We start from the raw sequence: 115,343 nt of genomic DNA, 5'->3' as shown, positions 1-115,343 counted from the left end.
AGCTTATTGCTGGCATCAAATCCTCTGAGCCGCAGCCAACGCGCTCCGGGTGTGGAGAATCCTCGCGGCATCGAGACCTGCCAGGTTCCATTGTTGAGCTTCACATCTAGGTTCACTTTATCTTCAGCCATCAATGTGATCCGCCTGATACGAGCAGCATCATAGCTGCCCTTGAGAACCACTGGCTTATTCACCAATACTTCTAAAGGCCCAGCATAGGTTGGAGGCGCACTCCCGCCTCCTGAAGTTAGCGAATTGGCTGCGATCGTCGTGTCTGTCATACTCTTTTCGCTGAAAAACGGTGTGCAAAAACCAAAGACGAAACATGGCGCGATCGGATGCGCCCCTGTTCTGACAACTATACTTCTGCTGCACGATTTGCAAAAAAGAATCTCCCGATCGCAGGAGATCAGGAGATTGAGCTTCGATCGAAAATAACGGGCTACAGGGCTAATTGCTGCAAGATATCCGTTGCGTGAGTATCCGTCTGAATCGTCGTATGCACTTGAACGATCTTGCCATCTGCACCCACCACATAAGTCACGCGCTTGGAATAGCCGCCGCCATCGACATCATAGGCTTGGGTGATGGCTCCATTGGTATCTGCAAGGAGTGGAAACGGCAGACTGTATTTTTCGGTGAAGCGCTGGTGTGAGGCTTCATCGTCCATACTTACGCCAAACACAGGAATTCCTTTACTGGTGTACTGGGTGTAATTGTCACGAAAACTGCACGCTTCTTTGGTGCAACCGGGCGTGTCGTCCTTGGGATAGAAATACAATACGACCGCTCGACCTGCATAGTCTGAGAGCTTAACGGTGTTGCCGTTCGTGTCTTTTACGGTGAAATCGGGGGCAGTATCGCCCACATTGAGCGGCATAGAGATGGCTCCTTTAGAAGATATTCCGTCATAAATTGTAATCTTCTACTTCTACGTTTTAATTACAAAGAATTCGGGTGGTTTACGTCGATCGATTTATGGGTTCCTGACTCAAATTTGCTTCATATAGCGAAGAAAATATGATCCTTACGTATAATCTGAACAGGAATCTTTATAAAAGTTTGAGCCTCTACTCCTGATCGATCACCCTCCTTTAGTAAGAAGAGATTAATTATGCCTAGAATCTTAATTATTGATGACGACCCAACGATCGCGGAACTCGTCGCAGTCAACCTAGAGATGGCAGGCTACGATGTCAGTCAAGCCTCAGATGGCAATCGCGGACAAGCCCTCGCACTCCAGCTCCAACCCGATCTGATTTTGTTGGATCTGATGCTGCCGCAAGTCGATGGCTTTACGATCTGTCAGCGCATTCGCCGCGATGAGCGCACCGCCGATATTCCCGTCTTGATGCTGACCGCGCTCAGTCAAACTCAAAACATTGTGGAGGGCTTCAATGCAGGCGCAGACGACTATCTGAAGAAGCCGTTTGAAGTCGATGAAATGCTGGCGCGAGTCCGAGCATTGTTGCGTCGTACCGATCGCATTCCCCAAGCCGCAAAACACTCTGAAATTCTCAGCTATGGCCCTTTGATCCTAGTGCCCGAACGCTTTGAGGCGATCTGGTTTGGCAAAACCGTAAAGCTGACGCATCTAGAGTTTGAACTGCTGCACTGCTTGCTTCAGCGCCACGGTCAGACTGTTTCTCCGAGCGAAATCCTCAAGGAAGTTTGGGGATATGATCCCGATGATGATATCGAAACCATTCGGGTGCATGTGCGCCATTTGAGAACCAAGCTTGAACCTGATCCCCGGCATCCGAAATACATCAAAACGGTGTATGGTGCGGGTTACTGTCTAGAACTGCCCAGCGAAAGCATCGAAGAAGTTCAGATGGCAGGTTAATTACTTTTCGAGCCGAATCGCATACCACTGCAAATACTCGCCGGAAGCCATACCTAGCTCACAAGTGGTATCGATCAGATAGCGGATCTGATCGTCGATCCCACCCGCTTGTTTGATATCTGTGGGCAATTCGTCTTGCCGAGCTGCGAGAATTGATCGTAGCTTTTCGCTCAATTCAGTCGCGGTTAGGATCGCTTCAGGCTGGTTCGTTTCGAGCACGACAAAATGCTCCTCATCATACATAGTTGCCGCAGACATAAGATTTGTTAGGGAATCAAGAGCATTCCCATTTTTGCACTTCTGCCCTCCTCTAGAGCGAAGAATCTCCCACAAGTCAGACCCCGATCGCTCTCAGTGCGTGATATTCAGGAGATATATTATTCTTGAATCGCTATGCAGAAAGCACATTTAATTTTTAATCCGGTGGCGGGTCAGGGAAACGCAGAACAGGAATTAGAGCTAATCCAGTGGTTATTAAGCGAAAAGTTCGACTTAGAAACGAAATTAACTTCTCCCGATCGCGATGCGGATGAACTTGCAGCAGAATCAGTCAGCGAAGGTGTAGACGCGCTGTTTGTGTCAGGCGGAGACGGTACAGTTTCTGCTGCGGCGAATGCTGTGATCCGCACGGAGATTCCTTTAGGTGTGATCGCACGCGGGACTGCAAATGCGTTTGCAAATGCGCTCTCGATCCCCACGACGATCGAAGCTGCCTGCGAAACGATTCTGAATCAGCAAACGAAAGTAATTGACGTAGCATTCTGCAACAAGCACCCGATGATTCTGCTCGCCGGGATTGGATTTGAAGCAGAAACAATTCAGCTTGCCAGCCGCGAAGCCAAGAATCGGCTGGGAATTCTGGCCTATGTTCTTGCAGGTATCCGCAAGCTGCGGGATCTAGATCGCTTTGAAGCCGAAGTCGAAACCGACGAGAAGATTATTTCGTTTACCGCTTCGGCGCTCACCGTGGCGAATGCCGCTCCTGCCACTTCGGTACTCGCTCAAGGCCCAGCAGGGTTGATTGTCGATGATGGAATGCTGGATTTGACGATCGTTGCCCCTGCAAATCGCACTAGCGCGATCGCTGCGACTTATCATCTGCTGCAATCTGCTCTTAGCGGCAATCCAGCGGAACGCGATGATATTGGCTATTTGCGATCGAAGCGCTTTAAAATCACGACCAATCCACCGCAAAAAGTAGTGCTGGATGGCGAAATGAGCGGCACAACCCCGATCGAGGTGGAATGTGTTCCGGCGGGACTCACCGTTTTTATGAACGATCCGGAGGCAGAAATTCCGACTGAAAAAATCGACGGTTTACCCGATCTTGTGATTGAGCCAAAAGATGCTCCAGTCTGACGAGATTGCGGCAGTCTTGAAACCCGCACAACTGCTAATTCTTCTCAGTATAGGAATCTCGAATTTGCTTGAGTTCGGTTAACTGCTGCTCCACGATCTGCATCACCTGGTCAATCTCAGGAACGACATTACGCGGTTCAGCGAGGGGTGTTGCTGTGTGATGGAGTTCGTTGATCTTTTGCTGGAGCCGAGTCGCGATTGTCAGTGCATCGCGGCTTAAGCTTGTGAGCTGTTGGCGCTGATAAAACTTTAGGGCTGCACCCCGGAGAACTTGTAGCGTTGCTTGCTCTCCAGCTTCCGTCGGTGTAATTCGCAGGCGCAGTAGTACCCGATCGCGCTGATACGATCGCTCAATTTCGACCTGCTGAATTTCAGTGACCGGAAACAGCGGCAGACGAGTGAGATGTTTGAGTTCGTCGATCAGGGCTTGGAACTTGTTGAGCGCGATAGTTTCGATCACAGACTGAATGGTTCCATTTTGGCTCCATAGAATTCGACCGTATCTTTCCCGTCGTTCAAAGAACAATCGCCCAATCCCGTTGCCTAAGACTCGTCCTAGAAGTTCCTTGAGCAAGCGTGATGGAGGAAGTTGAGCAAGCAGCGCGATCGGTTCTTCAGCGTATCGGGTGCTGACGGGTAAGTCGGGAAGGATCATGTAGGGATTCTGAACGGTTGCTTGAGCTTCGGGTGCATCCGTTTCTAATGCGGTTTGTTCGTCAGGAACTTCAAGTACCAGTGTGTCTTTATCGTGGAAGCCTGCTTCTAGGGATGCTGTGGGCTGTGGTTTGGATGGGGCTGGACGGTTTTGGCTGTAGTTTAGGTAGGCGGTCAGAACGGAGTGATGTGTTTCTGAAGAGAGGCTTTGAGGAATGAGTGAGTAGTTTTGGTAGCCCGCCATCCGTCGAGCATAATCGATCGCGGCAACATCATTGAGCATCACCATACCCAAGTGCAGTTTGCCATGTTGGATGGAGAGCGGCAGAATCTGGTGAAACAGACACGCTTCAAACGGCAAGACGCGATCGATAAGTTGAAAGACTTCTTCTGAGTTCATGGAGGCGATTATCTGGGGAAAGTCCTACGACCTTGATTCCCACTTCCAAAAAGCGAGACATTGATAGTGTTCCCCCTTGCAGTTAAGCTCTGTGCATGGAAACCAAATTGTCGTTCCGATTGACTTCTAACCCAAGTAGGCAGAGCGATTCGTCGATCGTGGTCTTTCTGCATGGATTTCTGGGCAGTGGTATGGAGTTTGATGCGATCACGGCGCAATTAGGCGATCGAAGTCTCACAATCGATCTTCCGGGTCATGGTGAAACTCGATTTTCAGATCAGTACACGATGGAAAATACAGCAACTGCGATCGTCAACTTACTAGATGAGTTAGCAATCGATCGAGCGAGTTTGGTCGGCTATTCAATGGGAGGACGATTGGCGCTGTACTTGGCGTTAAATTATCCAGAGCGATTTGAGAAAGCAATCATCGAGTCAGGGTCTCCGGGATTGAAAACAGAACGAGAAAGAGCGGAGCGCATCAAGCGCGATTGTGAGTTAGCCGATCGGATTCGGACGGATTTTGATCAGTTTTTGATCGATTGGTACAATCAGCCGTTATTTCAATCGATCAAAGTGCATCCACAATTTGAGCAGATGCTGAAAGAACGATCGCGTAACAATCCGGTTGAACTTGCGCGATCACTTCTTGAAATGGGAACGGGAATGCAGCCGAACTTATGGGGGAAATTACAATCGCATCGGCAGCCGTTATTGTTGATGGCAGGAGAGCGCGATCGTAAGTTTGTCGCTCTGAATCAAGAAATGGCATCGCTCTGTGAAACGGCAGAATTAGCGATCGCGTCCAACACTGGACACAATATTCATTTTGAGAGTCCAGAGTGGTACATCCAGCAAATCAAAGACTTCTTGATTGAACCCGTAAAAAAGCAGCCCTATCGCTAAGGCTGCACCAGACCACACAGTAAACTTTTCGCGCTTCTAGCTCCACGCTCCCTCTAGCGCATTCAAATCTGTTTCCGGCAGCAGAATCATCGTCTCAAAGCCAATTCTGCCCATCTCCGGTTCTTCGCCCATTTCCATTTCTACCAAATACGACCAGTTTCCAGAATCTGCACGAAACTCTCGCACTTTTCCCTGCCCACCAATGAAGCGTACAAATTGGTCAGGACTAAACTTTGGCATCGTCATTACAGCGGTCATAATTCCCAATTCCTTTTGTCTACGCTTGCATTCACTCTCTAGGCTTCAATGAATCGCTAATCCAATTGCAGACAGAATAACGAGAATCAGGATAAAGATGACTCCCCCGTTTGGGTAAAACTCAACTTGAAATCATTCCACCCTAAGAATTAGCGCAGTTTGATATGATGCGATCGAAATGAGTACATCGCACGATCGATACAGAGATTGCACGCACAATTTACATCAGAGGAAACGCTACCGCTAATGCTGATCACTTCAATTTGGGAAATCCATCTTGCATCGCTGAGCCTATGGGACAAGACCAGCGGCACTTGGATCAATGTCGCAACGGTTTTAGTCGGTAGTGCAATAGGACTGATGCTGCAAGGGAGTTTGCCTGCTCGAATGCAGCGCATTATTACTCAAGGGCTGGGGCTATTAACGCTGTTTTTGGGTGTCACAATGGCATCGAGCTTGCTAAAAGTCAAACTCGGCGCGATCGATGGCGTGATTATTGGGCTGTTTGCGATCGTTTTGGGTGGCTTGCTGGGCGAATGGTGGCAACTCGAAGCAAGGCTGCATATGATCGGCGATCAGATTAAACGCAGGGTGAAAGGGGGCGGCAGTTTTACTGAGGGATGGGTAGCGGCAAGTTTGCTGTTTTGCGTTGGGCCAATGACGATCGTTGGCAGCTTAAATAACGGCTTAACCGGAAACAATACGCTGTTATCGATTAAAGCCGCAATGGACGGACTCGCCTCGATCGCGCTTAGTAGTAGTTATGGAATTGGGGTCGTGTTTTCGATTTTGTCGATCGCCGTTTATCAAGGTGGACTGTCGATCGCAGCCGGGATACTCGCTCAATCGCTTAGCGATCCAACCACGGCTCCAGCCGTGTTGTTAACTTCGGGAGTAGGTGGATTAATGGTGATTGGGCTGGGTTTGAACTTATTAGAAATTGCGCGGTTGAGCGTTGCTGCATTTTTGCCAGGATTGCTGCTTGCACCGTTGTTCTCTGCAATCATCGAACGGTTGGCGTAATCAGAAGCGGTAATATGTCCGCCTATATAAAAGATCCATCACCGATGACTTGACGATTAATATGTTTGAGTTTGATCCAAATTTTTTAAGATTTGCTACCAAATTCAAAAATGTCTCTATAATTAACGACGATAGTGATAACAGCATCACCATCACTATCGTTGATCGAGATGAGCAATAGAGCGATCATTGTCTGGATTGCTCAACTGGCTGAAAGATTTTGTTTCAGATTCCAAGAATGGGAATACATAAACAAAGCAAACTGCCTGTCTATTTAGTAGGAGAAACACAATGGTTGTAACGAAAAGAAGATCACCCACATCAACGCTAGTCTCAAAAGATTCGATCAGCAGCGCATCCACCGCGCTCCAAGAATTACCGGAAAAGCCGAAGGAAATCTGGTCGCTGAGAGAAGCAATTCACCTACTCAAAGATCAAATTACGATCGCGCTCGATCGTGGCTACAACTACAGCGAAGTTTCGCAGATGCTCTCCTCGAAGGGTGTAGAAATTAGCCCCTCGACGCTGAAATACTATCTATCGTCTGCCCGCAAAGAAGAAGGCGGTGCAAAAACTCGTCGCCGTCGTCGCACGATTAGCATGAGTGCTGAAGCGTTGCAAGACGGTTCGGATGCCCTAGAGAATGCGTCTTCAGAACAAGAATCAGACGAAAAGCCTAAGCGCACCCGATCGACCGCTAAAGCCGATAAAACGACCGAAAAAGCATCGACCAAAACGGCTGCCAAGTCCAAGGCAAGCACCGCTAAAACGACCAAGACTGGAACCAGCCGGAAAAAGTCCGACAGCTAGTGAGGTACACTCGCTTTACCGATCGGCATTCGCGCTAGTCTTGATTTGAGTGTCGATCGCATCGATCACTGCGATAAGCGATTGCTGTTCGCGAAAGTTTTGTTACGCCCATTCACAATTCTAACTTTGCAATGGTCTTAGATATTTCCTTACCAGAAAGCTTAGATGCGTTCTGGATGCCTTTTACTGCAAATCGACAGTTCAAAGCCAAGCCCCGTCTGATGGCATCTGCCAAAGATATGCACTACACGACGGTAGACGGTCGATCGGTGTTGGATGGAACCGCAGGTTTATGGTGTGTGAATGCGGGACATTGTCGCGATCGCATTGTGCAAGCAATTTATCAGCAAGCCGCGACATTAGATTTTTCGCCAACGTTTCAAATGGGACATCCGGCTCCGTTTGCGTTAGCCGATCGCTTAGCAAAGATGCTGCCAGGGGATTTAGATCACATCTTCTTTGCGAATTCTGGATCAGAGGCAGTCGATACGGCGTTAAAAATTGCGCTGGCGTATCATCGGGTGCGGGGTGAGGCGAGCCGAACCCGATTGATCGGACGAGAGCGCGGGTACCACGGCGTTGGATTTGGCGGCGTTTCAGTAGGAGGAATCGCACCGAATCGCAAGTTCTTCGGGAGTTTGTTGCCGGGAGTGGATCATTTACCGCATACGCACAATTTGGAGCAGAACGCTTTTAGTCGAGGACAGCCCACCTGGGGGGCGCATTTAGCCGATGAGCTAGAACGCATCGTCACTTTGCATGATCCTTCGACGATCGCGGCTGTGATTGTTGAGCCTGTGGCGGGATCAACGGGTGTGTTAATTCCACCCGTGGGATATTTGGAGAAACTGCGATCGATCTGCGATAAGTACGGCATTTTGTTGATTTTTGACGAAGTGATCACGGGCTTTGGTCGCTTAGGTCGGGGATTTGCAGCCGAATATTTTGGGGTAATGCCAGATCTCATGTGTGTCGCGAAAGGAATTACCAATGCGGCAGTTCCAATGGGTGCGGTGTTTGCGCGATCGTATCTCTATGATGCGTTTATGCACGGACAGGAGAACGCGATCGAGCTTTTCCACGGATACACCTATTCAGGGCATCCCTTAGCTTGTGCCGCAGCAATGGCAACGCTGGATATTTACGAAGAGGAAGGCTTGTTCGATCGTGCCCGTGATTTATCGCCTTATTGGGAAGAGGCGATGCACTCGCTGAAAGGATTGCCGCATGTGATTGATGTGCGGAATTTGGGCTTAGTGGCAGGCATTGAGCTTGCATCGATTCCGGGACAGTCAGGAGTCCGGGCTTACAATGCAATGGTTGATTGTTTTGAGCAAGGATTACTGATTAGAACGACCGGAGATATTATTGCGTTATCGCCACCGTTAATTTTGGAAAAACATCACATTGATGAAATGGTTGAGCGTTTAGCGAGTGTGCTAAAGGGGCTAGCATGAATTTTGAATTGAGCTTGATTAAGAAGTAGACTGAGCGCAAGTCTAGAGTTCTGAGTCCATTTCCAATGGACTTGCGCCGATTAGCCCGAACTTTCAGTTCAGGGCGGGATGTGGCAACGACGAAGACTGCTCAAGCATCCTCCTAGTAGCAAGCGCATGAGCTAGTAATCATCGAGTTGTACTGAATCAAGTCGTACTTAATTCAGTCTCCCCCTTTTTATAGGGGATCGCTCTGTGTGAGGGAGATAACCTTAAAACGATTCGTAAGACAACGAATTTTTTGGAAACTTTATTCCTCACAACACTTTGGAGACTCCTTTTATGACTTCGATTAATACAAACAATACCGATCGAGCCGTCTCAGAATTTCAAAAGCTGCCGATCGAGGAGCAACTTGTCGCACTCGGAACGCTATTCAAAGAAGTCTCTGGATCAGTCCCGTCCTCAGCTTTGAGTACCTCGTCTAGCAACGAAATTTCGACGCTGATCAGCGAACTTAAGTCCCAGCGCCAAGACGAACAACTCCAAACGCTCGGAGATTTCTTGACGAATAAGGTTGATCATTTTGATGGCGTTGCGCTCGATCCACATCCGAGCAAAGCTCTGTTAGAACTGCTTCCCGGTAGCACTCAACCGCCGCTCGCACGCTACGAAGCGTTAGATGCAAACTCTCGGATTGCATTCTGGTATCAACTCGGTCAAGAATTTAGCAGCAGCATTCCGACCAATGCTCAAGTGTCGCCGAAAGCAACTGAATTGCTGTCTTCGGTACGATCGCTCAGTGCGGAAGAAAAAGCCGCTTTCCTGGGTCAACTCGTATAGATGAATGAAGCGCGATCGTAACCCACGCGATCGCGCTTTCTTGCAGGTCTTATTCGATTTGGTTAGTCTATGGAAGTGCGTATCTTCCTGGAACAATGCTGCAAATTTCTAAAACGATCGCCATCCCCGACTCGGAGATTGAACTGAGTGCGATTCGTTCTCAAGGTGCAGGCGGACAAAATGTGAATAAAGTGGCAACTGCAATTCATCTCCGGTTTGATATTGCGGCTTCTTCGCTGCCAGAACGGATCAAAACTCGCCTTCTGGAGCGAAATGACAATCGGATCACCAAAGATGGCATTGTGGTGATTAAAGCGCAATCACAGCGTACACAAGAGCAAAATCGCGAAGAAGCTTTGAATCGGTTAAAAGACCTGATTAAGAGCGCGATCGTCGTACCAAAAAAACGGAAGCCTACAATTCCAAGCCGCAGTGCTCAGGAAAAGCGGCTCGACAGCAAAACTAAGCGAGGACACATCAAAGCGCTCAGAGGCAAAGTGACCAACAGCGATTAGAACACTCGATAGTAAGACAGCACTTCAAACAACAACGCAGCGACAATCGGAACAACGATCGGAATGATCACCACATATCCCCATTTGTCAAACTGGATCGGTTGATCCTTTGGCTTCAGAATATAAGCCCCTGCGGCGATCCCCGCGATCGTGCAAAAGATGCCAAACACCAGAAAAATAATGAATCCTGACTGCGGTACTCCCATGTTGTCTCGGTAAGGAACAAGTAAGTAATAACGCTTCAGCATAGTGTGATCGGATCTTTAAGCTTCTCTAGCTATTGATAGGTTTTACCAGGTTGAATGGGAAGTTGAACCGTGAATCTTGTCCAACCCTGATCGCTACTGACTCCGATCGTGCCTTGTAGCGATTCAACTAATTTTTGTACCAGCGCAAGCCCTAGTCCTGAACCCCCTTGTTTCCAGGGATCAGCGTTAGGAACCCGATAGAAGCGCTCAAAAATTCTCGATCGCGCTTCTGGGGGAATTTCAACTCCCGAATTTTTGATGCTAAGTTCCACATGAGGCGCAATCCAGTCTGCAAACACGATAATGTGCTCCGTCGGTGGAGTGTATTTGCAAGCATTGTTGATGAGTTCTATCAGAATTCGCTCTAGTGCTGCATGATCGCTATGCAAAACGGGAAGCGCTGGACTGATCTCAAGTTCAAGCGTTTGTTGTCGCGATTCTGTGCGACGAAAAAATGGTTCTAGCAGTTCGGGCAGCCAAGTTTCGAGATCGATCGGGGTCACGTCAATCAATTGTCGTCCGGACTCTAGACGTTGCAGATCGAGTAACGTATTCACTAATTCGGATTCGCGATCGCATTCGGCATTCAGTATTTTAATGTATTTCTCTCTCTGTGATTCCGTCTTTGCAATCCTAAAAAGCTGTAATGCCATTTTCATGTTGGTCAACGGCGCTCTCAATTCATGAGAAACGGTACTTAGATATTCATCTTTCAGTTCGCTAAGCTGCTGTAACTCTTCAACCTGGTCGTCTAAATTAAGTTCGATCGTTTTGTAAATAGTGATATCTTCTAGCGTCATCAAAATACCATCAGCGCGAATTTCTAGCGGTTCGATCTGAAGCCGAAACCAGCGCTCTTGTCGCAATTGCTCTGTTGCAATTCGATGGGGATGTTGCAGAACTTCTTGCCATTGTTCAGGATTAATCCAATTCGGAACTAAAATCGGTTCAAGGCAACGACCCGCTTGAATGTTTAACATCGAAGCAGCGATCGCATTACAAAACCAAACTCGCCCCTCTAAATCACACGCCACTAAAGCAATCGGTAAACAATGTACAATCGTAGCTTGCGTGGCTTGTGATCGTCCTAACTGATCCACTAGCGTTGTTAATCGCGTTAACTCTTGCATTGATGCAAACTGAGCCAGGTTTTCCGCATCCTGGGGTTCCGATTCGATATGATAGCGTTGCTGAATCTGTTTGATCTGCTGTTCTAAATTCCTGTGAATTCTTGATCGCTCAATCAGTACCGTCGCGATCGTACTTATCGTAATCAACCCAATTGGCGGAAGAATTGAAGGCAAATAGTTTGCGTTTAGCAATGCAAGACTTGTTCCAACCCAACCTGCTACCGCAACTGTCGCGATCGCAAGTTGAATTTCTGTGCGCCAATAGCTAAGTAATAAACTAAAACTAAGACTCCCGATCGCAGAGATCAAGAGTAACAGCACGAACGGGGGCTGTATCGGAGTTAAAAGATTGCTCTGTAATAGGTTATTGATCAGCGTCGCTTGAACATGCACACCGCTTGCAGCAGGATTGCGGTCAAACGGAGTTGGATGTGCATCGATCGCCGTCGCCGTCACTCCCACAAGTACAAGTTTGTCTCGAAACGCCGAATCGGGAATTTCTCCGCGAATCACCCGCGCAAATGAATACTGTGGCGCTGCATCAGCCTGTCCTACCCAGTTCAGCCAAATGCGCTGACTAAAATCAGGGAGCGCGATCGCCTCTCGCAGCATTGAATAAGTCAGCGTCGCTGCGATGCCAAATGCCCAAACCTGACGGAACTGCGGCTCAATCGATCGTGCAATTCCATCTTCGTCTGACTGTATCCGAATATGTCCACTTGCCACGGTTGCTGCCTCAAGCTGCGGAACCGGAAGCAACGGTAAACCACCTTTACCCTCTGCTTGCGTCAAAACGACTCGATTTGATCGTGCGATCGCCGCTGCAAATGCAGCATCCTCCGGAGTTAATTCAGAAAACAAAACGTCGATCGCAATCACACCTGCATCTGCTTCGGTCAACCGATCAATTAATTTGACATATTGCGTTCTCTTCCAAGGAAATCGCCCGAGTTGCTTAATGCTGTCATCATCGATCGTCACCAGCACTAGGCGATCGTCCCATTGCCGCTCCCCCCGTAACCGAAACAAGGCAGAATACGCCACTTGCTCAAGCGGCTTGATCCACCCGAAATTGATCGAACCCATCACCAGACCAAGAGCGATCGCACCTGGAAGCAAGCGCCATCCAGCTCTACTCAAGCGCCAGTTCATAAGTTTGAGACTTGCCTAATGGAGTGATTACTTCCACCTTAACCCGTAAAAACGAGACAACTAAAAACCCTGAACTGCGAAACGCACCATTGCGATCGAGAATTTGGGGAACTTCGTTGATTCTGACGATATTGACTGGATCGACACGACCGACAATTTGAACCTTGCGGACTCCACGATCGATCCTCCTGACCAATTGCGCTCTTAACGTCGTGTCATTCCGCAACGGCACCGCAGGCGAGGGACGCTCTCCCGGAATGGTTAGATTCTGAAATCCACGCGGCACCCAAACTCGTCCCCCTCGCGCCGCTGTCACCACCGCACCCGTTAGGGTTGCAATTCCTGTCTTACCGTCCGGTTGTACTGCAACCCCAAAATCTGTACCCCGTACTCCACTGAGTCCAGCAGGCGTTTGAATCTCTAGCTGAGATCCACGATTGGTAAATCGCCGAAGTTTCAAGCGCACTTGTCCGCGTGTGACATTGAGGTGAGTGATTCTACCGTTATTACCTGCGACCTCTAATCGCCGTACCCTTAATCGAGTTGATTCTAGAACGTTAATGACTCCGACCCCTGTGTCTAGCAGCAAATCAGCCCTCGAATTCACTCCGGTTGTGATGCCCTCACCGATCGCTTGAAGTCGATCGCCTACTCGCGCAGGTCTTGATCCAGAGGGACGATCGTAATTTACACTGCCAACCATTCGCTGAACGAGTAGCCAGCGATCAACCCGAACTCGCAAATCTCTCGTTTGTGCGAGGGCAAAAGTTGGAATACAGCAGGCTAGAAAAATGCAAGATAGGATAGACGCTCTCATGAGAAATTTTTTGCATACTTCTAAATTAATGCATCTTTTATTCCATCAAAATGTTTAGCTCTGTAACATTTAAAGCCGCTCTATTCTGTTAAGCGAATTGCTCAGGCGTAATTAAATAAATTGATACAAAAGTAATGCAAGGACGGCGCACTGATGAAGTTCTTTCTAAGAGTTGGGATTGGCTTTAGTCTATTTTTTCCACTTTCGGCTCGGCTTGTTGAGGCGGCCACACCTCGATCAATTGATCAACAAGTCAACTGTGAAATTCTCGTCGTGGGCGCTGGAACCGCAGGAGTCGCGGCAACTTACGAAGCATTAAAGGCAGGGCGTACCGTTTGCCTGACAGAGATTACTGACTGGATGGGTGGGCAAGTTTCGGCTCAAGGAACCTCCGCACTCGATGAGCGAGCAACGCAGCGATCGCGGCTATTTTTTCCACGCGGCTACACCGAATTTCGACAGCAAATTTTAGCGCAAAATGGGAGCAGAAATCCGGGAGCTTGTTGGGTGAGTCTCGTGTGTTTTATGCCGAAAGAGGGACACGAAATTCTACAAATGATGTTAGGAGAAGCAGCAAAAGAAGGCAAAGGCAAGCTTTATTTCTTTCCAAATACAGTCGCAAAATCGATCGAAACTACTGGGTCGCAAATTCAATCGATTCGTGCGATTCAGCACCGACCCGCGCCCAACGCCGCACCCCTCAATACTTATCCTTTATCACAAACGATCGTCGATAGCTATACCGAGCAAGATTCGCCGTTATTGCAAAAGAAAATCATTCAGTTCGTTCCCCCGGCTTCAGGAAAATGGTATGTGATCGAGGCGACCGAAACCGGCGAACTCGTTGCTTTAACCGATGTGCCTTACCGTTTAGGGTTAGATGCACGATCGTATGTTAATCCCTCGTCGTCGAGCGAAACGGATTATCCTTACTGTCCGCAAGGCTACACCTACACCTTTGCGATGGAGGCAACCGCAACTCCACAACCTGCGACACCTCCCGATTTTTACCCCCGCTACTCACAGTCCTACAGCTTTAATGACCAGCGTTATGCAGAGACACCTGAACTGGTGTTCACCTACCGCCGCATTCAAAGTCAGGTTCCGGGCGCAGGAAGTCGATCGGTGAATCCCGGTGATATTTCAATGCAAAACTGGAATTGGGGCAACGATTACGCACCTGGAACAAGCCTGGATAACTACATTTTGTCGCGTGAACAACTGCGGGCTTCTGGGCAACTGAATTCGGGGAATTGGCTCGGTGGGTTGCGCGTGGACGGATTGCGCGGCGGTGAAGAGCAAGCGATCGGCTTTTTCCACTGGTTTCATTCGGGCACAACGGATGCGAAACTCTCGACCAAGAAGCCTTTTCCAAATTTGCGCTATCTGACTGGATTCGATTCCCCAATGGGCACAGCGCATGGGTTATCCAAATATCCCTATATGCGTGAATCTCGCCGGATTATTGGGCGACCGGCTTACGGATATGCAGAAGGCTTTGCGATCGATGAAGTCACGGCATCTCGAAAAGACTTTAGCGAAGAGTATTATCAGAATTTGGGCGATCGCACATTTCGCAATCTGGCAACGGCGATCGCGGGACTCCGAACGATCGACGTGATTCGGGGTCGCATTGACCCGAAAACTGTGAAAACCTTGGGTCGATCGCACATTTATCCAGATAGTGTCGGCATCGGACATTATCCGCTTGATTTTCACCCTTGTATGGTGACTTCTCCGCCTGAAAAACCAGGCAATCAAGAGCGTCCGGGAGAGCGGCAGGGTGCAGATGAAACCTATCCATTTCAGATTCCACTGCGATCGATGATTCCGCAAAAGCTAGACAATCTGCTGGTTACGGGGAAAAGCATTGCGATGAGCCATATTGCGGCGGCAGCGTATCGGGTGCATTCGATCGAATGGTCTGCGGGTGCGGCGGCGGGAACCACGGCTACTTTTTCGCTGGAAACTGGCATTGCACCGTTTCAACTGGTGGAGAATTTACCGAATCCCAGCCCGAATTTAGAGAAATTGCAACAGCGCTTAAATGCAAACAATAATCCGACTGCGTTTCCAGGGACTTCGATTTTGAACACAAATTGGCAGAACTGGAAATAATAGTCTTTATACGGAATAGCTTTTTCAACCAAAGTTGAGGATTTAATGGCAACGTCGCTGCTACCGTCTCATCCGAGAGCCGCAAAAGTCATTCACGATTTAAGTTGGGAGCAATTTGAGGAACTCGATCTCTCTTTAGTTCGATGAGTTTTTCGCTTCGATTTGAGTCCGTTCGCCCCCTAAATCCCCCAGAATGGGGGACTTAGATAAAGAGCAATTCCCCAAGTTTTGGAGGTTTCCTACCTTTCAAAGTCCCCCACGAGTGGGGGATTTAGGGGGCTGCCCACTGCTCCAAACGCAGCCAAGAACTTATGTCGAACTCACGCGAACTTAATATCCGGCTGCAACGCCTTCTCCACGCGGATCAGCCGCACCCTCGATCGACCCATCCGGCTGAACCACGATCGCGTTTGCATTTCCCCATTTTCCGCGTTGTTGAATTTGATGTCCTCGACGTTGCAATTCTGCGATCGTGAGTGGATCAAGTCCCCATTGCTCAACCATTAATCGATCCGGTTGCCATTGATGATGAATGCGTGGGGTTGCGATCGCTCGACGCACATCCATGTCATACACCAGAACATTGAGAATGGTTTGCAGAACGGTTGTGATAATCGTACTGCCACCTGGCGCACCGACCGCCATTTTGAGTTTTCCATTTTCGGTGACGATTGTGGGAGTCATGCTCGAAAGCGGGGTTTTCCGGGGTGCGATCGCGTTCGCTTGACCTCCAACCAAGCCAAACGCATTCGGGGTATTCGGTGCGATCGCAAAATCATCCATTTCATTGTTTAAAACAATTCCGGTTCCTTTCGCGACAATCCCCGCACCAAATCCGAGATTGATTGTAAAAGTGAGGCTAACGGCATTGCGATCGCGATCCACGATTGTTAAATGACTCGTTTCCGTTGATTCTCGCGATAGCTTTTGTAAAACTGCTGGATCGCCTGGTTTAATTTGAGTTGCAGCCTTTTTCGGATCGATTTCTCGGCGGCGAATTTTGGCATATTCAGGACTAATCAGCGCAGAAACCGGAACTTTGACAAAATCCGGATCACCGAGATAAGTCGCACGATCGGCGTAAGCAATTCGCATTGATTCGATCAGTAAATGCAACGCATCAGGATTACGCCAACCCATCGATTTAAGATCAGTATCGCTAATCAGATTGAGAATCTGAAGCAAATGCACTCCACCCGAAGAAGGCGGCGGCATCGAGCAGACTCGCGCTTGTCGGAAATTGCCGCAAACGGGATCACGCCAAATGGGGCGATACTGCTTGAGATCTTCCAGCGTCATCAATCCCCTATTGGCTCTCATATCCCGCACGATCGCACTCGCAATCTTGCCCTGATAAAAACTATTCGGATCTTGAGCGATCGCCCTCAAAGTCGCGGCTAACTCCGTCTGTCTGAGAATTTCCCCCGGTTGATACGGCTTGCCATTGCGCGTAAAAATCTTGCGGGCTTCCGCGTTCTGAAGTTTGCGCGATTCGGTTGCTTGGGTGAATCGATAACTCACCGCAAATCCAGATTCCGCCAGAACGATCGCAGGCGCAACCACCGTCTTCCAAGGCAATTTTCCATACTTCTGGTGCGCTTGATAAAGACCCGCGATCGTTCCCGGTGTCGCCACAGCTAGGTATCCATCCGTACTCGCGTTCGGACGCACTTTCCCCTGAGCATCTAAATACAAATTCTGGGTTGCTTTAATCGGGGCACGTTCGCGAAAATCAAGCGCTTTCATCTCATTGTTCCGCGCCTGATAAAACAGCAGAAATCCACCGCCCCCAATCCCCGCACTAAACGGCTCTACCACTGAAATTGCTAACGTTGTCGCGACTGCTGCATCGATCGCATTCCCTCCCCGTTTGAGAATATCCAGCCCAACTTGAGAAGCCAAAGGATGAGCGGATGCGACCATGCCTTGACGAGTACGATCGAGCGGAACCGACTGCGATCGGGCGATCGGCACTGGAATCACAACACTGATAGCAATCAAACCAGAAAGAAAAAAGCGCTTCATCATGCAAGTTGTAAAAAGATGCGGTATCGGCAAAATTCAGTAGTGCTTTAGCATACTGTGAAGTAGACCGCAAGATTTCAAGGCACTGCCAGAAAGTCTACTTAAGCAGTAGTAAATATACGAGTATTAAGCCTGTATGTACGCAAATTCAATCCAATGTTTCCAAGAATTTGCGTAGGACAGAATTAGCCAGTATGGAAATAATTAGGACGCGGTATAGTCCAAAGTCAAACGTTTTTCCTTGGAAAAGCTGCGTTATTTCGGCTATGTCGCCTTGTGTTCGTCGAATTGAGAATCATATGTTGAAAACAAAAGTCTCGATGGATCTGAAGCCTCGCAGATCCCTTCTACTGCAATTGGGCTTAGCATCATTTGGTGCGATCGCCGTATGGTCTTTCTTGTCCGAGCAAGCCCTTGCTTTAGTAGGGATTAATTTTGGAGGGAGTGTAAATCCCTCTCCAACCAACTGGACTAAAGTAACTACAACGGGAACCTTTAGCAATCTTATAGACGACTCAGGAACGCCAACTGGAGTCAGTCTTACCGTCTCTGGTTCCCCCACGCCATTTTCCGTCAATACTGCGTCGAGTTCGATTCCTAGCGATGCTCCCTCGCTGAGTAATTTAAGGTCTAACTTTTATGCTTTCAGCAATGGCGCAACACCCGCAACACTACAGCTAACCTTCTCAAATTTGCTGCCGAATACCTCCTATGGTCTTTACACCTTTGGTCTGCGGGGGGGTGGAGTTTCACAGCAAACTGTCACCATTACTGGCGCTAGCACTCAAAGCTTTCTCCAGACTGCGCCAGCAGACACGCTTGCTATTAACAACCAAGTTGGCAACAGCACCAGAACCTTGCAGAGCTATGTTCTACCTGTGATATCAAGTTCATCTGGTACCATTGCTCTCAATTACGCTGGTGCACCTTCCGGATTATATACTGTCGCCGGGGTGGCGATCGATCCCCCTCCCCCCGTCCCTGTTCCTTTTGCCTTTTCACCATTGCCTGGATTGCTTGCAGCTTGGGGTCTGCGAAACGGCAAACGCACATTGAAGCAGTTTGCAACTCGGAAAGCATAAGTTCCAGTTCGGTTCGCTTTACGTTCAAAACAGTAGAGCGAACCTTTGCAAAGCTTTAAATCCACCGAAGCACAGAAAGCAAAATGAGCCGCGCGATCATACCAAGTTCACGATCGCGCAACTGATACAATCTTTTAACGCAGGAAGTCACCAGAATATTTTTGCAACGATCGCAACACTCTCGATTACACTGAAATCTCAGATTTTCAAAATCTTGCTTCATCGAACGAAGAATCACGGCTTTCAATCGAGGAATCTACCTTATGCGTCACGGTCGATCCGCAACTCCCCTAAACCCCAAGCTGCAACAAGCACTAAGCTGTCTAGATTTGCGCCTAGAAGATGAACTCACGCGCTATCGTCGGCAACGTGCGGGATTAAGCGTTGCCCCGATCGTTCTGCGTCCAAAGCAACCGCAGAAAAAACCGCTCGAACTCGCAGCAGCAAACGAGGCGGAAGCGCCTGCTATCCCTCAAGCCCCTCCAAAAGCGATTTCGTTCGATCTCGGTGCCTCTTCTATGTCGGAGCAATCGATCTCCACAGCAGACACCGACGAGAGCGCAATGATTCCCTACGAGCCAGAAATCGCAGGTGCCGCCCTCTTTGAGATTGCCAACCCCGGTGAGCAAGCGCCTGCTGAAGATTACCTCGAATCGTCTGAGCAATTGCTAAAAAGCCTCAAGCGCGAAGAAGCCAAAGTTGAGGTCGAGCGCGGATTTCTGCAAAGCTTATCGACTCCGCTTGGAATTGGCTCGATGCTGACGCTGCTTCTCTCTAGCGCCATGTTGGGCTATGGGATTATGAATCCCTCAGCTCTGAGTGGCATTGCTCAAAAAACAACCCAGCCCGAAACCACAGAAACATCAGCCCCCCAAGAAACCGCATCCAACAGCCTTCCGACTTCTCCGCGCCTCGATCGTGATGAGTTTTCCGACTTGGGACTCGACACGCTAACAGCACTCAGAACAAAGCCTTCACCTGCTGCGATCGCGCCTTCTCCCAGCCCGTCTCCGACCGTATCGCCTGCTGCACCGAGCGCGATCGTTGCTCCTGCTGCGTCTCCGTCTCCTGCTCCGGTGACAAGCTCTTCGATGCTGCTACCTTCGGTTACTGTTCCAAAGACCCCGAATCCCTCTCCCCCTACCGCAGCCGAAAGCTTGCAGTACAAAGTTGAAATTCCATTTACCGGAGATCAATCTTTAGCAACCGCCCGTCAAGTGGTACCCGATGCCTTTGTTCGCTCTGACGGTAAGATTCAGCTTGCAGCAACCTTGAGTGAAGAAGCTGCCCAAAAGAAAGTCCAAGAATTAAAAAATCGCGGACTGACGGCAGAAATTCGCAAGCCGCAATGAACGATCGTTAGATTGCGAATATTTTGTGAAAGGCAGCCTAAGAAACCAACCCCCGAAGCCAATTCAGCTAGAGAGATGCTGTTACGAAACTGCTAAACGTCCTTATCTGGCCAGCAGTGCTTCTGTTCATCCTGATCCGATTTGGTTGAGACTTACGTGATTTCTTCTCAAGTTTGGGTGAGTTATCCCTGAAAGGAGCTGGATTTGAGGCTTCTTTAAAGAGAAAACAGGCTGAAGTTTCTGCTACTTTGGCAGCGGCAGCCGCGTCTCGTTCTGATGGAGATACAAATCGTGAGAGTGCTGCGAAAGCAGCAAAAATAGCCGCAGATATTGTTTCTGAAGTCGTTACACCTCGCGTTATCAGACGTGCAAGTAGGTCAAATGAGTTGTTTGAAATGGTGCTGTCTACCCTAGGTCGCGCAGTATAACAACTGCGGTGCAACGGGTTGACCGAAGCCGCTTGGGTGAGATGAGAGGTATTGGCAACCGCTGACCCGAACCGTTAGGCTGATTTGCGGTATGAATTAAGCATCCCCAAATTGCTGAGTTAGAACCAAGAAGGGTTCAAGCATTTCTGCTTGAACCCTTCTTGGTTAGGTCTAACCTCTACAGGCAGACTACTAACTCAGCTTCGATATTTAGTAGCTACGAGAGAAGTTATTGCCGCTTCTGCGATCGCCACGATCTTCACGGGGCTTGGCTTTATTGACCTTCAAATCGCGACCCATCCACTCCGCACCGTCTAGTGCTTCAATGGCAACCGCTTCTTCAGAATCTGCACCCATTTCTACAAAGCCAAAGCCGCGCATACGACCAGTTTCACGATCTACGGGAAGCTGAACTCGCTTTACGGATCCATATTCTGCAAATACAGAAGTCAGATCGGCATCAGTAACGTCATAGGACAGATTGCCTACATAAATTGACATAGCTTGTCTCCAAAGATTAAAGGATGTGTAGAGTAAATTTTCGGAGAGAAGTCTGTCAATGGAAAAACTTGAAAACTCGTTAATACTAGAAACAAATGTTGCTAACCGATATCTATGCTCTGAAATCAGTCTAGCACGTTTAAAAAGCTTCTGGGTGTTTTGAGGTTATGAGATCAACGAAATTTATTTAGTGAGTATTTTTACTTATAGTTGATGGGTAGCCTAACAAGTCGCTGCACCGGAACGCCGCAAAGCGGTGGTTGAGATGCAATAGTTATAGCTATTCACGTCCGGTGAGCTGGGTCGTTATGCGGCTTAATTTACAGGTGTGGAAGTTCCTAAAAGTTTTCTGTTTTACAAGACAGAAGGTTGATAAGCCAATCGCAAAAAATATTACTGAGGTAATGCCGGTCTGGATGTTTGAACACAGTTTCTCCAATCCTTGCCCTGGAACAGCAGGTACATCTCGGAGCAAGTCGGGTTCGTTGTGTACAAAGGTAATTTGCAATGTCCCGACTAGCTCTTGCTCTTTCAGCATCGAGTCATGAACAGGCATGAGCTGCTTCAGGCTCTCTTGGCTCAACTCTAACCCTGTCTCCTTCAGCTTTGCAGAGAGTTTGTCCAAATTAGCGATCGGAACCTGGAAGTTAATACAGATTAGAATATTTGAGTACAGGTGGAAATCGGTAATCCAGGCTCCTGCTTGATTAATCGCCTCACTTACACGATCAGTGATTCCAAGCCGTTCTGCTCTAGTAAATTCATCCAAGCGTAAGAACTGTTGCCTAAACATAAGCTAATCTCCACTGCGAATCAGCGACAATATAGCCACTTATTTTGACTATATTGTTTTTGACTATATTGTCGCCGCATAACAACTCGCTTTGTACACCAACTGTATTAGCATTTATCAGCATTATTGGTTAAGTTCGAGAGATTACTAGCGATGGGTGAAGCAGAACATTAGATTGATATTTCAGAAGAGGTGCGCGTGCGCCTTTATATTGAAGCTAGAAAAATTCAGTATTAAAACTTCTTTGCAAACTGCCAAGTTTTGGATTGAGTTTTACTGATTTATGTACAGAAAGGTAAGAAATGGTTGAAAAGCTTTGTTTCATAGCTAATAATTTAGCAATAATTCAAAACTTCTAACTAACTGTAAACTCTGCATCTGGCAAAGCATTTTAGCCAGAACTGCTTAGCTAGAATTGCAACTTTTAAGCTATTCCGCCACAACTGAATTATGAGTAGGAACTTCTTTGTAAAAGAAATTCTACACCGCCTCGTACTAACGCTGCATTTCCGGCTGCCGTAATTACACATTTGCATTTCACAGTTGCATTTAAAGGGATTTAATTACAATGAGCAAGCGAGAGAGTAGCCCCCTGCAAGACGTGCGGATGTTCCAGGACTCGCTCTATCGAGTCGCGCCACCCCCAATCCGAGACGTGCCGAACGCCTTCAACAAGTTGTTCCCGAAGTTACGTCCCTTCGCGCCGTGTGAAGAGCCGTACATCTCGCGGGTCGTTGAACTTGGCTCAAAGGGGAAGCGGACGAAGGAGGGGCTGATGGAGGGGGGGCTGATGAACGCCCACGACCCTCGTGTCACCGTCACCAACCCGCTCGCCGCGAACGACGAAAAGACGCCGCACCCGGATCCGACTTTGGCGGAACGCAACGTCGACAATGAGAACCCGGATATGACCGTCGGGTTCACCTTCCTTGGACAGTTCATTGACCATGACCTGACGTTCGATCCGAAGCCGATCAAGTGTGGGGAGACGGCCAGCCCAAACTTGCGATCGCGGTTCTTCGACTTGGATAGCGTGTATGGCCGCGGGCCACGGGAAGACCGGCTACTTTATGATCGTGCGTCCGAACTTGACCGGGGGGCTCCGATCAAATTCTTCGTCGACTTCGATGCCCCCCGCGACCTGCCACGGACGAGCCAGGAACGGGCTATCATCGCCGACCCGCGCAATGACGAAAACGTCATCATCTCCCAGCTCCACCTGGCGTTCCTCAAGTTTCACAACGAGGTCACCGACTACCTGGTTCCATCGCACCGATCGAAGACACCAGAAGATTTGTTTGAGTTAGTCCGCCTGGAGGTCTGCCGACACTACCAGTGGATCGTCGTCAACCAGTTCCTCGCCGTGACCCTCGACCCGGCCGTGTTCGCCGATGTCCGAAACAACGGACCGAAGTTCTACACAGGGTCTCTGCGACAGAAGATTCCCCGTGAGTTCCAAGTTGCTGCCTATCGGTTCGGACACAGCCAGATTCGCCCTGGGTACAAGGTGAATATCGGGTTTGGAGCCCCCATCTTCGATGCCCGGGTTGATCCTCGAGAGGGAGATCCGAACGACCTCCGGGGGGGTCGCCGGGCTGCCCGCCGCTTCGTTGAGTGGGACACGTTCTTTCAATTCGGGACGAAGGAGATCGATCCGGCTACAGGGACTGTCCGGGACAAGGTTAAGAAGAACAAGCGGATTGACCCGTTTATCTCCTCGCCGATGTTCGACCTGCCAGTTGGTCCGGGACTGGTTGATCCGGGTGACCGCCGCGTGTCGCTTGCGGGGCGGAACCTGGAGCGGCACCTCCAGCATGGACTCGCGTCCGGACAAGACATCGCCAAGGCGTTCGGTTATACCCCGCTGACGGCGATCGAGTTGCAGGAACTGAAGGAGTTTGAGTTCGACACCAGCACACCGCTCTGGTACTACGTGTTGAAGGAAGCCTTGCTCCAGCAGGATGGGCAACGGCTGGGGCAGGTCGGAAGCCGGATCATCGCCGAGGTTTTTTTCGGACTGCTAGAAGACACACCGGGGTCATACCTCAAGGCACCGAGCTGGAAGCCGACGCTGCCGCGACGGGACGGAACCACGGGCGATTTCACGATGACCGATCTACTGACCTTCGCTGGGGTAGCGTAACTTCTTGCCTGGAAGTGACATCGCAGCCTAACGATTCAAATGCAGTGGATGATTGAACTCCCGCGATCGCCAATCCCATCATCGACGATCGCGGGAATTTCTGTTTATGCGCCAACCGCTTCTTTTGCGGCGTAAAGCACTTCAGCGGTGATTTGGGTAATGTTACGATCGCGGGCAAACTTCTCAGTATTGCGCTTCACCTTACCCCGCACAAATCCCGGAATCCGATTCAATTCCGCGAGTCCATCCTTGCTCCAACTGAGATCTGATTCTGCCGAAACCGATTTAGTAATCACTTCTTTCGTATCGTGACCGCCAAAGATTTCGAGCAAGTGATCTTCCATTCCCAGGGTGAACGAGTTGTAGATCAAATCCACAATCTGATTGCTGCCTTCATAACCCACAAATGGTTTGTATCCAACCGGAAAGTTTTGAATGTGAATCGGAGCCGCAATCACACCGCAGGGAATATCCAGCCGTTTGCCGACGTGGCGCTCCATCTGGGTTCCAAAGATTGCAGCAGGTTCAAGACGGGCGATCGCATCAGCAATCTGCGCGTGATCTTCACTAACTAAAACATCATCACAGTATTCACCGACTTGATCTCTAAACCATTCCGCATCATACTTGCAATAGGTTCCCGCTAGCAATACATGAATTCCCATCTCACGCGCAAGAATTTTGGTGATTGCAGCAGCGTGTGTGCTATCTCCAAAGACAACCGCTTTTTTACCTGTGAGGTTTTGACAATCAATCGATCGAGAAAACCAAGCTGCCTGTGACACATACCGCGTTTGCTGATCAATGAACGGCTCATAATTGACATTTGCACCTTGCTCATTGATCACTTGCTGAATTTTGCGAATACAACGCGCCGTTTCAACAATTCCCATCGGGGTAATGTCGATGTAGGGCGTCCCAAATTCCTGCTTGAGATATTCAGCAGTAAGCAAGCCTGTCTCGCGATACGGAACCAGGTTAAACCAAGCACGGGGAAGCGTTTTGAGTTCGTGAACGCTTGCACCTTGAGGTACGATCGCATTCACTTCAATTCCCAAGTCCGCCATCAATTTCCTTAGTTCCGTTGCATCGTGATTGTGATGAAAACCAAGCGTGGTGAGTCCGAAGATATTCACCGAAGGCTTTTCGGTTTTCTCAGTCACCAAGTCGCCTTTCTTACGAGCTTTTGCAATATAGAACTGCACAATCTGTTGCAGAGTGCGATCGGCGGCTTGCAGTTCATTCACCCGATAGTGATTCACATCGGCCAACATCACATCGCCCTTGGCTTCAAGTTGTGCCCGCTCCACAAAGTTCTGCAAATCTTCCTGCAAAATACTTGATGTGCAAGTGGGAGTTAGGACAATCAGATCGGGATGTTCTTCGGCATCTTTGCGCGTAATGTTATCCACAACTTTTTCTTGCGATCCACGGGCGAGAACATTGCGATCGACCACGCTAGTTGTGACTGGAGTATAATCGCGTTCGCGTTCTAACATCGATCGCATGACATTAAAATAGTCATCGCCGATCGGCGCGTGCATGATGGCATGAACGTTTTTAAAGGAACTGGCGATGCGGAGTGTGCCAATATGGGCGGGGCCTGCATACATCCAGTAAGCTAATTTCATAACGGGTGTCTCCCTTATCGTGCAGTGAAGGGTATAAGAACTGCTTTAGCATTGTCGCAAAGGAACTGGATGCGTTGGCACTTGCTTTGTGATGTGTTACGCGATCGAATTTCGCTTAAAACAGCCTTAACCTCCCGTCAAGCGAGGCTTACAGCAAAATCAGACTCAGGATATTCTTAACACTGCTTAGACTATCGACACATTTCTCTACTGAGTATCTTGTAGAAAAACCGATCAGGCTTTGGCTTGAGTTCGGTGATTGTACAGCATGATTACCGAACTCAAGGTGGTTAAAATAGCATCAGTCTCCAAGGAAAACGTACCAGGATGAAGGCTGGCTCATTTCATGCTCTAAACAGTCTTTAGAACATCATCAGTTTTTCTGCTACAGCATAAACTTCTTGCGTAAACGGATGGTTTGGGTACTGTAAACAAAACACGCCACTACTAGCAAGCTGTAGTATTTCCTCGTTTTCTTGAAATAGTCCTGCTACCATTGCTTCGTAGTTTGCTTCTACTTGTTGTCGAATGGTCTCGCGATCGAAGGCTTTGGGCATCTTATTCACAAGCAGCATGAGATTGGGAACATCTAGCTTGCGAGCAACTTCTAGCGTCACTGCTGTTCCTAGATAATCCTGGCGATCAGGACGGAGGATCACAACCATTGCATCAGAAATTGCGATCGACAGAAGCGTTTCTTCGTTCAGACCAGGATGTGTGTCGATGAATAGAAAATCCAGGTTTAACCGATCCAAAAGCTCCTGAAACCCATCATTCAAAAGCCCAACATCAAATCCTTCGCGCAGAACCTTAGCAATTTCGCCTGCCTTTAAGCTGGAAGGAACTAGAAAGATTTTGCCAGCGATCGTAGCCGATTCTCCGCTTGCATCTTTCAGGTGATTAGTTACATCATAAGCAGTCTGCTCAAGGGTGCAATTTCCCCAGAGGTAATCGTTTAGCGAGTATGTCATCTTCTCTTCGTCTAAGCCGAAAATGACGTGAATCCCCGGTGATTGAATATCGGTATCAACAATGCAAACCCGCTTCCCTTGGCTGGCAACAGCAGTGGCAATGTTCGCGGTGAGGTTAGATTTGCCCGTGCCGCCCCGAAACGAATGAATGGAGATGATCTGAGACATGACTTTGTATGCCTTGTATGCCTAAGTGAGTTGCTATTAGTATGGGAAAACTCGCGATGAAACTATCAGGAGAACTTGGCTCATCAAGTTTCAACTATAGCGATCCTGTTTGAGCCGTGAACGCTAAAAGGAGTAGGGAGTAGGGGACTGAAAAGGGAATGACACCCCACTTGTCACTGTGTAACTGACTTAGAATCGCTATAGATTACATTCCGAAAGTTTACCGACGGTTTCTTCGTAGCTGTCCTGCACGTTGCTGTAGCTGTTGGAAATACTCAGTTTCAGTAATTTCTGTGACCTGTCGCGATCGCTTTGCAGCATCGACCTCAGAACGCAGTTCCTGTAATTGCTGTTTCAGTTTTTCTTCGCGGGCTTTTGCTTGTTGCACTTGCTGTTGATGGAATTGAGCATTTGCGATCGCTTGCACTGCCTGAGACGATACAGTAGAAAGCAATTTAAGGTGTTGAGCCGTGTAATGGATTGCTTGGTGATGGATTACATTCATTGCACCAATTACGCCTTGCTCGGTTTTGAGCGGAACGGTGATGAGCGCTTGAATCAGTTGCGATTCAGTAGAAGAGGGATTGAACCTTGCATCGATCGCAACTTCGTTGACAATTTCGCCTTTTGCCGTTGTAAGAACAGTTGCGGTGAAGCGTTCGATCGTAGACTGTTCGACGTGATCAAAGCTAAAAGTGCGATTGATTGCTTTATTCGCTGAATCCGTGAGCAAAATTGAAGCAGCCGTGGCAGGAATTAATTTACGGACTTCGGTGAGAACGGTTTGACAGACGATCGTTAGGTCTAAGCTTGTTGTGAGCTTTTCAGACAGGTTATACAGCAAGTTAATTTCACGGTACTGGTCTAACACTTCATCGGCTAACGTTTTGAGTTCTAATTCTCGATTACAAAAGTCGGTCAAAATAGTCGCGATGATTTGTGTATCTTGAGCGCCAATAACCCAACCAAGCAGTCTTTCGCCTGCAAATATAGGATATTTCTCAGTTTGAGCCGGATCTGGCTTTCCCTGCAACAGTTTTCCAGAGTCATCCTGAATTTGTACAGGCAGATTCAGCGTACTGATTAATGCCGCGATCGTTGCTTCTGATTGTTTGAGAACACGCTTTAAATTAACTCGTACCATTTGCTGAGCTACATTGTGGGGCTGAGTTAGGTTAGTATGCCCATTTCTCACAGAAGTAGAATTCTCTGTTCGTAATCTTTTGAAAGTTTGGGTCTTCTCGGATTGCAATGGGCATTCTGAAAGTGAACTGCTCAAAACATCGATCGTGCAAACAGCCCGTGTCACACTTAGTTATTCACAAAGCGATCTCACTTCTTCTTCTGATTATGGTGGGTTATTTGCTCAAACCCAAATTCAGCAGTGAGACTTCTGTTGGAGCAATTCGAGCTTTTATTCTGAGTGCGGCACTCCCTGCAACGATCTTTTTATCAACGATCGAGATTGATACTCGTCTTGATTTAGTACTTTTGCCTTCGTTTGCTTTAGCCGTCAATCTCTATCTGATGCTAATTGGCTTTGGTTTAACCTATCTTCTCATTCCCAAAACTGAGAAGTCAAAAAGACGCGCTCTTGTTTTATTGTTTCCTTCGCTTGCACCTGGATTAACGGTGTACCCATTTGTTGAGCAATTCTTAGGAACTCAAGGTTTGGCTTGGGCAGCTTTAGCAGATATGGGAAATAAATTTTTTGTTCTAATTGGTTTATATGCGTTAGCAATAATTTGGTATCAGAAAAAAGCAGAATGTTCTAATTCTGAAATAAAACCTCATTGGCAACAGATTGGACTGTTTTTGCTGAGTGAGCCTGTCAATCTTGCGATCGTTCTCGGTGTGATTCTCGCCACTTCTGGGATCAAATCTGTTTCGCTTCCGGTTGCTGTATTGGATACAATCCAGAAGCTTGCGCTTTGTGCAACACCGCTCATTTTAGTTTATGTAGGGGTTTCGCTCAACTTGAAGTCTTTGCGATTGGGCACAATTTTGATGGTGTTGCTTGCGAGGGCGGGTGCTGGATTTTTGTTAAGTGCGGCTGCGATCGCGCTAATTCGTCCTACCTCAGAAATCACGATGCTCATGATTGCTTTGCCACAAGCATCCTGTAGCTTATGGTCACTACTTCATGGAACTCGAATTAATCAACAAAGTTCGGAAAAGAATCAACAATTATTCTTTGATACTGAATTCGCTACAGCTTTACTGGCGATGTCTTTTCCCTTTTCGATCGCGGTTCTTCTAATCGTCTTTTCTAGTGGCAGCTTCTTTAGCTCAACAGTTCATCTCGGACTGATAGGCATCACCTTTTTAGGCATCTTCAGTTTATTTCTATTATTGAGGCAGATGTCGATCGAGTGGCAAAATTCGATTGTAGTTAGCTTAAAAAGCTCGTTTAAACCGAAGCCAAAAAATCAAGAATATCCGAAAGAAAAAGCACTTCCAATTGAGACAAAACAGGTACAAGGTTCACAATTGCATCTTCATAGACTGAAAGACATTAACCAAATTGTTACTCGATACCTGCATTCCGAGATTAAAGATCCCAATGTTGCTCTAAAAATTCAATATCTAATCAAAGGGCGAGTACTGGTTATATTAGGTCAACATAAAGATGGTCATTTCATTAGCTTAGATATTGTTTTTCAACATTTAGAGAAAGAAATTAAATTGCTGGAATTGGAATTTTTAGACCAAATTCGGTTTTGTTTCAAATATATCGACCAGAAAGAGCTATATACCTGCTATTCACTGACTCTAGACTCTCCTGCAAACAACCCCTGTAGCTAAATTCAACATGATTCATTTACCCTGGCTTCAACGCAAAAAGTTTTCACTCAATAGCGCAAAATTCAATCCTAATAGAATTATTTCTACGCTTTTAGTAGGCGGATCGATCGTCACGATCGGAGCCACCGCGTTCGGAAGCTATTGGGTTGTGCGCAGCTTAATCCTCAATACCCTAAAGAACAATGCACTTTTAAAGGTGGAAAAAGCAGGCAGTGATATCGATACTTGGTTAGCTCAACAACTGGGTAGTGTTGAAGCACTGGCAAATAGTTACGAAATCCGATCGATGAATTGGGACATTGCAGAGCCTTATTTGCAGTTAGAAAAGGATCGATTGGCTAACTTCTGGATGTTTATTCTTGTGAATCCAGACGGAACATATTACACCACTCGTTTGGGATTTGCGAAAGGAAAAAATCTCAACGATCGAGAATATTTTCAACGAGCAATGAAGGGTGAATCGAATGTCTCAGATATGATCATTTCTCGTACCACGGGCAAACGTCAGATCAACATTTCAGCGCCTGTATGGTCATTTCCTCGTGCAAACTACGCTCAGCTTCCTAAAGATAGAATTGATGTCCGCTCTGGTAGTTTGGCGTTCTACAATCTTCCCAGCAATCCATCCGAACAACCAACAGTAATTGGCAATTTAGCCGGAAACATTGCGATCGCTCAAGTCTCGGAAGTAGTCGCCAACACTCAACTGGGAAAAGGGAGCTATGCTTTTGCATTAGACTCGAAAGGTGTTCCGATCGCACATCCCGATCCCAATTTGACCGAGGGCACTCAAAGCTTTCTAGATAGCAATAATCCAGCATTAGCGAACATTGCGCGTTCAATGGTCAATCAACAGCACAAGGTTAATTTGATGCAGCTTGATAATCAATGGGTCTATGTTGCTTATGCACCGATTCAAAAAGCAAAATGGTCAGTGGCACTAGTGATTCCGCGAGAGAATCTAGAGCAGCAACTTAATGCCCTCAACTTGCTTGCCTCAGTTGTTGGAACATTGTTAGGACTGGCAACTCTGGTTGCGCTACAACGAGTGCGCCAACTAAGGGAAACCCGCGATCGAGCGATTCAGGAAGCTTTGTTAAACAAACAAATCGCTCAAACTAGCACTCAACTCCAAGATGCTCTCGCTTATCTCAGTGCCATCATTGATAATCTAGTCGATGGATTATTGGTCACCGATATCACTGGCAAAATCACGCACTGTAATCCTGCTTTGTCCAAGATGTTTGACATCGATTCAACAAACTTAGCTCAGCCGAACTGTACAGCCGTGTTTAGTCAAGAAATTACGGATTTAATTGCTCAAGCTCAGAGGCATCCAGGTCAGGTTTTTACGGCTGAGCTTGCCCTCAGTCCTGGTGGTATTGGTAAAGCAGTTGCCACTGCGATTTTAAAAGCTGAACAGTCTGGGGGTCAACGCTGCTCCTCGATCGGCTCTGTGATCCTCATTCGCGACATTACCTCTGAAAAAGAAGTGGATCAGATGAAGACTGATTTCATTTCAACAGTTTCTCACGAACTTAGAACGCCGTTAACTTCGGTGTTAGGCTTTGCCAAAATCATCAAAAAGAAACTCGATGAAGTGGTCTTTCCAGCCGTAGTGAGCGAAGACCGAAAAATGCAGCGAACTATCCGTCAGGTTGAAGATAACATTGACATCATTGTGTCAGAAGGAATGCGCCTGACTTCACTAATTAATGATGTGTTAGATATTGCCAAAATGGAAGCGGGCAAAGTCGATTGGAAGATGGAGCTTCTAGATGTGGGCGAAGTCATTGAACGTGCGATCGCAGCCACCTCTGCCTTGTTTCAAGCCAAGAATCTTGAGCTGATTCGGCAAATTGAGCCATTGCCGAAAGTGATAGGCGATCACGATCGTATTGTTCAAGTAGTAATCAATCTGATTTCCAATGCTGTCAAATTTACGGATCAGGGCGCTGTTATCTGTAAAGCGATTCGCGTTGAAGATGATGTTTGTATTAGTGTGATTGATTCCGGTACTGGAATTGCGGCGGAAGACCATAAAAAAGTGTTTGAGAAATTTAAGCAAGTTGGTGACACCTTAACCGATAAGCCAACAGGAACAGGATTAGGGTTGCCCATTTGTAAACAGATTGTCGAGCACCACAAGGGCAGAATTTGGGTTGAGAGTGAACTCGGAAAAGGTAGCACCTTCTCGTTTACGCTGCCAATTCAAATCGAATCAAACCAGGTTCAAAAAATCGATTTCAGTACGCTGGTGCAGCAGCTTCGAGAACAAGTGATTCACCAGGATTCTGAGACCCATCGCTCGCATAAAACGATCCTTGTCGTTGATGATGAAGCGCCGATTCGAGAACTATTACGGCAAAACCTAGAAGCCGAAGACTATCAGATTTTAGAAGCGAAAGATGGTAGGGAAGCGGTCGCGATCGCCAAACAGCACAAGCCACACCTGATCATTCTTGATGTGATGATGCCGGATATGTCAGGCTTCGATGTTGCCGCAGTGCTGAAAAATGACCCGCAAACGATGGGCGTTCCCATCATCATTTTGTCGATCGTAGATGACAAAGAGCGTGGCTTGCAGATTGGAGTCGATCGCTATCTAACCAAGCCCATCAACACAGAGCTATTGTTACATGAAGTCGATTCGCTGATTGCTCAAGGAAACTCTCGTCGCAAAGTCCTCGTAGTGGATGAAAATGAATTGGCGACGAAAACCCTGGTCGAAGTGCTACAAGCTCAGGGATTTACTGCGATCGAAGCGTCAAACGATGCAGAATTGATTGAAAAAGCGCTCTCTACTCAGCCCGACACGGTGATTGCAAACGCGAAGTTTTGGGAACATTCAACGGCAGTAAAAACCCTAAAGTTTGAAAAAGGACTTGAAAACGTTTTTCTTCTCTTAATTGCAGACAATCAATCTGATTCAACGTTGCTTTAAGCCACCCTCGATAAGCCTCTCAACTCCTGGAGAAACAACAGCCATGTCACAAAAAATCTTGATCGTTGATGATGAATTTCACATTCGTCTGCTGCTGGAGCAGACTTTAGAAGAGTTAGAAGATCAAGGGATCGAGCTACTGACTGCAACAAATGGGCGCGAAGCACTAGAAATCATCCAGACCGAGCTTCCCCAATTGGTCTTTCTCGATGTCATGATGCCTTACTTAAACGGTTTTGATGTTTGCGCGACTGTTAAACACGAATTGAACCTACAAGATGTCTACATCATTATGCTGACTGCAAAAGGGCAAGAGTTCGATCGACAGAAAGGTATAGAAGTAGGGGCAGACTTATATATGACGAAGCCTTTTGATCCAGACGCAGTGCTTGAGAAGTCAATCCAAATTTTAGGACTATAGCACCATCAAAAAGCCCCTTTGTATCAGGGGCTTTCAGCAATCACTGAATCTATTAATGCAAATAAATTTGAATTCCCACCACGATCGCAACCAATAACACGATTGGAATTCCGATCGCTGCCATTCCGTTATGACTTTTCACAACACGGGCTTCATGGCTAACGACCGCTTTTTTAATCGTCTCGTGCATCTCCTCGCGCAGCTTAGCCATTTCCGACTCTAGACTATCTGTACTGTAGAGTTGCCGCAAGCGATCGAAGGTATCACGAGCCATCACTAAGCTATCTTCAGGACGACGAAATAGAATATCCAAGATTTCGGTGTGACTGAAGACCAGAAGCTTTAAGGGTTCTACAGCTTTAACAGTGGACGATCGGGGCTTGCGATCAATGATTTCAACCTCTCCGAACACTTTACCAACACCCAGAGACTTCGAGACAACATTCCCCGTCTCAGGATAAGTATCAATGATTTCAACTTTACCAGCCTTAATTAGATAGACTGATTCGCTTTCGTCTCCTTCACAGTAAATTGTTTCACCCGGCGAATAGGTGCGCTTTTCCATAATGCTAATTTTCACAGGAGCGATAGTTTCACCGCTATCATTCCCATACTGAGTGCAGGTCTATCGCGACACATCACGATCACAGGAGCATAAATGACGATGGGTATTCGCCAATCCTCGTCGTCTGGTCGGGAGAAACCCGGTACTAAGACGATGGCAGATCTACTGTTTCTCCCAGAACTGGAACGGGGTTTAATGAACTGGCTACTGCGTCAGCGTTCTGCAAGTCTGACCGAGGTTGCGAACTATCTAGCTGAAGATGAAGCGATCGCACGATCGCATCTAGAGAAGCTTGCAGCAGAAGGATTCTTGCAGCCAATAGAAGCCGAAGGACACCTCTGTTATCAGCCTTGTCTCGCTTCAAGACGTGGTCGTCAAGTTCCTTCAACCATTTGGAATGCTCTAGATTCCTAAATTAACTCAAGTGTTTCGCCAGGAGTTGCCATGATTACAAATGAGCCGACCGTAACATCGCCTTCTTCCCAGATTTGGCAGTGGCGCGGCTACCCAATTCGATATCAGACTGCTGGAACTCAAGGTTCGATCGTGCTGCTCATTCATGGATTAGGCGCATCGAGTGATCATTGGCGTAAAAGCATTCCAGTTCTAGCAGAAAACCATCGCGTGTATGCGATCGACTTAATTGGCTTTGGTCAGTCTGCTAAACCAAAACCGAGCGAATCGCTGAACTATCGCTTTGAAACTTGGGGACAACAGATTGCTGATTTTTGCCGCGAGGTGATTCAAGCACCCGTTTTTTTAGTGGGCAATTCGATCGGCTGCTTAGTAGCGCTGCAAGCCACGGTGATCAATCCACAACAAGTGATAGCAGTAGCGCTGTTAGATTGTGCCTTACGCCTGCAACATGAACGCAAGCTCAAGGGAATTCGCCGCCTTACCTTTCCGTGGGTGCAAAAACTCCTGCTGTCTCCAGCGATCGGGCATTTCTTCTTTGCAAAACTGGCTCAACCTCAAGTTATTCGTAAAGCCTTGCTAAAAGCCTATGCTCGACATGAAGCGGTGACAGATGAATTAGTAGAAATCTTGCTGAAACCTGCTCAACATCCTGGTGCAGCGGATGTGTTTCTCTCATTTATTACTCACTCCAAGGGTGTGTTGCCCGAAGATTTGCTACCTGAAATTACTTGCCCTGTATTGATGCTCTGGGGAACTGAAGATTCGTTTGAGCCGATCGCGCAGGGTCGAGAATTAGCGAAGTTTCCAGCCGTAAAAGAGTTCATTCCACTCGAAGGCGTTGGGCATTGTCCTCAAGATGAAGCACCAGAGCTAGTTAATCCAATTCTGCGAAAATGGCTAGCTCAACACGAACAACCCGAAGCTTCTACGATTTGAAAGGAATAAACAATTCATGCCCACTCACTTTAAAGATCTCAAGAAAAGTCTCAAGGTTTCTCCCTTACTTTTCATCTTCGTAACGATTCTGCTAGATAAGTTAGGGGAAAGTATTCTATTTCCAATTCTGCCATTCTTGCTGGAAAGATTTCGCTCAGATGCACTGACACTAGGATTGTTGACATCCTCATTTGCCTTAGCACAGTTTTTTGCTACGCCTCTGATTGGCTCACTCTCCGATCGCTATGGTCGCCGTCCTGTTCTATTGCTGTGTGTGTTAGGAACTTCTCTTTCCTACTACCTGTTTGGCTTAGCGGGTAGTCTGTGGGTGCTGTTTGTCTCACGCATGATTGATGGTGTAACTGGGGGTGTTGCAGCAACCGCACAAGCTTATATTGCCGATATTTCAACTCCCGCCGATCGCGCTAAAAACTTCGGGCTGACGGGTGCTGCCTTTGGGTTGGGATTTGTGTTAGGACCTGCTTTGGGTGGATCGCTTGCAGGAATTAACCTCAATTTACCTGTCTTTTTTGCGGGCACTGTCGCATTGCTCAATTTCATCTTAGGCTGGGTGAGCCTGCCCGAATCTCTAAAGCCAGAAAACCGTCGTGCTCTGCGCTTAAAAGATTTGAATCCGCTCGGTCAAATCAATGATTTATTTCAGCACGATCGTATCAAAGGGCTTCTTTGGACGACTTTTATTTTCAACTTTGCGTTCTCTGGATTCTCCAGTGTTTTTGTGCTGTTTCTGAGCCGGCGTTTTGGGTGGGGGCCTGCTTCAGCGGCGCTTGTGTTTGTCTTTATTGGTGTGCTTTCGACTGTGATTCAAGGTGGGCTGATTCGCAAGCTGATTCCTGCGTTTGGTGAAGGAAAGCTAACTTTGGCGGGGTTAGTTGCGTTGGCGATCGGCTTTGGGCTGATCGGGGTCATTCCATCAGAAACACCAACTCTTTATGTCCTGCTTTATTTAAGCCAAGGATTGTTAGCGCTGGGTGTGGGATTGATTCTGCCCTGTCTAAGAGGACTGATTTCTAATCGCGTTTCTGCTCAAGAACAGGGACGTACCCTTGCGAATGCTCAAGGACTACAGAGTATTGCTTCAATTCTAGGCCCGTTGTGGGCAAGCTGGTGTTTTGATCATGTTGGGATCTTCTCTCCGTTTTGGCTGGGAGCAATTTTCATCCTATTTGCCTTTGGAACAACCTGGATGAATCTACAATCGATGTCCTCCGAGTCTGCAAGTTCATAAGGTTGGCAGCAGCTTAAGCTGCTGCCAACCGTCCATCTTCCATATGAATGATGCGATCGGCAATATCTAAAATTCGGTTATCGTGTGTGACGAGCAGGATTGTACAGCCCTGCTCTTTTGCTAATCGCTGCATGATTTCCACCACATCTCGTCCCGATTTACTGTCTAATGCTGCGGTCGGTTCATCTGCTAGAACCATTTTCGGTTGACTGACCAAGGCACGAGCGATCGCAACTCGCTGTTTCTGTCCACCAGACAAATCATTCGGGTAATAGTTGATTCGATGTCCTAAACCAACGGCGTGTAGCATTGCTACAGAACGATTGATCCGCTCTGTCAGGGTCAGATCTTTGTGCAGGCGCAGAGACATTCCGACATTTTGCTGAGCCGTCAAACAATCCAGTAGATTGTGTGCCTGAAAGATGTATCCAATCTGGCTCCGTACCTGCACCAGTTGTTGTTTACTCGCTCCACAGAGTTCCTGCTCCAAAATTTTCAAACTGCCTTCTTGAACTGATCTCAGTCCGCCCATTAAGCTTAATAGCGTTGTTTTTCCACTTCCAGAAGGGCCTGTCAAAATCACAATTTCACCTGCATGAATCTCCAGATCAATTTCTGAAAGTACGGGTTTTTGGAGTGCGCCCTTACCAAAAGAGTGATTGAGCTGCTTAGCGACAATGACAGGAGCTGGAGACATAACTGATCTCTCTAAAATACATCGGCTGGATCAGCAGACCGCAATTTTCGCACTGCGATCGCGGCTGAAATCAAACACATTAACAGCGTCAGAATGAAAACTTGCAGTGCCACATCAGGACGCATCACGATTGCAACACGAGTTAAAGTTCCAAGCAACCCATACATTCCCACAGAACAAGCAAATCCAGGTAGAAAACCAAGTACACCTAGAACGATCGCTTCTTGAAAAATGATTCCTAACAGTCGCGAATCAGAATAACCGATCGCTTTCAAGGTTGCGTATTCTGGCAGATGATCATTCACGTCGGTGTATAGCACCTGATAAACAATCACAATGCCAACAATGAATCCCATCACTGTGCCGAAATTGAAGATAATTCCAGGCGGTTGTTTCGCCCAGTATCCCTGCTCTAATGCGATAAACTCTTGACGATTTAGAACCTTGATATCTTGCGGCAACAGCTTTTGTAAACCTTGGGCCACAGCGTTAGGATTAGCACCAGGTTCCAGGGTAATCATCCCCAGGTGAACTTCGTCTGCTCCAGCTTGACCAAAGAGCCGTAAGTAGTTGGTATCGCTCATGACGATATGTCCCTGTTTGAACAAACTACTGCCCAGGCTATAAAGCCCCCCAACCGACATTTTTCGCCCACCTACAACACTATTAACCGGATCTCCTTTGCTGAACAGTTCGCCCACAGATCCTAGAGACGGAAGAGATTTGCTATCAAATAGAACTGTATCTTGTTGTGCGATCGTCCCAAGTTGCCCACGAATTTCGGGTAAATCCATTGCCGATCGTGCTGGGTTAAAAGCAATGATATTCACATCTGCAAGTTCTTTGGTCTGTGGATTCACCCAGGAAGTCCGGCTGTAGTAAAGCGGATCAACAGAAGCAATTCCCTGAATTCCATTCGCTCGATATAGTTGCGCTTTGGGAATGGTTTTATTTCCAAGAAACTGACTCGTTCGATTCACCAGAAAGAGATCCCCTTTGAGGTTCTCCTGAATCCGCGATACCCCATCAAACATCGCTGCTCGAAATCCCAACTGCATAAAGATGAGAATGTTAGCAAAGGAGATCCCCGCTAGTCCGACGACTAAACGCACTTTCTGATGGGAAAGCTGCGACCAAGCTAAGGGAGGCTCCTGAGCGAAGCGATTAACCAGTCGTTTGGGAAGAAGAAAGTGCATGGTCGCGGTTAAATGAGTAAGAGATTCCAATCAGTCCAAACGAATTTGAACTCGTACCTGCATATAGGTGAGTTCTGCAACTTTTTTACTATCCTCTGGATCGAGCCGAATTTTGACTTCCACGACTCGCGCATTTTTGTCTGCTGCTGGATCGGTATTCAGCGAATCAGTTTTTTTGATTTGAAGTCCGATCTGTTCAACTGTGCCGCGTAATTGTTGATTAAACCCGCCGTTTTCGCTCGTGATCAGAGCTTGTTGTCCCCGTTTCACTCTGGGAATGTCGGTTTCATATACCTCGGCAACAACATACATTTGATCAGTTTGTCCCAGATCGACGATGCCTTGCTCTGCATTAACTTGCTCCCCAATCTGAGTATTGATCCTTAGGATCTGACCCGCGATCGGAGCGCGGACATACGAATCTCCCAGTTGAGTTTCTGCCTGTTTTTGTTGGGCGATCGCGTACTCTATCTCAGCTTGAGGAACTTGGAGATCGGCTGGACGAACTTCACTTAACGCTTGCAGCTTAGCGGTTTCTTCCTGAATCTGGGCAGATAAAGTCAGCTTTGTTTCTTGCAGTTGTGCTTTTGCCTCTTGCAGTGATGCGGTAGCAGTCTCAAAGCTTCTGCGATCGTTGTCTAAGAGAGAGGTACTGATTGCTCCTTCTTTTTGGAGCTTCTGCGATCGTTCATAACTCGCCTGAGCATTCCGAACTTCAGCTTTAGCACGAGCGACTGCTGCTTGTCTTGCAGCCATTTCGGTATCAAATTGCGCGGTTAACCGTGCGATCGCTGCCTTTTGTGCAGACAGTCCACTAACAGTTGCACTGCCCACTCTAGTTTGTGCCAGCTTTGCTTGCATCACTGCAACATTTTGCTTCGCCTGTTCGAGTGCCGCCTGCTTCTTATCCAATCCCTGCAAAATCGCAATCACCTGCCCTGCTTGCACTCGATCGCCTTGCTTGACCAGTAGCCGATCCACTCGACTATCCCTTGCATTCACAACAGAGACCTTGATCACAGAGCCTTTCGGTTCAACTCGACCTAAAGCAGTCACAGACTGCACAGGCGCAGGTTGACTCGATAGACCTGCATCCGCATTTTGCTTTACTTTAGACTGAGACAAATACGCTGCACCTAATCCCAGCGACCCGATCGAGAGTGCCCCGATTAGCCCATAGCTAATTGTTTTGAGAGGAATTTGTTTTTGCACGATAGATTCAGCACAGTGGAGGACAATGACAGCAATACCGCAGTGTGAAACAGATCAGGAAGCTTCCATCATCCATCCCATGTCCGAAAACTTCTTCAGCAGTTTTCGATAAGCAATCAATGTCGCATCCGAGGCAACCATTAATTCGGTACTGTTATTGAGCGGTGCAAGCCGAGGGATCTGAGTTTGGACAACGACGTTATCCTCCATGCAAATGCGAGTCCCGACTTGAGTTGTATTTTGATCTAACCAATGGCTCAGCCCAGGAACATGATTGAGAAAGCTGCGAATATTGATCGATTTAACGATCGTAGTGTTTTCATCAACTGGAATATGAGCCAAAATACTTTCAATCTTGAACTGACCAAAATTGACACCGGAATAGGTGATGTTTGGTGGTGCAAAAATGTACTGTTTCCAAGGATCTTGGTCATCGTCCTTCAAGAAAAATCGCATCGGCCCGTTAATGCGGTTAATCTTGATGCCTAAAGTTGCGGATAATCCCCATTCAGTCACTTTCAAGTCATAATCCTCAATCACCGTGTTCTCAGGAGTTTTGCTTTTCCCGACTGACCCCCCGTGCATGAATGGAGCGTGGGAAACATCCAGCGTGTTCTCCATTGTGCGAGTGAAATGAGCGTTAAAGGTATAGACGCTCTGAGCGGGTTCACGAACTGGATTCTCAAACTGTGGGAATGAGGGAAGAGGGGGACGATCGCGTTCCGGTAAGTCACCGACAAATACCCAAATGAATCCGTATTTCTCTTGAACCGGATAAGCCTCTACTTTCGCTCGTTTCGGAATGGGAGTTGAGGCTGGATTTGCCGGAATCTCACGACAGGAGCCGTCTGCTTCATACCTCCAGCCATGATAGGGACAGCGAAGACAATTTCCTTCAACCCATCCACCCGCTAAAGATGCGCCTCGATGGGCACAACGATTGTCAAGCGCGACCACTTTTCCCTGGCTGTCACGATACACCGCCATTTTTCTGCCCATTAATGTAACAAGGGTTGGGCGCTGTGTGATTGCCTTGCTAAATTCAACGGCATACCAGAAATTTTTGAACATCGTTGAGGCTCCTTAAGTCTTCGCAACTTCTACAGGGTGTTCCGATGGCTGAGCGATCGGATGCTCAAACAAACCTGGGTTAGATTCAGGCTCTAAAGTTAATTTGTGCTTTGCTTTAGTGGAGTAATCGCCGATTCCCCAGCCTTTATCTAGGAACTTACGCAGTAGTTTACGATAAGCAACGAGTAGATTATCTGAAGCCACTAAAACTTCTTCGGTTAATCCATAAGGCACAACGCGAGGTTCTTGCGCCTCAATCACCGCTTTGTCTTCCAGATAAGTATCGACTGTATTTTTGATCGAGTTATAGTCTGCCCAAGGTTGTGTGAGAAAGTTGCGGACTCCAATCCACTTCGTTAAGGTTGTGTTTTCGTCAACGGGAATGTTGGTTGCAAAGTAGACATATTGATAGCCACGGAAGTTAAAGTCTAGTGCAATCCGGTTGATGTTTGGTAGATAAACCGTCAAGGTTGCACTGGAGTAAGGACGATCGCGCTTCACAATGTATTTCAGCAGTCCTACTCGCTTGGGTGGCTTAGTGCGAACAGTCGCGCTTGTACTCCATTCCTCGCTCTTGACTTCGTAATCCCAAACCTCTGCATCATCCCGGTTATTAAAAAAAGCAGCATGAACGAAAGGTGCATGGGAAGTATCTAAGCCGCTCTCAATCACGCGAGTGTAGTGAGCATTCCAAACATATTCGCCTTGAACCTGCCGCCAAGCGGGGTCGCCGTACTCTGGAAACGGTGGAATTGGGGGACGCTCTGACTCTGGCGCATCCCCCACAAATATCCAAATAAAACCATACTTTTCCTGCACTGGGTAAGTCCCCACTCGTGCCCGCTTAGGAATCGGCACGTCTGCTTGATTTGCTGGAACTTCGACGCAAGCCCCATCTGATTGATATTTCCAACCATGATAGGGACAGCGCAGACAACCTTCTTCAATCCACCCCCCAGATAGAGCCGCCCCACGATGGGCACAGCGATCGTCGAGAGCAATCACTTGATGATCTGCATCCCGATAGAGAACATAGTGCTGTCCCATCAGCGTGATTTGTTTTGGTTTGGCTGTGACAGCAGCACTGAATTCAACCGCATACCAGAAGTTCTTGAGCACGTGCGATCGCCCCACTCGTTTTGCAAGGTTTAGAGATAGCTCTATGATTCCCAAGCCGATATTAGAGTAACGGTGGTGAGGGATAATTCTCTGAGCAGAATCGGGTACTCTTCATGCAAAGCAAGATTATACAAACACAGAGGCTATGGTTAGAAAAGCTCAACGTCTGCCAGTTGATCAAACCGGCAAGGAAAAAATTAACGAGTTTCGTCAAGAACTAAATCAGAAGCTTGAAGATGCGATCGAGCATCACGAATTCAAGATGGTTTACATTGGGTTTGCAACACTTTTTGCGTTTGCGGGTGTCATTTATCTTGCAGTTAAGGTTCCGCTTCCCTTCTTTCATTAGTCGTTCTTTAACACGATGAGGGATGGACAAACCTAGAGGAACTAGGCAACTGGTGCGAGCAAAAGGCGAATAAGCCACTTAATGCTAAAGCGCTTTAGCATTCGCCAAGCGCTTGGCGTATGAATAAGAGCCCAAATGGTTCGATAAATTGGAACCAACATTGTCGCGATCAATTGACAAAGCAAAAACCATTCTCTTTCTTGTTGAGCGATCGGATAAATAGGTCTATTCATCTAATAAAATAATTTAGTGAGTAGAAATCATAGCGTTAGGCAGTAGGATTAGAAATGCAAAAAGAGTAATCGTATCTGTGACTATGCCGAATGCTACTGTGATTGGGTTGGGGAAATCTGGCAACGCCGCCGCCCGACTTCTCAAACGCCAGGGATGGCAAGTCACCATTAGCGATCGCGGTGCTTCCGATACCCTCCAATCGCAACAACAAGAACTGATCGCAGAAGGAATCGATGTGCGTTTGGGCGACAACTTCGATCCTGAATTAGTGCAACCAGATTTAATTGTGGTGAGTCCGGGTGTACCGTGGGATGTGCCGAGTTTAGCCAAGGCTCAATCGATGAATATTGAAACGATCGGCGAAATGGAGCTTGCCTGGAGGGCATTAAGCTATGCTCCCTGGGTAGCAATTACTGGAACGAATGGCAAAACTACGACAACAGCTTTAACTGCGGCAATCTTTCAGAAAGCGGGATATCATGCACCTGCATTCGGCAACATCGGCTATGCTGCTTGTGAAGTCGCATTGTTAGATCAAAAGATTGATTGGGCGATCGCAGAAATTAGTAGCTATCAGATTGAATCATCGCTCTCGATCACGCCTGGAATTGCTATCTGGACAACGTTTACACCCGATCATCTCAGTCGCCACAAAACCTTAGAGAACTATTTCAACATTAAAGCGAGCCTACTGAATCAATCAAAGCAACAGATTTTTAACGGGGATGATCCTTATCTACGGAACATCGGACAACAGCAAACCTATCCGATTCAAGAGAATGCTTGCTGGACGAGTGTAACCGGTAAGTCTGAACTGATAGGAAATCCAGCGTTCGGAGCTTACATTGAAGAGGCATGGGCGATCGTCCAAGGAGAAAAGATTGTTCGGGCGGATGCGCTAAGAATGCCGGGAGCGCACAATTTGCAGAATCTATTGATGTCTGTAGCAGCCGCACATTTCGCAGGAATTGATAAAGATGCGATCGCTCAAGCTGTTGCAGAGTTTCCAGGCGTTCCACATCGATTAGAGCGAATTTGCACTTGGCAGGGAATCGAGTTTATCAACGATAGTAAAGCGACTAACTATGATGCCGCAGAAGTTGGACTTGTCGCGGTCGAAGCTCCAGTGATTCTGATTGCAGGCGGAGAGCCTAAAATTGGTGAGGATCAAGCTTGGCTCAATGCAATTCAATCGAAAGCTGCATTTGTGCTGTTGATTGGCGAAGCTGCTCCGACCTTTGGAAAACGGCTTGAAGAGATTGGTTACTCGAACTATGAAGATGTTGGAACAATGGAACGGGCGGTAGCGCGATCGACCACCCTTGCAAAACAATATTCTGCGAAAGTTGTCCTTCTATCTCCCGCTTGTGCCAGCTTTGATCAATATCAGAACTTTGAGCAACGGGGCGATCATTTTCGTCAGCTTTGTTTAGAACAGTGTTCTGAGTAAAATCTGAGCAGATTTCAGCGATCGTTCGCATATCATAGCAGTCCTCGTTTTTTTAACTTAGACATCGCATCTTCAGCCGCTTGCTTTTCTGCATCCTTTTTACTGCGACCTTTACCCTCACCATAAAGTTTTTCACCCACATACACTCTAGAAACGAACACTGGAGCATGATCGGCTCCACCTAACTTCTCTGTTACATACTTTGGTGGAGCCGCAGCACCATTTGCCTGCGCGAACTCCTGAAACTTATTCTTTGAGTCCACGTTTGAGCGAACTACCATCGCTTCTTGGGGCACAGTGTCAAATAGCTCTGTCACCAAAGGACGTAGCGCTTCAATATCGCGATCGTGATCTAAGTAATAAGCTCCCACCACTGCCTCAAAAGTGCTGCTCAGAAGATTTGGATTCTGATAACCGCCATCCCGAATTGCGCCTTGTCCAAGCCGCATTCTAAAATCTAATCCAATCTCAGTAGCAAACTTAGCAAGCTGCCTTTCGTCTACGAGTGCTGCTCGTCGTCGCGTCATTTCATCTTCTCCCATTTCGGGATAAAGCTGATAAAGGTACTCGCCACTGATGAAATTGAGAATGGCATCGCCCAGAAATTCTAGGCGCTCGTTATCTCCATCTCCTCCAGGATTTTCATTTACATAGGAACGGTGAGTGAGAGAGCGACGTAGAAGCTTTTCGTCTTTAAACATCAAGAGTTTGTGCATTTTTTCCTCGCTACGTTGGTTGAAAGCTGAAAAGTCGGGGGATAAAGGCTATTGCCACGACTGTTGTTACAGCCAAAACAAGCCAGTCGCAGATTCTCTAGAGAGTTGGAACTGCCTTTGCTTTTAGGCTTTAAATGATCGAGAGTTAGAGTCTTCGCGTCATAGGAATTCCCACACCACCAACAGCACGAGCCATATTCCTTAATGAGTTGAGCCTTTCTAGATTGTTTCTGCTTGGAATTCATGTTGAGTTTCCTCTGCTATAGGTTTTAGTAGCATCGGAATATCAGACAGGAGCAGCATTCCCGCCAATAGAGAAAGCTACTAACCTGCCACTCACTAGGTAAACGTCTCAAGCTCACTATCTCCAAACCTCAAACCAGCGCATACTTAATATGCTGAACTAGCCTTTACCTGAAATAAATTCTTTTATCTCGGATGAACGCTAAACCAAAATACTAAGTATGCGCTGACCTGAGAACCAGAGATAGTGCCCATGAGACGAACATCTAGGAATTAATATTCATCTGCATAAATAAATCGAAGCACGGCTACATTTGATTGTCAAGTGGGAGGTTTCAGGCTCATCCTATTCCACTGCACGAATAACAATCGCTAGAGTCGGGCATTCTACACCGATTTCGCGGCAAAATGTTAGCCTAGAAGGGATTTTAGATTGCGAAACTCCGATGAACAAAGTTGTGGTAGGACTCTCTGGGGGAGTCGATAGTTCGGTTGCGGCTGCCACGTTGCATGATCAAGGCTATGAAGTCGTGGGCTTGACCCTTTGGTTGATGAAAGGGAAGGGACAGTGCTGCTCTGAAGGCATGATCGATGCGGCTAAACTTTGTGAGGAGTTGGACATTCCACATCACATTGTCGATAGCCGTGATGTATTTCAGGAAAATATTATCGATTACCTGGTGACAGGCTACGGAGAAGGAATTACGCCGTTGCCCTGTTCGCAGTGCAATAAAGCGGTGAAGTTTACCCCGATGCTGAACTATGCGCGGGAAACATTGGGGATTGATAAAATCGCCACCGGTCACTATGCCCGCATTCGGGTTGAAAATGGGCGGTATCAACTGTTGAGAGCGATCGATCGATCTAAAGATCAATCTTATTTCTTGTATGACCTGAATCAAGAAGTTCTGTCGCGGGTGCTCTTTCCGCTCGGTGAAAAACACAAAACCGAAACCCGCCAAATTGCTGCTGCGTTTGGATTGCACACCGCAGACAAGCCCGAAAGCCAAGATCTGTGTTTAGTCGAAGCGAACGGTTCAATGCAAGCGTTTCTTGATAAATACATCACGCCGCACAAAGGCGAAATTGTCGATCGCGCTGGTAAAGTTCTCGGTCAGCATGAGGGCGTGCATCACTATACGATCGGGCAGCGTAAAGGGTTAGGAATCGCTCACACAGAGCCGCTTTATGTGATTGGTTTAGATGCGGCTCGCAATCGGGTGATTGTGGGTGAGCGATCGGAAGCGCAGAACCCCGAATGTACGGTGGGACGGATTAACTGGGTGTCGATCACACAACCGACCGCACCGATCAAAGCCGATGTACAGATTCGGTATCGATCGATAGCGACTCCTGCAACAGTGATTCCGATCGAAGATAATCGGGTGCGGATTGTGTTTGATGAGCCGCAGTTTAGTATCACACCCGGACAAGCCGCCGTTTGGTATGACGGAGAGGTGCTACTTGGGGGCGGAATTATTGAGCGGGGGTGAGGCAATTGCGCCAAGCGGAACATCTCGGACTGAGAAGTTCTGCCAGCCCTTGCCGTCAAAGTGCCACCATTCGGTCGAGAGTGGGATGAATCCTGCTCTCACCATTGCATTTTCTAGCAGTTGTCGATTTTTCAGCACTGGTGCGGGTAAATCAGTGTAACTCCGGCTGGCGCGTTCTGTGAAATCATCAAATTGAGTCGGCATGGGAAGTTCTTTTCCAGTGCGATCGATCAGTGTGACATCGACGGCAGCTCCTCGATTATGCCGTGATCCTTTGGCGGGATTGGCGACATATCGCTCGTCGGGAACAATTTCCCACAGGCGTTTTTGAATCGATAACGGGCGGTAACAATCGTATACTTTCAGTCCAAGCCCTTCTTTTTCTAAGTTTGTTTGCACTTGCGATAACTGTTGTGCAACCGAAGCGCGTAGAATACATCTCGCTTGGGGATAAAGCTTCCGTTTGACAAAATTGTTAGTGGTGGCGTAACGAATATCGAGCGCGATCCGGGGGTTGATCGATCGAATATCGACAAACACAGCGGGATTTAGTTCAGTTGCATTCATCGGGCTGTGAATGAGCAAGGCGCACATAAGCGCGATCGAGAACGCGAGAACAGACCGAATCTGGGAAGAAGAGGGTTGCATTTCAATTTAAGCCAATGAGTTTTGTTGAAAAAACGGACTTGAGCTTTGGGCACTTTGTTCACTCCGGTAATCTGTGGTAAGGTAATCAAAACCTTGCTTGTTGCACAATATTTTCAATTACCATGCTGCTGTCTTCGAGAATCAATGTTTGGCATATGGTTCCGATCGCCCTTGGGTTACATGGACTGATGTTTATTGTTCCGGTTCCTTCCCAAGATGCGATCGTAGAGCGGCAAAATCCTAAGACGGTCAGGGTTGCCAATGTGCCCAATCCTTCTTCCAAAGCAACAACGCCGCCGACTCCCAAAGCAAAGGCTTCTCCCAAGCCTACTCCGCAACTGTTGGTGAAGCCTCGTGTAGTTGAACCTCCTGTAACTCTTTCTCAACCTAAGCCAAGTGCCTCGACTCCTATCGTTGCGACTCCGACCCCCTCTCCAGTTGTGTCACCCTCTCCAGTGGTATCACCCTCTCCAACGCCAACGACTTCTCCAACCCCAACGCCGTCCCCCTCGCCTAAAGACGCTTTACAGCTCGATGGTGCAACTCCGGGCTGTGATGGGCGCGAAGGATGCTGGGAAATTGCTGAAACACAGGGGAGAATGATATCGAAAACGCTAGAGAAGCAGCTACAAGATCAGGGCTATCAAGTGACTGAGAAAGATATCAATGAAGATGTAGGAATGCGAGTGTATCAAGTTGAGAAATCAGGAACTCAGCCGTATTATCTGCATTTTATCTGGAGCGATCGCGGAACCGCTTATGTTCGTCACGCTCAAATTCTCAGCCGTAGCGAACTCGAAGCGATCGCAAATCTCTAGTACGTGCGCCCTTTCCATGCACCGCCCTGTCCTTGCCAATGTTTGACGGCAGAATCGATCGTCATGAGTAGATAGAGAAATGCGATCGCAGGTAAGCAAAACGCATACCAAAATGAACAGCGATAAAACTGCACGATTGGAAAGTAAGCCAGAGTCATTAATGCGTAAGTTAATAAGCTAATTGAATTTCCGGTTAATATTCCAATCACGGGAGAGAGATAAACAATAAACATTCCCGATACTGCGCCCACTAATAGCAGAGGAGAATAATTTAGCTGAGTATAAGCAGTACGAGAAACCATGTTCCAGATCGTACCGAGTGAATCGTAGGGACGTAAACTGATTGTCGTTGGAGTCAATCCGAGCCAGATTCTTTTAGAACCCGTCGATTTAATCGCATCCGCTAAGGCACAATCATCAATTAACGCTTGCCGAATTGCCGCGACACCGCCAATTCGAATCAATGCCTCACATCGAATGAGACTACATCCGCCTGCCGCAGCCGCTAACGATCGACCCGGATCATTTGCCCAACGAAACGGATATAGCTTAGCGAAAAAGAACACAAATGCTGGAATCAGTAACTTCTCCCAAAAACTCACACAGCGTAATCGCACCATGAGCGATACTAACTCGCGATCGTCTGCGATCGCATGACTCACCAGATCTCGCAAATTGTTCTGATCATGCTCAATATCTGCGTCCGTCAACAAAAAATAATCCGGCTGCAACTCCATGCCTTTTTGAATGCCCTGTTCCAACGCCCACAGTTTTCCTGTCCAACCTGCGGGTAGGGGTTGCGCTGAGAGAATCTGTAGCTGAGCGGCTTTTCCGAGCGATTCGGCTGTTTCCTTGGCGACTTCTGCGGTTCCGTCGGTGCTGTGATCGTCTACTAGAATGATTTGGAGCGAACCAGAATAGGATTGTGTGAGCAACGATCGCAAAGTAATCGACAGCAAATCCGCTTCATTTCGGGCTGGAATTACGACGCAAACCGAAGCGCTTTCTAGCTCTCCATCGGGCAGGCGTTGATCCATTCGCCAAAACTGCCCCCGGAATCCTAGCAAATAGATCCAAATTAATAAACTTACGATCGACAGCCCAAGAATGATTTCGCTCATGTCACAATCACGATAAATGCTTTAATTACACGGGGAGCGATCGCAATGGCTTTCATTCGCGTTGATGAAAACATCACTGTGAACACCCAGTACATCGTAAAAGTAAAGTGGAAACTTAATGCTGAAAATGATGAACTCTCAGGATCAATTTTCCTAACAGGTGGCGACAAGAACGAAGTGGTTGCGATCAAAGGTGCAGCCGCTTATAAATTGTGGGATATTCTTCATGCGCGTGAGGATTTGCCCCGAAATAAAAATAGCGAAGCGAGCGCAGAATGGCAGCATAGCCGTAGAGGTTGGTAATGTTTGGGTGTGAGGAGAATTTGGCATGCAGGAACGATCGCTCTTAACCGCAATTGAAGCAAGTCAGCAGTATCTTTTATCGCTGCAAAAACCAGAAGGATACTGGTGGGCAGAGCTTGAATCGAATGTGACGATCACGGCTGAGACCATTTTGCTGCACAAGATTTGGGGAACCGATCAAGCACGACCGCTGCACAAAGCCGAGGACTATTTACGATCGCAGCAGCGTGATCATGGCGGTTGGGAATTGTATTACAACGATGGCGGCGATCTGAGTACAACGGTTGAAGCGTATATGGCGCTACGGCTGCTTGGGGTTGCGGCGGCTGATCCGGCATTGGTCAGAGCCAAAGAATTTATCCTGGCGCGGGGCGGAATTACCAAAACGCGGATTTTTACCAAGTTTCATTTGGCGCTGATTGGGTGTTTTGATTGGCGCGGTATTCCTTCGCTGCCGCCTTGGATTATGTTTTTACCCTCGCTGAAAGTGGAAATCCCGAATCCGTTTGGTACAGAGCCGCTTTTTTCAGGACATACCTTCAGCATTTATGAGATGTCGAGTTGGGCGCGAGGCAGTACCGTTCCGTTGTTGATCGCGTTCGATCGCAAGCCCGTTTTCATTACCAATCCAGCCATTACGCTCGATGAACTCTACACCGAGGGCGTACATAATGCGGTGTATGAGTTGCCGAGAAAATCGGATTGGACAGACTTATTTTTGGATCTCGATCGAGCGTTCAAGTTTGCTGAAGAGTTGAATTTCATGCCGCTACGCGAGGAAGGCATCAAAGCGGCAGAAAAATGGATTCTTGAACGCCAAGAAGCCACTGGAGATTGGGGTGGGATTATTCCCGCGATGATCAATTCGCTGCTGGCATTGCGCTGTTTAGGGTACAACGCGAATGATCCGTTTGTGGCACGGGGATTAAAGGCGATCGACAATTTCGCGATCGAAGAAGAGAATAGTTATCGGATTCAGCCTTGTGTGTCTCCGGTTTGGGATACGGGACTGGTGATTCGATCGCTGGTTGAATCCGGTGTGTCTCCGTCTGATCCGGCATTAACCAAAGCGGGTGAATGGCTTTTAGACAAGCAGATTCTCAGCTACGGAGATTGGGCAGTTAAGAATACGGAAGGAAAGCCTGGAGCTTGGGCGTTTGAATTCGAGAATCGCTTTTACCCGGATGTTGATGATTCGGCAGTCATCGTGATGGCGCTGGATCTGCTTCAGATGCCGGATGAAGCTTTGAAGCAACAAGCGATCGTTCGGTGTGTGAATTGGATTAGCACGATGCAGTGTAAGCCCGGAGGCTGGGCAGCGTTTGATCTCGATAACGATCAAGACTGGCTAAACGCGATGCCTTACGGGGATCTCAAAGCCATGATTGATCCGAATACTGCGGATGTGACGGCTCGTGTTTTAGAAATGTTCGGTCAGCTTCAAACCGGAGATGCCAAACGCTGTGCAACTTTAACACCGGAAAGAATCGATCGTGCTTTAGCGTACTTGATGCGCGAACAGGAAGCGGACGGCTCTTGGTTTGGGCGCTGGGGTGTGAATTACATTTACGGAACGAGTGGCGTTTTAGTGGCATTGTCGAAGGCGGCTCCGAAGTCACATCGAACCAGCATTCGACGGGGAGCGACTTGGCTTGTGCGATCGCAAAATCCTGATGGTGGCTGGGGTGAAACTTGCGAAAGCTACAAAGATCCAGCGCTCAAAGGAAAAGGCGACAGTACCGCATCTCAAACCGCTTGGGCAGTGATTGGATTGTTGGCGGCGGGAGATGCCACTGGGGATTATGAGTGGGACGCGATCGACAAAGGAATCGCTTATCTGATTGAGACTCAGAAAGATGGCGCGTGGAATGAAGACTGCTTTACAGGTACAGGATTTCCGGGACATTTTTATCTGAAGTATCACCTGTATCAGCAGCATTTTTCACTGACAGCATTAGGGCGATATCAGATGAGTTTGCAGCAGCGATCGGCGTTGAAAGTGCCGTTGAATCTGAAGGTGAGAGAAGTCGTTCTGGAATCGGGAGATTAGAGAAGGGCGATCGATAGAACAGATTTGCTCCGTTTTAGTTAGTTCTTGCCCCCTAAATCCCCCACAAGTGGGGGACTTTGAGAAGAAATCTGATCAGCTTTGGAAGCAGACTTGTCATCAATTTTCATTTATGTTCTTCTCAAGAGTGTTAACACAATTTCAGGGTTGCATATTACTTCAAAGTCCCCCATGAATGGGGGACTTAGGGGGTTGAAGCTGTCCAAAACGAAGCGAAAAACTTATGCCAAAGTTCCACTAAATCAACGCAGTACAATTCAACGATCGCACCTCCATCGCGTCCGAGATATAGCACGATCCGCCAAATCGGTTGAGAATTGGGCGGATTTTCTCGATCGCGTCCTTCAACTGTTCTGGCGCACAAAACGCAATAATATACACCATTTCAATCATTTCGTCGCTTCCAGAAACCCCGCTGCTTTCAAGATTGCGGAACACAGTATAGCGATCAATTTCGGATTGCTTCAGGCTATTGAGAATTTTTGGAAGTTCGATCGAATCTGAGATGATTTCAATCCGTTTAACAGCGTGCATAACTTTACCAAAGAAGAGTAATTCCGTATTCGTACAATGGAATTCCGATCAGAATATTGAACGGAAACGTGACCGCAAGCGCTGCAGAAATATAAAAGCTAGGATTAGCTTCTGGAACCGTTAAACGCATCGCTGCGGGAACCGCAATATAAGACGCACTTGCACATAACACCGCAAACAAAAGTGCATCCCCCGAAGACAGCGAGATCGCTTTTGCGAGAAAGATGGCGATCGTCGCATTTAGCATCGGAATCAACACCCCAAACGACACCAAAAACGTCCCAGTTTTCTGTAGTTCTTGAATTCGCTTTGCCGCGACCAGTCCCATATCTAGCAAGAAGAAGGTCAGCACTCCGTAAAACATATCTTGCGTAAACGGTTTCAACGTCTGCCAGCCATGCTCTCCAGTGATAAAACCGATCGCTACACTCCCCACCAACAGAAACACCGAACCGTTAAAAAATGCTTCTCGCAGCACCTCCGACCATTGAATCGGCTCATCACTAGCACGATCGGTAAACACATTCACCAAAATTAAGCCAATAATGATCGCAGGTGACTCCATGAGCGCCAATGCTGCGACCATGTAACCGTTATAAGCAATCTGAAGCTGATCGAGAAATGATCCAGCCGTAATAAACGTCACCGCACTGATTGATCCGTAAGTCGCCGCGAGCGCTGCTGAATTATAGGGATCTAAGCGCGATCGCAAAATGAAAAACGTATAGATTGGAACAGCAATCGCCATTACGATCGCAGCGCTCAACGTCACGATAACCGCTTGGCTAATCCCGCTCCGCGCCAGCTCTACGCCACCTTTAAACCCGATCGACAGTAGCAAATACAGCGAAAACAACTTCGGAATGGGTGCGGGAATATCAAGATCCGATTTCACCAAAACCGCCAGCATTCCTAGAAAAAAGAACAACACAGGCGGATTCAGAAAGTTAGAAACGATCAGGGTAAAGTCCATTCACAGAAAAAATAACGTTACCTTCCATTCAAACGGGGAATGGCGATCGAGGCAAGAACGCACAATCTTTACGACTTCTTGACCAGAGCTTAACCCGCTTTCAGAAAACAGTGAGTACGATCGCGCCTGTAGCTAACCCCCTGGAGCTTCTGATTATGACAAAAACTCTGGATCAATCGAACGATCGTGCCACTAAATCGGGTACAGAAAATTCTCCGAATAGCCCATCCTTTAACTTTGAGCTTTGGGCAAAACAATTGCGTCCTCAACTTCTAGCGTCTTTGTACAAACACAAATAGTACAAAACACAAATAGAACTGATGCTGAGCTAACGTCCGGCTTTGAGAGTTTGCTCAGCAGTCAATTGCAGGGTTGAGAATGCGGGAGAAACGATCGTATCGGTATGTTTGAACTTCCCTACTTCCCGATAACGATCGTTCTCAAGTTGCAGCACTGTAATTATGGATTGCGCTGGATCAATCAGCCAATATTCAGAAATACCGCGCTCAGCGTACTCTTTGCGCTTATCAACGTAATCGCGCTCTCTAGATTGCTGATCGCTGCTTGAAACAACCTCGACCACGAGCAAAGGAGGCGGCATTTCAGGCCTCAACACATTTCCTCCAGCAAGAATTGCAGCGGCAGATTCTTCGGTATGAACAATTAAGTCGGGTTGTCGCGCTGTTACCTTGGTAGAACGGGTTGCAATCTGATGCCCGATTGCTAACCGATAAGAGGGAATCCCCATTTCTAAAAACCTGGCAAAAAGAAAGCTTGCAATCACAACGTTGAGTGGATTCTCCGGAGCCATTGCTACTAATTCTCCGTTTACTAACTCATAGCGAGTATCAGTTCCGTCGTCATAGTTAAGGTATTCCTCAAAAGTTCCAAACCGCCGCTTTGCCTGCGTCATGAGAATTCGCCTCCCAACTGCGTCAAGAACTGCATTGCTTTTGCCACTGAACTTGCACAATCGTAAGGGGAAGTCTCATAGAACGATCGCCAAGCAGAGCTTTTGTATTCATCATAGCGATCGCGATGCTCTGGATGTCGATCAAGCCATGCCAACCGCACCGCGTGACCAATTAGAACATCCATCACAATGTATTCTTCGACTTTGAACTCTGGGTTACGTTGTGCGATCGCTGAAAGTTCCATCAAAGCTTCCACATTCGCCTGACGATATTCGGGAGCTTGAATTTTGTTGAGCAAATGTTCGATTTTTAGTGCAAAGTTTTTCTCACCTGCGGTCATTTCGGTCGTAAGAAATTCACTCTCAAGCCGATTCCGCCGTTCTAGTTTGTCTCCGATAACTAACCCCTGACAGTGATGTAGCAGCTTCCATACGCTTGGGTAGAAGTCTTTGGGAACGCGATTGAGTGCCCCATCCACTTGACGTTTACGCCACCAGTTTTGGGCACTGGGTTCGATTTCGGTTTTATCAACCAGAATCACCCAATCGATCGCGCTGTTAGGCAATTTCACTTTCAGCGATTCTTGTTTCAGCAGCGCTTTGTTTAGATCGGCATAACCGACCACAATCTCACGCAGTCGAGTTTTAATTTCAAACGGACTTAAGCTCATCAGTTTCTCGTAAGCTTCATCCTGAGTCAGTTCTAACTCTTGCGCCAAATCGGTTGTAATCAACAAAATTAGATAGCCGACTCGTAAGGTTAACAGTCCCTGGAATAGTTTCGGTTCTGCTTTGATCAATAAGCTGAGATAGATAATTACTTCCTGAGTCAGTACCCGATCGCGGATATCTTCGCGGCAGAACTCACGAATCTTTTCTAAGACCTCCGTGTGTGGTAGCGGCTGCATAATCAATGAGTCTTCGCTGTAGGCACGTCCGATCGCAATCTGTTTCTGTCTCACTAAGATATCTGTGACAGCATCCGACAAGCCCACATCAATCTTATCGAGTAATCCTGCACATCGCCGTAAGATGCTCCAATACGGCGATCTCGTAGAATCCCCCTTACTTGCTTTCGTGTATAGTTCATTCAGCAAGTCTCGAACTGTCACTGATGACTGTGCCCCCGCAAATCCGGTTTCAAAGTTCAGTCCTTCTAGCCGCGCCAATGTTCCTAGTAGTTCAACTTGCTCATAAAGGTTCTGTGACGCTCGTAAGCTCTCCAACAGCACTTGAACATCAGTTTCATACTCTAGTTTGAATTCCTGCGCAATGCTCAATGGATGGGTACGATCGGGTTCAAATGCCAGGAAATAGCGAGGCACACCCACTTCAGCGACTGATTTTGATTCAAACTGAAAGCCATGCAGCCAATCAATCCGCTCAGTTCCTGCTGTTCTGACAAACTGTTTAAGCTGACCCAACTGAACCGGAATGTCTCCGCATCGCCCCGCTTGGAGTTCTTGCACCAAATCTAACAATGCTTCTCGACCGAGTTCATACATTTCATGCGTTAGCAACAAGGTGACGATCGGGCGACCCACTTGTTGCCAATGTCGATGAATGTAGGCTAAATCGCTTTTGATGTTTGATACTAAAAAGTGATAGTCCAACGTTAGATAAAACCGTTCCGGCTCAAGAAACGAAGGCAGGACTACGATCGTTTCTCCTTGAATGCGATACACCCGTGCAGTGGTGAGACTCCGCATTCGTCGCTGCGGTCGTCCGGTCAGCGCCAATTTTTCGTTGCGTCCCACCTGGGTATAAGCAGCAGCCAATTCGCGTGCATGACGGACTTGAATTGGTTCCACCTGTTCGAGCGTTTGTGTGGTCACATTGTTTGCTGCAAGTTTAGCCTGTAGCGTTTCATCCTCTGCTAACAGTGCAATCTGAATCGTTGCTTTTCGGCGTTGTCCTCGACGTAAATAGCGCCCACAGGGATCAATATCTCCAACGGAAATCAATCCTTCATGCAGCATTTTCGCTAGCATGTACAAACTCTGTGCCCAAACTAGGGGAATGTTTTCATTGGGAATGCGAGTTTGACTATGAGGATTCGCTTTTTCGGCTGCGATCGCGCTCTCCGGCACAATGAATAGTTCAGGCAATAATTTCACTCCATCTCGCTCGACCGTCAGCGCATCTAAACGATCGAGATAGTCTTGTGCCTGAACGCGATCGCCCCGAAAAATGCCATCTAACGCAAGATAGGTAAAGAATAAGGGCCATTCACACTCGACATGTTCAAACTGCTTCAGTTCAAACGGCTCATAGTGCAATCGTGTGGTGTCTTCGATCACGGTTTGATGTCCGTCGCGCAAGAAGCGCTTACAGCCATAGCGACCTTGCAGCAGATCGATGATCTTATCGCGGGTGCGATCGACTAGTTCGATATCCTCAACTGCAAACGCAGGAAACCCGATCGCGCTGAGCAATGCAGCATCGACTTCTTTAGAGCTTGATTCGCGTGGCAGCAATGATTCTAGCGTTGTCCGACAGCGAGCAATCTCATCCGGCAGCACATGAATCACTGAACTCTGTCCGCCCTGTGTTCCAAACAGATTCAGCCCATTCATCGCTTCGAGTGCCGCTTTTGCCATGCCGACAGAGCTACCGTTCAGTTCGGGATTGCCGTGATTGATCTTGTTACCGCGCTCCCAAATTCCATAGTCAGGCGTGCGATAAGTCCGACCAATGTAGTACACCAGGTTTTGCACAAAGTTCACTTCATCACAGGTGTAAACAATGGACAATCCCGAAGTGGTCATCTGCGCCAACATCAATAGAAATACTGAAGTTGCATCTAGCTGCAAATGTCCCCATTCATCGTCACCGACTACCGTTGATCCGGTTGCAGTGTCATATTTTGCATGGAGGGCATCTAACGGATTCTGATTATGTTTGAACTTCTCAACCTTTTGCGCTTGCTGCATCATCGAAAACAACAATCCGCGCATCAACTTGACGACGCTATGTTCTAGCTCATAGGTGCGTCCACGATCGTCATCAAGTTTTCGATAAGCTAATGCCAACCCCCAAACTGCCAGAATGCTATACACATTGTCCCGCACCCAAGCATCGGTGTAGTCTCCGTGAGCGTTCACGGCGGTACTGGCGGGAAGCAGTCCAGAAATTGGGTTCTGACGACTCAAGATAATCGATCGCACTTCTTCGTAATAGCGATCGAGCCGATTCGCGAGGTCAATTGCTGGAGTTGCCATAGGATCAGGGTAGGGAGTTAGGGGTTTACAAGCGCATCAGCGCTTGAATCAAAGATCTTAACCGAAGTTGCTATGATTCGCTCATCGAAAGAATGGGACAAAATGAACAACGCCGATCAACGCAATCAAATTGCCCCTCAGGCAACCGTTAAAGCTTAGATTCAGCGTAATCGGGAATTACAAGAACAATTCAACAGGGTTATCAATGACACACGATCGCCCCGCACCGAGTTTCTCAAGCGGCAGCGAAACGAAGATCAGGAATAGCCGATCGTTGATCCCGGTAGTCTCATCACCGATCGATATCGCACTTCAGTTTCTGCAACAGAGATCGATTTGCGTTGTGTTGTCCATTCACTACGATCAAACAGTTTTTCTCTCAATTCGTTCACATTCACATTGCAGATTGCATGATCAGAAATGACTTGCCGACCATTCACCCAAACATAACTTACAACATTTACAGGGCGACCGAGAATCAGTAAGCCGATCGGATCAGTTCGCGGTAACAAGGACAACGATTTCAGGTCGTACATTACCAAATCTGCTTTCTTGCCAACCGTCAAAGATCCAAATTGATCTGCGCGATCCAAGCCTGTTGCACCGCCTAGGGATGCCATTTCCACAGATTGTCGAGGAGTAATCCAGTGATGATAATCAAAGTCTGTGACTGAATGCAAAATTGACCCAATTTTAATCGCTTCGAGTAAATCTTGAGAATCATTACTTGCAGCACCATCACACCCAAATGTAACATTCACTCCTGCTTGACGGTACTTCAGAATTGGAGCGATCCCACTTCCTAAGCGTAAGTTGCTCAATGGATTGTGAACTACGGTCGATCGCGTTTCTGCCATGATCTCAATATCTTGGTCATCGAGCCAAACACAATGTGCTAGGGAAGTTTTCTCACTCAAAAATCCAATCTCTTTAAGATGTTGAACAGCACTACACCCATACTTTTCTTCAGCCAGCATCTTTTGGGCTTTGGTTTCGAGTAGATGAGCATGGCGGCTCAGGTTGTATCGATCGCTGAGTTCAATACAGCCTTCAAACAACGCATCCGAGCAAAGCTGAATTCCAGTCGGCGCAGCGACAACTTCAATTCCTTGATCCGGACGATGAAACTGGTAAATTGCTGCTTGAAGAAGTTCAAGCACTGCCTGAGTCGGCTGTTCAAAGTTGCTATGTCTTACTTCATCACCACCAGTCGGAATGCCTGCGCTCAACGCCTCATCCTGAATCAACGGCGCGATGAAGGCTCGAATGCCCACTTCCCGATAACCTCGATCGACCGCAGCAATGGTTTCGATTTCTTTTCCTGGAATCAGCACCAAATGATCGACAACACTCGTTCCACCGGTCATGAGAGTTTCGATCGCGGTGCCCACTGCACTGAGATAAGCTTGCTCCGGGTCGAGCGGTGTAGTTTCGTAGAGTTCTGCGATCCAGAGTTCGAGCGGCACAGGCGGAATCAATCCACGCTGCCACATTTCCGAGGAGTGGGTATGAGCATTCACAAATCCAGGCAGTAAAAGCTGATTCGTGCCATCGATCGCAGTTCCAATCACCGCTAAGTTAGGCGCGATCGCAACAATGCGATCATCTTGGATTTGCACATCGACTGTTTTATACCCCTCACCCTCTGCAATCAAAACATTCTGAATCGTAAAACTCATAGATCGATGCCTACTCAATACATAGCAGCCTAAGCTATTAAACTCGATTTCGGAGTTGTTGAATCCACAATTTTGGGTGGTCGTCCGATCGCACCTTAAAGCTGCTCATCGATAACAAAAGCGGCACACCTCCCACTTTAGCGCTCATCAATAGATGCAGTGCTAAACAGACAAGCATCGTTGCCCAAGCAGTGAGATGTAAGGAATAAGCCAAATGATGCAGTTCACCTGTGGGCAACCAAGTTTCATCCATTAGTTTTCCGCTAATTGCAGCAAATACGATCGCAAGCAACATTACTGTATTTGTTAGCCGTTGTAGACTAATCCACGAAATTGGCTTTCCAATGTTCGACAATTGTGCGATCGAGTCTTTTTGAACTAATTTCTTTCGACCGCACCAAAGACTATAAATCACAAATAACGGTGCAAATAGAAAAAACGTCAGTCCGATCGTGCCGTGGTAGTCAATGATCGGATTGATTCTGGGTAAGGGAACCTTTCCAAAGCGTCCATCAAATGTGTCATACACCCAATACCCGCTGATCAATGCCGCAATCACCAACAGTGCATTGACTCCGTGCAGAAAGCGCAGCAGTGAAGGTTGATAAGGTTTAGTGCGTGACATAATTCTGTTCTTAGATTGTTCTCTTACTGATATAGCTTAAATTTTTAAAAAATTTGGAACTTATGTGTTGAATTTTTTACGATCGTAAAGTGAGTATTCGATAACATTTTGCCTCAACAGTGATCAAAAGATTACGTCTATGCGGTTCATCGGATAGATGCGATAGCGTGATGAGGTACTAAAAATTTTGAAGTGTGACTCTCCTCTCACGCTTTATTCTTTGTTTTTGGAGTTCTTCCAATGGCTACTGTGAAAATAGGGATCAATGGTTTCGGTCGGATTGGTCGCTTAGTGTTTCGCGCTGCGCTCGACGATGCCAACATTGAAATCGTTGGCATCAATGATCTTGTTCCGCCCGATAATTTGGCGTATCTTCTCAAGTACGATTCGACGCATGGGGTATATCCGGGCACGATCGAGGCAAAACCCGATGGCATTGCGGTAAACGGCAAGTTTATTCCGTGTTTTGCGATGCGGAATCCAGAAGATTTACCCTGGGGCAATCTTGAAGCCGATTACGTGGTTGAATCGACCGGATTGTTTACCGATTTTGAAAGTGCTTCTAACCATGTGAAAGCCGGTGCAAAGCGGGTGATTATCTCCGCTCCGACGAAAGATCCAGAGCGTGTGAAAACGCTGCTGATGGGCGTGAATCACGATTCTTTCGATCCTGAAAAAGATACGATCGTCTCGAATGCAAGCTGCACTACCAATTGTTTAGCGCCAGTGGCGAAAGTGTTAAACGATCGCTTCGGCTTAGTCGAAGGGTTGATGACCACCGTTCATGCAATGACGGCAACTCAACCGACTGTGGATGGCCCAAGTAAAAAAGACTGGCGCGGTGGACGCGGAGCTGCTCAAAACATTATTCCTGCTGCAACCGGAGCTGCTAAAGCGGTGACGCTGGTGCTGCCGGAACTGAAAGGAAAGCTGACTGGAATGGCATTTCGTGTGCCGACTCCCGATGTTTCCGTTGTCGATCTAACCTTCAAAACCGAAAAGCCAACGAGCTACAAAGAAATCTGTGAAGCGATGAAAGAAGCCTCAGAAACAACGCTGAAGGGGGTTCTAGGCTATACCGATGAGGAAGTGGTTTCGACTGATTTTCAGGGCGATCGTCGATCGAGCATTTTTGATGCAGGTGCAGGTATCGAACTGAATTCCAACTTCTTTAAGATTGTGTCTTGGTACGACAATGAATGGGGTTACTCGAATCGAGTGATTGATTTGATGACTACGATGGCGAAAAAAGATGGCATCTTGAATTAAGTCATCTACGATGGGGGTCACCTGATCCCTATCGTAGATTTTTATCTGGCTATTACTTTCGCTGATGAGAAGAACTCGATCAACATAATAAAATGAAAGTCTTAGATACTTGAAAGGTGGCGTTTATGGTTCAGACTCCTGCTAAATCTTTGACGCTAGAAGAATTTCTAAGGCTTCCGGAAACAAAGCCAGCAAGCGAGTATATTGGCGGTCAAATCATCCAGAAACCCATGCCGCAAGGAAAACATAGTGTTGTTCAGGGAGAACTGACACCAGCCATCAATACAGAACTGAAATCTAAACGCCTGGGTCGTGCGTTCCCAGAATTACGCTGTACTTTTGGTGGACGATCGATTGTTCCAGATGTCAGTGTGTTTACTTGGGATCGAATTCCTCGCGATGCAAATGGTGAGGTCGCAAATACCTTTCAAATTGCTCCAGATTGGATGATCGAGATTCTTTCTCCAGATCAAAGCCCAACGAAAGTGATCAAAAACATTCTGCACTGTATTGATTATCAAACGCAGATGGGTTGGCTGATTGATCCCGATGAGAAAGTTGTGTTTGTTTATTTTGCCGATCGTACAATCCGATTTTTTGACGTTCCAGAACAGCTTTTGCCTGTACCATCGTTTGCAAGCAACATTCAATTAACAGTTCAAACCTTGTTCGGATGGTTGTCTGAGTAGCACTGCGATCGCTCTAGAACTCTACATCGTCTTCATCAGACTCTCCGATTACCGACAGTGGAAACTGTTGCTTCAATGCAGGAATCGCTGGGCAAGGTTTGCGATCGTCCAAATTCTCCGGCTTGTTCCAGCTAAAGGGAGCTTGTTTTGCCGCAGACATCCATAACAATCGTTTTGCGCGAGTCATTGCAACATACAACAATCGAAACTCTTCAGCAGTCTTGAGCGATCCGGCTCGTTCCCAAGCTTCGTCATTGGTCGGAATCGGTTCGTGATGCACGATCGCCCTAATTTGCGCTCTTGCGACCTCAGATAAAGTAAAGTCGCCAAGAAACTGCATGGCAGGCGGAATGTAGAGCGATCCGGGAATCATGTTTTCATGCAAAAACGGAATGAAAACATAGTCCCAATCGAGACCCTTTGCTTTGTGCATGGTGATCACGGTTAGCTGGCTGGGACGAACATAGCGATCGTCGTCTTCTGCTTCGACAGGTTCAAATCGCTCTGAACTGACAACGTCGCTTAACACTTCTAGCATTGCTGTAAGTGAGTTCTCGCGGGTTTGCTGCATGACGCGTTCTGCAAGTTTGTCAGCAGTTGCAAGCTCTGTTTGCTCATAGTTCAAGGTATAAGCGAGAAATGAAATCAATTGATAGAGGGGTAGCTCTAATCTCGCTCTGAGTAAGCTTGTACAGAAACGGCTTGCTTGTTGAACTTGTGGATCTTGTGGTGGATCAAGCGGAGCAGGATAAAGAAACTGTTCCGGAAAAGTGATCAGAGCATTTAAATCTTGATTCGGAATGATGCGACGGCTGACAAACACAGATAAAGCAGCTTTGAGATTGTCCGGAGAATGAGGTCGATCGAGGAATTGCAACAGTGATAACATCTCTGCGGGGATGTGAGACTGTCGATCGCGCATTCCCACCTCAAAGACTGAAAGCTTGTCATCGAACCATCGCGCTAGTTCTCGTGCTACAAATTTTCCTTGCTCGTTGGTGCGAACTAACACTGCCGCCGATCGCTCTGGATAATGATTGAACAATGCGATCGCTCTTTTACCAATCCATTCCACCGTTTGATGCACATCCTCAGGCGTGTGAATCTCAAAGCCTAAGCCTTCAGGACTGGGGTTTGCATCGGCTTGCGGATCATTGTTAGACACTGGGTGAATCATCTGCGATCGAAATGGCGCAGCGTCTTCGTTTCCGTAAGTTCGATTCACCCAGTTCAATACAAAATTTGCAGCTTCGAGAATGATCCGACTACTGCGACCTGCTTGATTCATTTCAGCAAGCCGATTTTCGATCGCGCAAGTCTGACAAAATTCTCGAAAGAACACCGGATCAGCAGGCGTGAATGTTGAATTAATGGCTTGATTCGGATCACCGACCCGCACTAGGTTTTGATTGTGCAACTGTTCTGGATCGATTGCTAATAGTTCTAATAATCGCGTTTGTAGGGGGCTTGAATCTTGTGCTTCATCTTCAAACACAGCAAACACTTGAGATTGCCAACGCGCTCTAATTCCCGGATGTTCTAGCACTCGTAGCGCACCTAAAACCATCTCGTCATAGTCAATGAAGCTCCTGCTTTGGAGTTGCAGTTGGTATTGTTCATACAGTCCTGCAGCGATCGACAAGATCGAATAGTCATCGGATGCAATCTGACTACGTAAATCTTCCGGTAACAACCCTGAGCTTTTCGCTTCTCGAATTACCGTTTCTGCCAGTGCAGGCAACACTTCGGTTCGCAATACAGCTTGTCTTCGTAACCGCTCGGTTTCTTCCCCGTCGAATTGTTGCCCTTCTAACAAGCGCTGATAGAGATGCGGATTCAGTCCTAACCATTGTTCTACACTGGTGCGGATCAGTCGATTTCCTTGCGTGGGTGTGATTAAAATTGAATCGGGATTAAAGCCCGATCGCTCCGGAGCGCTTCTGGCGATCGACCAAGCTAATCCATGCAGCGTGTGAACCACAAACCCACCTTGAGGAAGGCTTAATTTTTTCAGATACTCACGAATTTTGGCTTTAATGTTTGCGGCTGCCGATCGCGTGAAGGTGACGACGACTAACTGACGGCGGCTGTGGAGTTGGTATTGCGCGATCGCGACTGCTGCCGCAACTGCCATTCCGGTCGATTTCCCCGCCCCCGGAACTGCCGACACCGCCAATCGCCCGCCTTGCCAATCGGCGATTTCTCGCTGTCCCGGACGCAGCGTACTCCGCAGCGTTTGTAATAGCTTCTCGCGAATCTCTAACACACTGGAAACAACAGGATCAGCAGCCATAGGTTTAGTAGAGAATATGTACTACTACTTTAAGCGGTAAACTGGTTCGATCGTAGACTTCAAACCGAAATCATGACGCGATCGGAAGCTGAAACTATTTTGCGGCAATTTATCTGTACTGAACGATCTTCTGAACCGCTGGATTATGCAGCGATTCGAGAAGCAGTCTTGATTGTGGCAGATTTATCTGATTATCAAATTCTAGGAATCTGTGCAGAAACGGCTGAGGAGGGCTTGAAAGCGCTGTCGAGCTATGTGGGCGCACTGAAATATGATGTGCCAGAAACGCGATCGATTCCTGGAGCCATCTACATTAAATTCAATCCGTTAACGGGTCGATCGCATATGGAACCCTACAGCGGAAACCATCGGGGGGTATTAATTTCTTGCCAATCTGCGTTTGAGGATGGCGTAAATGAAACGTTTGGGCATTTGCCGCTCGATCTATTCAAACAATAAACCCAGATCGATCCTCGATCTGGGCTTGATTTTTAATAAACCAGCACTATTAAAGAGCTTGGCTGGCGGTTTTAATGGCTTGAACTATCTCTGTTCATTGATTTCATTCTACAAGACACATCTCAGCTTTGGTGGGAAAACACATTGTTCTTCAACATTTGATACTCAACTTAATCAACTGCTCGATTTTTTGAATACAGACCCTCAAAGTTTTGAAGTTATTTAAAGATTAAATCTAATCTTTGCTGTGCAGCTTTTAGTGCTTCCTCTGGTGTATTGCGATCGAGCAATGCCGCCTCGATCGCTCGTCCTAAGTTATCCGAAATTCGGTTGTATCCTGGGAAAATCGGACGCGATCGCCCAAATTGCGCCTGACCGAGAAAGACATCGACCGCAGGCTGCTTTGCTCGGAATGCTTTGTATGCTTCACTTTCTCGCGATTTTAGATTGGTGGGTAGGTATCCTGTGCCGATCGCCCATTCGGTCTGAAATTCCTCACTCATGACGAATTCAGCAAACTCAAACGCCGCTCGTTCTCGCTCTGGCGTGGATTTGAATAGAAATAGATTTTCGCCGCCGATCGCTGTTCCTGCTTGAGTTCCCTTTGGAATTGGCAATACCCCAAAATCAACCTGGGTCGCTTGCAGTTGTCCCAATGTCCAAGGCCCTGAAAGCTGCATTGCGACTTTACCGGTTAAAAATCCATCGAGTTCGTAACCGCGTTCGGGTTGAGACAGAATTGCAGAGCCGTCTTGCATCAAATCGCGCCAGAACTGTAAAGCTGCGATCGCTCCTGAATTAGCAATATTCACTCCGGCTGAAGCGCTACTGGGAATAACCTTTTCAGGGGTGATTTCGTTGCCATAAGTTACAGTCGCATTGCTCAACTCTCCAGCCCCGCTAAACATAAACGGCAACCAGGTAAAGACTGTCCATTCTCCTTTGCCCAATGGTAAAAGCATTCCATGTTGGTCTGCTTTTCCATCTCCATCTGTATCGCGAGTCAACTGCTTCGCCACTTGCCGAAATTCCGTCCAAGTTCGCGGAAGTTTTTTCACACCTGCTGCTTGAAACAGACTCGGACGATAATAAATACCGACATTGTTCGTACCAAAAGGAATCGACCAAGTTTTTCCTTCATATTGCATCGTATTGAGCAAAGCAGGATCGAGTTCTGATTTAACCGATGAAGCTGTGAGAAAATCATCGATCGACCTCAGCGCATCCAATTCCACCAATTGCCCAGTAATCATTGGTGCATACCACAACATATCTGGGGGAGCATTTCCGACTACTGCCGCGAGAATTTTGGGCATTTGTTGATCGCCTTGTCCAACGTAGAGCGATTCGACTTGAATATTGGGGTGAGCTTGATTGAAACGATCGACCAACTTCTGTAAAACATCCCGATTCGGCGGCGGGTTCACCCCTTGCCACAGCGTTAATCGAGTTACATTAGAGGATTGAGCAGGTTGACATCCAAATAAACTGAGGCAAATCGCGATCGTAAAAACAAATTTCAGCAAATGGGCAAACCGCAGCGACATGATTAGGATGAAAGAATTACGAATCTCTGATTAGTGTATGAGAAAGTTGATTCCAAGCGCGATCACAATCAGTTTACTATTCTTTACGGTGGGGTGTCGATCGGACTCTAATTCAAAACCAGTTGAAATCACGCTAAGCGGCTGGCAAAGTAATCCAAACGAAGGAAAACTACTCGATCAAGTGATTCGAGAATTTGAGACAAAAAATCCGAACATCAAAGTCAAACGAGAAGTCATCAATAGCCAGTATATGGATGTGATTAGAACTCGTTTAATTGGAGAAGTTGCCCCTGATGTATTTTATTTAGAAGCATTTGAAGCACCAGCCTTAATTAAATCTGGTGTCTTAGAGCCGCTTAATTCCTACATTAAGTCAGAATTCAAACTGAATGATTTTGAATCCAGCTTATTAAACGCGTTTAAACGAAATAACAGCGTTTACGGCATTCCAAAAGATTTTTCAACCCTCGCACTTTTCTATAATCAAACTGCTTTGAAAAGTGCAGGAATTGCCCAACCTCCTAAAACCTGGGATGAGTTGAGGCAGACAGCCAAGAAACTAACGATCGACGAAAACAAGGACGGCAAAATCGATCAGTACGGCATGGGAATTGTCTCTGAATTGCCGCGTCAAACCTTTATGATCAAGGCATTTGGCGGAAAGCTAGTGGATCAAACCGACTACGCCGCATTTGATAGTCCAGAGGGACTTCAAGGACTACAGCTTGTGATTGAGCAATATCGACGCGATCGCACCGCCGCACAAGCAACTGATGTCGGTGCTAATTCAAATAGTGAAGCATTCGGACAGGGACGAGTAGCAATGACACTCGATGGAAATTGGGCAATTCCCTATCTCAAAGAAACCTTTCCAAACCTGAAATTTCAAACGACAGAAGTTCCGAAAATTAACGATCAACAAGGCACGATGATTTATACCGTTGCTTATGTAATGAATCGGCAATCGAAACAGAAAGCAGCAGCCTGGAAATTAATTGAGTTTCTAACGAGCGAATCTGGGATGAAAGCTTGGGCAAAACAGGGTGTTACCCTGCCATCGCGGCGATCGGTGTTAGCGGAAATGAAATACGATCGTAATCCGATTTATTCACCCTTTGTTGCAGGTGCAAAGTATGGAACACTCTGGCAAGCGGGCGAAACTTTACCAACCATTGTCACCAGTTTTGATAATCAATTTGTCAGTGCGATGCTCGGACAGCAACCTTTACCCGAAGCGATGAAACGCGCTCAAAATACTGCAAATCGAGAAATCTATTTATCGAAATAACAATGAAACAAAAATCTAGAGAAGCGTTATCAGGTTATGCCTTTATGACACCTGCGATCGTAATCTTGGGTGTATTTTTGGCATTGCCTGTGATTTATGCGATCGTGCTTTCCTTCTATCGAGTTCAATTACTCGGTGAGGTTGATTTTCGCTTTGCAGGATTGAGAAATTTTATTCGGATTCAAGATGATGAACGAGTTTGGATCGCGCTTGCAAATACAATTCAATACGTCGCGATCGTTGTTCCAATCCAAACGATTCTAGCCCTCGTCCTCGCTTTATTACTTAATGCTAAAATTCGCGGTCGAAGCTGGTTTCGAGTTGCATTCTTCTTACCGACTGTGACTTCTTCAGCCGTTCTCACACTCATATTCATGTGGATTTATAACTCGAATGGGTTGTTAAATAATTTTCTAGATGCAGTCGGTTTACCTACTTATAATTGGCTTGGTGATCCACAAGTTGCACTCAAAGGAATTATGTTGATGAATATCTGGGCAACTGCACCGTTATTTATGGTGATTTATTTGGCTGCACTGCAAGATATTCCAGAAAGTTTATATGAAGCCGCTTCGATCGATGGTGCAACAACCTGGGAGAAATTCTGGTGTATCACGCTGCCATTTCTCAAGCCTGTAACGTTTTTTGTGATTACGATCGGCATTATCGGAACCTTCCAATTATTTGATCAATCTTATATCTTCTCAAATGGCTCAGGTGGCCCTGATAACGCCACATTAACGATCGTGCTTCTGATCTATCAATACGCTTTCAATCGGTTAGACATGGGATATGCGCTTGCATTAACACTCATTCTTGCGCTCGTCATTATGTTAGCGACTTTAATTCAACGCTATTTCTTTAGAGAAGAGAGCTTAGATTAATCATGTTAAAAACAAACACAGTTCGCTGGTGGATTTGGTTAATGTATGGTGGACTGATCATTTATGCGATCGTCACCTTTATTCCCTTTCTATGGGCGCTCTCTGCTTCGTTTAAACCACTCTCAGAAATCTCAGCGAGTGGAGCTAACTTTATTCCCCAGGAGTTTACTTTAGAGAATTACAAAGCAATTTTTGCACAAGAACCGCTCTTTGGCAGATGGTTATTCAATAGCGCGATCGTTGCTATTTTTGTCACCCTGTTTAATCTTCTATTCAATTCAATGGCGGGATACGCCCTTGCCAGAATTCAATTTCCCGGAAACCGTTTATTCTTCTTTCTGGTTCTGGCAGTTCTCGTTGTCCCGGCCCAAATTACATTACTTCCCAAATTTCTAATTCTCAAATCTTTAGGCTGGCTCAATTCTTATCAAGGATTAGTTGTCCCAACCGTCGTCAACGCCACTTTTATTTTTATGATGCGGCAATTCTTTGTTAATTTTCCAAAAGAGCTAGAAGAAGCTGCACAACTCGATGGATTAAATCGATTTGAAACCTTTTTTCAGATTGTTCTGCCTTTAGCAAAACCCGCTCTAGCTGCACAAACAATTTTCATCTTCATGAGTTCCTGGAACGATTTTTTATTGCCCCTCGTTGTCATGTCAAATCCTGAAATGTTCACCCTACCGATCGGCTTAAACGCCTTCAAAGGTCAATACATCACTTACTGGAATTACATCATGGCAGCTTCGATGGTCTTCACGCTGCCAGCCCTGATTATCTATGCGTTCTTCAATCGCTATTTTATTCAGGGCGTGACCTTCACCGGAGGCAAATCGTAACTTTTTCGATATCCTATTAATCGCACCCGTTTCGATTTGTAGGTATGGCAGGACACAGCAAGTGGGCAAACATTAAACGCCAAAAAGCCAGAGTAGACGCTAAAAGAGCAAACATCTTTACTAAGGTTTCCCGTGAAATCATTGTTGCGGCTCGCAATGGAGTTCCTGATCCGGCAGGTAATTTTCAGCTCAGAACCGCGATCGAAAAAGCCAAAGCCGCAGGCATTCCTAACGAAAATATCGATCGCGCGATCGCCAAAGGTGCTGGCAAGCTTGGCACAGATGCCCCACTGGAAGCCATTCAATATGAAGGCTACGGTGCAGGCGGTGTGGCTATCCTGATCGAAGCCCTTACTGACAATCGCAATCGAACCGCTGCTGACTTACGAGAAGCCTTTAGCAAAAACGGCGGTAACTTGGGTGAACCCGGTTGCGTGGGCTGGATGTTCGAGCAAAAAGGCATTGTCGAACTTTCTTTCGCTCCGCAAAAGACCGGACGCAGCCGCAAAATTGAAGCAGTGTCGATCGACGAAGAAGCCCTCCTCGAAGCCTGCCTCGAAGGTGGAGCCGACGCTTATGAGCTAATCGAAACCGAAGACGGACAAGCCGCAGAAATTTTTACCGAAGTCGAAAACCTGGAATCCCTCAGTCAAAGCCTGAAAGACCGGGGTTACACTGTGGCGCAAGTCGAACTCCGCTGGATTCCCCAAAATACGATCGAAGTCACCGACCCCGATCACGCCCGCGCTCTGCTCAAGCTGATGGACGCGCTTGATGCACTCGATGATGTGCAAAACGCGACCGCCAACTTTGACATTGCTGAAGAACTAATGATGGCATCGATCGCTTAACGATTGCTCACATCAAAAATCTACGCGAGAATAGGTGTAAAGTTTCGTATCGCTCAACGGGTATGCAGATCGCTGAATCGAAAATTCTTGACTATGACATTGCGATCGTCGGTGGCGGTGTCGTAGGAACCACCTTCGCGTGTGCCTTAAAAGATTCTGGCTTTCGAGTCGCATTGATCGAGGCTGAAGTGTCTTCGCTGGCAGTTTCTCGCGCTCAGGCGTATTCTATTTCGCTCTTATCCAGCCGCATCTTTGAAGGCTTGAACATTTGGCAACAGATTTCCCCTCAAGTTGAAACCTACAAGAACGTGCGCCTTTCAGATTCGGACTATCCGACTGCCGTTCAGTTTGCACCCTGCGATATTGGCACTGAAACTTTAGGATATGTCGCAGAACATCGAGTTTTAATTACCGCACTTCAGGATCTGCTTCAAACTTGCTCAAATGTCGATCGCTTCTGTCCTGCCAAAGTGATTAAAACCGAGCACCAGTCCAGTGATGTGGTTCTCGATGTTCTGCTCAATGGTGAAGTGCAGCAAATCCGATCGCGCCTAGTCGTTGCAGCAGATGGCGCGCGATCGCCCCTCCGTCAACAAGCCGGAATTAAAACGCTTGGCTGGCAATATTGGCAGGCTTGTGTCGTCGCTACACTCAAGCTCGATGCTCCCCACAACAACACCGCCTATGAATGGTTCTGGAAAACAGGGCCTTCTGGCATTCTCCCACTTCCCGGTAATCGCTGTCGCATCGTCTGGACAGCCCCTCGTGCTGAAGCCGAAGCTCTGTTAGCGCTTGACGATCGCGCCTTTATTGAAGCCTTCCAAGCGCGATATGGCTCGAAGTTCGGCACACCAGAAATCGAAGGACAGCGCTACCTCTTCCCGATTCAGTTGATGCACAGCCGCAAGTATGTCTTGCCGCAGTTTGCCTTAATCGGAGATGCCGCTCATAGCTGCCATCCGTTAGGCGGTCAAGGCATCAACATGGGAATCCGCGATGCTGCTGCCCTAGCACAAGTTTTACAAACCGCAAAAAAACGCGGCGAAAACATTGCCAGTCTGCGCGTTCTAAAGCGCTACGAACGTTGGCGACAGTGGGAAAACCTGCTGATCTTGAGCATCACCGACATCTTAAATCGCACCTTCTCGAATCAGATTGTCCCGATCGTGCAACTTCGTCGCCTGAGCTTGTGGATTTTGCGAACCCTTCAGCCCTTAAGAACGATCGTTTTTCGCATCATGTCAGGCTTGACCGGACGCACTCCCCAACTTGCTCAGCGCTAAATGAATGTCTAGTGGTTGAGAATTACGCGGAGATGGTGCAAAGATCATAGACGGCAAGTTTGGAAGAATATTATGCCGAAAGCGATCGTCTTACTCTCCGGAGGTTTAGATTCCGCAACCACAACTGCACAAGCGATCTCCGATGGCTATGAACCGATCGCGCTTTCATTTCGTTACGGTCAACGACACGATCGCGAACTCCAATGCGCACAGGCGATCGCGCAGCACTTCAAGTTGTCCCAACATTTTGTCATCGATGTGAATCTCGCGCAGTGGGGCGGCTCAGCACTGACCGATACAGAAATTGAGGTGCCGACAGAAGGCATTCAGCCTGATCAAATTCCGATTACTTACGTTCCAGGGCGCAATACCGTATTTATTGCGATCGCCCTTTCTCTAGCGGAGGCACAAAACGCAGAAGCTATCTATCTAGGCATCAATGCGGTGGACTATTCAGGCTATCCAGATTGCCGCCCAGAGTATCTCACTGCGTTTCAACATTTAGCTGAGTTATCTTCCAAAGCAGGATTAGAAGGCAGAGCGCCGAAATTAATTGCCCCCCTGGTCATGGATTCCAAAGTAGATATCGTGAAGCGAGCGATCGCGCTTGGAGTGCCAATTGACAAAACCTGGTCGTGCTATCAAGGCGGTGAAGTTCCTTGTGGTGTGTGTGATTCTTGTCGAATCCGCGATCGAGCACTCATTGAAGCTGGACATCCGGAGCTTGCCACTTCTCAAAGTCAAGAATTGTTTCAATAAACTTGCCTTAATTAGCTTAAGATTTGCTTCCAAAAGTTGAATAAAACGGCACATCTGAAGTAGGGCTAATTCTGTATTCATTTCTAGAAAAAACGAGATGAAATCTAAAAGAAATCAGTAGATTCTTGCCTCATAAATACTCTAAACATTCTGTTAGAAGAGCAAGTCAAAAATCTTCAAACTCTTTTTGAAGCGGCTTTAATTTAGCGGCCGTCTTGGCTCACTCAATCAGTACAAAATTAGAAGTAATCTCTATCACTTTATTTTGCCTAAGCCTTGCACCACAAGCAATAGTCCCTAATCGAGCGTACGGAGCAACTCTAATTTGTAGTTTCTAAAGAGAATAGAAATTGTAGACAAAAAGTTTGTGGGAAGTATTTCTAAAAGCTTAAAAGCTAAGAAATACCGAAGCATAAAAACAAGCAATAAAGGATTGAAACTCAAGCATCGAAAGATATTCAGCGAGTTTCACCTTGAAAAAGGCGAATAAACCAGTCGCTATATTGAATTTCAGATTGGTACTTTCGTCATGGTCTTTCCGTCCACTTACATTCTGCTGTTAGCTCCACAAATCGAAGAATTGCACGGGCTAGAATCGCTCCTTCAGCAAGTCGCACTCGACGTAGAGATTGTAGACACCACTGATCAAGCCCTAGCACGAGTGAGCCAAAATCCCCCTTGTCTTGTCATTCTGCAAGAGCATCTGCGATCGGAAGCCACAATTCATCAACTCCGCACGATTGCCCATGCAGACCGCATGACGCTTGTGATCGTTACAGAAACTGATTCTCCGAGCTGGCTTTATCAAGAGCAGCACCCCGATGTTGATGGTTTTCTCGTTAAACCGTTAAGTCCAGATGTACTATTTTCACTGATTCATTCTGCTTCTGCTCGTCAATACTGTCAACGATCTCTCATCTGAATAGATTCAGATTCAGCATTCAACCTCGCATCTTTCTAAAGACAGACATTTTTAATTCGTTCTCAAGCCAAATAAATAAAACTAATACCTTAGCGAATTTCTTTCCATGCAACCTAGTTTGCAATAACTGCCGCTTATCATCGAGTTAATCGTAGTGAACGCCTCAAAATATCGATTTAGTAGGCATTTGCGCCTTGAATATCGAATCGCGTTGCATTAGGTAAGCTAATTAGCCAATTGATTCAGTCTGATAATTTTGGGCTAACGTTGTCAACAGGCCACAAATTATCTATCACTTTCGGGGGTGACATAGAGATACAAACGTGGATCACGCCAGAATTTTGCGATAGATTTGAATCAGATTGATGCCTGACTCTAACAGAGAGGTTGTCCCATTAAGAGATGAATCACTGTGCAACTCAAAGATCCTGATAAAAACGATCGCGATCATCGGAACAGCAACGTGAATGCTAGACACAGCAGATTTATCAAGAATGATTAATAAAGAAATCAGGAAAAGGGTGCAACTTTTGTGAGAAAGGCTACAATCGGGGAGTCATTCCAATCATTTAGAAATAATGATCTCAGAAAGTCAGCCTCTGCCAACCGTATTTTCTCGGAAGTTGTAGCAGTTGCTCGTTTTGACTGAATCATTTTGCCGATCGCTCTACTGCACACCAGTTGACGAACGAGAGCTTGCTTCGGCAAGCAACACCGCCTCTGGGTCAGCAAGACTGCATCGAACCACCAACATCTGTTTTCAGTGCTGGGACATTTTACTTCATTACTTAAGGAGCACGAGGAACGCGGCATGACCCAAGCCAAAGACTTACTTGTTGTAGAAGAGGCATTTGACCCTTCAGAAGCTCTAGAAATCGAGTTAGAACTCGATGACCTTGATGATCTTGACGATTCAGATCAAGGAGAGGATGACGAAGAGGGAAAACCCGTCAAGGGGCGTGCAACTCGTCGCCGGACTCAAGCCAAGAAGAAGCACTACACCGAAGATTCGATTCGGTTATATTTGCAAGAAATCGGTCGAATTCGCCTCCTCCGCGCCGACGAAGAAATTGAACTCGCCCGTAAGATTGCGGACTTGCTGGAATTAGAGCGCATTCGCTTCAAGTTAGCCGACAAGCTCGATCGCGAACCTTCAGATGCAGATTGGGCACAGGAAGTGAAAATGCCCCTGCCGCAGTTCCGTCATCGCCTGCATTTAGGTCGTCGCGCTAAAGATAAAATGGTGCAGTCGAATCTGAGATTAGTGGTGTCGATCGCGAAGAAATATATGAATCGCGGCTTGTCGTTCCAAGATTTGATTCAAGAAGGCAGCTTGGGTCTGATTCGGGCGGCAGAAAAGTTCGACCACGAAAAAGGCTACAAGTTCTCGACCTACGCGACCTGGTGGATTCGTCAGGCAATTACTCGCGCCATTGCAGACCAATCGAGAACCATCCGGCTTCCGGTTCACCTGTACGAAACCATTTCCCGCATCAAGAAGACAACGAAACTGTTGTCTCAGGAAATGGGACGCAAGCCGACTGAAGAAGAAATCGCAACTCGGATGGAAATGACGATCGAGAAGCTGCGCTTTATTGCCAAGTCTGCTCAGTTGCCGATTTCGCTAGAAACACCGATCGGTAAGGAAGAAGATTCTCGCTTAGGCGACTTCATCGAATCTGATGGTGAAACCCCAGAAGATCAAGTGTCTAAGAATCTGCTGCGTGAAGACCTCGAAGGCGTTTTGGCAACGCTCAGCCCACGCGAAAAAGATGTGCTGCGCTTGCGCTACGGCTTGGATGATGGTCGGATGAAAACGCTTGAAGAAATTGGACAAATCTTCAACGTGACCCGCGAACGCATTCGTCAAATCGAGGCGAAAGCTCTGCGGAAACTCCGTCACCCGAATCGCAACAGTGTTTTGAAAGAGTACATTCGCTAGGGTTTAACTGATTTCGACTATGAGCCGATCGCAGTATTGCGATCGGTTTTTTATTGGGGCACAACGCGACGATAGGTTTCAAATCGATAGCCAGCTCTTGACTCCAAGTTGACTAATTCAAATTCATTTAGACGATCGCGCCACTCTAGGAAAAATACATCGCCCTCGTAGTGACCTTCTACGATCGTCAACTCCATACGATCCACGAGTTCCAACGCTTGACGGTAAATCGATGCGCCACCGATCACGAACAGCTTTTCTTCTGGTCGATCAACCGCATCAGAGAGCGATCGTACAAATTCGATATTTGGTAACTCAGATCTCAGTGATTGTGAGGAAACGATAACGTTAGTGCGTTGAGATAATGGGCGTTTTTGCAGATCAAATTCCCATGTTTTCCGTCCCATAATGACGGTATGATGCAGCGTGAGTTGCCGAAAGCGTTGGAGGTCTTCTGGGATCGACCAAGGCAGTTTGCCGCGATTTCCAATGACTCCGTTTGTTTGGGCGATCGCAGCAATTAAAATAATCTCGGACATGATAGCAACTTATTTTGATGACAGGGTAAGCTGAGTCACTCAATTTATGCTGTAACTCTCGCGGTTGCAAAAACTCCCCAATCCTACTTCGTGCAACTCACGGCTAAGACGGACATATTATTGCAATTAATGATTACAATTTCTGAATTCCTATTTCCTATTGATGTTGATGATTCCGAATTGGGCTTACTCTCTTGCTGATGGATGGTAGATGGATACTGAGAATTATTTGAACCACCCAACATTTGGGCTGCTGTTTCGGGTGTGTCTGGTTGAAGAACATCGGGAATTATTTAGTACGCTCTACGCGCAACGGTTATTTTTTGTCGTATCTCAAGGTGCAGACGGACTGGAATTTGAATCGATCGGACGCAGCGATGCAAGAGTAATGGTCGAAAATCGCATGAGAATGTTACGCCGATCGGGAATGTACAAGGAGTACGATCAGCTTCAGAAAGTTCACAAAAGCACATTTCAATGATCTCGTCTCTACAGAACCACATTGCCGAATTCCGCGCCAAAATTCCACCACATATCCGGGTCATTGCCGTGACGAAAACGGTTTCCGTAGAAGCAATGCGAACTGCTTATGCCGCCGGAATTCGGGATTTTGGTGAAAATCGGGTTCAGGAAGCTGAGACTAAACGCGCAGAATTAAAAGATTTAACCGATGTAACGTGGCATCTGATCGGGCATTTGCAGAGTAACAAAGCAAAAAGCGCGATCGACCTGTTTGATTGGATTCACTCGGTCGATAGTTTGAAGCTAGCGCAACGGCTGGATCGGCTTGCAGAAGAACAAGACCGCAAGCCACAAATTTGCCTGCAAGCTAAACTCATGAGCGATCCCAACAAATCAGGATTTTCAGTTTCAGAGCTTTGGGACGCGATCCCGCAGCTTGAGCAATTAAAGCACTTGCACATTCGAGGACTCATGGTGATCCCACCGTTTGACCTAGAAGCCGAGGCCACGATCGCGCTGTTTAGACAAGCTAGAGAACTTGCTGAAAAAATCCGAACTCACAGCCAGCTCAATCTCGATCAACTGTCGATGGGAATGTCGGGTGATTATGCTTTGGCAATTCAGGCGGGCGCAACGATGATTCGACCGGGACGAGTGCTGTTTGGAGCAAGACTGCAAAAATAATCGCAGAATTTCAGCAATAAGTGGTACTGTATGTACCACTTATCAGAAACGAATCGAAACCTTACTTCAGTGGTGCGCTTCTCATCTTGTAATAAAGATCACTTACGTATAGTACTGAATGTGAAGAGGTCAGGGATAAAGACCCAGCTTTCGGCGTCGATCGTGCCGTTTCTATTCTTTCAAAATATACGCCGGAATTCTATTGAATTAAGCTACTTTTTTGCGGTCAAATTTTCCCTATGTTTGAAAATGAGCTGCCTATCTCAATAGTTTGAATCAGTCAGAACAGTCTGCATCACCGAATTGCAACAAATTTAAAAAATATCTCTAGATTTATGCTCCAACTTCTAAAACTACCGATACAATTGCAGCCGGGGACAAAAAACTCCAAAAGAAATATTCAAGTTCGATCGCTGGATGTATACTGATTTTTCAATTCATCATTTATGCGACAGTGTAGGAATTTCTCTAAGCTGTCAGCCCAAAAGATGGAATTTGCCTGACCCGCGAAACAGTCTAGCGGTGAATCGAGAACGATTTTCCACATCAGAGGTCGATCTACTACTCCTAATGATTTGACCGTACCTTTCCCAAGCAAACTCAATAACGATTCGGATGGAGCGTGAACAGTGAGTATTTTCAGTAAATTACGAGATTTCGTTGGACTCAATGAACCTGTCGAATACGAGTACGAATACGACGAGATGGACGGACAAGACTATCAGTCGCTCTATCAAGAAGAGAGCGCTCCGGCTCCAGTCGCAGCCACCGAAGAAGAAACTCGATCGCGGCGGGCAAATCGTTTTCGCGATCGAAGTGTTGGAATTGCAAGTGAAACCACTGGTGTAGGAGCCGCTATGAATAATGTGATTGGAATGCCTGGAGCAGCAAACGGAATTTCGGAAGTCGTGGTGGTTGAACCCCGCACGTTTGAAGAAATGCCTCAAGTGATTCAAGCATTGCGTGAGCGTAAATCAGTGGTGCTGAATCTGACGATTATGGATCCGGATCAAGCTCAACGCGCTGTAGATTTCGTGGCAGGCGGTACTTATGCGATCGACGGTCATCAAGAGCGCATCGGTGAAAGCATTTTCTTGTTCACGCCAAGCTGTGTTCAAGTCAGCACCCAAGCAGGCGTGATCAATGAATTGCCCCAAGCTGCTCCTGCTCGTCCCCGCGCCTCCGCTCCGACACCCGTTTGGGGCACAGAACCGAGAGCAGTACAAGGTTAGAGAAATAGTTAAGGGTGAAAGATAGTTTGATCTCGAACCCTTTAATCTCTTTATCTGAGGTTAATAGATTGTCTAAACAATTTGGCCTGATAGGCGGCGGGATGATGGGAGAGGCTCTCTTGTCCCGCCTTGTTGCTCAGAACGTGTTTGATTCTGCTGCGATCGTCGTGAGCGAGCCGAATCGATCGCGCCAGGAATTCTTAGCGCAGCAATATCACGTTCAAGTGACCGAGCAAAATCGACAAGCGGCAGATTGCGAGATTGTTTTACTCGCGATTAAGCCGCAGATATTTCCGCAGGTTGCGGAGGAATTAGCAAATCAGCAGGTTTCTGCCCTGGTCATTTCAATTTTGGCAGGAACGACGATCGCGCAGCTTGAAGCGGCATTTCCCAACGCGCCCGTCATTCGAGCGATGCCTAATACGCCCGCAGCCGTTGGAGCTGGGATTACCGCGATCGCCCCAGGTCAGCGTGTTGAGCCACATCACATCGAACAAGCGAAACAGATTCTCAGCACGGTCGGAGAAGTGGTTGAAGTGCCCGAATCGATGTTAGATGCGGTGACAGGTTTATCCGGTTCAGGGCCGGGATATCTTGCGATCGTCATTGAAGCTTTAGCGGATGGCGGAGTTGCGGTGGGATTGCCAAGAGCGATCGCGCTCAAGCTAGCGATTCAAACAGTGCGGGGAACGGCTCAACTGCTGCAAGAGTCAAATCTCCATCCGGGGGAACTGAAAGACCGTGTGACCAGTCCTGGAGGCACGACGATCGCTGGAATTGCAGAACTCGAAAAAGCGGGGGTGCGATCGGCATTGATCGAAGCGGTAAAAGCAGCCGTGAATCGATCCAAGCAACTCGGTCAATGATTTCAAACTTCAAATCAAATGCTAAAATCTGGGCGATCTTCTTCGCAGGCGGTTTCTATGCGGTGGTCTTCAGTCCTCAAATTTGTTCTGGGCGTGTTCTTCGCGATCGCACTTCTTGCGACAGGTGGTTTGGTTGCCGCAAGAGTTATGATGGCGCGTCTTTCCGTCATGCCGCCTAAGCCCACGTTCCCGAATGATACTCCTACCAAAAATCTAGCCGCCAAGCCTGCTGCAAAACCTGCGGTAGAGAAATCAGATAAGCCTGATACTGCTGCGAAACCGCTTCCAGCCGGGGCATTTCCAGCACGGGTGACGCAATCGATCGGGCTTGTGGTGCGCGATGCTCCGGGAAGTGAAGGGGGATCGATCGGCGGTGTCGATTTCAACGATCGCGTTACGGTGCTGGAGTCGAATGCCGATAAAACTTGGCAAAAAATTCGCTTAAACAATGGTCAAGAAGGGTGGGTTCGGGCTGGAAACGTTGAGCAGATGAGTCAATAAGTTATAGTTGCGCTTATTACGGCAAAGTAAAGTCTGTAACGCTTATGGTCAGCAAACAAGAAAAGTATCGTCGTATGGAAGTTCGACGGAACATCGGCAATCGAACCATCAGAAATCGAACTATCAGATCACTTTATCAGCCGTCGCAGTCTTCATATCCCTACTTGATTGCTCATGCTTGTTTTAACTGTCAGAAAAGCTTCAAGCTAACTTACCACACAGATCATGTTTGTCCCCAGTGCGGCGGGACAATTTATCTAATGGGGCGTGCATTCAAAGCTCCTAAATGGGGCGATCGTGAGCAGTGGAAGAAAGTCCAGAAGTTGTATGCGCTCGGCTTTCGATTTCATCGGTATCGCGGAGCATATCCGTCTTTACCAGACCGCTTACGAGAGGTCGATCAATTTGTTGGGCAATATCCCGATCATGCACTCCGAATTGCTAAACCCGATGAAACGCTACTTCCTGACGAGAAGTAATATTATTTCTGATACGATCAAAATTCTTGATTGAATTTCTTAGAGTGCTTGTGTCTTCGCCTGCCATCATTACGATCGTAAAAATGATTGAATCTCTTCCAGATGACTTGCAAGAAAAAGTTGTAGAACATCTTCGGGACTACATTGCTGATCTAGAAGATGAAAAGCGTTGGGATGCCTCGTTCAAGGGGACGCAGAATAACTTATTGACAGCGAAAGGCAAAACAAGAAATTTCAGAAGGTCGCTCAAAGCCAATGAACTATGAGCAGCTATGAAGTTTACTCTTGATTAGAGCTTGCGAGACGATCGAGATCGCGCTTCGCCCTCCGTTCATCCAGCCATTGCTGAAGAATAATTGCGGCGGCTTTGCGATCAATCAGTCCTTTATTATGCTGAAGCGAAATTCCTGCCGTGATCATTGATTGTTCCGCCTGAAAGCTGGTCAATCGCTCATCCACGTACTCGATCGGCAACGATAACGCCTTTGAAATCGTTTCTCCGAATTTTTGGATATGCTGAGCTTGCTTGCCGATCGAGCCATCCATCGAGTAGGGCATCCCAACTACGAGAATTTCGACATCGCGATCGCGCACAATTTGACGCAAGGCTTCGATCGTCTGCGGATAAGATTTACGAACGATCGTGGTGAGTCCGGTCGCGATTAGCCCTGTACCATCGCAACCTGCAACCCCAATTCGCCTCTGCCCCACATCTAATCCGAGTGCCGCAACTCTCTCCATGTTTAGCAGCAGGGATCTTCGCGATGCGGTTCTTGGGATGCAGCTTTCATCAGTTCTTGCACGCTTTTCGGCGCAGATTTATCTGCTTCTTGAGCCTTCTCCGGTGCCGGGAGCTTAACCGATTTCAGCATTGAAATGCGTCCAGGTACAGGTTTACGGCTGGGCTGAAGATTCTGAAGCATCTCTGCGAGTTGCAGTCCTTCGGCGATCGACTTCGTTTCTCGAACCTTGTGCCACACCGATCGCGACATCAGCAGGGTATGCCCAATTCGCTCGGCTCCAATGCTGTCTAAATATTCCTCGCGTTCCGGTTGATAGTCGGGCGATGCCATTTGTAAAGATTGAGCAGGTAGATCCTGCATAATCCGCGCCATTTGCGCCATCAGTTCGGGGTACAGCCAGGTGTAAGCTGGATTTACCGTTAGATGGGCGATATGCGGCTGTGAACCATCGCGGCAGAGGTGCAGTTGGAAATAGCCGATCGCTGCTTTACGCTGCGGCTCAAACACATAGCCGCCCACCACTTCAGTCCGCGTAAAGACTTGCTTTGCCCATTCGACCAGGCTACCGAGAACGCTAACCTTGAAATCTTGAACATGGCGATCGAAGACCTGACGCACCAAAGGCGGCATCGCCATCGTATCAAGCTGATAGAGAAGTTGGGCATCTGCGTTACTGACCGGAAGCAGATTCGGTAGATCCGGCTCTCGTTCTGCCAGTTCTTCTAGCTGTTCTGGCGAAATCGACCAGTAAGTCATGTTTGCTAACGGCTGAAATCCATTATGACGATATAGATCTAGCGCCGCTTTGTCATTGACATCGATTTCAAGTACCCAAGTCCGAGCTTGCCAAATCCGCTCTAGACAGAAGCGAATCAGCAGAGAACCGATATCTACTTGCGTCATCACTTGAGCTTCCGCACCTTCCGACTCGACGATCGCAGGCGCAACCATGACACGATCGACGCGCCAAGTGCTGCGAGTCCGGTTGAACGGAGAAACCTGAATCATGCCTTGAATCCGCTGATTTAGCTCTGCAACATGAACACAGGGCAAGTTTTGCAGCGGATTCGGAAACAGACTGAGGAGCTTCATCACCCCATACCAGTTGCGAATTGAGACGCTTTTTTCACGAACAGCAGAGCAGTGCGGCAATTCATGTTCCGGTGATTGCTGCGTCAGTTGGTCGATCGCATCGAGATCCCGGTATTGCACGGGACGAATCAGGGCATTAGCAGTCTGAGGAAGTCGAGGCATAAGAAAGGAAGGCAGCAGTTCAACCCCAGAGTAAGAATTGGACATCGGTTTTGGGTACAGCCTTAAGGGGTATTCGTTTAAGGTTGATTCACCGATTGCAGCCCAATGGCGGATCGTTTTTCAGCGGCATCAATTGGACGAATCAGCACCACAGGGGTCTGCTCGTTGGCGTTGCCTGCGGGATTATCGATCAGTGCCTGCTTGAGCAAAGGCATCGATATATCAGATGACGCTGCCAATATTTTAACTGCTTTCAAATCGTTGACATCAACAATTGCCGCAGATAATCCAGTTTCTCGCTGAATCCTGTCCACAATTTCTTGCGATTTATCTGGACCTAAGACGATAAATTGATCGTAAGGCGGAATTGTTCCAGTTACATCGTCAATTAGTCGGGCTTGCTCACCTGCCAAGCGATAGAACATCCCCTTGACCCCGAATAGTTTCGCGATCGAGCCGATAATAAACGCAGCCAGCACCCGTGGCGCTCCCTCAATGTCGATTAAAGTTTGCATACCGCAAGCTGTCGCTAGGCTCGATGTGGGGAAGAACATATAGCAGAGCCGAGTTGCCAACCAGCCGGGTTTCACTTCACGCGGATCGCGGAATCGTCCTTGCATAATTGCGAGCGGGGATTCACCGATCGTCACGATATCGCCGGGTTGAGCGTGAGGCATGACGTAGCGCTTAACGACGCTGACCGGATCATCCAGGTGAGTGAGCAGGTGAGTTTTAATGGGTAGGACATCAGCATGGGTTGCAGGTCGCCAGCGTTTTGATTCCTCGGCTGAAGGGAATTTAAGCGGCACGATCACATGCCGAACTTTGGGAATCCAGCCTTGAGAGCCGTAATAGACATAATGCAGTTGAATCCAGGCAACTTTGAGGTCGCGCAGATCTTCGCCTTCGATTTCGATCACGGCTTCGATCGGATCACGCGCTCCCAGCTTAACGACACGCCCTTCCCAGTAGCCATCCTCGCGGACTTCTGCATCTTTGAATCGGGGAATGATGCGGGTTTTGACCTTGATCTCGTCAAGACTTCCAGAAGACAGCAGTTTAACCTCTGCATCAATGCGCGGGGTCATCACCTCTAATCGGCGGGCAAGATTTTGTAGCTCTAGCTGTCCGACTAAAACGTATCGCTGAGGCTCATAAACTGCCAGTTCCCACTTGCCCAAACTCAGATCGAGTGTGCGGGTGGGTCGCTGCCTGTACTGAACTTCAAGCGCCAACATCACCAACAGAATAAATCCGACGATGCTACCGAGAATGCCGATGACTATGCTCACAAAAACTCCTTGTGTCGTTGCCTGAAAAAGATATACGGCAGTTGTACGATCGTCAACTGAATTTTTCAAAATGTTTGGCGAATTTTTGTGCGGCGTTCTTCGCGATCGCGATCGTGCCAGAACCAGTCTTCGTCGCTGCGGTGTTCGGCAGATTCGATCCGCTCGACTGCCCAAGTGAGATATTCGGCTGAGCGATCGCAGCCGAGCCAGTTGCGTCCGAGTTGTTCCGCGACAACGGCGGTTGTGCCAGAGCCGATAAAGGGATCGAGAATGCGATCGCCTCTTTGGGAAGAAGCGAGAACGAATTTTCGCACCAGTTCTTCGGGTTTTTGGGTGGGATGCGGCGTTTTTTCGTTCATTCCGTTGCAGGTGGTCGGGATTTCAATTACATCTCGCGGTTTTGCGCCTTTTGGGTGCGGATGCCAGAGTTTTGTGTCGTTTTTGCCGCGATCGCTGTATCGACTGGTGGAAGCTTGCGGATGTTCGGGATATTTCAGCGTATGTTCGTTGTAACGGGTGCGAATGTTTTCAACTGTAAGCGTGAATTTCTTCGTTTTACGAAAATGCAAAATGCTTTCGTGGGATCGACCCCAATCATTTGAAAGATTGGCTTTGTTTTTGTAGTGCCAAACCAGCCAGCGGCACCCTTGAAAAAATTGTGAAGCCGGGAGTCTTAGATCTGCCAAAATCTCAGAAAAGCCGCAGATATAAAACGTTCCAGTGGGCTTTAGAATTCGTGCAGCTTGTTCGATCCACTGCATCGACCATTCAACATACGATCGTTGAGATTCAAAGCTGTCCCATTCTGCTTTTTTCAAGTTGTAGGGAGGATCGGAAAACACTAAATCAATTGACTCAGAAGGGAGTGATTTCAGCCATTCCACCGCATCTCCAAGCCAAAGCTGACCGTTATCATGATCGTAGAAAAGGTTAGGAGAAGAAGTTTTTTGATCTGAATTGATCATGATTCGATCGAGCGAATTAAGATGATCAATAGCTGAGTCAAATTGCTGCATCTCTCACTCAAAATTTTTCACTTAAAATTGGTGCATTAGCACTATATCCGATCGTTTCCTTCTTTTTGCTAAATCATGCAATATTCTGTCCATCCACCAAGCGAGTTTATCTGTCAGCATTCCGAGAAATTACTTCCAGAATGGTCTACCCCAGTTCGCTCGATCGTGGTGGTTTTGCAGCCTTCTGACCGAGAATTAACCGAGCGGTGTTGGGAAACCGATTTGCAAAAACAAATTTTGCGATCGCAGTTTCTTGAATTTGGATTCAAGGTGGCAGAATTGCTGCGTCAACGCGGATATTTAGCGGAATTGTTCGACCCTAAAACAGGATTACCGATTTTGTCGAAAGCGGGATCTTTACGGCTCGACGATGTGGCAGTGGTGCGATCGACCTTGGGATATGGGATCACACCTGCAGGAAATTGTTTCACAATTGTGCATCCGCGCTGGGGAAGTGCGGTTTATCCTTCAATTTTGATGTCTTCGGCAGATCTGTCTTCTGTTGAAGCGGCAGTCGCAGGTTTACGAGAATGCCACCATTCTTTCAGGGGTTGAGGCAGTTTGACCCAGTACAACGTCAGCACGATCGGCTCGTGCGCCTCACGCCCGACGATTTCAACGTTGTAAGACGGGCTATTTCGAGAAGCCAAATCGACAATAAACCTTCGTCCGATGCGTCGCCAGCTTGGTTCCTTGCCGCGCCATTCGATCCGGCAGCAAGGATAGGGGAGTTGTTCTCGATCGAATAAGCGACAGCAAGACCCAATCACGCGATACGTGAAGTGACCACCGGGACTAGAGAAAATATGCCCATGAGCAAACGGATGGGACATCGCGGGCAAGTTTGGTTCATGGGCGGACATATATCTAGTAGCCTTCCTCCTCGTATTCGGGCTGTTTTTGCTTCGGCTTATCTGGAATCTTCAGTTCTTGCAGGGGTTGAGGAGGAATATCTTCTTCTGGCGCGTCTGCCCAAGGATCTTCATCGAGATTTCCTGGCTCAAAGCTTTCTGGCGATGCAGGTGCCTCAGATCCTACTTCCTCAAACTCTACTGCGATCGCGTCATCTTCTTCATCGACATAGGTATTGTCATACGCTTCGTCATCGTATTCAGGCTCGTCGTTGCGCGTCGAGAGTCCCCAATTCGTGTCGTCGCTATCCTCCCAGTTCTCTTTTTCATCGTCGTCATAGACCGAAGACGGCGGATAAATTTCGGCTTCGCGATATTGCTGACGCGGAGGTTCTTGTTCTCGGCGCAGTGGAATCGGCTCGCGCTCCCATTCGTCAGTTTCCCAGGTTTCCTCAACTTGCACGATCGGTTCTTGAATGCGCGGGCGCACATCGACCTGCGTGGGTTGACCCGACGGAAGCTGATTTTCCGGGCGAGCGGGGGCGAGGTATTGGTCTTGTTCGCGCTCCCACGGGGCTTTGCCGATGCCAAGCCGCTCTAGAACACCCACGCTGAGCTGGGTCATACGGTCTTCGGAACCTTCGATTACGATTAATCGATCAGGCCCGCTACTCACGATTTCGGTGATCGGTAATTCGTAGGTGCTGACCACTTGATCGGGAATGAGGGGAAGCCCGATCGACGCAATGACCAGATTATCCAGCTTGCCTGTATCGATGTTGAATCGGAAGCCGCGCACTTTTCCGAGTAATTCCCCAGTTTCGGTGATGACTTCGTAGCCGATCAGATTGCTGTATCCTTCGAGATCGACATCTTCAACCACGTCTTCGTCATCCACCAGGATGACATCTCCGATTTGGCGGATGCTGGAGAGCATCATTGGTTGAGCGGTGCCATACAACAGATTCGGACGCAAACTAAGGGCAACAACTTCTTGCGCGTCAATATCGACCCAAAGCTGACTCACCACGCCGAGTCTTTTGCCCGTACTGCGTGTAATCACCTGAGTTCCAAGAAGGTCGGAGCGTTGGCGAAATTCTTCTGTCATTGAGTGCCGAATCCTGTTGCTTACACTTTTTTCTAATTATCAAACCATATCAAGGATCGATCGATACGGAATTCCGAACGCAATTTGGGTTAGACGCACTCTAAACGCTTTGAGGCAGCTTGATTCCCAGAACTTGGGTAAAGGCTCCTCGCGCCTGAGTGACCCCGATCGTGCGTTGGGCAGATTCGATCATCGGACGACGCAAGCTCACCACAATAAATTGCGCTTGTTGGGCTTGCTGCTTGATCATTTTAGCTAATCGCTCCACGTTTGCCCCATCTAGGAACATATCAACTTCGTCAAACGCGTAGAACGGCGATGGGCGGTAGCGCTGTAGGGCAAAAATAAAGCTGAGTGCGGTGAGAGATTTTTCTCCTCCCGACATGGAAGCCAACCGCTGAACGGGCTTGCCTTTTGGGTGAGCGATCAGATTTAAGCCGCCGTTAAAGGGATCGTTGGGATCTTCGAGTTGGAGTCGTCCGTCGCCATCAGACAAGGTGGCAAAGATCTTTTGAAAGTTGATGTCTACGGCTTCGTATGCCTCCATAAAGGCGCGCTGTCTGAGCGTGGTGAAGTTTTCAATTCGCAGCAGCAGTTCGGTGCGTTCTTCTTGAAGCGTTTCGAGTTTTTCGGTGAGTTCATCAAGGCGGGCTTGGGTGCGATCGTATTCCTCTAATGCCAGCATATTCACAGGTTCCATCGCCTGTAAGCGCTTCTGCATTGAGCGAATTTCGTGCTGAAGTTGTCCCAGATCACGAGTAACGGTTTCAGGGACTTCGGGAATCGGGTCGGGAAGTTCTGCGCTTTGAACCGAAAGCTGTGCTTGTTCGGTCAGCAGTTGCTCCCGCCGCGCTTGAATGGTTTCGTGAGTTTTATCACGCTGCCATCCGTGTTGCTGCTGGCGGTTTTGAAGGTCGCGCAGTTGTCGATCAACCGCGTCGCGCTGATGTCTTGCTTCACCTAGCGTTTTATCGAGTTCAGCCAGTGCGTTTTTCAACTCAGTGATTTGACTCTGAACGGCGGTCTGTTGGGTAGTGTTTTCAGATTGTTGTTGCAATAAAAGCGTTTGCTGCGATCGCGCTTCCTGGATGCGGAGTTGTCCTTGCTCGATTTTTTCTTGTAGTCGTTGGAGGCGAGTTTCAAGATCTTGCGATCGTTGCTCGATTGCTCTTAGTGCAACATCTTTGTCATTTAGGGCAGACTCAAGCGATCGTAGCGCTGCCTGAATGTGTTGCCATTCGCTGTGCGTTTGGGATTGTTCAAGGTCAGCGAGAGAAGTTCGGAGTCGATCGAGTTGCGCTTCTTGAGTTGGAACTTCGGTATCTAGGACTTTTAAGCGAACCTGAGCCGTGGAAAGCTCCTGCTGATTCTTTTCAAGAGCGCGAGTGAATTGGATTTGCTCAGATTCAAGCCGTTTCAGTTCCTTTTGTACCTGTTCTCGTTTGAGTTCTAATTCTCGGTGTTGTTGACGCGCTTCGTTGAGAGCCTTGGTCTGGTCTTTGTGGGCAATCGTCGCTTTTGCGATCGCGCCTTCGCAATGTCCCAAAATTTGGTCAATTTCCTGCAACCTGCGGCGGAGGGCTGCAAGTTCGGGCGATTCTGCCGCGTGACCTGTGCCAAATCTGAGCGACGATCGATGTCCGCTACTTCCCCCGGTCATTGCGCCACTTGCTTCTAGCAATTCTCCATCAAGCGTGACGATCCGATATTGCCCTAAATGCCGTCGTGCATCGCCTAAAGTTTCAAAGACAACCGTTGTCCCGAACACATAAGCAAACACATCGTAGTAGCGCTCTTCAAATTCGATCAGATTGATCGCATAACCGATACAACCTTGCATCGATCGCATCGTTGCCCGATTGGGAATGTGTGGCGGGTTGAGTTTGTTGAGCGGGAGAAATGTGGCACGTCCAGCGCGGCGTTGTTTGAGAATGTTGATCGCAGCCGCCGCGATCGCGTCATCTTCGACCACGATATTTGCTAATCTCGCGCCTGCTGCGGTTTCTAAAGCAAGCTGATATCGCGGATCGACCTGTCCCAACTCTGCGACTAACCCACAAATGCCCGTCAATCCCATTTTCAGAATGACTTGTGAGGCTTGGGTTCCTTGTGCTTCTTGTACCGCTTGCGTTTGTGCTTCTAGTTTGTCTAACTTGCGTTGCTTGTCGCGTTGTTCTTCAAGGAGCCGTGATTGAGTTTGCTGTTGAATTTGTAATTCCTGTTCAACTGATGAAAGCGATGCTGCTAGTGATTGAACTTGAGTCATTGCAGCACTTAATTGCTGTGATAACTCGCCTTCTTCAATTTGCTGTTCGCTGAGTTGAGCGGTAGTTGTTCTGAGTGATTCGGTTTGGTCTTGAACTTGTCGATCGAGTTGATTAATCTTCTCTCCTAGTGCAGCTTGTTCAGTACGCTGAGGCTCTAATGATTTAATCAGTGTTTCAATGTGATGGTGTAACTGCGTTTGTTCCTGCACCCAAGCATCCGCATTTGCAGCAGAAGCATTCGCTTCATCGCGTTTACGATCGAGCAATTCCCGCGCCTGATCACGCTGCTGTTTTGCCTGAATTAGCTCTTGCGTGTCGATCAATTGTTTCTCGCGAGTTAAAGCGGTTGACGTTTGAATATTTCCTTGTAGATCCTGCTGCGATTTCGCTAAGTTCTCACTCAGTTCTCGACTAGCTTTCTGTAAGTCTTGCTGCTGACGCTCTAATTGTCGCAATTCAGCTTCGCGGGTGGCTAAAGTGGATTGCACTGCGATCAATTCTTCTTCACCGAGCGATCGCACATGAGCATTGAGTGCTTCTAACTCAACCGTCTTTTCATTCATTTGCAGATCGATCGCAGCAATTTGCTCGGTTAAATCTGCAATTTCTTTTTCACCCGCTTGAATCTGTTCCTGCAATTTGCGAACGCCTTGAGCCGCCTGCTCGTAGCGAATCACAGTTTCCCATTGTTCTTTGGCTTGCAGTTCAGATCGCAGTTTTTTGTATTTCTCAGCTTTGATTCGATCTTGCGCTAAGCGATCGCGCTGCTCGATTAATTCACGTTCAACAATGTGGAATTTATCTTCCTGATCCTTAACGGCATCGAGCTTATCTTTGGCTTGATTAATCTTGCGATCGAACGATGCGACTCCCGCCAATTCATCGATAATCTCACGCCGCTCTCGACCATTCATCGAGATGATTCGCGTGACATCCCCTTGAAGTACAACGTTGTATCCTTCCGGGTAAATCCGCATCCGTTCTAACTGTTCATGTAGCTCTGTTAGTGTGCATGGTTCACCATTGATGTAATAGTTTGATGTATAGGTTCCCTGCTGCGTTACACGAAGCTTACGAGTGACGCTCCATTCTGCATTAATCGAGCCATTGCCATTTCCATTCAATTCATAAACGGTATCCGGTTGATGTCCATTCTCGCGATGTGGCTCATTCAGCGAAACATCCGCGTTTTCTTCGTTCGGATTGCTTAATGCCTGAAACAAATCCAGCTCATCCGACAAATCAAACACCGTAGTTACGGCGGCTTCAACGGTCGATCGACCTTTCGATGCCTGCGTATGATTCACTAAATCCGGCAAGCGCTCCGCCCGCATTCCTTTCGAGCCAGCAAGACCGAGACAAAACAACAGAGCATCGAGCAGATTCGATTTTCCTGACCCGTTTGGTCCTGAAATCACAGTAAATCCCGGCAGCAACGGAATCGGCGTTGTGCCGCCAAAGGATTTGAAGTTAGTCAGTTCAACGCGCTTGACGTACACAGGGGTTGAGTAAAAATCAGTGTTTAGTGTAGCCCGGAATCCGACAATTAAACGAGAATCATCGGATTTCTATCATAGATAGCACACTTAGAACGCTTGATCTACATAATTTTGAATATTTTGTCTCAAGTTAGAGCATTACTGTCATGAAATTCACTGCGTCCGTTGTGCGGCATACTCTTGCAAGGTCATACAATCGCCAGCCTCATAATCTGCGTAAGCTGCTTGAATTTCAGCAATGTCTTCTGGAGAATCTTCTTCATCGTCGAAAAGCTCAGCGTCGAGAACTTGCCACAATTGCCGCTTTTCTGAGAGGTCTAGAGAAGAAACAGCTTCTAGAAGCGATCGATCAGGAGATTTCTACTTTCAGGATGTTCTCAGACATTGCAAGTCCCCTTAAGTTGCCTATCCTCATTGTGCCTGGTTCAATTTGGCAATGCAAAGCGATCAAGTATTTACTCAACTGATGTTAGGACGATCGTTCGCGATACCCACTAGAGAAGTGGAGTATATTATCACTGGTATTCTTTAATATCTATCACTAATGAAATCTTTAGGCTCTTTTCTAATAAGTCTCTCTCTTAGCCTCAACGCTTGCACAACTGTTACAGTGCAAACACCCCAAACATCTCAATCCTCTCAAACTCCCCAAGCAGAAAGTACACCAAAAGATCCACCAGTAACAAATACACCGACTGAAACAGCGCCTTCTCCAATTAACAAATCTCTTCAATCGTCCAAGCAGATCAATGCGTCCTGTAATTATGCGGCTGGTAAGGCTGTAGGAGGGCAGGAAATCAATGTTGATCTTTGCTCAATCCGAGTAAAAAATTCACAGTCTGTGGCTTTCATTTACTACTTAAACAGCGATCAAGTAGAAAGCGAGGCAGACTGTTCTAATAGAACTTGGGTAACTTTTCCAGAAAGACAAGTCAATCGGCCGCAATCTCCCGCCACACAAAATATGCTTGATACTGTTTGTGGCCGCCGAAATTCTACCAGTAGCACAACTTCATCAGCAGGGACGGCAATTGTATTTGATCCCCCATCTAATGTCCGTGTGTCACCTAACGGAGCTATTTTATGTTCTGTGCAGGAGAAAACAGCAATCAATATTTATGGCTCTGATGGCTCTTGGTATAAAACAGACGTTTGCGGATCAATTGGCTTTATTCATGCTGATCAGGTAAGGTTTTAGCTATCGCATGATAAAAAGCGCCCAAGTTTCCTTGGACGCTCTAAAACATTTCGAGAATTGTCTTAAGTCAGTGCATCTGCACCCGCAACCACTTCCAGCAGTTCTTGAGTAATTGCCGCCTGACGTGCCTTGTTGTACGACAACGTAAGCGAACCAATCAAATTCTTGGCGTTATCACTCGCGTTGTTCATCGCTGTCATCCGAGCCGCCAACTCACTCGCCGCTGCCTCTTGCAGCGCTCTGAGCAATTGGTTATTCAGATACAACGGCAACAGCGCATCGAGAATTTGCACCGGATCTTGCTCGAAGATCATGTCTTGCGGGAAGCTTTGAACTTCAGGAGCCGCGACTCGTTCACGTTCAACTTGGAACTGTCCGCCGCGAGTTGTGAGCCGGAAAATTTCATCATCAGAAACTTCCAACCCTTGCGGATCGAGCGGTAACAATGTTTGAACCACCGGACGAGACGCAATCAAGGACACGAATTTCGTGTAGATTAACTCAACTCGATCGACACTCTCCGACAAGAACTGAGTCAGCACCACATCCGCGATTTGTGCCGCTTCTGCTGAGGTTGGAATCTGCTCTAAGCCTGAATAGCTTTCGACGATCGGATAGTCCCGACGCTGGAAATACTGTGCCGCTTTACGCCCAACTACAACCATTTTGTAGTCGATGCCTTCCGCTTTCAGTTCTTGGGCGCGGTTTTCAGCCCGACGAATCACGTTCGCATTATAGCCGCCGCACAATCCACGATCGCCTGAAATCACAAGCAATCCAACGGTTCCAACGTCGCGCCTTCTCAAGAGCGGTAGATCTGCTTCTTCAAATCTCAATCGCGCTTGTAAGCCATACAGCACTTGCGCGAGGCGATCGGCGAACGGACGAGTTGCTGTCACTTGTTCTTGTGCCCGACGCACTTTCGCTGCTGCCACGAGCCGCATCGCTTCTGTAATTTTTTTGGTGTTCTTGACCGACTGAATGCGATCGCGAATAAATTTTAGGTTTGCCATAGTTTGAAACGATTTTAGAGTTTAGATTTTGGATTCTGGATCAATCTAAAATCCAAAATCCGAAGCTGTTTCAGAGAGCGGTTTATCTGAGTTCAAATTGCTTAGGGTCTACCTTCTAAATCCCCCACTTGTAAGGAACCTCAAACCAAGAAAGTCTCGATTTTCAAAGTTCCTCAGAATGGGGGATTTAGGGGGCAGAAGTCGTTTTCAACGAAGCAAAATAAACTACGCAGCAGCCATCATGGTTTGCTTCGTCTCGGTAATCGCTTCCTTCAGCAGACCTTCAGCTTCATCGGTCAACACTTTCTGACCTTGAACGATTTCCACATACTTCGGCTTACCCGTCTTCAGATAGTCACGCAAGCTCTTCACAAACGTCGTTACCTTATCAACCGGGATATCATCCAAATATCCATTGATACCGGAGTAAATGACAGCAACTTGTTCCGCAACCGACAGCGGCGAGTATTGCGGCTGCTTCAGAATTTCACGTAGACGAACACCACGCGCCAATTGATTCTGAGTCGCTTTATCCAAGTCAGACGCGAACTGTGCGAATGCTTCCAATTCTGCAAACTGTGCAAGCTCCAGTTTCACCTTACCCGCAACTTTTTTCATCGCTTTGGTTTGTGCTGCCGAACCCACGCGCGATACCGAGATACCCGCGTTTACAGCAGGACGCAGACCCGCGTTGAACAAGTCAGACGACAAGAAGATTTGACCATCGGTAATCGAAATTACGTTAGTCGGAATATATGCCGAAACGTCACCTGCTTGAGTTTCGATGATCGGCAATGCAGTCATGCTACCGCCGCCCAATTCATCGCTGAGTTTCGCTGCACGTTCGAGCAAGCGGGAGTGAACGTAGAACACATCTCCCGGATAAGCTTCACGTCCCGGTGGACGACGCAGCAAGAGCGACATTTGACGGTAAGCCTGAGCTTGCTTCGACAAGTCATCATAGATAACTAAGGTTGCTTTGCCTTTGTACATGAAGTACTCAGCCAAAGCTGCACCCGTGTAAGGCGCGAAGTATTGCAGAGTTGCCGGATCGTTTGCGTTTGCAGCAACCACGATCGTATATTCCATCGCGCCCCGATCTTGCAGCACTTGCACAATGTTTGCCACGGTCGAAGCTTTTTGACCGATCGCAACATACACACAGATCACGTCTTCACCCTTTTGGTTCAGAATCGTGTCTACCGCAACCGAAGTCTTGCCGGTTTGACGGTCTCCGATAATCAACTCGCGCTGTCCCCGACCGATCGGAATCATGGAGTCGATCGCGGTAATGCCGGTTTGCATCGGTTCACAGACCGACTTCCGCGCAATGATGCCCGGAGCCATTGACTCGATCAGGCGAGTTTCGGTCGTATTGATGTCGCCTTTTCCGTCTAAAGGACGTGCCAGAGCATCGACTACGCGACCGATCATTGCCTCACCGACGGGAATTTGAGCAATCCGTCCGGTAGAAGTCACAGAGCTTCCTTCTTGGATGCTGCGACCGTCGGACATCAGTACCGCACCGACGTTATCTTCCTCCAGGTTCAACGCCATGCCGACGGAACCATCTTCAAACTGCACCAGTTCACCGGACATGCACTTATCCAACCCATAGATCCGCGCAATGCCGTCACCGACCTGCAACACGGTTCCGACGTTGGAAACTTTCACGCCTTGATCGTAACTTTCGATCTGTTGGCGAATAATATTGCTAATTTCGTCTGGTCTGATTGCTGCCATTGGAAACCTCTGTTAAAGGATGAGAAATGAAAGGAAAAAGGGAGTTAGTTTGAACTGCTCAAACGTAGCGTAATCCGTCGCAACTGACCGCGCAGACTCGCATCAATCACTTGTGAACCAACTTTGATGATCACACCACCGATCAATTCTGGATCGATCTTAGTTTCGATTTCGACTGAGTTCGCATTCGTCATTGCAATGACTTTCTCGCGAATCGCATTCTTCTGATCATCGTTCAGTTCAACCGTCGAAGTGACTTCTGCTAAAACAGCTTGCTTCAGCTTCCGGTACAGTCTTTGGTATTGCTGACAGATGCCTTCGAGAAACATCACGCGACGACGATCGACGAGCAACATGATGAAATTCCGCATGAACGGATGCACCGCATCACCGAACACCTGAGACAAAACTTCTCTCTTGAGATCGCCTTTTGCCAAAGGATTCGCGATAAAGTCCTTCAGGTCTTGTGAACCGTTCAATGTATCGAGAATGTTGCCAACATCTTCAGCAAAACGATCGGTGAGATCATTCGACTTTCCCAAAGACATCAACGCCTGAGCGTAGGGATCTAAAACTTCTGACCTTAAAATATTCTCTGCCATCGCTCTATCCCTCGCTCAATAACGCAATACTGCGATCGACTAACCGTTGCTGAGACTCATCATTCAAGCGTCCCGGCAATTCGCCTTCTGCGCGTTGCAGTGCTAGAGTTGCCACTCGCTGACGCAATTCATTAATGATACGCTCTTGCTCTGAAGACAAATCTGCGGCTGCGGTTTCACGCATCCGAACGATATCTTGTTCAGCTTTCGCCAAAATATCGTCGCTTGCTTTCTTCGCAGCAGCTTCCGCGTCAGAACGAATCTTTGCGGCTTCTTGTTGGGCTTGAGCAAGCTTCTGCTGTTGTTCAGCGAGCTTAGACGCAGCCGTCTTCTTGCGGGTTTCTGCTTCTGAAATCGCAGTCTCGATCGCGGTGCGACGTTCGGTCAAGGTTTTACCGAGGAAACCTCGTCCAAAGTAAACGACGATCGCAATCACGATGCTGAGGTTAATCAGGTTGGTTTCGAGGATATCGAAATTGAATCCGAAACCGCCCCCCTCTGCTTCTGCCAGTAAACTCACTCCGCTGGCGAGTCGCAAATATATTTCCATGACACTTATCCAAAACTGCGCGTGACTATCCCAAGTTCATTGGGCCCAAACCGGACGGGGAACTTAAAATTCATTGGGAGCCTTGATTAACCAGCAGCCTCGTTAAACTCCAGTTAGCAATTTATCTAGAATTTCACGGCTTAAGGCTTCAACCTGTTGTTCTAACGTTTGAAGCGCTTCTTGTTTTTGCTGGTCTAACTCCTTCTGAGTTTGTTCCCGCTGTTGTTGTGCTTCTTGTTGCGCCGCTGCAATTTTCTGTGCTGCGATTTGATTGGCTTCGGCTTGAGCTTGGGCGATCGTATTTTGATATGCCCGACGCGATGCTGCGAGTTCAGTTTCGTACTGCTTCGCTAACATTTCAGCCTTTGCCAACCGCTCTTTCGCATCTGCTTCACTGCCTCGAATAAAATCGTTACGATCTTCAACCACTTTAGTGAGCGGCTTGAAGAACACAGCGTTTAGCACTGCGACCAACAGTAAAAATTGCACCGCCATCAACGGCAGCGTTGCGTCAAAATCAAACATGATGAGGAGAAGAATGAAGATGAATAAGAAAGCGAGATCTGGAATGCCTTCCAGATCTCAGGCTTCATACTTATGCGAAGGGGTTCGCGAACAGCAATACCAGCGCGATCACAAGACCGTAGATGGTCAGCGATTCCATGAACGCGAGGGTCAGCAGCAAAGTACCCCGGATTTTTCCTTCTGCTTCAGGCTGACGAGCGATCCCTGCAACCGCTTCTCCCGAAGCGTTACCTTGACCGATACCAGGTCCGATTGCAGCAAGACCGATCGCAAGAGCAGCAGCGATTACAGAAGCAGCAGCAATGGTAGGATTCATAGTTCTTTCCTTTGAGTTGAATACGGTGAACAGATTGGGTCTACGGCGCGTGTTCTTCTTCGCCGTGACCTTCGAGTGCTTCATGAATGTAAGCACCCGCCAGAGTCGCAAACACGAGCGCCTGAATTGCACTGGTAAATAGACCCAGCAGCATCACAGGCAGGGGAACAAAGAGCGGCACTAGAAGCACCAATACACCAACCACCAACTCATCCGCCAAGATGTTGCCAAAAAGTCGGAAGCTGAGGGAAAGCGGCTTGGTGAAGTCCTCTAGAATCGCAATGGGCAGGAGAACCGGAGTCGGCTGAACGTACTTCGCAAAGTAGCCCAACCCTTTCTTACTGAAGCCTGCGTAGAAATAAGCCAGCGACACTAAGAGCGCTAAAGCAACGGTGGTGTTGATGTCGTTTGTTGGGGCAGCCAGCTCGCCTTCTGGTAATTTGATTAATTTCCAGGGAACGAGGGCACCCGACCAGTTGGAGGCAAAGATGAACAGAAACAGGGTGCCAACGAAGGGAACCCAGGGACGGTACTCTTTTTCGCCAAGCTGGTTTTTGGTCAACTCTCGCACAAACTCTAGCGCGTACTCCATCAAGTTCTGAACGCCTTTTGGAATGCGTTGCGGGTTGCGGGTTGCCAGCACCGAAGCGCCGACTAACAGCCCGATCACAATCCAGGAGACGATAAAAACCTGCCCATGAATCTTTAGATTGCCAATTTGCCAGTAGAGATGATGACCCACCTCTAGGTTGGCTAACGGTAAAATGTTGGGAGCGTCGAGGAAATTTAGCATTTCAGTTCAGGCGGCTTTTCCCAGATTCAAGGAGCAATATTTTTCTGCGAATTTCTATTACTTAACTCTGAGTTTGATCAGGCGTGAATAGAGTTCGCAAGGTGTACACGAGCAGCGTACCTTTATACGTGAGAAATCCCAGAAATACAGGTAACACATGGAGTTCTTTCATTTGGGTCGCGACAATAATCACTCCCGCAAAAATCGCTAAATGTGTTTTGCTAATCTGTTGTTTCTCGGTACCGAGGCGTTCTACGTTTCGTGCCAATAACTTTAAGTAAACCACACCTGTACACGCTCCAATTAAATAATTCAGAGCAGTGTTGAGCGAATAGAAATACCAGACGGGAAAGAAGATCAATCCGGTGAGGACAATGGTTGTAATTAACAACTCGTTTTGGAGTCGATAATATTCCACCATTGAGGCACTCGGCTCTGGTGTTTCTGTACCAGTGTGGATCGTTTCTTCCATAGCAGGCGCGGCTCCAAAGTTAGGTCTACATTGCCATGATAACGATCGAATTCGGTTGATATCCGAGCGATCCCGACAATGCTGAACCACGAGTCATCATATCATGTGGAGGTAATAATACTTAATGACTTTCGATAGGGCGATTTTTTTGATTCAGGATAAAAGAATTTCTAATCTGTCAATGATCAAAAGTGACTAGAGTGTGCTAAGTGTAACTTTTGTGATCCATAAGGTAACAAGCCTAACTCAGTATCAAGGATAATTCCTAGCCATGGGTATACAGCGACAATCTGAAGGAGAAAGCTAATTATGAAAAAAAGAGCAGGAACTACAAATTGTCCCCAATTGTAAATAGTAATTCGTTGAGAATCCAGCACCTTGCTGAGTGTGCCGAACAGAGTACTAACGAAAGCTCCTACGACTAATCCCGTAATGATTCCAAGTATGAGTGTAAAAAATATAAGAGCGAACTCCATGACTAAGACATTAATCGCTTTAATTATCGCCACAATCGTGAGTAGTAACGTAGGAGCGCTCCCACCGGCTGCTCCTAACCTAAGACTTAGTAAAGCAATTCTCCAAAATTGCTGATCGTCATACATTCATCGGACTCCGAGCCATGAGTTTCGTCAAGCTTACAGTACCTGTAGAGAAAATCGTTTGTGATCAATGCTTCTGATTAATTGGAAGTTGCTCGATCGAGTTCTCGTAATATAGAGGCATCCGCTTTTGATAAGGAATTCGCTTGTGAAATTTAGCGTAATGCTCGCTCGTGATGTAGATGGCGTTTAGATTGTCGAGTGTCCGAGTATTCTTGGGTACATAAGTCAGGGTGAGACCAAACGAGAAGCACTGGAAAATATTTAGAGATGCGATCGCAACGTGTTTAAGTAGACAAGCTTAATCAAAACCGATCCGCCCTCACCTTAACTCTCTTCCACAGGAGCTTGGGTGGACATGATAGCTTCTCCGGGAAGAGGGCTGAGTGAGAGTAGATTCAGGGTTGATTTAATCCACAATCCCTAATAGAAGAAACGCAAGAACTTTGTCGATCGACCGCTTCAAGCGGTATCCTGCATAAGACTGAAGAACTGAGAGCGAGTTAACTAAAACACAGTCACTCGTCTCTTGCTGATTGTGATACCGTGGGCGAACCGAAATCGTATGAAACCGTCTCTTAGATTACTGACTTTAGGTGTGGGAGTTTGGATGATCCTTGGATTGATCGGTGCGGCATTCGCCAATCCTGCCCGGACTCAAACCGATCCGGAACCTCCCACCTCCAATTTCACCCTAGCCGCAAGCCGCGACGCAGAGGGCGATCCAACGCCGCCGTTTACGATCACGCAAGCTCTTGCAACACGCAAGCCCAACCCCGCAAAACTCACGCTCAAGCCGCAGACGACCGCTCAAGGCGGATCGACTCCATCCCCTTCTGCACCCCTCCCTGCTCCAGCAGGATCGCCGCGCACTCCGAATCCCGCACCCGCCGCAACTCCCACTCCGACCACTCCGGCTCCAACCACGCCAGCAACCGGAGGAGCCAATCAACTCGTTCCTACCCCCGCCTCCCTCGACCCCTCGCCCAACCGCCTTCAGTTTCCTACCCAGCCCGGAGAAGTTCAAGTCCGAGCGACGCAGCCGATTACTCTCCAGCAAGCTTTAGAACTGGCAGAACGCAATAACCGCGATTTAGAAGTGGCGCGTTTACAAGTCGAGCAAAGCCGCGCCGCGATTCGTGAAGCCAGAGCAGGTAATTTTCCCACGCTCGGACTGACGGCAAACTTAACTCGATCGGGCAGTGTCTTCATCACGCAAGACACGCAGCAAAACAGTTTTCTCGATCAGCTTGGCGTTGATTCCGGCAACAGTGGTGCCACCCGTACCGCCTTCAGCACAGGCGCACAGCTCAACTACGACCTCTTCACATCAGGATTACGTCCTGCCCAGATCGAAGCCGCAGAGCGTCGATCGCGGGGCGCAGAACTCCAGCTTGAGCAAACTCGCGAAGACTTGCGCTTACAGGTATCGAACGATTATTACAGCCTGCAAAACGCAGATTCTCAAGTAGCAATCAACGAAGCAGCGGTTCGCAATGCTGAAGCAAACCTGCGAGATTCTAGAGCGCAGGAAACCGCAGGGCTAGGGACTCGATTCGACACGCTCAGAGCCGAAGTCAACTTAGCCAATGCGGCTCAGTTGTTACGCAACGCCCAAGCCAACCAAGAAATTGCGCGACGACAACTGGCACAGCGGCTTAGTTTAGCTGAAACGGCAACGCTCACCGCCGCTGATCCCGTGCAGCCTGCCGGGACTTGGACAATTCCGCTCGAAGACAGCATTGTTTTAGCGTACAAAAATCGGGCAGAGCTAGAACAGCAGCTTGTACAACGCGAAATTAGTCAAACGCAAATTCGAGCCGCCCGCGCCCAAAATGGCGTAACCCTAAGCCTTGTTGGGGCTTACAATTTTCAGCGATCGGACACCACCACTAGCTCCGCCCGCAATTCAGACAACTACAGTCTAGGACTGCAAGCCCGTTGGAACTTGTTTGACGGCGGCGCAACCAACGCCCAAATCGCTCAGCAAGAGCGCAACCGCGAAATTGCTGAAGCTCGATTTGCCCAAAACCGCAACCTGGTTCGTTTCCAAGTCGAGCAAGCCTTCGCCAACCTGCAAGCAAACCTAGCGAATATCAATACCACGCAGCAATCGGTAGCACAGGCAGAAGAAGCGCTGCGGCTGGCGATTTTGCGCTTTCAGGCAGGGGTTGGTACACAAACCGATCGCATTAGCGCAGAAGCAGCCCTGACCCAAGCCCAAGGCAACCGCGTTAGCGCCATCATCAACTACAACCTCGCGCTTGCCCAGCTCCGACGCGCCGTGAGTAACTTAAGTCCCTGAGCCATTTTGCTCAATTCTCGGCACAATAGTTCTGAGCCTTCTCGACCCACTGTTGTTCTCTCGACTCGTTTTATGACTCACTCTTTTTCTCATGCTGCTTTGATGATTCGGATTCTAATCCTGTCGGGGCTGATCGGGGTCAGTGGTATCGCCCGCGTTCAGGCGCAAACTCTCGATTCCAAGGCGAAGCAAAGCGCAGATCCAATTCCAACCGTAAACATTGAACCTGCCGTACCTGCGGCTCCGCCTAGCGGAGATGCCTTTATCGATCGCACCGATTACAGTTTGGGAGCAACCGAGCGCATCGAAACGCCTGCGGTGGTCGCAAAGCCATCTGCCCCCGTTGCTCCGCGTCGATATGAAGTGGCGGAAGCAGTGAGCGCAGCTCCCGTTGAAGTCGGCGGCTTTAACTTATCGTCTAGGGGAATTGAGTGGAATGCAGTGGCTCCCTCAAACCCGATCGGCTCCGCCTATAGCACTGTTCAAACCTATTTCAATCGCACGATTCGCCCGATCGGTCGAGTCGGCAACGGGGATTTGAAGCTCATTTTCCCCCTAGCGATTCCGTCTCCGATTACGTCGATTTTTGGCTGGCGGGTGCATCCGATTAGCGGTGATACGCGACTGCACACCGGAACAGATTTAGGTGCGCCACTGGGAACTCCGGTATTAGCAGCGCTGACAGGTCGGGTGATCATGGCGGAATTCTTTGGCGGATATGGGTTAGCCGTAGCGCTCGAACACAATGCGGGCGCACAGCAAACCCTTTACGCTCACTTGTCTGAGATTTTCGTCAAGCCTGGAGACATTGTGAAACAGGGTGCGGTCGTGGGACGAGTTGGCAGCACCGGAAACTCGACTGGGCCGCATTTGCACTTTGAAGTGCGGCAGCAAACCACAGACGGATGGGTGGCGCTGGATGCGGGAGCATCGCTAGAAACAGCGATGGCAGAATTGGTTAAGTCGATGCAAGTCGCTCAGAAACCGCAAACGCCCTAATCTTCACCTAATCTTCAACAGTGCCATCCGATCGAATCATGTCTTGGACGATCGCTGACTTCAGGAGTGCGCTACTCATCTCTGCGCGGGTAAAGTTGGCGCGAGTAAGGTCGGCGTAGCTCAGGTCAGCACGTCCAAGGTAAGCTTCGACTAAAACAGCATCGATCAACTGAGCGTGTTGAAGATTCGCACGGCTGAGATCAGCGTGATTTAATTTAGCGCGGGTAAGAGTTGTGTGAGTCAGTACAACTTTATGTAATTTGGCGTGATTCAGCGTGGCTTCGGTCAAGATTGCCGATCGCAGATCCGCTTGAGTGAGAATCGCTCGATTTAACTTCGCGTCTTTCAGGTTCGCGTGGCTCAAGTTGGCTTCGGTTAAATCAGCCTCCGTGAGAAACGCTCCGGTCAGGATTGCCTCACTGAGGCTGGCTTGGGTTAGCGTGGCTTGGCGTAGATTTGCTTCGCTTAAATTGGCTCCTGCGAGATTCGATCGACTTAAATCCGCTCCGGTTAGGTTCGCGCCTCGTAAATCCGCTCCCCGCAGATCTGCACCGCGTAACACCGCGCCTTCGTAGCTTCTTTTCTCTTCTCGAAAATTGGCTCCATGCAGATCCGCCCCGCGCAAATCAGCGCCGCTAAAGTTGGTGTTGCGTAAATCCGCACCGCTGAAATTGGCATCTACGATCGAGGCAAGCGAGAGATCGGCTCCCCGCAAATCAGCATCCTTGAGGATTGCACCATGTAGATCGGCATCGCGCAAATTGGCATTGAGCAGAGTTGCTTGGCTTAGGTTTGCACCACTCAAGCTGGCATGAGTAAGATTGGCGCGAGTTAAGGTGGCGCGATTGAGATAGGCAAAGGTCAAGACTGCGTGATTTAAGTCGGCTTGGGTGAGATTAGCGCCGATCAGATCTGCGTAAGTGAGATCAATGCCTGCAAAGTTTTTGCCAATAAACTCTAATTCTCCCGCGTCGTATCGTTGCAGCAATTCTTGAGCATTCATGGCGAAGCAAGCTTTTGAAGATCCTCAGTCCTAGTTTGCCCGTTGCGATCTCTTTGTTTCACAAGCTGGGCTGGGTGGAGCTTGCGAGAGTCGCATCTGCAACGCTACTGGCTCTCAGTGAGACCAAAAGGGTTTGACGCAAAGTGTAGTAACTTGATTTGAGCGATCGCGTCAAAACAGGCACGATTTCTAAATAAGTCTCTGGCTCTTTAAGCTGGCTAGCTTTGTGAATTAGAAGCTGCTGAAATTCGTCGATCGTTTCTACTTGAGTCAAACTCGTTCTCAGCAATCCATCTAAACTATAAAGCTTGAGGTTTGACCAGTCTTGGGGACAGAATTCAAACACATAATAGACCGCTGAAAATAAAAGGATTTTTGCTTTCAACGGGTTTGTGTATTTCAAAATTTCTCGACGCACATCGAACAGATCAATCCGTTCTGCTTGAGCAGGTTCAGAGCCTGAATTTTTTTTTCCATAAAAAGGTTCCACTTCGCGCAGAATAATCTCTGCAACTAGCGAATACTCGGCCGGTTTATTCAGCGTTTTGACGATCGTACTCAAGCCCGGTCGTAAGTCTTCTAGAGTGGGATAACGTTGCATCAACTCGTTCAGCAACTCTGCTGTTGATACCTGGTCGATCACGCATGAATTCGCCTCCCAATATCGCCGGCAAGTATAGATTAATAGCTTTTTAATCCGGCTGATATTGACATCTTGATCTAATGTCGTCGCTCGCGTTGAAGCAGTAACGATCGTGGTGGCATCTTGGGCATAAGCTCGTTCTAAAATGGAGAGAATAATCTGCCCGATCAAAGCATATTCAGCCGATTTATTCAGCGTTCCGATTTGATACGTTAAGCGCGATCGTAGCTGTGCGAACGTCGGATAGGCTTGTCTCACTTCTTCTATCAGCGAATACCAACTCAGTGCATCGAGACGAGTGCAATCGCCCTCCCATTGATCACGACAGAGATAAAACAGCAGCTTTTGGATGCGGACGGCGTTTGGATTGTGTTGAAGTTCGCCAATCACATTGAGAATTGCACTCGGTAGTGTCGCTCCGATGGGGGTAATCGATTCGCGCATCGTCTTGGTTAACTCTTCGGGGCTAGAGTTCCCCAATGGCTCGAAGAGTTAACCCGCATCACCATCGCTTTATAATGGTGATCTTTGATTAAACACGCGCATTCATATGGCTAACCTATACACGGTTGAAATTCGGCATCAAGGGCAGACTCACATCATCGAAGTTCCCGAAGACCGCACTATTCTGGACGTTGCTAACAACGAGAAAGGCTTAGAGCTGCCAGTATCTTGTACAGCAGGGGTCTGTACAACCTGTGCCGCATTGATTACAGAAGGAACTGTCGATCAAAGTGAGGGAATGGGTGTCAGTCCTGATCTGCAAACTCAAGGTTATACGCTGCTTTGCGTCGCTTATCCTCGATCGAACATCAAGCTTGAAACCGAAAAAGAAGAAACCGTTTATCAAAAACAATTCGGACAGCAAGGATGATTACGGATTTCATTACGATCGAGCTAACCCTTCCAGGTTCTGTTGGCGAACTGCATCACTCGATCGAGCAGCAGTTACGCGCTTTCGGAGAGCCGTTACGTTGGGCAATTACGCGAGTGAATTCGCAAACCGTTGAAATTGAAGCAGTCGTCACTCGTGAATAAACCGTACACTGTCGGATTGATTGTTCCAACCGGAATCGGAGCCGCGATCGGCGGGTATGCAGGCGATGCGTTGCCTGTTGCTCGTGCGATCGCTGAAGTTGCCGATCGCTTGATCACGCACCCCAATGTCCTGAATGGGGCACAGCTTTACTGGAATCTGCCGAATGCTCTCTATGTTGAAGGCTATGGTTTAGATCAGTTTGCAGCGGGGCATTGGGGCGTATTGCCGCAAGCCTCGAACCGAATTGGATTGATTCTCGATCGGGCGATCGAACCTGATCTACAACTCAGACATCTACAGGTTGCAGATGCGGCTAGGGCGACGTTGGGACTCAATTTAACAGACTATGTTGTGACGGATCAACCGTTGAATGTAGAGCTGAGAACAGCGAAATCGGGGGCAACTTGGGGAACGATCGGACATCCCGATAGCTTGCTCAGAGCGGCTGAAAAATTGATTGATCAAGCAGGAGCGACTGCGATCGCGGTTGTAGCTCGATTTCCTGATGATCCGAGCAGTGAGGCTTTGCAGGATTATAGATACGGTCAAGGCGTGGATCATTTAGCTGGAGCAGAGGCGGTAATCAGTCATTTGATTGTTCGCACCTTCCGAGTGCCTTGCGCTCATGCACCTGCGTTGTCTCCATTGCCGATTGATCCGAACTTATCACCGCGATCGGCTGCTGAAGAACTCGGTTATACCTTTCTGCCTTGTGTGTTAGTTGGACTGAGCCGCGCCCCCCAGTTTACGGAATTTCCGAATGCTCATGCGATTTGGGCGGATCAGATGAATGCGCTGGTAATTCCGGCATCGGCGGCAGGAGGCAGTGCAATCTTAAGTTTGAGCCAGTCTAAAACGCGAATTATTGCAGTTGAGGACAATCAAACAAAATTACAGGTTCGACCGGAAGCACTGGGAATTCGATCGATGATCGTAAAGTCTTATCTCGAAGCGATCGGGGTGCTAATCTGCGATCGCGCGGGGATCAATCCTGCTGCTTTGAGTCCAGAAATTTCTTCACTTCGCCCTTTAGATCGATCGCAATTTTTGGGGGTGGAACGCCCTAGTATCCTTTCTGAGTCTTGAGTTATATTCAAGGCTCAGTTAGAAATAAGCGCGGTAAGACTCCAGTGGCAGAACAAATCCCTGATACACCCGAAATGCAGCCGCTCACCCGCATCCAAGTTCTGATTGCGATGGGTGTGACTGCTGTTGTTTTATTAGTTGTCTCTAAAGTTTGGTTGCACTTCAGCGCAGTGCCGCTGCTTGCGGTGCGATTTTCGGTGCAATCGCTACTACAAGGGATTGGATTGGGAATTGGAATTTCGGTTGCGAGTGCGATCGTCTACCGCATCTGGGCGGAATACCGTAGAAGTGCAAATGAATATCTGACGCTGGTGATAAAGCCGCTGCTACTTCCGGACATTCTCTGGCTGGGACTGCTCCCTGGATTAAGCGAAGAATTATTATTTCGGGGTGTGATGCTGCCGGAGATTGGGCTGGATTTTGTAGGCGTTCTGCTCTCTAGTCTTTGCTTTGGAGTGCTGCACATGAGCAATTTGAAGCAATGGTCGTATGTGGTCTGGGCATCGATCGTCGGGATTGCGCTGGGAATGAGTGCGGTTTGGACAGAGAACTTATTAGTTCCGATCGTGGCGCACGTTCTAACGAATCTGATTTCTGGAGCGTTTTGGAAGTTGAGCGATCGGGCTTCAAAAATATGATCATCAAAAAAGCCCAGTTCCATTGAAGAACTGAGCTTTTTAATTTGGTGGCGGGGCATGGATTTGAACCATGGACCTTCGGGTTATGAGCCCGACGAGCTACCAGACTGCTCTACCCCGCGTCGAATTCCCAACTCGTCTAGTATAACCATAACTCCCCGAAAGTTGCAATACCTAATTTAAAGCGAGAAGATAGAGAAGTTCTGTTCGAGCCAATTTTAGAGAATCTAGTCATGGCAACTTGGCGCTGCGTCAAATATTGTGGAGCTTGCTGCAATCTCGATCCGAGCGATCGACCCGATTTAGAAGACTACCTCAACCCCGAAGAACTCCACCTTTATCTCAGCATGGTCGGCGAAGATGGCTGGTGCGTCAATTTCGACAAGATTACCCGCGAATGCAGCATTTATGAAGATCGCCCCCGCTTCTGTCGCGTTACGCCGGAGACGTTCGAGGAAATGTTTGGGGTTGAGCCAGAAGCAGTGAACGATTTCGCGATCGACTGCTGCCGTGAACAAATTGAAGGCGTTTATGGCGATCGCAGTCTAGAGCTGCTGAAATTCGAGCGAGAGATCGGTCTCTAGCAAAAATTTGCAAATCCGAGTATAGTGACAGATAATGAAAAGAAAATGAAAACAGCTTCATGTCTTCCAACCTACCCGTTACAGAAACCAGAGAACTGCTGATTCTCGAACAGACTCAACCCGCGAAAGCAAAGTCTTCCTTTCTTAGCGTGTTTGGCTCGACGTTTATCACCATTTTTCTTGCAGAACTCGGAGACAAAACACAGCTTGCAACGCTACTGATGAGCGCCCAATCTCACGCTCCCTGGGTCGTGTTTGCGGGAGCGGCTTCTGCGCTGGTTGCAACCAGCTTGGTCGGGGTTCTTGTCGGGCGCTGGCTGTGTCAGAATATCTCTCCGAAAACCTTAGAGAAGGCAACAGGCGGAATTCTGCTTTTGGTCGCGGCGCTGTTGGTTCTAGACGTAGTGAGGATGTAGACAATGGACTGGCAACTGATTGGAATTAGTTTTGTCACTGTGTTTCTCGCGGAGCTAGGCGATAAGAGTCAACTTGCAGCGATCGCGCTCAGCAGTAATTGTAATAATTCCGCAAAAGCAATCTTCTTTGGAACTGTGACAGCGCTGATTCTTGCGAGTTTGATTGGGGTCGTGCTGGGTGAAGGCACAGCACACTTATTACCCACGAAGTGGACAAAGATTATTGCCGCGATCGGCTTTGTGATTCTAGCGGTTCGATTGTTATGGTTTAGCGGCACCGAAGAAGAAGCCGCAAAATAACAAGGAAAAAGCCTCCAATGCTGGAGGCTTTTTTTAATGGAGTTCACCGCATCCAAACTTGTTAAAATTCGCGCTTCAGCAGCCAGCTGCCTGCAAGCAACTTAGACGCTTCCAGCACCCAATAGGCGACATGAAGCTGATTCATTCCTGCTGGAATGTGAGCGGGTTCAAACCAGTTCAGGTTTAATCCGAGCGAACTCATTTGCGGGGATAGAAAATAAGTGCAAGCGATCGTAATTGCAAATAAAGCACCTGCCAGCACCGTTGAAATGGGTGCATTCTCGGATTGTTGCCGGACTAATACCGCCGTCAAAACAAAGGCAGCACACAGCAACTCTAAACGATTAAATATCCAAAAAATTCCATATCCAGCCGTTGCAAAGTCAGCTTGCGACATCATTCCAGCCGCAAAAAGGCTTGGCATGATCACAAAATCAAGCAATATGCTACTGCTGATCCAGAATGATAAAGCGAGCACTAAACTTTTGTGCCAACTAATAGACTTGAAATCGGCTCTTGAAACGATCGCCATCGCCTAAACCTATGCTTGAAATGTTCTAAATTCAGACTAACAAATCCCCCTGTAAGCAGTTGGCATGGATAGAAAACTTAGCAAATGATTCGATTTAACAATAAAGGGTCTAGCTCATAAAAACTAGACCCTTTATTCAAATGAAAGTAATGTGAATCGAGGTGGGCTAAAATCCTGCAACATCCAAACTGAAGAGATACAAATTCCTCCTTGATATCTAACAGTACGAACTTAATCAGCAACGTATCGAAATCATTGAGACATTCAGTTGCAGGTGCTTTGAGGCGGGAGACACAGTTCTCAAAGCGGTGGTGTGGAGATTGAGGAGATATCTCTCTGTGTCTACGTTTAAATTAGCATTCCTAACCGAGCGTGGAGCACCCTTTTAATAGTTAAAGACCGAAGTTAATACAAGTTAATCTTGTCTTAAACTGAGTACAAATTCGGCTCTAAGTCCGATCGATTACACTAGAATTATTAGCCTGAAAATTCTTTTATGAAAAGCCACCTTGCTCGTCACTTTGTTGTCTCGCTGGGAATTTTCTTAGGTTCGATGGTCTCCAGCGTGGCGCTTCCGACCCAAGCTGTTCAAGTTCGCGGCACCAGCTATTTCACGTCTCCGCCTCGACTGGTTGGCGCTTCCACCACTCAGAATTATGTTTATGCGTGGAGCGTGACGTATTATTTTACGCTGGATGTCCCAGAGAATGCGGGAGAACCTTTGCAAAGAGTGACGATCGCCCAAAATGAGGGTGTGGATCGGGTTCGTTTTAATCTCAAAGACACCGAAGCCTTCGAGGGCGATCGCAACTCAAACCGCAAAATCGGCTTAGGAGAAGTCACTCAGGATGACAAAACCAGAGCGATCACGGTGAATTTCAATCCGCCTGTTGCACCCGGAAAACGAGTGACGATCGCGCTTGAGCCGTACCAAAATCCAGCTTATGGGGGCGTTTACCTGTTTGGAGTGACTGCCTTTCCGCAAGGGGAACCTGCTTACGGTCAGTTTCTTGGCTTTGGGCGGATTTCGATCTACGAGAGCCATCATTCGCTATTCCGCTTTAGCCCCTTCTTCCGGCACTAGCCAAAGGTTGCACTGTTCCAGCCCCACATATAACCTTTTGCATCTGCAAACTCGATGTAGATGCGATCGACAGGGACATTCAAGGACTGCTGAATTTGCTGACAAAAATCCTGGCTCATTGATTTCGTTTGGTCTGGGGTCATTGAGCCAACGCTTTTGATTTCGATATAGCAGGTTGGATCAGTTGTGCCGCCAAAGGTCATGGGTACGCCGGACTCAAATGCTGTCATTACATAGGATTCTGGCTTGCGGGTGTGGTTTGCGAGGGCGGCAGACAGATGCTTGAGTAGGTCAGTGACTTGGCTTGAATCGGGATTCGCGATCGAGGTTTGAACTTTGATTAATGGCATTGTTAAGGGTCTCGAACTTAATGAGAGCATTGTAATGCCCGTGCCACTTGTGGAACAGGAACAGTCCCTCAAAAAGTGAAGGTATCACTCGTCATACTGAAGATAAGCGGTGTTCAGAGTCTCTAGGAGTGAATATGATGCAAGCTTCTCTACGGTGGTCAATTTTTCCGACTGCGATCGCAGCCGTTTTAGCAATATCCGGTATGGCTGCGGGTCAAATGGTGTCAGTTTCACCGAATACGCAGCCGATTATGCTCAATGGAACATCTGGTGGCACAAAGAAAGATTCTAGCTGTGCCGGATTTACTTCCGATCAGCCAAATCACACCGTCCAGGTTACGGCGGATAGTAATTTGAGGTTTACCCTGCAAGGAAGTGGTCAACCGACTTTATTAATTACTGGAGCGCAAGGACAGGCGTTTTGTGTTCAAGCCGATCGCTTATCGAATGGCAAGGTCGAAATACCGGGACGCTGGACTAGAGGAACTTACTCGGTATTCGTGGGTGATCGCGCACAAGGTCAGAATCCTTACACTTTATCGATCGCTCCACAATAGCGAGCGATTAGCGGGTGATTTTAGAGCATTTGAAAAGCCAGAAGTGAAACTTCACCTCTGGCTTTTTGATTAAGGCAAATCAGTTTCGCCCATGAGATAGAGATCGCATTCTCGTGCGGCTCCTCGACCTTCGTTAAATGCCCAGACGACTAGGCTTTGTCCGCGTCGGCAATCTCCCGCAGCAAACACACCCGGAATGGTAGTTGTGTATTTGCCGTATTTGGATTTGATGTTGCTGCGACTATCGCGATCGAGTCCCATTGCATCGAGTAACGGTTGCTCAGGGCCTAAGAATCCCATTGCGAGTAGAACGAGTTGCGCGGGAATGATCTTTTCAGTTCCTGGAATGTGCTTCGGAATGAATTGTCCTTGCTCGTTGCGCTCCCACTCTACCTCAACGGTATGAATGGCTTTGACGTTGCCGCTTTCATCGCCTTCAAATCGGGTTGCGGTTCTTAGATAAGCACGCGGATCAGAGCCGAATTTTGCAGCAGCTTCTTCTTGTCCGTAGTCCATTTTGTAGACTTTGGGATATTCGGGCCAAGGATTGTTGGCAGCGCGTTCTTCGGGTGGCTTTGGCAGAATTTCTAGCTGTACCACGCTATTACAACCATGCCGAATTGAAGTCCCGACACAATCGGTTCCGGTATCACCGCCGCCAATGATCACCACGTCTTTTCCTTGGGCGGAAAGTGCTGGATCAGCTTGGTCTAAAACCGCTTGAGTGTTTGCGGTGAGAAAGTCCATTGCAAAGTGAACACCTCCCAGTTGACGACCTTCGATCGACAAGTCACGCGGCTTAGTCGCTCCGGTACACAATACGACCGCATCAAAGTTTTTCAACAGATCCTCAGTCGTTACATCCTTACCAATTTCTGTATTGCAGACAAATTTCACGCCCTCGGCTTCGAGCACGTTCAATCGCCGCATCACGACGTTTTCTTTGTCGAGCTTCATGTTAGGAATGCCGTACATCAGCAATCCACCCGGACGATCGGCCCGTTCAAACACGGTGACCCAATGTCCTGCTTTGTTCAATTGAGCCGCAGCAGACAATCCGGCAGGGCCGGAACCGACGATCGCGATCTTTTTCCCGGTGCGCTTTTGTGGCGGTTCAGGAGTGATCCAGCCTTCATTCCAGCCTTTTTCAGCGATCGAGTATTCAATGTTCTTAATCGTCACAGGCGGATTGTGAATGCCTAACACACAAGCACCCTCACAAGGAGCAGGACACACTCGCCCCGTGAATTCAGGGAAATTGTTGGTTTTGTGTAAGCGATCGAGCGCTTCTTTCCACAGTCCGCGATAGATCAGATCATTCCATTCAGGAATCAGATTGTTGATCGGGCAACCGCTTGCCATGCCGCTGATCACGGTTCCGGTATGACAGAACGGAATGCCGCAATCCATACAGCGTGCGCCCTGAGTGCGAAGATTCTCTTCGGGCATCGGCAAATGAAACTCATCCCAGTTGCGGGTGCGATCGATCGGGGAAAGTTCCGAGGGCAGTTCACGCAGAAATTCGATAAATCCAGTTGGTTTTCCCATAATTCAAGAATGATTGTGTTTCATAATTCGGTAGAGACGCGATTAATCGCGTCTCTACGATGTCAATTCAAAATCGCGTTTGTCCGATCGGGCGATGCGATCCTCCGTATCCAATGCGGCTCAATCAGCCCCCGCCAACCCGCGCTACATCCCGCGCATTTTCTTCAAACGCAGCCGTCAGTGCATCATCGCCGCTCAGCCCCGATTGTTCCGCCCGTTTCAGCGCCTGTAGAACCCGCTTATAGTCCCTCGGCATCACCTTCACAAAGCGCGATCGTACTTCCTCCCATTGCTCCAACAGTTCTTTGGCTTTGTGACTATGAGTTAGCGTTGCGTGATTTTGAATCATTTGACGCACGATCGCAATGTCTTCTGGATCGTCAAATGCTTCTATTGCAACCATTTGAGTGTTACACCGAGTTGCAAAATCGCCCGCTTCATCATAGATGTAAGCAGTTCCGCCACTCATTCCGGCTGCAAAGTTGCGTCCGGTTTTTCCAAGCACGACTACTGTACCGCCTGTCATATATTCGCAGCCATGATCACCGACCCCTTCAACGACTGTCTTGACCCCAGAGTTGCGAACACAGAACCGTTCACCTGCAATGCCGCTAATGTAAGCTTCCCCTTGGGTTGCACCATAGAAGGCAACATTTCCGACAATGATGTTTTCTGAGGCATTGAAGCTTGATTCGATCGGCGGATAAACAACAATCTTTCCACCGCTCAATCCTTTACCTACATAATCGTTAGCATCTCCTTCGAGTTCTAGCGTCACGCCTTTCGGTACGAATGCCCCAAAGCTTTGTCCCGCACTTCCTTTGAAGTGGAGATGCACTGTATCTTCAGGAAGTCCATTCCAGTGCCGTTTGGTGATTTCGTTACCGAGGATTGTTCCTACCACACGATTGATGTTCTGAATCGGCAAGGTTGCTTTAACGGGTGTACCCTGTTCGATCGCATCTTTGCACAGATCCAACAGCACCGTCATATCGAGCGATTTTTCTAAACCGTGATCTTGAGAAATCTGACAGTACAATCCCACCGCCGGATCAACATTCGGCTGATAGAGAATCTTCGAGAAGTCTAAGCCTTTTGCTTTCCAGTGGTCGATCGCTTGTTTCGGTTCTAAAACATCAGTGCGTCCCACCATTTCGTTCAGCGTGCGGAATCCAAGTTGTGCCATCAGTTCCCGCACTTCTTGAGCAATAAACCTCATGAAGTTTTCGGTGTACTGGGGATCGCCTGTGAAGCTCTCGCGCAGATGTGGATCTTGAGTTGCAATCCCAACTGGACAAGTGTTCAGGTGACAAACGCGCATCATAATACAGCCGAGTGTGACCAGTGGTGCGGTTGCAAATCCGAACTCTTCTGCGCCGAGTAATGCAGCCATCACTACATCGCGTCCGGTTTTCATCTGTCCATCAGTTTCAACTACGATGCGCGATCGTAGATTGTTCAAGACTAATGTTTGATGCGTTTCAGCTAACCCTAACTCCCAAGGTAAACCTGCGTGTTTGATCGAAGTTTGCGGTGATGCTCCCGTTCCGCCATCGTAGCCAGAGATTAACACCACATCGGCGTGGGCTTTCGCGACTCCCGCCGCAATCGTTCCAACTCCGACTTCTGAAACAAGTTTGACGCTGATTCGCGCTGCTCGGTTCGCATTCTTCAGGTCATGGATCAGTTCGGCGAGATCTTCGATCGAATAGATGTCATGGTGTGGAGGTGGCGAAATCAAACCGACCCCTGGGGTTGAATGTCGAACTTTCGCAATCCAGGGATAGACCTTGCGGCCCGGTAACTGTCCGCCTTCTCCGGGTTTCGCGCCTTGTGCCATCTTGATCTGGAGTTCTTTTGCCTGAGAGAGATACAAGCTTGTGACCCCAAAGCGACCCGATGCCACTTGTTTGATCGCACTGTTCTTAGAATCACCGCGATCGTTTGTCCAGGTATAACGATCGGGATCTTCGCCGCCTTCTCCAGTGTTGGACTTACCGCCGATGCGGTTCATGGCGATCGCCAAAGCTTCGTGCGCTTCTTTTGAAATCGATCCATAGCTCATGGCACCTGTTTTGAAGCGGCTCATAATCGCTTCGATCGGTTCAACTTCTTCAAGTGGAATCGATTGACGATCTTTGAACTGAAGCAGTCCGCGTAAAGTAAAGTGCTGCTGGTTCTGTTCATTCACTAAAGCTGCGTATTGTTTGAACAGATCATAGCTGCCTTCGCGGACGGCTTTTTGTAAGGTGTGAATCGTTTGGGGGCTGAATAGGTGGGCTTCCCCTTCCTTGCGCCATTGATATTCGCCACCGACATCGAGCGTGTGTCCGTTCGTTTGACGCTCCGGAAACGCATGATGATGACGCAACAATGCTTCTTTGGTGATTACTTCTAAATCAGCTCCTTCTACACGAGAAGCAGTCCAAGTGAAATATCGATCGATCACCGAATGATTTAAGCCGATCGCTTCAAAGATTTGTGCACCTCGATAGCTTTGAATCGTTGAAATCCCAATCTTAGACGCAACTTTGATCACGCCTTTGGTAATGGCTTTGATGTAGTTTTTACAAGCGGTTTTGTAGTCTACGCCGACCATTGAACCTTGAGCAATCATTGAACCGATCGTTTCAAATGCCAGATACGGATTGATTGCACCGCAGCCATAACCGATCAACATAGCAAAGTGATGAACTTCACGCGGTTCACCGGATTCAAGCACTAAGCCGACCTTTGTTCTTGTGCCTGCTCGGATCAAATGATGGTGCAATCCAGACACAGCGAGAAGTGCAGGAATCGGAGCTTGCTCAGCATTCACACTCCGATCGCTCAAAATCAAAATATTCACACCCGATTCAATTGCTTGATCGGCTTGCTTGCACAGATCCACGATCGTTTGCTCTAACCCAGTCACACCAGATTTCGGATCAAACACGATCGGCAGCACGATTGTGCTAAACCCTTGTTCATTGATGTGTTTAAGCTTTGCTAACTCTTCATTGCTGAGAATTGGCGTTTTTAGCTCGATCAAATGACAGCTTTTGGGTTCAGGCTTGAGTAAGTTGCGCTCTGATCCGATCGTCGTTTCTGCTGAGGTAATGATTTCTTCGCGAATTGAATCGATCGGCGGATTTGTCACCTGAGCAAACAACTGTTTGAAATAGTCATACAGCAGCTTCGGTCGATCCGAAAGCACGGCTAACGGCGTATCGGCTCCCATTGCTCCGGTTGCTTCTACACCATCTCGCGCCATTGGGGTCAGCAACAATCGCAACTCTTCAAACGTATAGCCAAAAGCGAGTTGACGCTGAATCACTGTGTTGGGATCAGTCTGTGGTAGTTCTGGTGCATCTTTGAAATCTGCCAGACTGACCATATGCTGATCTAACCATTCTTGGTACGGATGAGCAGTGCTGATCTCTTGCTTAATCTCTTCATCCGAAACAATCCGCCCTTGCTCCATATCCACCAAGAACATTCGTCCCGGCTCCAAGCGTCCTTTCTGGACAATATTTTCTGGTGCAATAGGTAGCACACCTGCTTCCGATGCCATGATCACAAAATCATCTTTCGTGACATAGTAGCGCGACGGGCGCAAACCATTGCGATCGAGTACCGCCCCCATCATCCGACCATCGGTAAACGCGATCGAGGCCGGCCCATCCCAGGGTTCCATCAAACAAGAATGATATTTGTAGAACGCTTTGCGCTCCGAATTCATCGATTCATGCGCTGTCCAGGGTTCTGGAATCATCATCATCACCGCATGAGGCAGCGATCGACCCGATAATGTCAATAGTTCTAAAGCATTATCAAAAATCGTGGAATCACTGCCATCAATGTTAATAACAGGCTGAGCTTTTCTTAAATCGTCACCAAACAATTCGGATTCAAACAAGGCTTGTCGAGCATTCATCCAATTGATGTTGCCGCGCAAGGTGTTGATTTCGCCATTGTGAGCAATGTAGCGGTAAGGGTGCGATCGCTCCCAGCTTGGAAAAGTATTTGTACTAAAGCGGGAATGCACCAAGCCTAAAGCACTTTCGACAGCCGGATCGCTCAAATCCGGATAATATTCATTGACCTGCAACGGCATTAACATGCCTTTGTAAACGATCGTTCGGCAAGAAATACTGGCAGGATACCAATAACTATCGATACCCGGAGTCCGGATTGCACTGTGCGATCGCTTACGAATCACATACAGCTTTCGTTCAAACGCTAGATCGTCCGTTAAATCAGCAGCACGCCCGATAAAGGCTTGCTGCATAAAGGGTTCGCTCGACTTTGCGGTTTCGCCTAGCGTCGAATTGTTCGTCGGTACATCGCGCCAACCTAGAACCGTTTGTCCTTCTTCTGCCACAGTCTGTTCAAACACCCGCCGACCTTGTTCACGCGCAGCACGATCGGGAGACGAATAAATCATTGCAACGCCGTACTGTCCGGCATCCGGCAGAACGATATTCAACTCCGCTGCAACTCTTTGAAAAAATCGATGCGGCACCTGCATTAGAATGCCTGCTCCGTCTCCCGTGTTCGTTTCCGCACCGCAAGCCCCTCGATGCTCCAAATTCGCCAAAATCGTCAGCGCTTGCCGCACGATCGCATGAGACGCTTTTCCCTTCATCTGCACAATAAACCCGACTCCGCAGGCATCATGCTCGAACTGCGGATCATACAAACCCTGCTTCGCTGGCAGTCCGTATCTAGTCATTATCATTACCCTATTCAGTGGCAGAGAGCGCGACGGCTAGAGTTCCGGTGAAGATATCTCTAGTTCTCTTGAAATTCTCTTACACACTTCCGAAATACCCCAAAGGTCTTAAGGAAATCGTCAGATCTGAAGAAGAGAATATTCAAGTCTCTTTCTTTATCGTGATGGAGTTTCGATCGTCTGTGCTTACTGTTAATTAAATTCAATATTTGATTCACGAAATTGGTGATTTTCAGCAGGTAAAAATATCATGAAACGCGGACAACTTTACGCCTTTGTCACAGGCATTTTTTTCTTAGCATTAGCAATTCTAGGATTCATTCCTCAGCTACAACACCCAATTAATGCTGTGGAAGTCCACAACGGAATTCAAATTCAACTCGGTTATCTCTTTGGTCTGTTCCCGACCAACCCTATTCTGAATACTGTATATGCGATCGTCGGTATTCTAGGTTTAGTTAGCTCGATGGGTCTGGGTGGTGCGCGATTTTATGGTCGTGGCTTGTTCGAGTTGTTTGCAATTCTGGCAATTCTCGGATCGCTAACTCCGACCAATACTTTCTTTGGCTTCATGCCTCTGTTTGGTAGCAATGCTGCTTTGTATGCAGCGGTATCGGCTATCTCGTTCTATTTTGGATTTATTGATTCGCCCGGACTGCTGGAAATTGCAGCGAAAGCGCCAGAAAATGCAGTTCAGCTTGATAACTCGGTTACTCACTAATAGTTAATCTATCATCGGTAAAATCGGGGCAATCTGAGTGATCTTCAGTGTTGTCCCGATTTTTTATGGTTTTGTGGCGGGGTTGATCGGGTAAAATAAATCTACGGTTATTCTATCGACTTTAAGTAAATTGGAGAAAAGAGATGCAGATCGCGACGAATGATGAGCGCACGACGGCGCAGCGAGTCCGCCTTCGCATTCCAAAGCACTACCACCAAGAGCCTGTGATTTCTCAGTTAGTCTCGCACTATGATTTAACGGTGAATATTGTTGCGGCAATTCTGGGCGCAAACGCAAATGGAGATGGCTGGTTTGATTTGGATCTCAAGGGCAGCCATGCGAATATTCAAGCGGCGCTGTCTTATCTCGATGAACTCGATTTAGAAGTGTGGCGCGGCGAAGAATCAGACGGCTGGTGAGTCGATCGATAAGCCGTAAACCCAAGCAGAATCGTTAAGGATTAGCGAATTGCGAATAATCGAATGACAGGCGCGATCGTGCTGATCTCTATCGTGCTGATCTCCAACGAGGATGTTTGAGCGGTCTTCCTCATTGCCACATCCCGCC

Annotated in this window: 111 protein-coding genes, 1 tRNA gene and 3 pseudogenes (1 of these 115 cut by a window edge); 60 read left to right on the top strand and 55 right to left on the bottom strand. The window is 47.8% G+C overall.

What is annotated here, in order from left to right:
- Both NC981_RS19240 and NC981_RS19235 read right to left on the bottom strand, forming a co-directional pair.
- Positions 1–281, bottom strand: partial view of a C39 family peptidase gene (locus NC981_RS19240; protein ID WP_348244415.1) — the start only. 1,345 nt of this gene lie to the left of the window's left edge; the window shows 281 of its 1,626 coding nt (coding positions 1–281); its start codon is at positions 279–281; its stop codon lies off the left edge, out of view.
- Positions 282–442: 161 nt separating this feature from the next.
- The gene (locus NC981_RS19235) at positions 443–880 is read right to left on the bottom strand and encodes a peroxiredoxin (RefSeq protein WP_348244414.1); all 438 of its coding nucleotides are present in this window, start codon (positions 878–880) and stop codon (positions 443–445) included.
- Positions 881–1,114: 234 nt separating this feature from the next.
- Here NC981_RS19235 and NC981_RS19230 point away from each other — a divergent pair, with 234 nt between their 5' ends.
- The gene (locus NC981_RS19230) at positions 1,115–1,846 is read left to right on the top strand and encodes a response regulator transcription factor (protein ID WP_190378247.1); all 732 of its coding nucleotides are present in this window, start codon (positions 1,115–1,117) and stop codon (positions 1,844–1,846) included.
- Here the strand turns inward: NC981_RS19230 and NC981_RS19225 are convergent, their stop codons facing one another.
- Positions 1,847–2,104, bottom strand: coding sequence for a chlororespiratory reduction protein 7 (locus NC981_RS19225; protein WP_348244413.1), 258 nt, complete (start codon positions 2,102–2,104; stop codon positions 1,847–1,849). It lies immediately after the preceding gene.
- 135 nt (positions 2,105–2,239) lie between these two features.
- Between NC981_RS19225 and NC981_RS19220 the strand changes: the two genes are divergently transcribed.
- Entirely contained in the window at positions 2,240–3,205 is a 966-nt protein-coding gene (locus NC981_RS19220; protein ID WP_348244412.1) for a YegS/Rv2252/BmrU family lipid kinase, read from the top strand.
- A 34-nt stretch (positions 3,206–3,239) separates the two neighbouring features.
- On the opposite strand, the gene NC981_RS19215 is transcribed toward NC981_RS19220, so the two are convergent.
- The gene (locus tag NC981_RS19215; RefSeq protein ID WP_348244411.1) at positions 3,240–4,259 is read right to left on the bottom strand and encodes a hypothetical protein; all 1,020 of its coding nucleotides are present in this window, start codon (positions 4,257–4,259) and stop codon (positions 3,240–3,242) included.
- 95 nt (positions 4,260–4,354) lie between these two features.
- Here NC981_RS19215 and menH point away from each other — a divergent pair, with 95 nt between their 5' ends.
- Positions 4,355–5,164 (top strand): 2-succinyl-6-hydroxy-2,4-cyclohexadiene-1-carboxylate synthase, encoded by an 810-nt coding sequence (gene menH, locus NC981_RS19210; protein WP_348244410.1) that lies wholly within the window; start codon positions 4,355–4,357, stop codon positions 5,162–5,164.
- Between the two features lie 36 nt (positions 5,165–5,200).
- On the opposite strand, the gene NC981_RS19205 is transcribed toward menH, so the two are convergent.
- Positions 5,201–5,422 carry a hypothetical protein gene (locus NC981_RS19205; protein ID WP_190378252.1) on the bottom strand — a complete coding sequence of 74 codons (222 nt, stop codon included), beginning with the start codon at positions 5,420–5,422 and terminating at the stop codon, positions 5,201–5,203.
- Positions 5,423–5,668: 246 nt separating this feature from the next.
- Between NC981_RS19205 and NC981_RS19200 the strand changes: the two genes are divergently transcribed.
- From NC981_RS19200 to arfB, 5 genes are all read left to right on the top strand, one after another.
- On the top strand, positions 5,669–6,445 hold the full coding sequence (locus NC981_RS19200; protein ID WP_348244409.1) for a DUF554 domain-containing protein: 777 nt from the start codon (positions 5,669–5,671) through the stop codon (positions 6,443–6,445).
- A 291-nt stretch (positions 6,446–6,736) separates the two neighbouring features.
- Positions 6,737–7,255, top strand: coding sequence for a hypothetical protein (locus NC981_RS19195; protein ID WP_348244408.1), 519 nt, complete (start codon positions 6,737–6,739; stop codon positions 7,253–7,255).
- A 131-nt stretch (positions 7,256–7,386) separates the two neighbouring features.
- The gene (locus NC981_RS19190; RefSeq protein WP_348244407.1) at positions 7,387–8,712 is read left to right on the top strand and encodes an aspartate aminotransferase family protein; all 1,326 of its coding nucleotides are present in this window, start codon (positions 7,387–7,389) and stop codon (positions 8,710–8,712) included.
- A gap of 321 nt (positions 8,713–9,033) precedes the next feature.
- The gene (locus NC981_RS19185) at positions 9,034–9,534 is read left to right on the top strand and encodes an orange carotenoid protein N-terminal domain-containing protein (protein ID WP_348244406.1); all 501 of its coding nucleotides are present in this window, start codon (positions 9,034–9,036) and stop codon (positions 9,532–9,534) included.
- A 95-nt stretch (positions 9,535–9,629) separates the two neighbouring features.
- Positions 9,630–10,049, top strand: coding sequence for an alternative ribosome rescue aminoacyl-tRNA hydrolase ArfB (arfB, locus tag NC981_RS19180; RefSeq protein ID WP_348244405.1), 420 nt, complete (start codon positions 9,630–9,632; stop codon positions 10,047–10,049).
- On the opposite strand, the gene NC981_RS19175 is transcribed toward arfB, so the two are convergent.
- The 3 genes from NC981_RS19175 to NC981_RS19165 are packed head-to-tail and all read right to left on the bottom strand — an operon-like array spanning position 10,046 to position 13,396.
- Complete coding sequence (locus NC981_RS19175; protein ID WP_348244404.1) at positions 10,046–10,297, bottom strand: hypothetical protein; 252 nt, start codon at positions 10,295–10,297, stop codon at positions 10,046–10,048. The genes arfB and NC981_RS19175 overlap by 4 nt on opposite strands.
- A gap of 29 nt (positions 10,298–10,326) precedes the next feature.
- On the bottom strand, positions 10,327–12,579 hold the full coding sequence (locus NC981_RS19170) for a CHASE2 domain-containing protein (protein ID WP_348244403.1): 2,253 nt from the start codon (positions 12,577–12,579) through the stop codon (positions 10,327–10,329).
- Positions 12,560–13,396, bottom strand: coding sequence for a FecR family protein (locus NC981_RS19165; RefSeq protein ID WP_348244402.1), 837 nt, complete (start codon positions 13,394–13,396; stop codon positions 12,560–12,562). The genes NC981_RS19170 and NC981_RS19165 overlap by 20 nt, the downstream gene beginning before the upstream one ends.
- Positions 13,397–13,549: 153 nt before the next feature.
- Here NC981_RS19165 and NC981_RS19160 point away from each other — a divergent pair, with 153 nt between their 5' ends.
- A complete protein-coding gene (locus tag NC981_RS19160) occupies positions 13,550–15,514 on the top strand; it encodes an FAD-dependent oxidoreductase (protein WP_348244401.1) in 1,965 nt (654 codons plus the stop codon).
- Positions 15,515–15,844: 330 nt separating this feature from the next.
- On the opposite strand, the gene ggt is transcribed toward NC981_RS19160, so the two are convergent.
- Complete coding sequence (gene ggt / locus NC981_RS19155) at positions 15,845–17,542, bottom strand: gamma-glutamyltransferase (protein ID WP_348244400.1); 1,698 nt, start codon at positions 17,540–17,542, stop codon at positions 15,845–15,847.
- A gap of 296 nt (positions 17,543–17,838) precedes the next feature.
- Here ggt and NC981_RS19150 point away from each other — a divergent pair, with 296 nt between their 5' ends.
- The 3 genes from NC981_RS19150 (at position 17,839) to NC981_RS19140 (ending at position 20,401) form a co-directional block, all read left to right on the top strand.
- Positions 17,839–18,621: a hypothetical protein gene (locus NC981_RS19150; protein WP_348244399.1), complete on the top strand. Its 783-nt coding sequence runs from the start codon at positions 17,839–17,841 to the stop codon at positions 18,619–18,621.
- 263 nt (positions 18,622–18,884) lie between these two features.
- A complete protein-coding gene (locus NC981_RS19145; RefSeq protein WP_348244398.1) occupies positions 18,885–19,973 on the top strand; it encodes a hypothetical protein in 1,089 nt (362 codons plus the stop codon).
- Between the two features lie 173 nt (positions 19,974–20,146).
- Positions 20,147–20,401: a hypothetical protein gene (locus tag NC981_RS19140; protein WP_348244397.1), complete on the top strand. Its 255-nt coding sequence runs from the start codon at positions 20,147–20,149 to the stop codon at positions 20,399–20,401.
- 210 nt (positions 20,402–20,611) lie between these two features.
- Here the strand turns inward: NC981_RS19140 and NC981_RS19135 are convergent, their stop codons facing one another.
- Both NC981_RS19135 and NC981_RS19130 read right to left on the bottom strand, forming a co-directional pair.
- Positions 20,612–20,902, bottom strand: coding sequence for an RNA-binding protein (locus NC981_RS19135; RefSeq protein ID WP_348244396.1), 291 nt, complete (start codon positions 20,900–20,902; stop codon positions 20,612–20,614).
- Between the two features lie 280 nt (positions 20,903–21,182).
- Complete coding sequence (locus NC981_RS19130) at positions 21,183–21,695, bottom strand: hypothetical protein (protein ID WP_348244395.1); 513 nt, start codon at positions 21,693–21,695, stop codon at positions 21,183–21,185.
- A gap of 568 nt (positions 21,696–22,263) precedes the next feature.
- On the opposite strand from NC981_RS19130, the gene NC981_RS19125 reads away from it, so the two are divergent.
- Positions 22,264–23,838: a peroxidase family protein gene (locus NC981_RS19125; RefSeq protein ID WP_348244394.1), complete on the top strand. Its 1,575-nt coding sequence runs from the start codon at positions 22,264–22,266 to the stop codon at positions 23,836–23,838.
- 104 nt (positions 23,839–23,942) lie between these two features.
- On the opposite strand, the gene bchB is transcribed toward NC981_RS19125, so the two are convergent.
- From bchB to NC981_RS19110, 3 genes are all read right to left on the bottom strand, one after another.
- Positions 23,943–25,469: a ferredoxin:protochlorophyllide reductase (ATP-dependent) subunit B gene (gene bchB, locus NC981_RS19120; protein WP_348244393.1), complete on the bottom strand. Its 1,527-nt coding sequence runs from the start codon at positions 25,467–25,469 to the stop codon at positions 23,943–23,945.
- Between the two features lie 362 nt (positions 25,470–25,831).
- Entirely contained in the window at positions 25,832–26,608 is a 777-nt protein-coding gene (locus NC981_RS19115) for a MinD/ParA family protein (RefSeq protein WP_190378268.1), read from the bottom strand.
- Between the two features lie 220 nt (positions 26,609–26,828).
- On the bottom strand, positions 26,829–27,752 hold the full coding sequence (locus NC981_RS19110; protein WP_348244392.1) for a GAF domain-containing protein: 924 nt from the start codon (positions 27,750–27,752) through the stop codon (positions 26,829–26,831).
- Between the two features lie 158 nt (positions 27,753–27,910).
- On the opposite strand from NC981_RS19110, the gene NC981_RS19105 reads away from it, so the two are divergent.
- From NC981_RS19105 to NC981_RS19095, 3 genes are read left to right on the top strand one after another with little or no spacing between them, the layout of a single operon-like run.
- Positions 27,911–29,413, top strand: a complete 1,503-nt coding sequence (locus tag NC981_RS19105) for a hypothetical protein (RefSeq protein ID WP_348244391.1) — start codon at positions 27,911–27,913, stop codon at positions 29,411–29,413.
- Between the two features lie 7 nt (positions 29,414–29,420).
- Positions 29,421–32,357 (top strand): ATP-binding protein, encoded by a 2,937-nt coding sequence (locus tag NC981_RS19100; RefSeq protein WP_348244390.1) that lies wholly within the window; start codon positions 29,421–29,423, stop codon positions 32,355–32,357.
- A gap of 43 nt (positions 32,358–32,400) precedes the next feature.
- A complete protein-coding gene (locus NC981_RS19095) occupies positions 32,401–32,778 on the top strand; it encodes a response regulator (RefSeq protein WP_348244389.1) in 378 nt (125 codons plus the stop codon).
- Positions 32,779–32,830: 52 nt separating this feature from the next.
- Here the strand turns inward: NC981_RS19095 and NC981_RS19090 are convergent, their stop codons facing one another.
- Complete coding sequence (locus tag NC981_RS19090; protein ID WP_190378272.1) at positions 32,831–33,343, bottom strand: cyclic nucleotide-binding domain-containing protein; 513 nt, start codon at positions 33,341–33,343, stop codon at positions 32,831–32,833.
- A 99-nt stretch (positions 33,344–33,442) separates the two neighbouring features.
- Between NC981_RS19090 and NC981_RS19085 the strand changes: the two genes are divergently transcribed.
- Genes NC981_RS19085 through NC981_RS19075 form a run of 3 tightly spaced genes read left to right on the top strand, consistent with a single transcriptional unit; the run spans position 33,443 to position 35,945 of the window.
- The gene (locus tag NC981_RS19085; protein WP_348244388.1) at positions 33,443–33,757 is read left to right on the top strand and encodes a hypothetical protein; all 315 of its coding nucleotides are present in this window, start codon (positions 33,443–33,445) and stop codon (positions 33,755–33,757) included.
- Positions 33,758–33,787: 30 nt separating this feature from the next.
- Positions 33,788–34,696, top strand: coding sequence for an alpha/beta fold hydrolase (locus NC981_RS19080; protein ID WP_348244387.1), 909 nt, complete (start codon positions 33,788–33,790; stop codon positions 34,694–34,696).
- Positions 34,697–34,712: 16 nt separating this feature from the next.
- Positions 34,713–35,945, top strand: coding sequence for an MFS transporter (locus NC981_RS19075; RefSeq protein ID WP_348244386.1), 1,233 nt, complete (start codon positions 34,713–34,715; stop codon positions 35,943–35,945).
- A gap of 13 nt (positions 35,946–35,958) precedes the next feature.
- On the opposite strand, the gene NC981_RS19070 is transcribed toward NC981_RS19075, so the two are convergent.
- The 5 genes from NC981_RS19070 to NC981_RS19050 are packed head-to-tail and all read right to left on the bottom strand — an operon-like array spanning position 35,959 to position 41,294.
- On the bottom strand, positions 35,959–36,642 hold the full coding sequence (locus tag NC981_RS19070) for a DevA family ABC transporter ATP-binding protein (protein ID WP_348244385.1): 684 nt from the start codon (positions 36,640–36,642) through the stop codon (positions 35,959–35,961).
- 11 nt (positions 36,643–36,653) lie between these two features.
- Positions 36,654–37,838, bottom strand: a complete 1,185-nt coding sequence (gene devC, locus NC981_RS19065) for an ABC transporter permease DevC (protein ID WP_348244384.1) — start codon at positions 37,836–37,838, stop codon at positions 36,654–36,656.
- Between the two features lie 30 nt (positions 37,839–37,868).
- The gene (locus tag NC981_RS19060; RefSeq protein WP_348244383.1) at positions 37,869–39,050 is read right to left on the bottom strand and encodes an HlyD family efflux transporter periplasmic adaptor subunit; all 1,182 of its coding nucleotides are present in this window, start codon (positions 39,048–39,050) and stop codon (positions 37,869–37,871) included.
- 54 nt (positions 39,051–39,104) lie between these two features.
- Positions 39,105–40,121, bottom strand: a complete 1,017-nt coding sequence (locus tag NC981_RS19055) for an aromatic ring-hydroxylating dioxygenase subunit alpha (RefSeq protein ID WP_348244382.1) — start codon at positions 40,119–40,121, stop codon at positions 39,105–39,107.
- A gap of 12 nt (positions 40,122–40,133) precedes the next feature.
- Positions 40,134–41,294 carry an aromatic ring-hydroxylating dioxygenase subunit alpha gene (locus NC981_RS19050; protein ID WP_348244381.1) on the bottom strand — a complete coding sequence of 387 codons (1,161 nt, stop codon included), beginning with the start codon at positions 41,292–41,294 and terminating at the stop codon, positions 40,134–40,136.
- Between the two features lie 91 nt (positions 41,295–41,385).
- Here NC981_RS19050 and NC981_RS19045 point away from each other — a divergent pair, with 91 nt between their 5' ends.
- Together NC981_RS19045 and murD are read left to right on the top strand one after the other, a co-directional pair.
- Entirely contained in the window at positions 41,386–41,589 is a 204-nt protein-coding gene (locus NC981_RS19045; protein ID WP_190378280.1) for a hypothetical protein, read from the top strand.
- A gap of 316 nt (positions 41,590–41,905) precedes the next feature.
- Positions 41,906–43,273: a UDP-N-acetylmuramoyl-L-alanine--D-glutamate ligase gene (gene murD, locus NC981_RS19040; protein ID WP_348244380.1), complete on the top strand. Its 1,368-nt coding sequence runs from the start codon at positions 41,906–41,908 to the stop codon at positions 43,271–43,273.
- A gap of 32 nt (positions 43,274–43,305) precedes the next feature.
- Here the strand turns inward: murD and rnc are convergent, their stop codons facing one another.
- On the bottom strand, positions 43,306–43,989 hold the full coding sequence (gene rnc / locus NC981_RS19035; RefSeq protein WP_348244379.1) for a ribonuclease III: 684 nt from the start codon (positions 43,987–43,989) through the stop codon (positions 43,306–43,308).
- A 689-nt stretch (positions 43,990–44,678) separates the two neighbouring features.
- On the opposite strand from rnc, the gene mnmA reads away from it, so the two are divergent.
- A complete protein-coding gene (gene mnmA / locus NC981_RS19030) occupies positions 44,679–45,725 on the top strand; it encodes a tRNA 2-thiouridine(34) synthase MnmA (protein WP_348244378.1) in 1,047 nt (348 codons plus the stop codon).
- Here mnmA and NC981_RS19025 read toward each other — a convergent pair.
- Positions 45,693–46,319, bottom strand: a complete 627-nt coding sequence (locus NC981_RS19025) for a M15 family metallopeptidase (RefSeq protein ID WP_348244502.1) — start codon at positions 46,317–46,319, stop codon at positions 45,693–45,695. The genes mnmA and NC981_RS19025 overlap by 33 nt on opposite strands.
- Positions 46,320–46,495: 176 nt before the next feature.
- Here NC981_RS19025 and NC981_RS19020 point away from each other — a divergent pair, with 176 nt between their 5' ends.
- On the top strand, positions 46,496–47,191 hold the full coding sequence (locus NC981_RS19020; protein WP_348244377.1) for a hypothetical protein: 696 nt from the start codon (positions 46,496–46,498) through the stop codon (positions 47,189–47,191).
- Here the strand turns inward: NC981_RS19020 and NC981_RS19015 are convergent.
- Positions 47,188–48,312: a glycosyltransferase gene (locus NC981_RS19015; protein WP_348244376.1), complete on the bottom strand. Its 1,125-nt coding sequence runs from the start codon at positions 48,310–48,312 to the stop codon at positions 47,188–47,190. The two genes, NC981_RS19020 and NC981_RS19015, sit on opposite strands and share 4 nt — an antisense overlap.
- A gap of 45 nt (positions 48,313–48,357) precedes the next feature.
- Between NC981_RS19015 and NC981_RS19010 the strand changes: the two genes are divergently transcribed.
- Together NC981_RS19010 and shc are read left to right on the top strand one after the other, a co-directional pair.
- A complete protein-coding gene (locus NC981_RS19010; protein ID WP_348244375.1) occupies positions 48,358–48,615 on the top strand; it encodes a hypothetical protein in 258 nt (85 codons plus the stop codon).
- 25 nt (positions 48,616–48,640) lie between these two features.
- A complete protein-coding gene (gene shc, locus NC981_RS19005) occupies positions 48,641–50,665 on the top strand; it encodes a squalene--hopene cyclase (RefSeq protein WP_348244374.1) in 2,025 nt (674 codons plus the stop codon).
- A 255-nt stretch (positions 50,666–50,920) separates the two neighbouring features.
- Here the strand turns inward: shc and NC981_RS19000 are convergent, their stop codons facing one another.
- Complete coding sequence (locus NC981_RS19000) at positions 50,921–51,217, bottom strand: P-II family nitrogen regulator (protein ID WP_348244373.1); 297 nt, start codon at positions 51,215–51,217, stop codon at positions 50,921–50,923.
- Between the two features lie 4 nt (positions 51,218–51,221).
- Positions 51,222–52,190: a sodium-dependent bicarbonate transport family permease gene (locus NC981_RS18995; protein ID WP_348244372.1), complete on the bottom strand. Its 969-nt coding sequence runs from the start codon at positions 52,188–52,190 to the stop codon at positions 51,222–51,224.
- 155 nt (positions 52,191–52,345) lie between these two features.
- Here NC981_RS18995 and NC981_RS18990 point away from each other — a divergent pair, with 155 nt between their 5' ends.
- Entirely contained in the window at positions 52,346–52,489 is a 144-nt protein-coding gene (locus tag NC981_RS18990) for a hypothetical protein (RefSeq protein ID WP_190378290.1), read from the top strand.
- A 29-nt stretch (positions 52,490–52,518) separates the two neighbouring features.
- Here NC981_RS18990 and NC981_RS18985 read toward each other — a convergent pair whose 3' ends face one another.
- From NC981_RS18985 to NC981_RS18970, 4 genes are all read right to left on the bottom strand, one after another.
- A complete protein-coding gene (locus tag NC981_RS18985) occupies positions 52,519–53,103 on the bottom strand; it encodes a Uma2 family endonuclease (RefSeq protein WP_348244371.1) in 585 nt (194 codons plus the stop codon).
- Positions 53,100–56,324: a glycoside hydrolase family 15 protein gene (locus NC981_RS18980; protein WP_348244370.1), complete on the bottom strand. Its 3,225-nt coding sequence runs from the start codon at positions 56,322–56,324 to the stop codon at positions 53,100–53,102. Before NC981_RS18980 ends, NC981_RS18985 begins: the two co-directional genes overlap by 4 nt.
- Before the next feature lie 257 nt (positions 56,325–56,581).
- Entirely contained in the window at positions 56,582–58,003 is a 1,422-nt protein-coding gene (locus NC981_RS18975; RefSeq protein WP_348244369.1) for an amidohydrolase, read from the bottom strand.
- Positions 58,004–58,040: 37 nt separating this feature from the next.
- A complete protein-coding gene (locus NC981_RS18970) occupies positions 58,041–58,628 on the bottom strand; it encodes a cytochrome b/b6 domain-containing protein (RefSeq protein WP_348244368.1) in 588 nt (195 codons plus the stop codon).
- Between the two features lie 240 nt (positions 58,629–58,868).
- Between NC981_RS18970 and gap the strand changes: the two genes are divergently transcribed.
- Entirely contained in the window at positions 58,869–59,897 is a 1,029-nt protein-coding gene (gap, locus tag NC981_RS18965; protein ID WP_348244367.1) for a type I glyceraldehyde-3-phosphate dehydrogenase, read from the top strand.
- A gap of 125 nt (positions 59,898–60,022) precedes the next feature.
- The gene (locus tag NC981_RS18960) at positions 60,023–60,586 is read left to right on the top strand and encodes a Uma2 family endonuclease (protein WP_348244366.1); all 564 of its coding nucleotides are present in this window, start codon (positions 60,023–60,025) and stop codon (positions 60,584–60,586) included.
- 13 nt (positions 60,587–60,599) lie between these two features.
- On the opposite strand, the gene NC981_RS18955 is transcribed toward NC981_RS18960, so the two are convergent.
- Positions 60,600–62,879 carry an ATP-dependent helicase gene (locus NC981_RS18955; RefSeq protein WP_348244365.1) on the bottom strand — a complete coding sequence of 760 codons (2,280 nt, stop codon included), beginning with the start codon at positions 62,877–62,879 and terminating at the stop codon, positions 60,600–60,602.
- Between the two features lie 72 nt (positions 62,880–62,951).
- On the opposite strand from NC981_RS18955, the gene NC981_RS18950 reads away from it, so the two are divergent.
- Positions 62,952–63,338: a DUF1824 family protein gene (locus NC981_RS18950; protein WP_348244364.1), complete on the top strand. Its 387-nt coding sequence runs from the start codon at positions 62,952–62,954 to the stop codon at positions 63,336–63,338.
- Positions 63,339–63,556: 218 nt separating this feature from the next.
- On the opposite strand, the gene NC981_RS18945 is transcribed toward NC981_RS18950, so the two are convergent.
- Positions 63,557–64,885, bottom strand: a complete 1,329-nt coding sequence (locus tag NC981_RS18945) for an ABC transporter substrate-binding protein (RefSeq protein WP_348244363.1) — start codon at positions 64,883–64,885, stop codon at positions 63,557–63,559.
- Between the two features lie 37 nt (positions 64,886–64,922).
- Here NC981_RS18945 and NC981_RS18940 point away from each other — a divergent pair, with 37 nt between their 5' ends.
- From NC981_RS18940 to rpoD, 8 genes are all read left to right on the top strand, one after another.
- Positions 64,923–66,173, top strand: coding sequence for an ABC transporter substrate-binding protein (locus NC981_RS18940; RefSeq protein WP_348244362.1), 1,251 nt, complete (start codon positions 64,923–64,925; stop codon positions 66,171–66,173).
- 2 nt (positions 66,174–66,175) lie between these two features.
- Positions 66,176–67,057 carry a sugar ABC transporter permease gene (locus tag NC981_RS18935; RefSeq protein WP_348244361.1) on the top strand — a complete coding sequence of 294 codons (882 nt, stop codon included), beginning with the start codon at positions 66,176–66,178 and terminating at the stop codon, positions 67,055–67,057.
- Between the two features lie 2 nt (positions 67,058–67,059).
- Positions 67,060–67,896, top strand: coding sequence for a carbohydrate ABC transporter permease (locus NC981_RS18930; RefSeq protein ID WP_348244360.1), 837 nt, complete (start codon positions 67,060–67,062; stop codon positions 67,894–67,896).
- Between the two features lie 44 nt (positions 67,897–67,940).
- Complete coding sequence (locus NC981_RS18925) at positions 67,941–68,747, top strand: YebC/PmpR family DNA-binding transcriptional regulator (RefSeq protein WP_348244359.1); 807 nt, start codon at positions 67,941–67,943, stop codon at positions 68,745–68,747.
- Between the two features lie 62 nt (positions 68,748–68,809).
- Positions 68,810–70,030 carry an FAD-dependent hydroxylase gene (locus tag NC981_RS18920; protein ID WP_348244358.1) on the top strand — a complete coding sequence of 407 codons (1,221 nt, stop codon included), beginning with the start codon at positions 68,810–68,812 and terminating at the stop codon, positions 70,028–70,030.
- Between the two features lie 72 nt (positions 70,031–70,102).
- Positions 70,103–70,789, top strand: coding sequence for a 7-cyano-7-deazaguanine synthase QueC (queC, locus tag NC981_RS18915; protein ID WP_348244357.1), 687 nt, complete (start codon positions 70,103–70,105; stop codon positions 70,787–70,789).
- 529 nt (positions 70,790–71,318) lie between these two features.
- Positions 71,319–71,711, top strand: a complete 393-nt coding sequence (locus NC981_RS18910; RefSeq protein ID WP_190378306.1) for a response regulator transcription factor — start codon at positions 71,319–71,321, stop codon at positions 71,709–71,711.
- An 811-nt stretch (positions 71,712–72,522) separates the two neighbouring features.
- Positions 72,523–73,653 carry an RNA polymerase sigma factor RpoD gene (gene rpoD / locus NC981_RS18905; protein ID WP_190378307.1) on the top strand — a complete coding sequence of 377 codons (1,131 nt, stop codon included), beginning with the start codon at positions 72,523–72,525 and terminating at the stop codon, positions 73,651–73,653.
- Positions 73,654–73,703: 50 nt separating this feature from the next.
- On the opposite strand, the gene NC981_RS18900 is transcribed toward rpoD, so the two are convergent.
- Positions 73,704–74,192 carry a dihydrofolate reductase gene (locus NC981_RS18900; protein WP_348244356.1) on the bottom strand — a complete coding sequence of 163 codons (489 nt, stop codon included), beginning with the start codon at positions 74,190–74,192 and terminating at the stop codon, positions 73,704–73,706.
- 211 nt (positions 74,193–74,403) lie between these two features.
- Between NC981_RS18900 and pipX the strand changes: the two genes are divergently transcribed.
- From pipX to NC981_RS18865, 7 genes and pseudogenes are all read left to right on the top strand, one after another.
- Positions 74,404–74,673 (top strand): transcriptional coactivator PipX, encoded by a 270-nt coding sequence (pipX, locus tag NC981_RS18895; RefSeq protein WP_190378309.1) that lies wholly within the window; start codon positions 74,404–74,406, stop codon positions 74,671–74,673.
- The gene (locus tag NC981_RS18890; protein WP_348244355.1) at positions 74,670–75,338 is read left to right on the top strand and encodes a YggS family pyridoxal phosphate-dependent enzyme; all 669 of its coding nucleotides are present in this window, start codon (positions 74,670–74,672) and stop codon (positions 75,336–75,338) included. Before pipX ends, NC981_RS18890 begins: the two co-directional genes overlap by 4 nt.
- A gap of 629 nt (positions 75,339–75,967) precedes the next feature.
- Entirely contained in the window at positions 75,968–76,570 is a 603-nt protein-coding gene (locus NC981_RS18885) for a cell division protein SepF (RefSeq protein ID WP_348244354.1), read from the top strand.
- A 68-nt stretch (positions 76,571–76,638) separates the two neighbouring features.
- Positions 76,639–77,436 (top strand): pyrroline-5-carboxylate reductase, encoded by a 798-nt coding sequence (proC, locus tag NC981_RS18880; protein ID WP_348244353.1) that lies wholly within the window; start codon positions 76,639–76,641, stop codon positions 77,434–77,436.
- A 57-nt stretch (positions 77,437–77,493) separates the two neighbouring features.
- Positions 77,494–77,937, top strand: a complete 444-nt coding sequence (locus tag NC981_RS18875) for an SH3 domain-containing protein (RefSeq protein ID WP_348244352.1) — start codon at positions 77,494–77,496, stop codon at positions 77,935–77,937.
- Between the two features lie 44 nt (positions 77,938–77,981).
- Entirely contained in the window at positions 77,982–78,416 is a 435-nt protein-coding gene (locus NC981_RS18870) for a hypothetical protein (protein WP_348244351.1), read from the top strand.
- Between the two features lie 50 nt (positions 78,417–78,466).
- Positions 78,467–78,692: pseudogene (locus NC981_RS18865) on the top strand (hypothetical protein).
- Between the two features lie 3 nt (positions 78,693–78,695).
- On the opposite strand, the gene ruvX reads toward NC981_RS18865, so the two are convergent.
- The 4 genes from ruvX to NC981_RS18845 form a co-directional block, all read right to left on the bottom strand.
- Complete coding sequence (gene ruvX, locus NC981_RS18860) at positions 78,696–79,157, bottom strand: Holliday junction resolvase RuvX (RefSeq protein WP_348244350.1); 462 nt, start codon at positions 79,155–79,157, stop codon at positions 78,696–78,698.
- Positions 79,158–79,159: 2 nt separating this feature from the next.
- Entirely contained in the window at positions 79,160–80,413 is a 1,254-nt protein-coding gene (locus tag NC981_RS18855) for a GNAT family N-acetyltransferase (protein ID WP_348244349.1), read from the bottom strand.
- Between the two features lie 77 nt (positions 80,414–80,490).
- Positions 80,491–81,651, bottom strand: a complete 1,161-nt coding sequence (locus NC981_RS18850) for a F420-0:Gamma-glutamyl ligase (RefSeq protein WP_348244501.1) — start codon at positions 81,649–81,651, stop codon at positions 80,491–80,493.
- Positions 81,652–81,770: 119 nt separating this feature from the next.
- Positions 81,771–82,670: a site-specific DNA-methyltransferase gene (locus NC981_RS18845; RefSeq protein ID WP_348244348.1), complete on the bottom strand. Its 900-nt coding sequence runs from the start codon at positions 82,668–82,670 to the stop codon at positions 81,771–81,773.
- Positions 82,671–82,796: 126 nt separating this feature from the next.
- On the opposite strand from NC981_RS18845, the gene NC981_RS18840 reads away from it, so the two are divergent.
- Positions 82,797–83,276 carry a methylmalonic aciduria and homocystinuria type D protein gene (locus tag NC981_RS18840; protein ID WP_348244347.1) on the top strand — a complete coding sequence of 160 codons (480 nt, stop codon included), beginning with the start codon at positions 82,797–82,799 and terminating at the stop codon, positions 83,274–83,276.
- On the opposite strand, the gene NC981_RS18835 is transcribed toward NC981_RS18840, so the two are convergent.
- The 4 genes from NC981_RS18835 to NC981_RS18820 all read right to left on the bottom strand — a co-directional run bounded on the left by NC981_RS18835 (position 83,183) and on the right by NC981_RS18820 (position 88,743).
- Positions 83,183–83,584, bottom strand: coding sequence for a hypothetical protein (locus NC981_RS18835; RefSeq protein WP_348244346.1), 402 nt, complete (start codon positions 83,582–83,584; stop codon positions 83,183–83,185). The two genes, NC981_RS18840 and NC981_RS18835, sit on opposite strands and share 94 nt — an antisense overlap.
- Positions 83,585–83,588: 4 nt before the next feature.
- Positions 83,589–84,680, bottom strand: coding sequence for a PRC-barrel domain-containing protein (locus NC981_RS18830; RefSeq protein ID WP_348244345.1), 1,092 nt, complete (start codon positions 84,678–84,680; stop codon positions 83,589–83,591).
- Between the two features lie 100 nt (positions 84,681–84,780).
- On the bottom strand, positions 84,781–88,446 hold the full coding sequence (gene smc / locus NC981_RS18825) for a chromosome segregation protein SMC (RefSeq protein WP_348244344.1): 3,666 nt from the start codon (positions 88,444–88,446) through the stop codon (positions 84,781–84,783).
- Between the two features lie 153 nt (positions 88,447–88,599).
- Positions 88,600–88,743, bottom strand: a complete 144-nt coding sequence (locus NC981_RS18820; protein ID WP_348244343.1) for a hypothetical protein — start codon at positions 88,741–88,743, stop codon at positions 88,600–88,602.
- A 313-nt stretch (positions 88,744–89,056) separates the two neighbouring features.
- Here NC981_RS18820 and NC981_RS18815 point away from each other — a divergent pair, with 313 nt between their 5' ends.
- Positions 89,057–89,644 (top strand): hypothetical protein, encoded by a 588-nt coding sequence (locus NC981_RS18815; RefSeq protein WP_348244342.1) that lies wholly within the window; start codon positions 89,057–89,059, stop codon positions 89,642–89,644.
- A 62-nt stretch (positions 89,645–89,706) separates the two neighbouring features.
- Here the strand turns inward: NC981_RS18815 and NC981_RS18810 are convergent, their stop codons facing one another.
- The 8 genes from NC981_RS18810 to NC981_RS18775 all read right to left on the bottom strand — a co-directional run bounded on the left by NC981_RS18810 (position 89,707) and on the right by NC981_RS18775 (position 95,658).
- Positions 89,707–90,657: a F0F1 ATP synthase subunit gamma gene (locus NC981_RS18810; RefSeq protein WP_190378324.1), complete on the bottom strand. Its 951-nt coding sequence runs from the start codon at positions 90,655–90,657 to the stop codon at positions 89,707–89,709.
- A gap of 225 nt (positions 90,658–90,882) precedes the next feature.
- Positions 90,883–92,400, bottom strand: a complete 1,518-nt coding sequence (atpA, locus tag NC981_RS18805) for a F0F1 ATP synthase subunit alpha (protein ID WP_190378325.1) — start codon at positions 92,398–92,400, stop codon at positions 90,883–90,885.
- 44 nt (positions 92,401–92,444) lie between these two features.
- On the bottom strand, positions 92,445–93,002 hold the full coding sequence (gene atpH / locus NC981_RS18800; protein WP_348244341.1) for an ATP synthase F1 subunit delta: 558 nt from the start codon (positions 93,000–93,002) through the stop codon (positions 92,445–92,447).
- 4 nt (positions 93,003–93,006) lie between these two features.
- Positions 93,007–93,552, bottom strand: coding sequence for a F0F1 ATP synthase subunit B (locus NC981_RS18795; protein WP_348244340.1), 546 nt, complete (start codon positions 93,550–93,552; stop codon positions 93,007–93,009).
- Positions 93,553–93,654: 102 nt separating this feature from the next.
- On the bottom strand, positions 93,655–94,077 hold the full coding sequence (locus tag NC981_RS18790; RefSeq protein ID WP_348244339.1) for a F0F1 ATP synthase subunit B': 423 nt from the start codon (positions 94,075–94,077) through the stop codon (positions 93,655–93,657).
- A gap of 70 nt (positions 94,078–94,147) precedes the next feature.
- Positions 94,148–94,393 (bottom strand): ATP synthase F0 subunit C, encoded by a 246-nt coding sequence (gene atpE / locus NC981_RS18785; protein WP_348244338.1) that lies wholly within the window; start codon positions 94,391–94,393, stop codon positions 94,148–94,150.
- A 40-nt stretch (positions 94,394–94,433) separates the two neighbouring features.
- Positions 94,434–95,186 (bottom strand): F0F1 ATP synthase subunit A, encoded by a 753-nt coding sequence (gene atpB / locus NC981_RS18780; protein WP_348244337.1) that lies wholly within the window; start codon positions 95,184–95,186, stop codon positions 94,434–94,436.
- Positions 95,187–95,247: 61 nt separating this feature from the next.
- The gene (locus NC981_RS18775; RefSeq protein ID WP_348244336.1) at positions 95,248–95,658 is read right to left on the bottom strand and encodes an ATP synthase subunit I; all 411 of its coding nucleotides are present in this window, start codon (positions 95,656–95,658) and stop codon (positions 95,248–95,250) included.
- Between the two features lie 792 nt (positions 95,659–96,450).
- Here NC981_RS18775 and NC981_RS18770 point away from each other — a divergent pair.
- From NC981_RS18770 to NC981_RS18760, 3 genes and pseudogenes are all read left to right on the top strand, one after another.
- A pseudogene (locus NC981_RS18770) lies at positions 96,451–96,562 on the top strand (type II toxin-antitoxin system HicB family antitoxin).
- A 260-nt stretch (positions 96,563–96,822) separates the two neighbouring features.
- Entirely contained in the window at positions 96,823–98,562 is a 1,740-nt protein-coding gene (locus NC981_RS18765) for a TolC family protein (protein ID WP_348244335.1), read from the top strand.
- Between the two features lie 543 nt (positions 98,563–99,105).
- Positions 99,106–99,561 (top strand): annotated as a pseudogene (locus NC981_RS18760) (M23 family metallopeptidase); the annotation flags it as partial.
- 7 nt (positions 99,562–99,568) lie between these two features.
- Here the strand turns inward: NC981_RS18760 and NC981_RS18755 are convergent.
- Both NC981_RS18755 and NC981_RS18750 read right to left on the bottom strand, forming a co-directional pair.
- A complete protein-coding gene (locus NC981_RS18755; protein WP_348244334.1) occupies positions 99,569–100,564 on the bottom strand; it encodes a pentapeptide repeat-containing protein in 996 nt (331 codons plus the stop codon).
- 58 nt (positions 100,565–100,622) lie between these two features.
- Positions 100,623–101,651 carry a hypothetical protein gene (locus NC981_RS18750; protein WP_348244333.1) on the bottom strand — a complete coding sequence of 343 codons (1,029 nt, stop codon included), beginning with the start codon at positions 101,649–101,651 and terminating at the stop codon, positions 100,623–100,625.
- Positions 101,652–101,757: 106 nt separating this feature from the next.
- Between NC981_RS18750 and NC981_RS18745 the strand changes: the two genes are divergently transcribed.
- Genes NC981_RS18745 through NC981_RS18730 form a run of 4 tightly spaced genes read left to right on the top strand, consistent with a single transcriptional unit; the run spans position 101,758 to position 103,970 of the window.
- The gene (locus NC981_RS18745) at positions 101,758–102,081 is read left to right on the top strand and encodes a 2Fe-2S iron-sulfur cluster-binding protein (protein WP_190378336.1); all 324 of its coding nucleotides are present in this window, start codon (positions 101,758–101,760) and stop codon (positions 102,079–102,081) included.
- The gene (locus tag NC981_RS18740; protein ID WP_190378337.1) at positions 102,078–102,245 is read left to right on the top strand and encodes a hypothetical protein; all 168 of its coding nucleotides are present in this window, start codon (positions 102,078–102,080) and stop codon (positions 102,243–102,245) included. The genes NC981_RS18745 and NC981_RS18740 overlap by 4 nt, the downstream gene beginning before the upstream one ends.
- Positions 102,238–103,332, top strand: coding sequence for a DUF3326 domain-containing protein (locus NC981_RS18735; RefSeq protein WP_348244332.1), 1,095 nt, complete (start codon positions 102,238–102,240; stop codon positions 103,330–103,332). The genes NC981_RS18740 and NC981_RS18735 overlap by 8 nt, the downstream gene beginning before the upstream one ends.
- Positions 103,333–103,376: 44 nt before the next feature.
- On the top strand, positions 103,377–103,970 hold the full coding sequence (locus tag NC981_RS18730) for a CPBP family intramembrane glutamic endopeptidase (RefSeq protein ID WP_348244331.1): 594 nt from the start codon (positions 103,377–103,379) through the stop codon (positions 103,968–103,970).
- Between the two features lie 45 nt (positions 103,971–104,015).
- Here NC981_RS18730 and NC981_RS18725 read toward each other — a convergent pair.
- Positions 104,016–104,092 (bottom strand) — tRNA-Met (locus NC981_RS18725).
- Positions 104,093–104,203: 111 nt separating this feature from the next.
- Here NC981_RS18725 and NC981_RS18720 point away from each other — a divergent pair.
- The 3 genes from NC981_RS18720 to NC981_RS18710 are packed head-to-tail and all read left to right on the top strand — an operon-like array spanning position 104,204 to position 105,270.
- Positions 104,204–104,554, top strand: a complete 351-nt coding sequence (locus NC981_RS18720; protein WP_348244330.1) for a YkgJ family cysteine cluster protein — start codon at positions 104,204–104,206, stop codon at positions 104,552–104,554.
- A gap of 59 nt (positions 104,555–104,613) precedes the next feature.
- On the top strand, positions 104,614–104,970 hold the full coding sequence (locus tag NC981_RS18715) for a TMEM165/GDT1 family protein (protein WP_190378341.1): 357 nt from the start codon (positions 104,614–104,616) through the stop codon (positions 104,968–104,970).
- A gap of 3 nt (positions 104,971–104,973) precedes the next feature.
- The gene (locus NC981_RS18710) at positions 104,974–105,270 is read left to right on the top strand and encodes a TMEM165/GDT1 family protein (RefSeq protein ID WP_190378342.1); all 297 of its coding nucleotides are present in this window, start codon (positions 104,974–104,976) and stop codon (positions 105,268–105,270) included.
- Positions 105,271–105,331: 61 nt separating this feature from the next.
- On the opposite strand, the gene NC981_RS18705 is transcribed toward NC981_RS18710, so the two are convergent.
- Entirely contained in the window at positions 105,332–105,802 is a 471-nt protein-coding gene (locus tag NC981_RS18705) for a DUF4149 domain-containing protein (RefSeq protein ID WP_190378343.1), read from the bottom strand.
- 553 nt (positions 105,803–106,355) lie between these two features.
- Here NC981_RS18705 and NC981_RS18700 point away from each other — a divergent pair.
- Positions 106,356–106,886, top strand: coding sequence for a DUF2808 domain-containing protein (locus NC981_RS18700; RefSeq protein ID WP_190378443.1), 531 nt, complete (start codon positions 106,356–106,358; stop codon positions 106,884–106,886).
- Here NC981_RS18700 and NC981_RS18695 read toward each other — a convergent pair.
- Complete coding sequence (locus tag NC981_RS18695; protein WP_190378344.1) at positions 106,883–107,236, bottom strand: phenylpyruvate tautomerase MIF-related protein; 354 nt, start codon at positions 107,234–107,236, stop codon at positions 106,883–106,885. The genes NC981_RS18700 and NC981_RS18695 overlap by 4 nt on opposite strands.
- Positions 107,237–107,373: 137 nt before the next feature.
- Between NC981_RS18695 and NC981_RS18690 the strand changes: the two genes are divergently transcribed.
- Positions 107,374–107,793 carry a hypothetical protein gene (locus NC981_RS18690; protein ID WP_348244329.1) on the top strand — a complete coding sequence of 140 codons (420 nt, stop codon included), beginning with the start codon at positions 107,374–107,376 and terminating at the stop codon, positions 107,791–107,793.
- A gap of 69 nt (positions 107,794–107,862) precedes the next feature.
- Here NC981_RS18690 and gltD read toward each other — a convergent pair whose 3' ends face one another.
- Positions 107,863–109,341, bottom strand: a complete 1,479-nt coding sequence (gene gltD / locus NC981_RS18685) for a glutamate synthase small subunit (RefSeq protein ID WP_348244328.1) — start codon at positions 109,339–109,341, stop codon at positions 107,863–107,865.
- 124 nt (positions 109,342–109,465) lie between these two features.
- Entirely contained in the window at positions 109,466–114,055 is a 4,590-nt protein-coding gene (gene gltB / locus NC981_RS18680) for a glutamate synthase large subunit (protein WP_348244327.1), read from the bottom strand.
- 250 nt (positions 114,056–114,305) lie between these two features.
- Between gltB and NC981_RS18675 the strand changes: the two genes are divergently transcribed.
- Together NC981_RS18675 and NC981_RS18670 are read left to right on the top strand one after the other, a co-directional pair.
- Positions 114,306–114,776 (top strand): DUF4383 domain-containing protein, encoded by a 471-nt coding sequence (locus tag NC981_RS18675; RefSeq protein WP_190378347.1) that lies wholly within the window; start codon positions 114,306–114,308, stop codon positions 114,774–114,776.
- Between the two features lie 143 nt (positions 114,777–114,919).
- Positions 114,920–115,195 (top strand): NIL domain-containing protein, encoded by a 276-nt coding sequence (locus tag NC981_RS18670; protein WP_190378348.1) that lies wholly within the window; start codon positions 114,920–114,922, stop codon positions 115,193–115,195.
- Positions 115,196–115,343 lie beyond the last annotated feature (148 nt).

The sequence above is a fragment of the Leptolyngbya sp. DQ-M1 genome (assembly GCF_039962505.1).
In the GTDB taxonomy this organism is placed as follows: Bacteria; Cyanobacteriota; Cyanobacteriia; order Leptolyngbyales; family Leptolyngbyaceae; genus Leptolyngbya.
This window is presented reverse-complemented; position numbering and strand designations above follow the sequence as displayed.

Excerpts from the sequence above, each read along its gene's own strand:
- NC981_RS19165 (WP_348244402.1), bottom strand. The coding sequence starts at position 13,396 with ATGAGAGCGTCTATCCTATCTTGCATTTTTCTAGCCTGCTGTATTCCA.
- NC981_RS18755 (WP_348244334.1), bottom strand. The coding sequence starts at position 100,564 with ATGAATGCTCAAGAATTGCTGCAACGATACGACGCGGGAGAATTAGAG.
- NC981_RS18890 (WP_348244355.1), top strand. The coding sequence starts at position 74,670 with ATGATCTCGTCTCTACAGAACCACATTGCCGAATTCCGCGCCAAAATT.
- NC981_RS19115 (WP_190378268.1), bottom strand. The coding sequence starts at position 26,608 with ATGTCTCAGATCATCTCCATTCATTCGTTTCGGGGCGGCACGGGCAAA.
- murD (WP_348244380.1), top strand. The coding sequence starts at position 41,906 with ATGCCGAATGCTACTGTGATTGGGTTGGGGAAATCTGGCAACGCCGCC.
- NC981_RS19215 (WP_348244411.1), bottom strand. The coding sequence starts at position 4,259 with ATGAACTCAGAAGAAGTCTTTCAACTTATCGATCGCGTCTTGCCGTTT.
- NC981_RS19045 (WP_190378280.1), top strand. The coding sequence starts at position 41,386 with ATGGTTAGAAAAGCTCAACGTCTGCCAGTTGATCAAACCGGCAAGGAA.
- NC981_RS19020 (WP_348244377.1), top strand. The coding sequence starts at position 46,496 with ATGCTGCTGTCTTCGAGAATCAATGTTTGGCATATGGTTCCGATCGCC.
- NC981_RS18900 (WP_348244356.1), bottom strand. The coding sequence starts at position 74,192 with ATGTCCGAGATTATTTTAATTGCTGCGATCGCCCAAACAAACGGAGTC.
- NC981_RS19205 (WP_190378252.1), bottom strand. The coding sequence starts at position 5,422 with ATGACCGCTGTAATGACGATGCCAAAGTTTAGTCCTGACCAATTTGTA.
- NC981_RS18870 (WP_348244351.1), top strand. The coding sequence starts at position 77,982 with ATGGTCAGCAAACAAGAAAAGTATCGTCGTATGGAAGTTCGACGGAAC.
- NC981_RS19000 (WP_348244373.1), bottom strand. The coding sequence starts at position 51,217 with ATGCACGCTGTTAAACGGATTGAAATCATCTCAGATTCGATCGAACTT.
- NC981_RS19200 (WP_348244409.1), top strand. The coding sequence starts at position 5,669 with ATGCTGATCACTTCAATTTGGGAAATCCATCTTGCATCGCTGAGCCTA.
- NC981_RS18970 (WP_348244368.1), bottom strand. The coding sequence starts at position 58,628 with ATGTCACGCACTAAACCTTATCAACCTTCACTGCTGCGCTTTCTGCAC.
- NC981_RS18830 (WP_348244345.1), bottom strand. The coding sequence starts at position 84,680 with ATGACAGAAGAATTTCGCCAACGCTCCGACCTTCTTGGAACTCAGGTG.
- gltB (WP_348244327.1), bottom strand. The coding sequence starts at position 114,055 with ATGACTAGATACGGACTGCCAGCGAAGCAGGGTTTGTATGATCCGCAG.
- NC981_RS18855 (WP_348244349.1), bottom strand. The coding sequence starts at position 80,413 with ATGCCTCGACTTCCTCAGACTGCTAATGCCCTGATTCGTCCCGTGCAA.
- arfB (WP_348244405.1), top strand. The coding sequence starts at position 9,630 with ATGCTGCAAATTTCTAAAACGATCGCCATCCCCGACTCGGAGATTGAA.
- NC981_RS19225 (WP_348244413.1), bottom strand. The coding sequence starts at position 2,104 with ATGTCTGCGGCAACTATGTATGATGAGGAGCATTTTGTCGTGCTCGAA.
- shc (WP_348244374.1), top strand. The coding sequence starts at position 48,641 with ATGCAGGAACGATCGCTCTTAACCGCAATTGAAGCAAGTCAGCAGTAT.
- NC981_RS19185 (WP_348244406.1), top strand. The coding sequence starts at position 9,034 with ATGACTTCGATTAATACAAACAATACCGATCGAGCCGTCTCAGAATTT.
- NC981_RS18990 (WP_190378290.1), top strand. The coding sequence starts at position 52,346 with ATGACAAAAACTCTGGATCAATCGAACGATCGTGCCACTAAATCGGGT.
- NC981_RS19080 (WP_348244387.1), top strand. The coding sequence starts at position 33,788 with ATGATTACAAATGAGCCGACCGTAACATCGCCTTCTTCCCAGATTTGG.
- NC981_RS18875 (WP_348244352.1), top strand. The coding sequence starts at position 77,494 with ATGCGGTGGTCTTCAGTCCTCAAATTTGTTCTGGGCGTGTTCTTCGCG.
- NC981_RS19090 (WP_190378272.1), bottom strand. The coding sequence starts at position 33,343 with ATGGAAAAGCGCACCTATTCGCCGGGTGAAACAATTTACTGTGAAGGA.
- NC981_RS18670 (WP_190378348.1), top strand. The coding sequence starts at position 114,920 with ATGCAGATCGCGACGAATGATGAGCGCACGACGGCGCAGCGAGTCCGC.
- ggt (WP_348244400.1), bottom strand. The coding sequence starts at position 17,542 with ATGATGAAGCGCTTTTTTCTTTCTGGTTTGATTGCTATCAGTGTTGTG.
- NC981_RS18795 (WP_348244340.1), bottom strand. The coding sequence starts at position 93,552 with ATGGAAATATATTTGCGACTCGCCAGCGGAGTGAGTTTACTGGCAGAA.
- NC981_RS19010 (WP_348244375.1), top strand. The coding sequence starts at position 48,358 with ATGGCTTTCATTCGCGTTGATGAAAACATCACTGTGAACACCCAGTAC.
- NC981_RS18945 (WP_348244363.1), bottom strand. The coding sequence starts at position 64,885 with ATGTCGCTGCGGTTTGCCCATTTGCTGAAATTTGTTTTTACGATCGCG.
- NC981_RS18960 (WP_348244366.1), top strand. The coding sequence starts at position 60,023 with ATGGTTCAGACTCCTGCTAAATCTTTGACGCTAGAAGAATTTCTAAGG.
- queC (WP_348244357.1), top strand. The coding sequence starts at position 70,103 with ATGCCGAAAGCGATCGTCTTACTCTCCGGAGGTTTAGATTCCGCAACC.
- NC981_RS18850 (WP_348244501.1), bottom strand. The coding sequence starts at position 81,651 with ATGTTGGCGCTTGAAGTTCAGTACAGGCAGCGACCCACCCGCACACTC.
- NC981_RS18925 (WP_348244359.1), top strand. The coding sequence starts at position 67,941 with ATGGCAGGACACAGCAAGTGGGCAAACATTAAACGCCAAAAAGCCAGA.
- NC981_RS19015 (WP_348244376.1), bottom strand. The coding sequence starts at position 48,312 with ATGAGCGAAATCATTCTTGGGCTGTCGATCGTAAGTTTATTAATTTGG.
- NC981_RS18920 (WP_348244358.1), top strand. The coding sequence starts at position 68,810 with ATGCAGATCGCTGAATCGAAAATTCTTGACTATGACATTGCGATCGTC.
- devC (WP_348244384.1), bottom strand. The coding sequence starts at position 37,838 with ATGCACTTTCTTCTTCCCAAACGACTGGTTAATCGCTTCGCTCAGGAG.
- NC981_RS19095 (WP_348244389.1), top strand. The coding sequence starts at position 32,401 with ATGTCACAAAAAATCTTGATCGTTGATGATGAATTTCACATTCGTCTG.
- NC981_RS18775 (WP_348244336.1), bottom strand. The coding sequence starts at position 95,658 with ATGGAAGAAACGATCCACACTGGTACAGAAACACCAGAGCCGAGTGCC.
- NC981_RS18720 (WP_348244330.1), top strand. The coding sequence starts at position 104,204 with ATGGCAACTTGGCGCTGCGTCAAATATTGTGGAGCTTGCTGCAATCTC.
- gap (WP_348244367.1), top strand. The coding sequence starts at position 58,869 with ATGGCTACTGTGAAAATAGGGATCAATGGTTTCGGTCGGATTGGTCGC.
- NC981_RS19160 (WP_348244401.1), top strand. The coding sequence starts at position 13,550 with ATGAAGTTCTTTCTAAGAGTTGGGATTGGCTTTAGTCTATTTTTTCCA.
- NC981_RS18750 (WP_348244333.1), bottom strand. The coding sequence starts at position 101,651 with ATGCGCGAATCGATTACCCCCATCGGAGCGACACTACCGAGTGCAATT.
- NC981_RS18955 (WP_348244365.1), bottom strand. The coding sequence starts at position 62,879 with ATGGCTGCTGATCCTGTTGTTTCCAGTGTGTTAGAGATTCGCGAGAAG.
- NC981_RS18940 (WP_348244362.1), top strand. The coding sequence starts at position 64,923 with ATGAGAAAGTTGATTCCAAGCGCGATCACAATCAGTTTACTATTCTTT.
- NC981_RS18980 (WP_348244370.1), bottom strand. The coding sequence starts at position 56,324 with ATGGCAACTCCAGCAATTGACCTCGCGAATCGGCTCGATCGCTATTAC.
- menH (WP_348244410.1), top strand. The coding sequence starts at position 4,355 with ATGGAAACCAAATTGTCGTTCCGATTGACTTCTAACCCAAGTAGGCAG.
- NC981_RS19170 (WP_348244403.1), bottom strand. The coding sequence starts at position 12,579 with ATGAACTGGCGCTTGAGTAGAGCTGGATGGCGCTTGCTTCCAGGTGCG.
- NC981_RS18715 (WP_190378341.1), top strand. The coding sequence starts at position 104,614 with ATGTCTTCCAACCTACCCGTTACAGAAACCAGAGAACTGCTGATTCTC.
- bchB (WP_348244393.1), bottom strand. The coding sequence starts at position 25,469 with ATGAAATTAGCTTACTGGATGTATGCAGGCCCCGCCCATATTGGCACA.
- NC981_RS19220 (WP_348244412.1), top strand. The coding sequence starts at position 2,240 with ATGCAGAAAGCACATTTAATTTTTAATCCGGTGGCGGGTCAGGGAAAC.
- NC981_RS19125 (WP_348244394.1), top strand. The coding sequence starts at position 22,264 with ATGAGCAAGCGAGAGAGTAGCCCCCTGCAAGACGTGCGGATGTTCCAG.
- rpoD (WP_190378307.1), top strand. The coding sequence starts at position 72,523 with ATGACCCAAGCCAAAGACTTACTTGTTGTAGAAGAGGCATTTGACCCT.
- NC981_RS18910 (WP_190378306.1), top strand. The coding sequence starts at position 71,319 with ATGGTCTTTCCGTCCACTTACATTCTGCTGTTAGCTCCACAAATCGAA.
- NC981_RS19235 (WP_348244414.1), bottom strand. The coding sequence starts at position 880 with ATGCCGCTCAATGTGGGCGATACTGCCCCCGATTTCACCGTAAAAGAC.
- NC981_RS19190 (WP_348244407.1), top strand. The coding sequence starts at position 7,387 with ATGGTCTTAGATATTTCCTTACCAGAAAGCTTAGATGCGTTCTGGATG.
- NC981_RS18995 (WP_348244372.1), bottom strand. The coding sequence starts at position 52,190 with ATGGACTTTACCCTGATCGTTTCTAACTTTCTGAATCCGCCTGTGTTG.
- NC981_RS19195 (WP_348244408.1), top strand. The coding sequence starts at position 6,737 with ATGGTTGTAACGAAAAGAAGATCACCCACATCAACGCTAGTCTCAAAA.
- NC981_RS18810 (WP_190378324.1), bottom strand. The coding sequence starts at position 90,657 with ATGGCAAACCTAAAATTTATTCGCGATCGCATTCAGTCGGTCAAGAAC.
- NC981_RS18740 (WP_190378337.1), top strand. The coding sequence starts at position 102,078 with ATGATTACGGATTTCATTACGATCGAGCTAACCCTTCCAGGTTCTGTT.
- NC981_RS19100 (WP_348244390.1), top strand. The coding sequence starts at position 29,421 with ATGATTCATTTACCCTGGCTTCAACGCAAAAAGTTTTCACTCAATAGC.
- atpE (WP_348244338.1), bottom strand. The coding sequence starts at position 94,393 with ATGAATCCTACCATTGCTGCTGCTTCTGTAATCGCTGCTGCTCTTGCG.
- NC981_RS19025 (WP_348244502.1), bottom strand. The coding sequence starts at position 46,319 with ATGTGCGCCTTGCTCATTCACAGCCCGATGAATGCAACTGAACTAAAT.
- NC981_RS19145 (WP_348244398.1), top strand. The coding sequence starts at position 18,885 with ATGCGTCACGGTCGATCCGCAACTCCCCTAAACCCCAAGCTGCAACAA.
- NC981_RS19150 (WP_348244399.1), top strand. The coding sequence starts at position 17,839 with ATGTTGAAAACAAAAGTCTCGATGGATCTGAAGCCTCGCAGATCCCTT.
- NC981_RS18840 (WP_348244347.1), top strand. The coding sequence starts at position 82,797 with ATGCAATATTCTGTCCATCCACCAAGCGAGTTTATCTGTCAGCATTCC.
- NC981_RS18790 (WP_348244339.1), bottom strand. The coding sequence starts at position 94,077 with ATGTTTGATTTTGACGCAACGCTGCCGTTGATGGCGGTGCAATTTTTA.
- NC981_RS19075 (WP_348244386.1), top strand. The coding sequence starts at position 34,713 with ATGCCCACTCACTTTAAAGATCTCAAGAAAAGTCTCAAGGTTTCTCCC.
- NC981_RS18845 (WP_348244348.1), bottom strand. The coding sequence starts at position 82,670 with ATGATCAATTCAGATCAAAAAACTTCTTCTCCTAACCTTTTCTACGAT.
- mnmA (WP_348244378.1), top strand. The coding sequence starts at position 44,679 with ATGAACAAAGTTGTGGTAGGACTCTCTGGGGGAGTCGATAGTTCGGTT.
- NC981_RS19135 (WP_348244396.1), bottom strand. The coding sequence starts at position 20,902 with ATGTCAATTTATGTAGGCAATCTGTCCTATGACGTTACTGATGCCGAT.
- NC981_RS18935 (WP_348244361.1), top strand. The coding sequence starts at position 66,176 with ATGAAACAAAAATCTAGAGAAGCGTTATCAGGTTATGCCTTTATGACA.
- gltD (WP_348244328.1), bottom strand. The coding sequence starts at position 109,341 with ATGGGAAAACCAACTGGATTTATCGAATTTCTGCGTGAACTGCCCTCG.
- atpA (WP_190378325.1), bottom strand. The coding sequence starts at position 92,400 with ATGGCAGCAATCAGACCAGACGAAATTAGCAATATTATTCGCCAACAG.
- NC981_RS18700 (WP_190378443.1), top strand. The coding sequence starts at position 106,356 with ATGGTCTCCAGCGTGGCGCTTCCGACCCAAGCTGTTCAAGTTCGCGGC.
- NC981_RS19130 (WP_348244395.1), bottom strand. The coding sequence starts at position 21,695 with ATGTTTAGGCAACAGTTCTTACGCTTGGATGAATTTACTAGAGCAGAA.
- NC981_RS19230 (WP_190378247.1), top strand. The coding sequence starts at position 1,115 with ATGCCTAGAATCTTAATTATTGATGACGACCCAACGATCGCGGAACTC.
- NC981_RS18705 (WP_190378343.1), bottom strand. The coding sequence starts at position 105,802 with ATGGCGATCGTTTCAAGAGCCGATTTCAAGTCTATTAGTTGGCACAAA.
- NC981_RS18690 (WP_348244329.1), top strand. The coding sequence starts at position 107,374 with ATGCAAGCTTCTCTACGGTGGTCAATTTTTCCGACTGCGATCGCAGCC.
- atpH (WP_348244341.1), bottom strand. The coding sequence starts at position 93,002 with ATGGCAGAGAATATTTTAAGGTCAGAAGTTTTAGATCCCTACGCTCAG.
- NC981_RS18710 (WP_190378342.1), top strand. The coding sequence starts at position 104,974 with ATGGACTGGCAACTGATTGGAATTAGTTTTGTCACTGTGTTTCTCGCG.
- pipX (WP_190378309.1), top strand. The coding sequence starts at position 74,404 with ATGGATACTGAGAATTATTTGAACCACCCAACATTTGGGCTGCTGTTT.
- NC981_RS18745 (WP_190378336.1), top strand. The coding sequence starts at position 101,758 with ATGGCTAACCTATACACGGTTGAAATTCGGCATCAAGGGCAGACTCAC.
- NC981_RS19085 (WP_348244388.1), top strand. The coding sequence starts at position 33,443 with ATGGGTATTCGCCAATCCTCGTCGTCTGGTCGGGAGAAACCCGGTACT.
- NC981_RS19175 (WP_348244404.1), bottom strand. The coding sequence starts at position 10,297 with ATGCTGAAGCGTTATTACTTACTTGTTCCTTACCGAGACAACATGGGA.
- NC981_RS19055 (WP_348244382.1), bottom strand. The coding sequence starts at position 40,121 with ATGTTCAAAAATTTCTGGTATGCCGTTGAATTTAGCAAGGCAATCACA.
- NC981_RS18950 (WP_348244364.1), top strand. The coding sequence starts at position 62,952 with ATGACGCGATCGGAAGCTGAAACTATTTTGCGGCAATTTATCTGTACT.
- NC981_RS18675 (WP_190378347.1), top strand. The coding sequence starts at position 114,306 with ATGAAACGCGGACAACTTTACGCCTTTGTCACAGGCATTTTTTTCTTA.
- ruvX (WP_348244350.1), bottom strand. The coding sequence starts at position 79,157 with ATGGAGAGAGTTGCGGCACTCGGATTAGATGTGGGGCAGAGGCGAATT.
- NC981_RS19070 (WP_348244385.1), bottom strand. The coding sequence starts at position 36,642 with ATGTCTCCAGCTCCTGTCATTGTCGCTAAGCAGCTCAATCACTCTTTT.
- rnc (WP_348244379.1), bottom strand. The coding sequence starts at position 43,989 with ATGCACAAACTCTTGATGTTTAAAGACGAAAAGCTTCTACGTCGCTCT.
- atpB (WP_348244337.1), bottom strand. The coding sequence starts at position 95,186 with ATGCTAAATTTCCTCGACGCTCCCAACATTTTACCGTTAGCCAACCTA.
- NC981_RS18985 (WP_348244371.1), bottom strand. The coding sequence starts at position 53,103 with ATGACGCAGGCAAAGCGGCGGTTTGGAACTTTTGAGGAATACCTTAAC.
- NC981_RS18765 (WP_348244335.1), top strand. The coding sequence starts at position 96,823 with ATGAAACCGTCTCTTAGATTACTGACTTTAGGTGTGGGAGTTTGGATG.
- NC981_RS18695 (WP_190378344.1), bottom strand. The coding sequence starts at position 107,236 with ATGCCATTAATCAAAGTTCAAACCTCGATCGCGAATCCCGATTCAAGC.
- NC981_RS19110 (WP_348244392.1), bottom strand. The coding sequence starts at position 27,752 with ATGGTACGAGTTAATTTAAAGCGTGTTCTCAAACAATCAGAAGCAACG.
- NC981_RS18930 (WP_348244360.1), top strand. The coding sequence starts at position 67,060 with ATGTTAAAAACAAACACAGTTCGCTGGTGGATTTGGTTAATGTATGGT.
- NC981_RS18835 (WP_348244346.1), bottom strand. The coding sequence starts at position 83,584 with ATGTCCGCCCATGAACCAAACTTGCCCGCGATGTCCCATCCGTTTGCT.
- NC981_RS18975 (WP_348244369.1), bottom strand. The coding sequence starts at position 58,003 with ATGAGTTTTACGATTCAGAATGTTTTGATTGCAGAGGGTGAGGGGTAT.